Here is an 83,117-nt window from a genome sequence, read left to right as displayed (position 1 = left end):
AAGAACCGCGGGACACGCGGGGATAGCCTGTTTTAGCTTTGCCCTGAAGGGCAATCGAGCAGGAAGCCCCCATTTCAAAATCTGTAAGATTTAAGTGGCGAGAGCATGTCACAAATAAAGTAGTGATTGTGACGGGAGGCGCACAGGGCATTGGAAAGACTATTGCAGAGGAATTTCAGAAGCAAGGAGCCCTTATCTGCAGCATTGATAAACAGCCTGGAGTTTACTTTACCGGTGATCTTGCACAGCAGGATACATTGGAGAAATTTGCTCAAAAGGTGATTACTGAATATGGTCATGTGGATTATCTTATCAACAACGCATTACCGTTGATGAAAGGAATTGACAACTGCTCTTATGAAGAATTCAATTATGCATTAAAAGTAGGTGTTACGGCACCGTTTTATCTGGCCAAACTATTTCAGCCATATTTTCTGAAGGAGCTGCCATTGTCAATATTTCATCTTCCCGTGACCGCATGAGTCAACCTCAAACAGAAAGTTACACCGCAGCAAAAGGCGGAATTTCAGCATTAACTCATGCGTTGGCAGTCAGCCTTGCAGGAAGAGTACGAGTCAATTCAATCTCTCCGGGATGGATAGATACTGACTTTACCGAATATACAGGAGCAGATGCAGTGCAGCAGCCAGTTCATCGTGTGGGAAATCCCATGGATATTGCCAATATGGTACTGTTTCTTTGTTCTGAAAAAGCAGGCTTTATTACAGGTGAAAATATCTGTATTGACGGTGGTATGACAAAACAAATGATTTATCATGGTGATTGTGGGTGGAGATTTGACATCTAAGTCACGTATTAGAAACACAAAATGTACAAAAGGAGAAGAACTATGAAATTTAAGATGATTCACGAAAATTACAATGTATCAGATTTGGACCGATCTATTAAATTTTACAACGAGGCCCTTGATTTGCACGAAGTGAGAAGAAAGACTACCGATGATTTTATTATTGTGTATCTGAGCAACGATGTAAGTGATTTTGAGTTGGAACTTACCTGGCTTAAAGATCATCCACAGCCGTATAATCTGGGTGAATGCGAATTCCACTTGGCATTCAAGGCAGAGGATTATGAGGCAGCGCACAAGAAGCACGAAGAGATGGGGTGCATTTGCTTCGAAAATGAAGCGATGGGAATCTATTTCATTGTAGATCCAGATGGATACTGGCTTGAGATTCTGCCGTAAAGCTGGTTGAGAAATCGTAGAAATCATGTTGATCAGATTTTCAGAGGACTTTAAGGGGGATGTGTTGTCATGAGAACTATAGGTAATATCCTTTGGTTTATATTTGGAGGATTGCTGGGTGGACTAGCATGGGTTTTTGCAGGATGCATATGGTGTATTACAATTATTGGAATTCCGGTAGGCCTGTAATGCTTTAAATTTGCAACGTTGGCATTCTGGCCGTTTGGAAAAGAAATCGTGTATGGAAATGGTATGTTTTCATTCTTGGTAAATCTCATATGGATTGTATTTTTTGGTTGGGAAATGGCGCTTGGAAATCTGATAGTTGGTTGTATATGGTGTATTACGATAGTTGGAATTCCGTTTGGAAAGCAGTTTTTCAAGATGGCAAGACTTTCTTTCATGCCATTTGGTGCCAGTGTGATAGGGTAGAATACAAAAATTTAAGGCGTCAGTGGAGTATTCCACTGGCGTTTTTATTGTTAGGGCAAAGCCCTGTTTGCCATTGTGGAGTTTTTCGCTGATCCGAAAAACGGAGCTTTGGAAAACAAATAAACCACCTGCTATGCAGGTGAGTCAGCATTGCTTCAGCTTACAGAAAAAAACCTCCGGTGGTATAATTAATGTAGGTTCGCCAACCGCACTAATATACACAGGAGGTATCCATATGGATAATAATAGTTTATCACATACAAAGTGGAATTGTAAGTATCATATTGGTGCGACCTGCGGTCGTTGCTTGAAGTGCGCGCATGCGCTATCACCTCCATTCGTGATATTCCTACCACGAAATGCCTAGTAAGTGATGAAAGGTGTGAAGCAGTGGGACAATGCGGGTAAATGGAATTCACATCCACCCAACCGCTAGGAATTGATGCACACGGCTAACATATGTGAACCATTGTAAGGGTCGTGATACTTGAAATGGTGAAAGTGACTGATACACCATTACCAAAACGGTTAGAGGGCGCGGGCTGGCGGTTTCGATATGCGCTGAGCCGAATGGACGAAGCACCTCCGGCCTAAAAGATGGAGCCTAAATGCATCGCAATAATTCAAGCAATGGAACTGGGAAACCCTTTTGTGCTCCTTTCACAGGTAGGTTAATCGTAAGAAAAATACAATGCACAGGAGGAATGGATGCCAGAAGAAGCGAATGCTGTTGTGTAATGCAACAGATAGGGATTCAAACTTTGTCCCATCCGAAAGGAGGCAGACGTCTGGCGCGGGTCTAATCATATGAAAGACTGGGAATCTATGAATGCACAAAGTTCAATGACGCCACCTGCGAGGACAATGCAGACATACAGAAGACCGAAATGGAAAGAGATTAACTGGAAACAGGCAGAACTGTATGTTAATAGACTACAAGTACGGATTGTGAAGGCAGTACAGGCTGATAAGTGGAGACTTGTAAAGAGACTCCAAAAGTTAATCACAAATTCATTTTATGCAAAAGTCCTGGCAGTTAAGAGAGTGATAACAAACAAAGGTAAAAATACACTTGGAATTGATGGAGACATCTGGTCGACAGACGAAGACAAAATCCAGGCAGTTTACAACCTTACAACTTCTTCATACAAAGCAAAGCCATTGAAGAGAACTTATATCGAAAAGTATGGAAAAAAGGAAAAACGTCCACTAGGGATACCAACTATGACCGACAGAGCCATGCAGGGTTTACAACTGCTGGCTCTTGCCCCGATAGCAGAAACAACAGCAGACAAGGTTTCCTTTGGATTCCGGCAAAACAGATGTGCACAGGATGCAATGGAATATATGTTCAAACTCCTGTCAAGAAAAACTTCTCCGGAATGGATTTTGGAAGGTGACATTAAAGGATGCTTTGATAACATCAGTCATGACTGGATGTTGGAAAATATTCCAAGTGATAAAAGAATAATGAGGCAATTCTTGAGATGCGGCTATGTAGAGAATAAGAGATTATTCCCCACAACAGAAGGTAGCCCCCAGGGAGGGCTGATCAGTCCGACCTATGCAAATATGACATTGGATGGACTTGAAAGACTATTACTTGAAAGATACAGTACGAGCAGTACAGGGCATTATCACCCGAATTACAACAAGCATAAAGTACACCTATGCCGCTACGCTGATGATTTCATTATAACAGCAGACTGCAAGGGAGTTCTTGAAGATGTTAAACGAGTGGTTGAAGAGTTCATGAAAGAGCGGGGGTTGAAACTATCAGAAGAAAAAACGGCTACTACAAATATAAATGACGGCTTCGACTTTCTGGGATGGAATTTCAGGAAATTCAAAGGCAAACTTCTGATTCAACCGTCGACTAAATCTAAGAAGAAAATCACGAAAAAGCTTAGCCAGACAGTGAGGTATTATCGTGAGTCAAAACAAGAGCTTTTGATTGTAAAACTAAATCAGATAACAAAAGGATGGGCAGAATACCACCATTGCGTCTGCGCAAAAAGCACATTCGCTCTCATAGACCATAGACTCTGGGAGATGCTATGGAAATGGGCCAAACGAAGAAATCCGAAGAAATGTAATAAATGGGTGAAGAACAGGTATTGGCATCCAAAATGTGGAAGACAATGGTCATTCGGAACAGACACGATTGTTCTCTATCAAATGATGGACATGCCGATAGTAAGGGTAAAATCACTGGATTTGAATAAAAATCCTTTTTTGAACAGCGATTACTTCATAAAGCGGAAAAAGGAGCATGAAATGAAGCGAAAATTAGCATATCAGAAAAGTACAGCCGTACGTAGTGAATACTATGTGTCATAGATGTGTGAGCGGAATGCGGTGAAAGTTGCACGTTCCGTTCTTAGGGGAGGGACGGCCAGTAATGTCCGTCTCTTACCCGACTTTTTGCACCAAAATATAGAAGAAAAGTAGCATATGGAAAAATCAGACAGGATATAGCAGATATTTTAAGTATGTTATGCAAAAGAAAAGATGTAAAAATTGTTGAAGCAGAGATATGTCCAGATCATGTACACATGTTGGTAGAAATTCCGCCGAGCATAAGTGTGTCGTATTTTGTAGGGTACTTAAAAGGAAAAAGTACATTAATGATATTCGAAAGACATGCAAATCTGAAGTACAAATATGGAAACAGACATTTCTGGTGTCGTGGATATTATGTGGATACGGTAGGGAAAAATGCAAAAAAAATACAGGAATATATAGCAAATCAGTTATAGGATGATCTGGAATATGATCAAATGACACTGAAAGAGTATATTGACCCGTTTACGGGTGAGCCAGTAAAACGTAACAAATAAAGATAAGCCTGAAAGGGCTTTGTAGGTAAATGATGTTGCGATTGGCGAACCTATTTCGATGAGTCTTTAGACTCCAGTGCCGGCCATAGACCCTTATAGGGTCAAAGCAAACCACCGGCTAAGCCGGTGGTCGTGATTTTCTCTTACAGATAAGCAGTAAGCCGTTCTCCGTAAAGGACTATCAGCTGATTCAATACCTGATCCCAGTTCCGGTATCTCTGCGTCCACTTTTTGACTACGTTCTCGCTGGCAAGATACAGCATCTTTTCCAATGCAGAATCGCCTGGAAATACGCTTTTCGTTTTCGTGACTTTCCGATACTGGCGGTTCAATCCTTCTATGATATTTGTCGTGTACATAATGCATCTGATATCATTAGAAAACTGGAAAAAGGAACTTACATCTTCCCAATTATTTTCCCAGTTACTGATCGCGTACGGATATTTCTTCCCCCATTTTTCTTTCATGTTCTCCAGCTCTGTTAAAGCGGCTGTTTCGTTCGGAGCATTGTACACTTCTTTGAAATCCGAGGAAAACTTTTTCAGATCATTATAATTTACATATTTGAAAGAATTGCGTAGCATATGGATCACACATCTCTGGATCTCTGCCTGCGGATAAACTGCCTGAATAGCTTCTTTAAAACCCGGAAGACCATCCACGCAGAAGAAAAGGACATCTTTTACTCCGCGGTTCTTAAGATCATTAAGCATCCCAAACCAGAACTTGCTGGTTTTATTTGCGCCTACTGTGATGCTGAGGATATCTTTGTATCCCTCCACTGTAACGCCAAGAACTACATACGCAGCACGACTCAGGATCCTGCCATCCTCACGTACTTTATAATGGATACAGTCCATAAAGACAAACGGATAAACCGGGTTCAGAGGACGGGACTGCCATTCCTTAACCTGAGGAAGTATCTTGTCTGTGATCTTGCTGACCATTTCAGCTGATAGCTCAATCCCATAAAGATCCTGGAGCTGGTCGTGGATGTCACGTGTACTCATACCACGGGCATATAAAGATATCACTTTTTCCTCAATCCCGGAAATATCTCTCTGGTATTTAGGGATGAGTTTTGGTTCAAACTCACCGTTACGGTCTCTTGGTACGTCGATTTGAAATTCACCGTATTGACTCTTTAAGTTTTTTGTAGAATGACCATTTCTTTTATTATCTGTCTGTAGATCTCCCTTATGGTTTTTCTCGTAGCCAAGAGTTGCATCCAGTTCTGCCTCCATCAGCTCCTGCAGGATATCCTTGAAACTGTCTTTCAGAAGCGTGTATATATCTGCAACGCTATTAATGTTGTTTTCTGAGATGATCTGTCGAATTTGTTCTTTTGCAACTGCCATAAAAAATACTCCTTTTCGATAAGAATTGTCATATCTGAATTCTTACCAAAAAGGAGTTATTTTTTACCAAAAACACAAACTATTTTACACTACCGATGAATGGTAGAAAAGCATGATACCTCAATATCTGAGATATCATGCGTGCTATTATTTATACATTTTTAATAGTTCGGCATAAGTAATGTAAATACCAACACGTGCAAGAAGATCTTTTCGACGCTCATATAATGGCTTAAGTATTATTTCGATATCCTTTCCGTAATGCACCTGGTTATGACATGTACTACAGAGCGATACGATGTTTTCTTCGATATCTAAAGAAACATCAAAATCGTCAGAATATGCCATCGGAACAAGATGGTGCGGTTCAGTATATGGCAAATCATCTTTTTTTCTTATAAAGGTCTGGTGCTGTGCATCAATCTCACATGTGTAATTTGCAATTTTCAAGGCTTTTAGTGAAACCTTTTTGTCTCGTGGGAAAGTTGTTGTTTGAGATTGAGTAACAGCAGAAATTTTTTTCTTTGGTTTACCAGTATAAGAGACTTCTTTGGTTGGCTTTGTGATTTTAGTTGATGAAATTTCATCAATTAATTTTTGGTCGGCTCCTGCTTCGTGAGAACGTTTATCAACACTTACTTTTTTTAATTTGCGTTGTTGTTTAGATAAACGAAGTCCTTTTATTTTAATGAGTCCGCTTAAGCTATTGTCTTTCTCTTCGATGAAATTACTAATACTGGCATTTTCTATATCTTTTACTCTTGTTGGAGAAATAAGTCCCACTGTTTTAGCAAATTCAGGTACATCAGCTGCAGAAATACGGATTTGATTTTTTCGTGGATTTCCTCCTGTGATGCGATCCCTTGACTTGTTAATTGAAGCGGTTATTTTCAGACTTTTTAATACGTTAATGATTAGATCTGAACAAAGAGGATGTCTTTCGTCCAGAGAAAGCATTCGGGTATGTTTGTCCAAAGAACTACGCCCATCGAATGCTCCAGTAATAAAAGCACATCTTACTTTTTCTGAAGCTATCATAATGTGTTCAGAGAAAGTTTCTATGAGATTTTCAGGCGTTTTTATTGTAGCAGAACTGACTAAAAAAACAAAGCCTTGCTTATTTGGTTGCATGTATTTTTTGTAATTATCATCTGTTTTTTTTATAAACTTTGCATACATACCAGAAAGTATTTTTTTGAGAGAGTTCTGATGTGATTGTAAATCAGTAGATGTTACTTTGCCGGGATTGTGAATGACAGGCAATAACCAGGCGGATTGTTCTTCATTATAAGAACAGGCGGATACAATTCCCCCTAATATATAAGCTGTCTGTTCAGATAAGGGTGTTTGGATGTTTTCAAGTAGAAAACTCATAATATCACGCTCCTTTTAAATATAGTATAAAAATCTATATTAATTATAACATATAAAATCAAAAACTGTACAAAAAGAAGAATATTATATCATTATAAAAGTAATTGTAATTAAGATTGTAAATAAACATGATTAAAATATTGTAAAAAGAATTGTAAAAGTAATTACTTTTGTATATAATGTAATAAGTATAATTATGTGTAATTTCATGGAGGACAAGTAATTGAGCGATAAAAGAGTGAAAAGCCCAATGGAACACCTTAATATAGCAGAGTTCAACAGAGGACAATCATCAAAACTTATAAAAGGACTTGTAGAAAACGATAATACAGCATTTATTCAGAAAAACGGTAAGCCTATTGCGGTGGTTATGTCGTACGAAAGATATCAACGGATGTTTGAACAGGGAATTGATATTAATGAATTTTGATTTTTCAATGTGTGAAAGGAAGTAGTATGTCAGTAATTAATTTATATAACGACAATTGTATAGAAGCTATGAAATCCATAGGTGATAACACCATAGATTTGATAATTACCGATCCGCCATATAATTTGGGGAATTTTATGAAAGACAGAGATACTAATTTAAAAAAAATGCGAGATAATTTTTTTGGTGATGCAGGTTGGGATAATATGGATTTTTCTGAATGGTCTGAATCAATGGAACAATTCTTTGGATCTGCCGCAAGAGTTATGAAAAAAGGTGGTTCTATTATTGTATTTATGGCTATTATTAAAGTTGAAACTGTGATTAAGTTAGCAGAAAAATATGGCTTTTATTATAAGACAACTGGTATTTGGCATAAGAAAAATCCGATGCCAAGAAATATGAATCTACACTTTGTTAATTCTACGGAAGCTTGGATTTATTTCACATATAAAACCAGAACAGGAACATTCAACAATAATGGGGCTGTTTTACATGATTTTGTAGAGACTTCTGTTACTCCAAATGGTGAACGAAAATATGGAAAACATCCAACTCAAAAACCAGAAAGTTTAATGCGCCATTTTGTTGATGTTCTTTCTAATGTAGATGACAATATATTAGATCCGTTTATGGGTAGCGGAACAACTGGAGTTGCTGCCAAAAAAGCAGGTCGAAATTTTATTGGTATTGAATTATCAAAAGAATATTTTGATATGGCAAGCCAAAGAATCCAGGAGGCATAAAAATGATAAAACCTAAAGTAATCGATTTGTTTGCAGGGGTAGGAGGAATGTCCCTTGGGTTTGAACAAGAAGGCTTTGATGTTGTATTGGCAAATGAGTATGATGAATCAATAGCTAATGCATATCGAGTAAATCACAAAAACACTAAAATGGTAGTTGGTGATATTACACAATTGGACTTAGAAAAAACCTTTGGTGATTTTCAAGGGAAAATAGATGTAATTATAGGTGGTCCTCCTTGTCAGGGTTTTTCTCAAAAAGGACAAAGGAAAACTATCCATGATGAACGAAATTTCTTGTTTAAGTATTATGTAAAGGTTGTAGAATTAGTTAAACCAAGGTATTTTGTAATGGAAAATGTACCTAATTTATTAACAGCGGAAGGCGGTTTCTTTCGACAGGAAATACAGACACTATTTAATTCTATGGGATATCAGCTCAATATGGGAGTGCTGAATGCATCCGATTATGGTGTCCCACAGAATAGAAGAAGAGCTGTAATAATTGGAAAACGTGATTCAGAAGCCCCTCAGCTCCCTGTTCCTTGTATAAAATTTGTTAATATATGGGATGCAATCAGTGATTTAGCATATCTGAATTCAGGAGAAGGTGAGGAAGAGCAAGCCTACAGTACAGATCCAGAGAGTGACTATCAAAAGGAAATGAGAAGAGATTCAGGAAAACTATTTAATCATGTTGTTACCAAACATTCTAAGCTCGCATTGGAGCGTTTAGCAATGATTCCTCCCAATGCTGGGAAAGAAGTTCTTCCCAAGGAACATTTAACAAAATCTATTTATAGTGGAACTTGGACAAGAATGAGAAAGGATGAAATATCTGTTACTATAACCACAAGATTTGATACACCTTCTTCTGGTAAATTTACACATCCTTATTTGGATAGAGCTATAACTGTTAGAGAAGCGGCAAGAATACAATCCTTTCCAGATACATTCAGATTTATTGGTAATAAAGGATCACAAATGAAGCAAGTGGGTAATGCAGTTCCACCCAAACTTGCTGCTGCAATAGCTAGTGTAATTATGAAGGATATAAAGGAGGGGATAGAGAATGAATAGACCTGACAATCTTATGGCATATGATGAGCTTGATTTGAAATTGGGAATTAAATCGTCACTACCACATGTTAAAGGCATATTAGCACTTTCTGTTTTATTGTGGGAATGTGCTGATCATCCATCAGAACTTGTTTTTTCAGAACAAAAGGACAAAGAAACTGTATTAACGCAAGAATTGAGACAGTGGCTGTCAGATTATTTATCAGAGATATGTGAAGAAGAGAACATAGATATTCAGAAAGTTATTTCATGTGCTAATGATAATCAGCTTTTTAAGTCTCAAATGGAAGCATTGATTGTTGCATTTGAATTGGTATGGAAATTAGCTAAGGTAAGTTTTGTTGATTCAAGTAAAGCAGCAAGTGCAGAGCGAACAGGTGGTATTCGTTATCCTAAAAAGCTGGCTTATTCGGTTAATATGGATATCATACACAGTGTAATATCTAGTAATGAGTCAGCTTTTGTAAGGGTATTATTGTCGTGGATAGGAGTAGATGTCACATTTGATCCTGAGTGTGAGTTGATTTTATTGAAATTGCTCACTGCATTAGCTGAGGGAGCAGTGTTTAAGCTAGTTGATGGCGAAAAAGATGTGATTTTCAATCAAAATAGCATTTATAGAAAATTATTGGAAACTAATCAGCCAGTAGATGTAAATGGAGATAAGGAAGCAAAAGGTTCTTTAAGAATATTGAAATCACTGTTATCTGATAGTATGAACCCATACTTGAAATATTCTGGCGGAAGTGTTTCGGCTCAATCGGTGATTTCAGATAGACTTGATGATTATCAGAAAAGAGTAGAAACATTATTGCGTCTGAATGCAACTAAAGTTATTGGATTAGATAGCTTAGATGCAGATCAGGAAGGTGCTTCGTTTGATGATCTGGAGAAGACACGTATATCTACGGGGACGAATGTTTTATTATATGGAGTTCCAGGATCGGGGAAAAGTTGGACTATTGAACATGAGTATTGTAAAAAAGGAACCCATGTTGAAAGATTAGTTTTCCATCCAGATTATACATATTCAGATTTTATTGGTCAGATACTACCGGTTGTTGCAGAAGATGGTCAAGTAAGCTATCAATTTACAGCAGGACCGTTTACCAATATTTTGAAAGATGCTTATCTGAATCCAACAGAAGAGTATATTTTAGTAATTGAAGAAATAAATCGAGGTAATGCTCCTGCAATATTTGGAGAAGTATTTCAATTGTTAGATAGAAAAGTGATTGCGTCAGAAAAATATGATGATGGTATGCCTATTGGAACGAGTGAATATGGTATAACAAATGCAAATATCGCAAAAATTGTTTACGGTGATTCTAAACACAAAGTTAAAATTCCGTCAAATCTTTCGATTATCGGAACGATGAATACTTCTGATCAGAATGTATTTACCTTAGATACAGCATTCCAAAGACGTTGGGAGATGCGTTTGATTGAGAATAATTTTGAAACTGTAGATAGAAACCTGGCGGATGCTGAAATCTTAGATACAGGTATTACATGGGAAGTATTCTGTACAGAAATAAACAGCATTATTGTAGGAAACAATGTAAGAATGTCTTCTTCTGAGGATAAGCGTCTTGGAGCTTATTTTGTTCGTCTTATGGATTTGCAAAAGAATCAGAAAATGGGAGATTTGTCTTCTGGAGAATATGATTCTTTACGCAAAAAAGAGAGTGCTGGTATTATTTCCAAAGAAGATGATATTCGATTAGCTGAAATCAGAACTGCTATGAAGCAAAATCGTAGATTTCCCGAAAAGGTTATCAAATATCTGTGGGATGATGCCTTCAAGTTCAATCGTGAAGTTATTTTTGAAACCACAGAATACAGAAGTCTTGAAAGTGTAATCAGAGCATTCATGTATGCAGAGGGTATCCAGCGCTTCAAGATGTTTAAGCAGAACGTGGTAGATGCATTACAAAATCCGGAATCTGAATAGTAAGGTGGTGATGTTCAATGGACATAGATTCAGCTTTGAAAGTAGCTGATGGCGAAGACATCCGTAATCGTTGCCATGTGAATTCAAATGAAGATGGAGATAGATTTGTAGGTGTTAAAGCTGATTCTGATAAAGCAATGGTCTATTTCCCTATAGGCTATCAGCTTCCGGAGACTGATCAGGAAATCAGAACGGACATAAAGCATCTGATACAGGTTTTATCTGAATTTACTTCAAAAGAGGATAGACTGCTTTCTATTAACAAGTTTGCGGCACCACAGACGGTAGATTTTCCTATAAATGCTTATCGTGCAGTTATGGAGTTTTACTTTTCTCTTGGCGGTAAGTATTACATTGAGACTGATCCAGTGTTTAGAACCAGTCCTACGGGAAATCAGCACTGGCCAAGGACATTCAGAAATCAGACTCCATTGGTGCAACAGTCTCCCAATGGAGTGAGCTCGTTGATATACATAGACTTTACAGTAAGATCATCGACACCAAATGATAATAAAACCATCACGCAGATTAATAGATTTTGCGTATATGAAGCTTTTTTGAAACTTGGATGGCTATATGTTCCTTATATGCCAGAAAAACCTGGAGCCTGTCCCGATGTAAAAACATCTATACAGATCGTAAGAAGTAAGCTTGGAAATACAAACGACGATCGAAAGAGAAACCTGTTTCAGGGGATGTTAGATATGCTAGAATATATGGACGAAAAAACATCGGAAAGTACATTCTATTTTGGAACGGATGATTTTGATCATGTGTGGGAAAAACTGATAGACAGAGCTTTCGGAGAGAAAAACAAGGATCAGTATTTCCCAAGAACCAGATGGCTGCTGGATTTTGGTAAGTACAAAGAAAAGCATCCACTGATGCCTGATAGCATCATGATTTACAACGAAAAATATTATGTGTTGGATGCAAAGTGTTATCGGTATGGATGGACGGGAAATCCAGATCATCTTCCGAATGCCTCATCTATTAGTAAGCAGGTTACATATGGTGAATACCTTGAAAAGGCACATAGTATAGACAATGATTCTCTGTTCAATGCATTTATCATGCCATACAACATGAAGAAAAACTTCTTTGGCTTGACAGAACCTGTTGGCACGATAGGAGAAGCTGTCAGTGATTGGAAAACAAATAAGCTCAACTATGAAAGAATCCAGGGTATTGTTATTGATACCAGGTATTTAATGTATCATTACACCGGGAATCCTCTTAAGAGTAAGGTGGCTCTGGCAAATTGTATTGAGACGGTATTGAAAAGATTAGCAGTTCCGCCACGTAGTAAAAAATAAAATGATCCCCTGTAACCAGTAGGTGGAGACAGGGGATTTGTTGTTTACAGATTTTCTTCTTTTTCTCTTTTTCTTTTACGATGCATACTTTGCTGATATCGGTTTCGGAAGAGATCATCGCAGTAAACCTTTCTTGTAGATGTGGCTTTTACAGTAAAAAATTGACCGCATTGTCTACAACGTCTGAATAATTCCAAATCTGGTTTCATATAGAAGATGGAAAAATACAATCCTCCAATGAGCGTATCCACATGCCAGGATGGAGTCATTTTTTCGGCATCGTACATTGGATGGATGCTTCCCATATTGGCATTGATTTCTTCAGCAATTACAAGCCTTGCAATTTCTAGAATTCTGGTTTTCATGTCAGAAGTAATCTTGCTTGTATTTGGTGTGCCATAATATTCAATGGAACCATCATTTTTGATATTCTTTACAGCTCCTACATCACAGCAATAATGGAAGATAAGATCTATGGTTCTGCGAATTGAAGGTGATTCATCTATTCCGTGTGCGTATAAGAATAGCATTGATTTGAAAAGGTCACTTGAAGAACCTTTTATATGTGCTTCTTGACCGCTTCCTTCCATACATCCCATATATAGCTGAACATGCAATTCAAATGATGGGGATACTAATGTATCTGGAATAGTGATGCTATCTTTAGAAAACATCTCTTGTTGGAAGTAATCTGGTGTGGGGATACTATATGCTCTTTCCAAACTTTCTTGCAGAGAGTGCTTACATGTGTAATATGGGTTAGGAAGAGAGAAAAAAGATATTTCAATGGGATTTGATAGCATCAGGTAAAGAGATAATCCCAGAATCTTATGGTAATCTTTTCGTATAGATTCCATAGCACTCAGCAATTCTACGGTAGTTCGTAATCTGCGAATTAATTCAAACATCTTGTCGGTATCAATTGGCTCATATTCTAATCCGCTGATATTGAAAAGAAAACCATTGCGTTTGAAGTGAAAAATGGTAAGGGTGCTGTGAAAGGATGGGGAAAACTGAAGTCTGGGGCTGGATGGATTAGTTTGGATTTTGGGAAGAGAGAGTGAAGAGACATCAACAATATGTCATGGATAATGAAAAGATTTCCTGATAATATATGAGTTATTCAAGAGAAGGCTGCTTAAAGCGAGTGATATATACCGAAAATAAAGGAATTAACAGCTGGGTTGAATAGAAAGAACATTTTACTGCCTTATCGCTAATGAAGCGGAGTTGGTCAGGTACTCTGTTGGTCTGATGAGTTCGAGTCTCATAGCTTCGTGGAAGTTATCTACGGTAAAGTGCAGCGAGACCAACTTTGAAAAATGAAGTGATAGAAAAATATACTAACATTATATGAACCATTCAAGCACTGGTCAGGCTCACTTGCTGAGGGAATCATACCAACTAATCCGGGCACTTCCCTGTATAAAAATAATTGTGAACGATTGATGGTGCATTGCTCCTGGGGAAACCTGGGAGCAGTGTTTTATATTGTAGGATATATGATTAACAATTGTATTTATTAGTTCTTTTAATAAGGTTGTACGGAACAAATAATTTTATGAGAAGCATAATGTGTTAAATCTCAAGACCAGAGATAATATGGAACGATGGATCAGATGGAAGCACTCAGGAAGAAGCATGAAGAATTGATGGAGAAGCTGTCACTGGCAGAGGATAAGACCAGGGAATATAACCGTGTGAAGATTCATGATAGTTTTGTAGTGATGAAGCTTACACCGGAGCTGATGGATGAGTATGTTGAGAGAGTTGAAGTTCATCCAGATAATGAGATTAGAGTAATCTGGAAGTAAATATTGTGGTGCTTGAGGTTTGCTGCTTAGGTGGCGGGCCTCTTTTTAATTGAAAAAATTGAGATTTTGGTGTACTATAAATTATACGAAAAAGACAACCGATATATTTCGATAGAGGATAGATTCATGGTAAAGAACAACATTGAGGTTGATGTAAAGGTAAAGTGCATAGAGCAGGGCAAGACTCAGGTGAAGCTGGCGGAAGAGATTGATACCACTAAGGCATACGTGAACCGTGTAATCAAGAAGCCTGATGGTGTGGTGAATAGGACTTTTGTGCAGATGATGGAAGCACTGGGGTATGATATCGAACTGTATTATGTGAAGAGGGAAGGATAAGGCATGGATTTTGACTTAAGGACATGTAATTCAGCATTTGACTTCATCTTGGATTTATTACAGATGAAATCAAATGAGTATGTTGAAGAACTGATAATGAATAGTGGAAATGATTTTGAAGTGTTTTGGGAACGGAATATAGATAGAATCGCTAAAGTAAATGTCCATGACATAAAGGTGATGGCATTTCATGTTTTAGGAAGTCTTGATCAATGTGAAGAGATAAAAAAGAATGGATTAAAAAATCTGCAGATGGTTCTTTCTGAGAATACAATTTTTTCAAGGCTCTTGAAAAAGGCAGGGATTGCTTTTGATATTCATGAAAAGACAGTATCTTATAATGGGAATCTGTATGACATTGATTATGAACATTATAGTGAGCAACACTTTTTGACAGAAACGGAAGAAAAGCTTGATAGGATTGCTCATAGAGTCTTTTATGATTTTTGTGTTAATGGATTTATGATGAATGATGATATACGTGCTTACGGGACAAGAATTCATGAGAGACCTGAATTTCTAATGACTTTAGCGAAGCTATTTCCTGCGGCAAAGAAAGTAGAGCAATTTTGGGAAACAAAAGCTGAAAGCTACAAAATAGATTTTTATGCAACGGTAGACCAAATTCATAGATTTAATTTTGATTTAGATGAATGGAGAGATCCTCCATATGAAGGATGGGACGAATTAGACGATAGTATGAAAATCAAGAAATGGATGCTTTCGCATGCAATTGACCGATCTAATGATATGTTAGGGAGCGAAATTGCCATTTACATAAAGGATGATGTAATTATCCCTCCAGATCAGCTGTTGGCGTATTCAAAATTATAAGAACATTTATTTAACACCAATAAGCCGATTTTTTGACACCTTAGGAACACACTCTATAGGATTTTTAAAGAATACGGTTCAAAAAGCCTTTATTTTCAAGCAAAAGTTTTTCAAAAAGTTTGTGTCACCTACTTGACATATGAGGGAACAGGAAAGACATATGCATCCGCATTTGCTATGCGTGAGCTTGGTTTCAAAAGAGTATTGTTTCTGGTTCACCGTGTAACACTTGCAAAGCAGGCTAAAAAATCTTTTGAAAAAGTTTTTGATAAGAAAGTGACAATGGGATTGGTGGGAGCAGGCTTCTATGAATATGAAAAGGATTATGTTTTTGCAACAGTAGAGACTTTGAACAGAGATACACACTTGTTTCAGTATCAGCCAAATGCCTTTGATTGCATTATTTTGGATGAGGCTCACCACAGTTCTAACAATATTTATACCAAGGTCATTAATTATTTCAATCCGAAACTGTTTTTGGGTATGACTGCGACACCGGATAAAAGAGATGATAATCAGGAAGGCAAAAATATATATGAGATTTTCCATTATCAAATCGCTCATGAAATCCGTTTACAGCAGGCAATGGAAGATAATCTTCTTTGTCCATTTCATTATTTTGGCATCAGTGAGGTTGTTTCCCTGGATGATAAAACATTGCAGGCTGCGAAGCTGACAGATGAGGAATTCAATCAGCTTACCAGTGATGAGAGAGTGCGGCATGTGATCGAACAGTCGGAATATTATGGCTACAGTGGCAATCGTGTAAGGGGACTTATTTTTTGCAGTCGTGTTAAGGAGTGCGAAGAATTATCGAGAAAGTTTAATGCTCTGGGATATCGTACAATTGCTCTTAGTGGTGCTGATAATGAAGAAAAACGGCAGGAAGCATTCGAGAGACTGGCAATGGATGAAGCAGATGCAACGGAAGAAATGCAGCCCTTGGATTATATTTTTTCGCGAGATATATTAAATGAAGGTGTGGATATCGTTGAGGTGAATCAAGTCATTATGCTTAGACCAACGCAGTCTCCCATTGTATTTATTCAGCAGTTGGGACGAGGACTTAGAAAGGCACCAGGGAAAGAATATGTTGTTATTTTGGATTTTATTGGAAATTATAATAATAACTTTATGATTCCGGTAGCTTTATCAGGAGACCGTTCTTATAACGCTGATGTAATCCGCAAATATGTAATCAGTGGAAATAGTACAATACCAGGGGCTTCAACTGTTCATTTTGATGAGATTTCCAAAGATAAGATATTTAAGTCCATCGATAAAATCAAAGGGATGAAAACTCTGATCAAAGAAAGCTATGTTTCTCTGAAGAATCGGTTAGGACGGGTTCCGCTGTTGTATGATTTCTATCAAAATCAGGAAATTGATCCACTGGTAATTATTAAAGAATATAAAACATATTATGCCTTTATGCAGGCAATGGAAAAGGATAAATACAAGAATAGCCTAAACGAACAGGAGAAATTAACACTGGAGTATTTGTCCAAAACAATTCTCTCAGGAGTGCGCCCTGATGAGCTTGCAATATTAAGTCAATTGCTTTACAGAGATCATATAGGGGTTGCAGATTTTATAAAAGAATACCAAAAGACCTATGGAATTAAAATCAGCACATCACAGGTAAATGAAGCAATTCAGGTGCTGCAAGGACATTTCGTGAGTAAAGAAGCAGAATATCAGAAATTTCGTCAGATTGATATTCTGGAAAATGACCAATCAGGAATGATCCGAAGACTGAAAAGTTATACAGAAAGACTTGCACATATTCAGTTCTACACACAGGTGGAAGATATTATAAAAGTCGGTATTGCCAGATATAAGGATAAGTATTTTCCGGGGCGAATTGTGGATAGTCCGTTTGTATTATACGAAAAATATTCCAGAAGAGATGTAAGCCTTCTTATGAACTGTGGCAAGGATTTGTCCTCTATTATGTATGGTATGAAAAGAATTGAAGATGATGTTTTCATTTTTATTACATATCACAAAGAAGAAAGTCAGGATGAAAAAAACTATGTAGATGGAAAACCTGATTATGCGGATGCTTTTGAGGATGATCTGATTTTTAAGTGGGACTCTCAGATTGGGAAAGGCTTGGATAGTTCATATATGAAAGATGTACTTGAAGCTGAAAGAAAGCACTTGCTTGTGAAAAAGTCAGATGCGGAAACAAGCTTTTATTACATGGGACAATTCACTGTGGTGGAGGCCAGAAATGCCCGGAAAGAAGATAATCGCGGACGTATGCAGCCGATCACGAAAGTAACGATGAAAATGCAGCATCCAGTGAGAGAAGATTTATTACGGTATTTACAGTCAAATATTACAGCATAAATGATTTGAGGTACGAAACAAATGAAGACAATAAAAGTAGTTGCAGCAGTTATCTGCGACAATATGAAAGAAAAGAATAAAATTTTTGCAACGGCTCGTGGTTACGGTGAGCTGAAAGGCGGCTGGGAGTTTCCAGGAGGAAAAATTGAAGCAGGAGAAACTCCTCAGGAAGCATTAAAGCGAGAAATCATGGAAGAACTGGATACAGAAATTAAGGTAGGGGATTTGATTGACACTATAGAGTATGACTATCCCACCTTTCACCTTTCTATGGATTGCTTCTGGGCAGAGGTCACAGCCGGTCACCTGGAACTAAAAGAAGCGGAAGCTGCAAAATGGCTTACGAAGGATCAACTGAACAGCGTTGCCTGGTTACCGGCAGATGTCACTTTGATAGAGAAAATTCGAAGGAACATGGAGAACTGATTTCTAATATTATTTTCAGAGGAATTGCTATGATATACACAGTAAAACGAATTGAGGAAGACCTGGACTTCGGTTGTGAAGAGCGACCGAAAGGCATGCCAGTCATGGCAATAGTGACGCTTATGAATTCTTCAGGAGAAGAAATAAGGATAAAAGCAGAGGATGCCATGCTCTATGAATGTAACATCAATGAAGGGGACAAGGTTTGTCTTGATGTGAACAACAAGTTGAAAAAAGTAAAATAAAAATTGCAGGAGAACTACAATGGTAAAGCAAATAGTAAGAGACATTTTCTTTTTAAGCCAGCCATCCGAGCCGGCCACAAAAGCAGATATCCAGATTGGAAAGGATCTGCAGGACACGCTGCAGGCGAACCGGGAACGGTGCGTTGGTATGGCTGCAAATATGATTGGTGTAAGGAAGAATATTATCATTGTGAATATGGGATTTATAGATGTTGTTATGTTTAACCCGGTGATTGTTTCAAAGCATGACATGTATGAGACGGAAGAAGGCTGTCTGTCTCTGGATGGTGTTCGTAAGACGACCAGATATCAGGAAATTGAAGTAGAATATTATGACTTCAACTGGAAAAAACAGCGGCAGAAGCTGTCTGGATGGACGGCACAGATCTGTCAACATGAAATTGATCATTTGTCTGGGAAGATCATATAATCGAATGCGGATTGCGAGGTGGCCGGTATGTTAAAGAATGTACTGATTGTGGTGGATGATATAGAAAAATCCATAGAATTTTATAGGGACTTATTTGGACTGCAAGTGATTCTTAAGAATGAAGGTAATGTGATCTTATCGGAGGGACTTGTTTTGCAGGATGCCGACATATGGGGGAAAACATTGAATGAAACTTCTACGCCGTTCAATAACATGATGGAATTGTATTTCGAGGATTTTGATATAGATGGATTGCTTGCGAAATATGAATCTGGTAAGTATTTCGTCCGATATGCCACCGAACTGACAGAACTTGCAGATGGGCAGAAGCTTGTAAGACTGTATGATCCCAGTGGTAATCTTATTGAGGTTCGCACTCCGTTCAGGTGCAATTAAAGGAGGAAATATGCAGATCTTGGTTGATGCAGATGCCTGTCCGGTAGTCGGTATTGTTGAAAAAGTTGCAAAAGAGCACAATCTTCCGGTAACGTTGTTGTGTGATACCAATCATGTGTTATCATCTGATTACAGTGAAGTGATTGTAGTTGGAGCCGGAGCAGATGCAGTGGATTATAAACTGATCAGCATTTGCCATAGGGGCGATATTGTTGTATCACAGGATTATGGAGTGGCAGCAATGGCACTTGGAAAAGCTGCGTATGCGATTCACCAATCCGGGAAATGGTATACCAATGAAAATATTGACCAGATGCTTATGGAGCGTCACTTGAACAAGAAAGCACGAAGGGAATCCGGAAAGAATCACCTAAAAGGACCAAGAAAACGAACAGCAGAGGATGATGAGCATTTCAGGGAATCCTTCGAGAAAATGATACATATGGTGATGGATAAGGAGAAATAATCACAAACGGAACACAGGAGAATCGGGAGGTGTAGAATGATGGAAAAGAAAAGAACCTATATTGCAATCGATCTTAAGTCATTCTACGCATCTGTGGAATGTAAAGAACGAAATAGGGATCCTTTGACGACCAATCTTGTGGTTGCGGATAAAAGCAGAACAGAAAAAACGATCTGTCTTGCGGTCTCTCCAGCCTTAAAGTGTTATGGGATACCCGGAAGGGCTCGTTTATTTGAGGTTGTCCAAAAAGTAAAAGAAGCCAATAGTGCCCGCAGGTGGAAAGCACCGAACAGAACATTTATTGGTTCTTCTGATGACAGTACAGAATTAAATATCAATTCTGCACTGGAGATTGATTATATTGTTGCTCCTCCCCGGATGGCTCTCTATCTGGAATACAGCACCAGAATTTACAGCATTTATCTGAAATATATTGCACCGGAAGATATTTTTCCTTATTCAATCGACGAAGTATTTATGGATGTGACGGATTATCTGCATACTTATAATATGACACCAAGAGAACTGGCGATGACCATGATACAGGATGTGCTGAAAACGACAGGTATAACGGCAACTGCTGGAATCGGAACAAATATGTATCTGTGTAAGATTGCGATGGATATCGTGGCGAAGCATATTAAAGCAGATAAAGATGGTGTACGAATTGCAGAACTGGATGAAATGTCATACCGAAGGAAACTCTGGAGCCACAGACCTCTTACTGATTTCTGGAGAGTCGGAAAGGGATATGCAAAGAAGTTGGAAGAATATGGCCTCTATACGATGGGTGATATTGCCAGATGTTCCATCGGAAAAGAGAATGAATTATATAACGAAGATTTGCTATATAAACTGTTTGGCGTTAATGCAGAGCTGCTGATTGATCATGCCTGGGGATATGAGCCTTGTACCATGAAAATGGTCAAGGCTTACAAACCGGAAACGAACAGTGTTTGTTCCGGGCAGGTACTTCATTGTCCTTATGACTTTGAAAAAGCAAAATTAGTCGTCAAAGAGATGACGGACCAGATGGTTTTGGATTTGGTGGATAAGAAGCTTGTAACAGACCAGATTGTGTTGACGGTTGGTTATGATATTGAGAATCTGAATAATGCCGACAGGAAAAAGCAGTATCATGGAGAGGTTACGATCGACCGTTATGGAAGAAGAATTCCGAAACACGCACATGGAACGACCAATCTGAAACGGCAGACTTCCTCAACAAAAATGATAACAGATGCAGTAATAGAGTTATATGACAGGCTTGTTGACAGAAACCTGCTTGTCAGAAGAATCAATATCACAGCGAACAGGCTTGTGGATGAAAAATCTGTCAAGAAAGAAGAAGTGTATGAGCAGCTGGATCTTTTTACGGATTATGAGGCACAAAGGAAAAAGCAGGAAGAGGAAGTGGCTGAGTTGGATCGCGAAAAACGTATGCAGGAGGCAATGCTCAGTATCAAGAAGAAATTTGGAAAAAACGCTGTACTGAAGGGAATGAATCTTCAGGAAGGTGCAACCGCCAAGGACAGAAATGAACAAATTGGCGGACATAAGGCGTAAAGGAGTTGGAAGAGGATGAAAAATAATTCTTATGACGATATCATCAATTTACCGCATCCGGTCTCTAAGAATCATCCGCAAATGCCACTTCGGGATCGGGCAGCACAATTTGCTCCTTTTGCAGCTCTGACCGGACATGATGCTGCGATAAAAGAAACGGCAAAATTAACAGATGAAAGATTGGAACTGAGCGAGGAAGTGATTGCTCAGCTGAACGAAAAAATTAATATAATCAGAAATAATATCGGTATAGAACAGAATGTATCGATAACTTATTTTATTCCCGATGCAAAAAAAGCCGGCGGATCCTATGTTACGTACTCTGGTATTGTAAAAAAGGTAGATGAATATGAGCATACCATAATCATGACGGATCAAACGGTCATCCCAATCGAACAGATAAGTGATATTAAATGTGAAGAGTGGTAAATGTAAAAACAGATAAGCTCGCAGTTTTTTGTCTGGCTTACCGGTGTCGGATCTGGGATGAGGATTGTCGGACCGGAAGATGTAAAGCAGCAGTATAAAGAATATCTGCAAAGTGTACTTCGAAACTATTAGTTCTGGCAGCAGGAAAAAATCATTCTGAAAAGTCAGAAAAAAGCTTTTCTATTATCGTATTACATGGTATACTGAATACCGAAATGAATGATATGCAAAATAGGATTTTATGCGTTAAGTGTTCGGTGAATGGGGAGTTGTCACTGAAACGAAAAGTGCGTCTTACGGTATATTATCCGCACCCGTTGCAAACAATATAAGAGGATATCTCATATTGTGTTAGGGAATGTTTTCGACATACATTCTATCACAATTGGAGATATCCTTTTTAATTTGGTCAAAAGGATAATCTCCATTTCAAAAATACAAAGGAGGTTACTTTTTAATGGTTGACAAAGTGAAAATTGAGCAGGCAGTCCGTCTGCTTCTGGAAGGTATCGGTGAAGATATCACACGGGAAGGTCTGATTGATACTCCTGACAGGATTGCCCGCATGTGTGAAGAAATTTACGGAGGTCTTGGTCATGAAGCGGACCAGCATCTGTTAAAGCAGTTTCCTGTAGAAAATAATGAAATCGTGCTGGAAAAAGACATCACCTTTTACTCCATGTGTGAGCATCATCTGATGCCTTTTTATGGAAAAGCTCATCTTGCATACATCCCCAACGGCAAAGTTGCCGGTTTAAGCAAACTGGCACGTACAGTAGAGGTTTATTCCAGAAGACCACAGATCCAGGAACGGCTTACTGTTCAGATTGCAGATGCTTTGGAGCGTACTCTGGATCCAAAAGGAATTATGGTAATGCTGGAAGCGGAACATACCTGTATGACCATGCGCGGAATAAAAAAACCAGGTAGCAAAACGATCACTACTGTAACCCGTGGTGCATTTACAGAAGATAAGGAACTGCAGAAAATGTTCCTTTCTATGGTAAAAGGATGAATAACAATTTTTCAGATATGGATCGTGTCAATCAGATCTGGAGACACCCGGTTTATCAGGAACATTATAAAAAAATACAGGAATTTGAAAGTGAACGGATCTTCTGCCGTCATACGCCTGAACATTTTCTGGATGTTGCACGGCTGATGTACATTTATGCACTGGAGGAATATCTGGAGCTGTCCAAAGAGCTTATCTATGCAGCAGCACTTCTTCATGATATCGGACGTGCACAGCAATATCAGTACAACATTCCCCATGATATTGCAGGAGTAGAAATCGCACGGGAAATCCTGACAGATCTGCACTTTACAGAACAGGAAAAAGAACTGATTCTGTCTTCCATTGGACATCACCGAAAAGGAGATTCCTGCAGTACGCTGGCAGCACTTCTTTATAAAGCAGATAAGCAGTCCAGAAATTGTTTTTTATGTTCCGCAGCTTCTGAATGCTATTGGTCTGATGATAAAAAAAATATGAAAATTGAATACTGATCTTCTTCATAAGCACAAAAGAAAGGATGGGCTCTGCTCATGAAAATTGGAAACCGTTTTTTTGATACTAAGAATCATACTTACATAATGGGAATTCTAAATGTTACCCCTGATTCCTTTTCTGACGGCGGCAAATGGAATCATATGGATGAAGCTTTGAAACATACAGAGGCAATGATTGCTGATGGTGCAGATATTATTGATATCGGAGGCGAATCTACACGTCCCGGTCATACACCTGTCAGTGCTGATGAGGAAGCACAGAGAGTTCTTCCTGTTATTGAAGCGGTCAAAAAACATTTTGACATTCCTGTTTCTGTAGATACTTTTAAGAGCAGTGTTGCTGAAAGCTCTATCCAGGCAGGAGCTGACCTGGTTAATGATATCTGGGGATTAAAATATGATCCGAAAATGGCAGCTGTGATCGCAAAATATGATGTGGCCTGTTGTCTGATGCACAACAAATCTAATACAGAATATCAAAACTTTCTCATTGATATGCTCGCCGAAACACAGGAATGTGTCAATCTTGCAAGACAGGCCGGCATTAAAGATGAAAAAATCATGCTTGATTCGGGAATTGGTTTTGGAAAAACATTTGAAATGAATCTGGAAGCAATGAATCACCTGGAGCTTTTTCAGAATCTGGGATTTCCGGTTCTCCTTGGTACATCCCGCAAATCCATGATCGGACTGGCACTGGAGCTTCCTGTAGATCAGCGAGTGGAGGGGACTTTGGCTACCAGTGTAATTGGCGTAATGAAGGGATGCTCTTTTGTCCGTGTCCACGATGTTAAAGAAAACAAGCGTGTGATCCAGATGACAGAAGCAATCCTGGGACGCAGATAAATTACTGGCACAAAACAGATGGTAAATATAAATAACATACAGAAAGGATTTGCTGTTATGGATGAGACCAGATTAGATAAAATAGAAATTAAAGAGTTGGAAGTTTTTGCAAACCATGGTGTATATCCCGAAGAAAATGTTCTGGGACAGAAGTTTGTTATTTCTGCTACACTTTTTACCAGAACACGTCTGGCGGGATTAACCGATGAGTTGTCTGCTTCCATAAACTATGGCGAAGTCAGCCATATGATCACTGATTTCACCAGAAAACATACTTATAAACTTCTGGAATCTCTTGCAGAGAATCTTGCAGAAATGCTTCTTTGCTCTCTTTCCGGACTTGAAAAAATCACTCTGAAGATCGAAAAGCCCTGGGCACCGGTTGGTCTTCCTTTGAAAACTGTATCTGTGGAAATTACACGGAAATGGCATACTGCTTACATTGCTTTTGGCTCTAATATGGGTGATAAAAAGATGTATATAGATAATGGGATCCGTGGTCTGGCAGAGACAAAAGGATGCCGTATAGAGGCAATTTCCGATTATCTTATTACAGAACCTTACGGAGTTACTGATCAGGATGAATTTTTAAATGGAGTTCTGAAAATGCGGACACTTCTTACTCCTGGAGAATTGCTTGTGCGACTGCATCAGTTAGAACAGGCGGCAAACAGGGAACGTATCATCCACTGGGGACCAAGGACACTGGATTTGGATATCCTGTTTTATGATCAGGAAATTATTGATATGCCAGATCTTCATATTCCTCATATTGATCTGCACAACCGCGATTTCGTTCTTGTACCAATGAATCAGATTGCTCCGTATCTGCGACATCCTGTGTTAAATCAGACCATTTCGCAGCTTCTGGACAGCCTTCTGAACAAATCTGAAAATACTGCAAAATAAAGTGAACAGTAACCAGTAACGATATTTTGTTGAATGTTCCATTGATATTTACTTTGCCATTTTTTATAAACAGTGCTATGATATATTCAATGGAAATTCTATAAAAGAGAAAACACCTACAGGAGGGCAAAAAATTATGAAAATCAGACGCGAAGAACACATGGCAGGTGGAAATGGTCACGTAATTATCAAAGAAATCCTTGACGCAGAGCAGTTGAACGGTAAATGTGGACTGTATGCACAGGTAACCCTGGAGCCGGGATGTTCACTGGGATATCATGAACATCATGGAGAAAGTGAAACCTATTATATTTTACAGGGACAGGGCGAATACAATGACAACGGTACCTATCGTCCGGTAAAAGCCGGAGATATTACATTCACACCGGACAATCATGGACATGCACTTGCAAATACAGGAAATACAGATCTGATTTTTATGGCTCTGATCATTAAAGACTGATATAAAAGCAGCAGCACATATTTCTTATGGAAATAATGACTGCTGTTTTTATTACCAGGACAGACTGATTATAATAAGAAACAATATAAATCAGGTATCATTTTCACAATCATTTAAATGGAGAATCAAACTATGTACAGAAAAACAGCAAAGAAGTTACTGAAATTCATAGAGAAAAGCCCCACTGCATTTCAGGCAGTGACGGAGATGACCAAAAGGCTTGACAAAGAAGGCTTTGAAGAATTGAAAGAGGAGGATCACTGGAAGCTTAAAAAAGGCGGAAATTATTATGTGACCAGAAATCATTCTGCGATCATAGCTTTTTCCATTCCGCAGAAGCCTGTGTGGAAGTTTCATATTATGGCAAGCCACAGTGATTCCCCTTCCCTTAAGATTAAGGAGAATCCTGAGATAGAGGTGGAGAATGCTTATATCAAACTGAATGTGGAGCGTTACGGTGGAATGATTCTGTCTCCATGGTTTGACAGACCTCTGTCAGTGGCAGGAAGGCTGATCGTCCGTCAGGATGGAAAAATCAGAGAGAAGATGGTGACTGTGGACAGAGATCTGTTGGTTATTCCTAATCTTGCCATTCATATGAACAGGGAAGTAAATGACGGATATAAATATAATGTGCAGAAAGATATGCTGCCTCTTTTCAGCGATAAGGAAGGAAAGGGCAGATTTATGGAAACTGTGGCTGAGGCCGCAGATGTAAAGACGGAAGATATTTTGGGACATGATCTGTTTCTTTATGACAGAACACCGGGTACTCTGTGGGGAGTAAATGAGGAATTTGTCTCTGCACCCAGACTGGATGACCTGCAGTGTGCATTTTCTTCTCTGGAAGGATTCCTGCAGGGAAATCGTGAAGAAAGCATTTCTGTACATTGTGTGCTGGATAATGAAGAAGTGGGAAGCAGTACAAGACAGGGGGCTGCTTCTGCTTTCCTGAAGGATACTCTGATGCGGATCAATATGGGACTGGGACGCACTCAGGAGGAATACTATATGGCACTTGCAGACAGTTTTATGATTTCTGCAGATAATGCCCATGCTCTCCATCCAAACTATACGGATAAGACAGATCCGGTAAACCGTCCGGTGCTGAACGGGGGAATCGTGATCAAGTACAATGCAAACCAGAAATATTGTACAGACGGAGTGTCCGCTGCAATTTTCAAGGATATCTGTGACAGGGCAAAGGTGCCGTACCAGACCTTTGTGAACCGTTCGGATATGGCAGGCGGATCCACGCTGGGAAATATTTCCAATACCCAGGTTCCTGTGAAAACAGTGGATATCGGTCTGGCACAGCTTGCCATGCACTCTGTATATGAAACAACAGGTGCGAAAGATACAGAGAGCCTGGTTAAGGCAGCGACAGTATTTTTTGCATAGCTTGTCGGCACACTGGCAGATAAACGTAAACATAAAAATCAGGAGATAAGAAAGTGAACAGAAAAGCAGTGTTTTTTGATGCAGACGGAACACTCTGCGATATGGAAAAGGGTGTACCCCAGAGCACAAAGGAGGCATTGAAGAAATTAAGAGAAAACGGTCATGACGCATGGCTTTGCACAGGCAGGAGCAGGGCCTTTGTTTCCCGGTATCTGGAAGAGCTTCCGTTTACCGGTATGATTAGTGCCTGCGGGGCTACCATTGAAAAGGATGGAGAACGTCTTTTTAATAAAGAGATGCCCCCGGAAGTTGCAAAAAAGTCAGTGGAAATCCTGCGCAGATATGGTCTGGTCCCGGTTATGGAAGGTGCAGATTTCATGTATTATGATAAGGATGAATATAATACAGATGTGAACTGGTATACGGATCTGATCACAGAATCTTTAGGACCTAAATGGCGTCCCATCAGGGAAAATGAAGACTGTATGCGCATTAATAAGATCAGTGCAAAGATGATAAAAGGCTGTGATGCAGAAGCTGCCTGCAGGGAACTGAGTGAGTATTATGACATTATCCGTCATGAGAGTGGTTCAGGGATTGCGGGAACCACCATTGAACTTGTCCCAAAGGGCTTTAACAAGGCAGTGGGGATCTCGGCAGTGTGCAGACTCTTTGATATTCCATGGGAGGATACGATCGTGTTTGGAGACAGCAATAATGATCTCGCCATGTTTGAATATGCGGCAGTGAAGGTTGCCATGGGAAATGGTTCGGAGAAAATAAAAGCTCTGGCTGATCATATTACACAGGATATGTTCCATTATGGAATCAGAAACGGACTGGAATATCTGAAGCTGATATAAACATAAAAAGCCTGGGCTCAGATCAGTCCCAGGCTTTTGCATATATAGAGCCAGATTGTCATGGTAAAGGAGCTTAACAGAGTGGTAGTCATAACCACACCGGAAGTAAAATCGCCGTCATAATCCATGTTTTTGGCCATGATATAACAGCTTACAGTAGTGGCAGAGCCAAGCATGATAATAATCGCAACCAGCATGTCATGGGAAAATCCCAGAAGCACAGCCAGTGGAAGAAATACAGCTTCATATCCCACAAGCTTCAGAAAGCTACATGCGATCAGTGGTTTCGGCCTTGCGAATGCCTTGCCGAATTTCAGTGCGCCACCCATGGCCATCAGCCCAAGAGGAGTCGCTGTTTTTCCGAGATTATCTACGGCAGTATTCAGAATTGTTGGCATTGGCAGATGAAGCAGCGACCATACCATACCTGTCAGGATACCAAGGATAATAGGGTTCGTGGCGATTCCTTTCAGGGTTCGGATAAGCTTTGCGGTATCAAGTTTACCGCCGCCGGGAGCGAACAGTGACAGTGTTATAACTGCCATCACATTATAAAGCGGCACACTTCCGATGATCATAAGCGGTGCCATTCCTGCGTTTCCGTAAAGATTCTGGATAATTGCAATTCCAAGGATCGCAGCGCTGCTCCGGTAAGAAGCCTGGATAAATTCGCCCTGGATATTTCGCGGTTTCAGCAGATAGGAAAGTCCTGTGGAAATTCCGATACTGATCAGTGTGACAAAGAAGCAGAACAATACAAATTTCGTATTCCATACACTGTAGAAATCTGACTTTGCAATATCCAGAAACAAAAGCGCAGGCAGAGCTGCATTAAATACGAACTTATTCAGACGGCTGACAAAGGTGTCATCAAAGAGTCCGATCTTCCGAAAAAAGAGCCCGAGCATCAGGGTGAGAAAAATCGGGATTGTAGCATTAAGACAGAAAATAAGATTCTCCATTTTCATAAATCCTTTCAAAAAAATGATTTCTGTACAAAAAGTACGGTTCATAAGGTGACTGCTATATCACAATAACACCATGATTATAAACGTTTGACAGGAATTGTCAAATTCCGATTTCTGTGTTATTCTGAAAAAAGTGGTTGCTGTTCAGTATGCCTTGCAGATTGCGGGAATGATTTTTCAGACACGCTCTAAGAGCAGAGTGAACAGTAATAAAATTGCAGACAGTGGAGTGGTGGATCATGAAGTATGGAAAGATAAGAATAGAAGATGGATTTCTGGTTTTTACCAGACATATGATGATAAACAATCTTCCATGTAAAGACATTGTATGGGCATATATGCGAAAAGAGGGAGCAGATGAAGGTGATGACAGACAGCTGAGTGTAAATTATCTTGTAATTGTTACCAGACGTAAGAAGAGATACAAGTTCGATATGACAGAAAAAGAGATTCATGAGTGTATCCGCATTCTTAAGATATTAAACCCGGATATGGCAACAGGTTTCCCGAAGGGCGGCAGGATATCTCTTCATAGTCTGCCGAATACCAGAGATCTGGGTGCGATCGTTACAGCTGATGACAGACACATCCTGCCGAGGAGGCTTCTGAGAAGCGGGGAACTTTATCACATTTCAGAGAGCGATAAGAACAGACTCAGAGAAGAATACAATCTGAAGACGGTGATCGACCTGCGTTCGGCAGAAGAGAGAAAATGTAAACCGGATACTATTATAGCAGAAGTAGAATACTACCATGTACCGGTTGTGGATGAGGATGTGCAGGTTATCAGCAACAGAGAACAGTTTGTGAAAATGCTTGCAGGACTCCCGGATGATATGGAAGAATATATGATCAGACAGTACAGGAATTTATGCATGGATCAGCTGGTGTTGAAACAGTATGCGAAGTTTATCGATATTCTTTTCAGGCAGGAAAAAGGTGCTGTTTTGTGGCATTGCGGAACTGGAAAGGACCGTACAGGGATCGGGACTGCTTTTCTGCTCAGTCTGCTGGGGGTGGAGGAAGATGTGATATATGAAGACTATCTGCGCACAAACCGTTATATGGAGCCCAAACTGGTATATATGCAGAGACTTGTACAGACCTGGCCGGAGGCAGATGAGAAAATGACCGAGAAGCTTCCAATTATATATAATGTAAAAGAGGAGTATCTGGCTGCTGTTTTTGAAACAGTGAAAAAGACTTATGGTTCTATGGAAAAGTTTTTCCAGACCGTATTTTATCTGAAACCGAAAATGATCGAAGAGTTCAGAAATAAATATCTGATATAGGCAGTTAATTTGATGTTTTTATAAAAGCTGTCACAGAAAGACATTTGTTTTTGTGCGAAAAATTTATTGACAAAATCACGATTATTGATATAATGGTAACCATACGAGCTATTTATTATATTAACGTGGTGAAAATGTACACGTTGAAAGCAGGTGGGACATGCAGAAGAGAGTATTATCCCTGTTAGTAGATAATACTGCAGGTGTAACAACCAGAGTATCTGGATTATTCAGCCGCAGAGGCTATAACATCGACAGCATTACCGGAGGTGTAACAGCGGACGAGCGTTTTTCCAGAATTACCGTTGTGTGCAGCGGGGATGAACTGATTCTGGAGCAGATCACGAATCAGCTTGCCAAGCTTGTAGATGTAAGAGATATTAAGATCCTGGAGCCGGACAACAGCGTATGCCATGAATTAATGATGATCAAGGTGGCTGCGAAACCAGAGCAGAGACAGGGACTCATTTCCATAGCGGATGTTTTCCATGCGAAAGTTGCAGACGTAAGTGTGGATTCCATGATATTGGAGATGACAGGCAACCATAATAAATTGGAAGCATTTCTTGAGCTGATGGGTGATTACGAGATTCTCGAACTTGCACGTACAGGAATGACCGGTTTATCAAGAGGTTCGCAGGATGTAACCTATTTCTGATGAAAGACCGGAAGGCTTTTCGGAATGCAGGAAATGGAAGAATATCTCAGAAACAGTACATATTATAGTTTGCTAGGGGAGCATCCCTTAACGATAAATTTTTTTACGATTAGCAGGAGGAAAATAAAATGGCTAACAAGATTTTTTATCAGGAAGATTGTAATTTAAGCTTACTGGATGGTAAAAAAATTGCAATTATTGGATACGGAAGCCAGGGACATGCACATGCTCTGAACTTAAAGGATTCCGGATGTGATGTCATTATCGGTCTTTACGAAGGCAGCAAATCCTGGAAGAGAGCTGAAGAGCAGGGCTTTAAGGTATATACAGCAGCTGAAGCAGCTAAACAGGCAGATATCATTATGATTCTTATCAATGATGAATTACAGGCTAAACTTTACAAAGAATCCATCGAGCCAAACCTTGAAGAAGGCAACATGTTAATGTTTGCTCATGGTTTCAATATCCATTTCGGATGCATCAAACCACCAAAGAATGTTGACGTTACAATGATCGCTCCTAAAGCACCTGGTCATACAGTAAGAAGTGAGTATCAGGCTGGAAAAGGAACACCTTGTCTTATCGCTGTAGAGCAGGATTACACAGGAAAAGCTCAGGATCTTGCACTGGCATATGGTCTTGGAATCGGCGGAGCAAGAGCTGGTCTTCTTGAAACTACATTCCGTGTAGAGACAGAGACAGACCTCTTTGGTGAGCAGGCTGTACTTTGCGGTGGTGTTTGCGCACTTATGCAGGCTGGTTTCGAAACACTTGTTGAAGCTGGTTATGACCCAAGAAATGCATACTTTGAATGTATTCATGAAATGAAACTGATCGTAGACCTGATCTATCAGTCAGGATTCGCAGGAATGAGATATTCTATCTCCAATACTGCTGAATATGGCGACTACATCACAGGACCTAAGATCATCACAGAAGATACAAAGAAAGCTATGAAGAAAATTCTTTCTGATATCCAGGATGGTACATTTGCAAAAGACTTCTTACTTGATATGTCTGATGCAGGTGCACAGGTTCACTTCAAAGCTATGAGAAAGAAAGCTTCTGAGCATCAGTCTGAGAAAGTTGGCGAAGAAATCCGTAAACTTTACAGCTGGAATGGTGAAGACAAACTTATCAACAACTAATCTGAATATGATTAAATTAAAATCCCCTGCTGAATGGCAGGGGTTTTTTTTGTTATAGGAAATTACTCCGTAATGTTCCTATAACATAAAAAAGCCCTCCGGGCAGGATCGCACTGCGACGGAGAGGAATTATGTCGCTGAAGCGACCCGCCGCAGGCGGAGAATCCTGCAAGCAGGATTCTTTCTTGTATGTACTGATTCAATGATTATTGTTTGTTCTGTATTATGCAATTCTTAAGATTATGCATAATATAACAAGATGCAAATCAATCTCAGCATTTTATAATTCGACAATCTGTCCTTTTTCTACGTCATATCTGCAGTACTTACCATTTCCGGAAATAAATGGCTGATATGTATCTGTCCTGTTATCTTTAAGATATACAATTCCGGTAGCGATCATCTCCACTAATGAAAAGCGTTCGCTGAGACTGGAAATCCACTTATATGTTTTGTTCTTTGATGAACTTGCCATAACCATATTGTAGGCATGTCCGTCTTCGGTGGCTTCCAGAGAAAAATATACTTTCTCTGCCTTATCAGGAGCATCAAAGACCTGACTTGTAATATAGGAAGAAAAATTGGTGCTTACAAAATTTCGGAAAGATTTTATATCATAAGTAATTCCGGATACTTCGTCTGTGATTTTATCTCCGCGTTCCAGACGTGTTTTAATAATCTTTAGTACCTCTACAGTCCAGTTGATAAAAGAGATACTGCTGTAATTCATACTTTCCATCAACTGTTCGATCAGTTTGCGTGACAGGATACCGGAGCGTATTGCCTCATCATAAAGTTCTCTGTTCATGGCATTTTCCCTCTTTTTTGATTATTTGTAACTATTCAGCAGTCTACTATCCCGCGAGGTGTTTTGGCATGAACATGCCAAAATCCCGAGACATACAAGTCAAAATCCCATCGCCGAAGGCGATTTTTAATGGATTTTGACTCGTAACTGTGAAGGTACTGAACAGTTACGATTATTTTATGTTTGTTATAGTGTTTCCGCACATTTCTATGTTATACTGATTATAAATCTGTTTGTTGTAAAATGCAACAAAAAACGGACGAATAAATAAAAATATTTGTGAACAGTAACGAATATATTGTTACCTGTATTTTTGTTTCTCGGAACGATAATGAGACATAAGGAAAATTGAGGAGGGATAAAATGGAGATAGAAGAAGAGTTTATTTCGGGATTTTGCAGAACATGTAATGGAGGGCAGACTGTCTGCTGCGAATATACGATGGAAGGAGATAAAAGAACCCTCACATTTATGGATTGTGCACATGACAGATGTGTGAATCATGCTGCCTGTGAAATCTACAAACAGGCACATGAAATGGAGTCATAGTCATTCCATACCATTCATGCCATATGATTACTGTTCGCATAAAAGAAAAAACAGACCTGATGGAAAAGTACCATGCAGGTCTGTTTTTATATCATTCTTTTCTGGTTTTACTTATTTACATCAATATAACTGTACAATGTATATTTGGAGATTCCGAAATAATTTGCAACTTTATCGCCGGATTTGGTAATAAGGAAAGCACCTGCATCATTTAAGAACTGAATAGCAGTAACCTTATCCTCTTTATTCATTAAAGGAACAGGTTTTCCTACCAGAGCCACAGATTCTTCGATCAGATGCTCAAGAAGATCATTGACATTATGAGTGATCTCTTTGGGCTTCTCTTCCTTATTTTCCGGAGTGACAAGAGAATGAAGGGCAGATTCGATCATAGTAAGCTTGGTAATGTCATAATTGATTCCGAAAACATAATGAAGGGTACCATCGTCATCATGAATGTAGGAAGTGCTGCACTTCAGAATCTTGCCGTCTGCTGTTTTCATCAGATAACCGGTATGGTCTTCGGGGGTAGCTCCTTTTTCCTGATTGCGGATCGCATCAAAAACAGCACTGGATGGTCCGTCTCCGATATCTCTGTTTGTAACATGACCATTTACGATGTAGACGATGGAATGTTCCGGCTCCGAAGTTTTCAGATCATGGATTACCACTTCACAGTCAGGTCCGAACTGGGAAGCAAGATCAGCAGCGATTTGTTTTAACACAGTAAGTCGTCCCATTTGATTTCCTCCTATTAATATAACTTTTAAACGGATCATAACCGAATCAGGCGGGGCTTCTATAGTCTGAGCAGTAACAGTCATTCGATTATGAGCATGTAGTAAAGCGGATGAATTTATCCGTCAAAACGTTCAGTGCAGACACATGGAAACTGCACATTTTTTATATTCTATCATAAAAAAAAGGAAATAAAAAGAGCCTAAAAAAAATAAATGTGAATACCTTAAAAAATTTGTGATTATAATCATAAATCATTGAAGTGATATAGGAATCGTGGTATATTTTAAACATGAATATAAAAGAAAGGGGTGTCAGAAACAGTGAAAACTTTACTGAAGAATGGTACAGTAGTATCGGGGGATATCTCTGTCAGAGAAGATGTTCTTATAGATGGAGAGAAGATTGTAAAAGTAGGCCGGAATCTGGAAGCAGAGGATGCACAGGTAGTTGATGTAAACGGTAAGCTGCTTTTTCCGGGATTTATAGACGGACATACACATTTTGACCTGGAAGTGGCAGGAACAGTGACGGCAGATGATTTTGAAACAGGAACAAGAGCTGCCATTGCAGGAGGTACAACTCTGGTAATCGATTATGCGTCTCAGGATAAAGGTGGCCATACGCTGAAGGAAGGCCTTGAGAAGTGGCATGAGAAAGCAGATGGGAAATGTTCCTGTGATTATTCTTTCCATATGTCTATTGTGGAATGGAATAAGGAAACTCAGAGAGAAATACAGGATATGATCAATGAAGGGATTACCAGTTTTAAGCTTTACATGACTTATCCGGCAATGATCGTAGATGACGGTGACCTTTATAAGATTATTAAGAAATTAAATGAATACGGATGTTTTGCAGGGGTACATTGTGAGAATGCAGGGGCAATCAATGCGTTGATCGCAGAAGCGAAAATCGAGGGACGTCTGGGACCTGAGAATCACCCGTTGGTGCGTCCGGATATTATGGAGGCAGAGGCAGTTCACCGCCTTCTTGTGATCGCAGATGCAGCAGATGCTCCTGTAATGGTAGTACATCTTACCAACCGGAAAGCATTTGAAGAAGTGATGCGTGCCAGAATGAACGGACAAAAGGTATATGCGGAAACCTGTCCGCAGTATCTGCTTCTGGATGACAGTGTATATTCAAAACCGGATTTTGAAGGTGCCAAATACGTGTGTGCACCTCCAATCCGTAAGAAAGCAGATCAGGACTGCCTGTGGAAAGCACTGGCGAATGATCAGATCCAGACGGTTGCAACTGACCAGTGCAGTTTTACAATGGAGCAGAAAGCTCTTGGTAAAGATGATTTCACGAAGATTCCGGGAGGGCTGCCGGGAGTACAGACGAGAGGAACTCTGCTTTATACATACGGTGTACGCACAGGCAGAATCACGCAGGAACAGATGTGCCGTCTGTTAAGTGAGAATGCAGCTAAACTTTACGGAGTGTATCCCAATAAGGGCGTGATACGTGAGGGAAGTGATGCAGATATTGTTGTATTTGATCCTGAGAAGGAAAACGTTATCTCTGCAAAGACACATCTGTATCATACGGATAATAATCCATATGAGGGATTTAAGCTTCATGGAGATATTGACAGCGTATATTTAAGAGGAGCTCATGTGGTGCAGGATGGAAAAGTAATTCTGGAGAAAACAGGAAAATATATTAAACGCGGTAAGAATCAGATGTAAAATATATATTTTATGGAATTGCCGTAATCAGGTAAGTCCTCTGGGGAGATTGCGAAGAGTAATAAGCAGTGAATATAAAGAATAACAAGAGGTGACAGAAAATGAAACATGAAGTAAATGCAATGGGAAAACAGTGTCCGATTCCGGTAGTGATGACAAAGAAGGTTATTGATAATGCGGCAGTCGGTGATGAGATTGAAATTCTGATCGATAATGAAACCGCAGTGAATAATCTGAGCAGACTTGCAAATAAAACAGGTTGTACGTTTGTATCTGAAAAACTGGGAGACAAAAAGTATCAGGTGAAGATGGCAGTACAGACTGAACAGACAGGTGGTACCTTGGAAGAAGAGGAATTTGTCTGCGAAGCACCGCATAAAAAAGTGACGGTAGCAGTAATCTCCTCAAATGTTATGGGAAATGGTGATGATGAACTGGGAAAGATTTTGATTAAAGGATTTATCTATGCCCTTTCTCAGATGGAAACACATCCGGATACAATCCTTTTCTATAATGGAGGTGCAAAACTTACAACAGAAGACTCTGAAAGTCTGGAAGATCTGAAAAAGATGGAAGAAGAGGGCGTGGAAATCCTGACCTGCGGTACCTGCCTGAAGCATTATGGACTGATGGAGAAACTGATGGTTGGAAAAGTTACCGATATGTATACGATTGCAGAGCGTATGACAGGTGCAGATAAGGTGATTCGTCCGTAAGAAAATGAAGGCCATCATATCTGAGAAAAAAGACAGATATGATGGTATTTTAAACTTTTATTGCAATTTCTGTTCTCTGATATTGTGGTATCTGGCATATCCGGTAAGAATCAGAGTCAGGGCACCATCGCCTGTTACGTTACAGGCTGTCCCAAAACTGTCCTGAAGGGCAAAGATAGTCAGCATCAGAGCTGTAGCAGAATCGCCGAATTTCAGGATACCGGTGATAATACCGAGAGATGCCATAACAGTGCCTCCCGGTACACCCGGAGCACCAATGGCAAAAATTCCAAGCAGGACACAGAAAAGAACCATGGCCCCCGGCGCAGGAACTGCACCATAGAGAATTTTGGAGATTGCCATACAGAAGAATACTTCTGTGAGGACAGAACCACAGAGATGAATATTGGCAAACAGTGGAATACCAAAATCTACCAGATCCTTTCGGAGAGGTTTTGCTCTGTGTGCGCATTGGAGGGCGACTGGCAGTGTGGCAGCAGATGACATGGTACCTATGGCTGTGAGGTAGGCAGGACCATAATGTTTCACAACTCTCAGAGGATTTTCTCTGGAATAAATTCCTGCAAGTATATACAGAAAAGCTATCCAGATAAAATGTCCGATCAGAACAATGACGATTACCTGAAGGAATACAGGAAGCTGTCTGGTGATTGTTCCTTCGTATGCCAGTGAACAGAAAGTCAGTCCGATAAAGTATGGAAGAATCGGAATAATGACTCTTGATACAATAGCCAGTATGATCTTCTGGAATTCTTCAAGAAAAGAAGAAATCAGACTGGCTTTTGTCCATGCGGATGCAAGTCCCAGCATAATGGACAGTACAAGTGCACTCATGACAGGCATTATCTGTGGGATGGAAAGCTCAAAAACTACATCCGGCAAAGCTTTGAGATGACTGGCAGTGGAGCTGAAGGACAAATGTGGAATCAGCAGGTATCCGGATAATGCAGAGAATAAAGCAGCTCCCAGTGAGGAAGCATAAGCAATACTGACTGCAACACCTAACATTCTGGAAGCATTGTTTCCGAGTCTGGTAATAGATGGTGCGATAAATCCAATGATGATCAGCGGAACAGAAAAGCTGATCAGCTGACCAAGAATATACTTCGATGTTACAACCACATTCAGTACTGCAGTCGTAATGGCAGATTCATCTGCTATATTAAGAAGAAGTCCGATACAGATCCCCAAAGCTACGCCGACAAGCAGCCGGAAGGGCAGACTGTGTAAAAAAAAGTTTTTTTTCATAATAATTCCCCTTTTTCTGTCAATTATAATATATAATGATGTCATGGTCAAAAGGTATTTTATTCCTTATTTTATATCGAAACAGGAGAGAGTTATGTACAGAAAAATTTACCAGATTTTGGAAGAAACAGGAAAAGTAAAAACAGCAATGGTTTTAAACGGTAATCATAAGGGAGAAAAATGTCTGATAAAAGAAAACCATTGTGTATTATCTGATAAAAATACAGAAGATTTCTGGAAAAAATATGAAGCTGATCTGGCGGAGTGCCAGGAGACAAAAGTTGTTCATATGAGAGATACAGATTTCTTTGTGGAAACTTATGTGAAAAATCCGCAGCTTATCATTTTTGGAGGCGGACATGTTTCGCAGCCTGTTGCAAAAATCGGAAAAATGCTGGGATTTCATGTGACTGTTATGGATGACAGAGAAGATTTTGTGACTTCAGAGAGATTTCCGGATGCTGATCGGCTGATCAAAGGCAGTTATGATGAGCTTTCAGACAAAATACCGGCCTATGAAAATGCTTATTATGTGATCGTGACAAGAGGTCATCTCGGAGACAGTGCCTGTGCCAGACAGATACTGAGACGCCCTTATAATTATCTGGGAATGATCGGCAGTAAAAATAAAGTAAAGCTGACCAGAGAAAAACTACTCGGAGCAGGTTTCAGCGAAGAACAGCTCAACAGTATCCATGCACCGATTGGATTGCCGATTGGAGGACATATGCCGGCAGAGATTGCTGTAAGTATTGCTGCGGAGATCGTTCAGGAAAAGAACAGGTATGATGTTTCTTATATTGATGGAGTTGTGGAGGATGCTGTCAGGAAAAAAGAACAGGGAATTATGATTACGATCATATCCAAGAGTGGTTCTTCTCCAAGAGGGACAGGAAGTAAAATGTTTATTGATAAAGACGGGAATTCATATGGAAGCATCGGAGGCGGAAATGTGGAATTTCAGGCTTTGAAATATGCACCAGAAGCGCAGCATGGAGAAATCAGGAAGTATAATCTGTCTAATCAGGGTGGTGCGAATCTGGGAATGATCTGTGGCGGCGAGGTGGAAGTCCTTTATGAATTGTTGTAGATAAACACAGAACCTACAGCGTTACTGTTCACATATCATTATCCCGCGAGGTGTTTTGGCATGAATATGCCAAAATCCCGAGACATACAAGCCAAAATTCCATTGCCACAGGCAATCTGGAATGAATTTTGGCTACGTTACTGAGAACGGAGTGAACAGTAACCCTACAGCAATTCCGCGCAAATAGAAGAAGGCAGACAAAGCAGGACAAAACGCATACTTGAATTATCTGTAAGAATCGTGTATATTAATACATAAAGCGAACACAGAAAACACGAGGGGACAGAGCGTGTTTGATAAAGGAGGAAACTACTTATGAAGAAATCACTTTGGCTGGTTCTTGTACTGGGACTTGCATTTGCTGCTCAGGGATGCGGATTTGATCCTACTATTGATTCCAGCGTTATGATCGTTAAAGTAACACCAACACCGGAAGTCACACCTACTCCTGAGGCTTCAGCGACAACACCAACGCCGGAAGCAACACCGACATCGGCAGCAGAGCAGACAGCCAGTGGTGTGAAAGTAGAAGTGAAATCCGGTACTTATTATGCGTCATCAGAATTAAATCTTCGTTCTGATGCAAGTGCAGATGCAGATCTGATTTCTAGTGTGGCATCAGGAACTCAGCTGAACAGTACTGGTGTATGCGAGAATGGATGGATTCGTGTGGATTATAATGGTCAGACATGTTATGCAAGTGGAGATTTTGTGACAACAACAGCTCCGGCAGCAGACGCAGGTGAGACTGCAGCAGATACATCAGCAGATACGTCTTATGATGAAAGTGCAGAATAATCTGATGATATAAAAATTTGCATCAGTCCTCTTTGAATATATTTCTATGAGAGGTACAATAAAGGCATTTTTGGAAAAATGTTGACAGAAATGTATAAGTAAAAGCAGAAGCTGCAGGGGATAATGACCTGTCAGCTTCTGCTTTTTTTGTCTGAAAAATACGATAGAAATCTTTTTCGGTGTGTTGTTTATGAGGATTGCTGTAATACTGTAGAATGTTACTGTGGATAAATAAGTCTGTCCGGCTTGATATCATAAAGAACTTCATCCAGAAATTTTCCGGCCAGATATTTTGCCATAGGCAGATTCATATCCAGATAATTTCCGCAGTCTTTTGCAGATGCTCCCGGAACTTCGCCTTCAAAATCACGGATAAATTCAAAAGTCTCGATCATAAGCGGAACGATATCTTTGGATTCATAATCTCCATTTAAAAGAAGATAATTGCCCGTACGGCATCCCATCGGTCCCCAGTAGATCATCTTAGGGCCGAACTCTTTGTGGTTTCTCAGAAATGTTGCTGCCAGATGCTCAATCGTGTGAAGCTCAGCGGTATTCATTACAGGCTCTTCATTAGGAGAAGTCATACGGATATCGAAGGTAGTGATCACACTGTTGCCAACCGGGTCCTTACGTGAAACATAAATTCCGGGCTGTAATTTGATATGGTCAATGGTAAAACTTGTTATTTTTTCCATTTTGGATTCCTCGCTTTCTTTTGCAGGTATATTCTGACTGTTCATCAGTCTGTTGTTCCGGTTTCACCGCAAAAAGGGAAGATACAGAACTGAACATGCTGAACAGCCATATATATTTTAACAGGCAATCCGAAGGAAGTAAACACAGGAATCTGTAACAATCTGAACATTTTGTGAAAAGAGTTGTTTTTTTTTTGAGATAGGTTATAATCAGATTACTGTAAATGATTTCGGAGGTAAAGGAAAATGAAAAGAAAATTACTGGCAGCACTTTGTGTTACAGCTATGTCGGCAGGTTTACTGGCAGGATGTGGCAGCAGTGATAAAACAGAAGAGAGTACAAAAACAGAGGAAACAGCGAAAGAGGAGACTTCTTCTCAGGAAGAGACAGAGACAAAAGCCGCTTCTTCTGACAGTGATAATGTAGCAAGTGAAGAAGAGGCAGAAAAAGCCGGATTTTCTGATGGCTCTGATGAAGAAAATGATTCTGCTGATACAGATTCTGAAAGTACAGATTCTTCAGACAGCAGTAGTACCAGTGTGCTTCTGGATACTTCCAAAGAACTGACAGGAACTCATCACGCAGAGATCGAAGTAAAGGATTATGGTACAATTGATGTGGAACTGGATGCAGATACAGCACCGATCACAGTGACAAATTTCGTGAAGCTCGCACAGGAAGGTTTCTATGACGGACTGACATTTCACCGTATCATGGATGGATTCATGATCCAGGGTGGTGATCCCAACGGAGACGGAACAGGTGGATCTGAAGAGAATATTAAAGGTGAGTTCAGCAACAATGGAGTAGACAATGATATTTCCCACACAAGAGGGACTATTTCCATGGCAAGAGCCAGTGATCCGGACAGCGCAAGCTCACAGTTCTTTATTGTTCAGGCAGACAGTACATTCCTGGACGGAGATTATGCAGGATTCGGCCATGTGACAGAAGGTATGGATATTGTTGATAAGATCTGCGAAGATGCAAAACCAACAGACAACAATGGAACGATTACATCAGATCAGCAGCCGGTCATTGAGAAGATTACCATTACAGATTAAGTAAAATAGAAATCGAAGTATAGTGCCCGGAGAACAAATAGAAATTGAAGAAAAGGCACAGCAAAAACAGCAGGGAAGGTATGAAAAAATCTTTCCTGCTGTTTTGTTAAGTATGGAACAATTACGGATTAATTTTTAATTATAAGTACCGGGATTGGCGGATTGTTGGGGCGGTTGTAGTAATCGCTTTTGATTACCAGGTATTGATGGGAATCAAGATTTTTCAGCCAGTCAAGAATCTGATCCCGCTCTTCAAATCCGGAATCGCCGCCACTGTAGATGCAAAGAGAAATCATTCCGCCTTTTTTCAGAAGGGCTAAAGCCTGAGTCAGTGCCTGAATGCTGGTTTCTCCTCTGGTTGCAAGTGAATGATCTCCGCCGGGCAGATAGCCGAAATTAAAGACAATGCAGCTTACACTGTCTGGTGCGGCATATTCTGCTATATTCGCATGAGATTCCAGAAGCAGTCTGTAATTTTCAGGAGCATGTCCGGCGGTCAGTTTCTTTTGGGTTGCATTCAGTGCCTGCTCCTGAATATCAAAGGCAAGAACCTTTCCTGATTCTCCACATAGCTGCGAAAGCAGAAGCGTATCATTTCCGTTTCCCATTGTAGCATCAATACAGAAGTCTCCTTCATGTACCTGCTGTCTGATAAAAGCTGCACACCATTGCGTGATCTGATAATTCTTCATATATTCCTCCACAAAGTCATACACCGGATTTATACGTTAATATCAGTGTATTATAGCAATCCGGTCTGTCAGTTAAGTCAGGTAGAGTCCAGTGTAAATTATGGATATCTGACTGATTGCTATTATAATGCAGGAAATGTTTATAAACAACGATTAAGTGTAATCTTGCTGGTGTTCACCTGCAAGATTCTATTATCCTGATTGTTTCGCAAATAAAACAAATCACTTATTGCATTTTTGATAATAATTAGTCTATAATAAATAGAATTGTAAAAGTCAGAATCCTGTTATCAAAGGTGAATTATGATAGATTTTGACATGTAAGTATAAAGACGTAGAAACAGCCAGAAATAGTATGGTTCGGAGAAAGAGGTAAAGGAAAATGACACTGGAAGGAAAAACAGTATTACTGGGAGTGACGGGCAGCATTGCGGCGTATAAGATTGCATATCTGGCAAGCGCGCTGAAGAAACGTCATGCAGATGTTCATGTGCTGATGACAGAGAACGCTACGAATTTTATCAATCCGATCACTTTTGAAACTCTCACAGGAAATAAATGTCTGGTGGATACCTTTGACCGGAATTTTCAGTTTCAGGTAGAGCATGTATCGATTGCAAAGAAAGCAGATGTAGTGATGATTGCACCGGCAAGTGCCAATGTAATCGGTAAACTGGCACATGGGATTGCAGATGACATGCTTACTACCACGATCATGGCATGCAAATGTAAGAAATTCATTTCCCCGGCCATGAATACCAATATGTTTGAGAATCCTGTAGTGCAGGATAATTTAAAGATTCTGGAGCATTACGGATATGAAGTGATCGCTCCGGCATGCGGATATCTGGCATGTGGCGACACAGGAGCGGGAAAAATGCCGGAACCTGAGACATTACTTGCCTATATTGAGCGCGAAGCTGCCTGTGAGAAAGATCTGAAAGGAAAGAAAATCCTTGTAACTGCAGGTCCCACACAGGAATCTGTCGATCCTGTCCGTTATCTTACCAATCATTCTTCAGGAAAAATGGGTTATGCCATTGCGAAAGCTGCCATGCTCCGCGGTGCAGATGTCACGCTGGTCAGAGGACGTACTTCAATTGAACCTCCCATGTTTGTAAAGCTGGTACCTGTTGTGACTGCAAGGGACATGTATGAAGCCGTAACTTCTGTCAGCAACGAACAGGACATCATTATTAAAGCTGCTGCTGTGGCAGATTACCGCCCTGCCAGGATCAGTGAAGAAAAAGTTAAGAAAAGTGACGGACAGATGTCCATAGAACTGGAAAGAACAGATGATATCCTGAAGTTTCTTGGGGAACACAAACAGGCCGGACAGTTTCTCTGTGGATTTTCCATGGAGACACAGAATGTGATCGACAATTCCAGAGCCAAGCTGGCAAAGAAAAATCTGGATATGGTGGCTGCTAACAATGTGAAAGTGGAGGGTGCCGGATTTCAGGGAGATACCAATGTACTGACATTGATCACACAGGATGAGGAAATCTCTCTTCCGCTTATGAGTAAAGAAGACGCAGCTTTTAGGATCCTGGATAAAATCCTTTCGCTGATGCAGGACTCTGTCTGTTGAGGGAACAGGACGATTAAGAAATTGGAGATAAATAATTATGATTTTAGCAATTGACGTTGGAAACACCAACATTGTAGTTGGATGTATTGATGACCTGAAAACATATTTTATAGAACGCCTTTCTACTAACCGTACAAAGACGGAACTGGAATATGCGGTGGATTTAAAGAATGTTCTTGATATCTATCATATCAAAAAAACAGAGATTGAGGGCTGTATTATTTCTTCTGTAGTGCCGCAGATCACAAATATTGTGAAACTTGCCGCAGAGAAAATTCTTAAGAAAAATGCAATTGTTCTCGGACCCGGTGTAAAGACAGGACTGAATATTATGATGGATAATCCGGGACAGCTTGGTGCAGATCAGGTTGCTGATGCGGTGGCAGGAATTGCCGGTTATCCGGTGCCGTTAATCCTTATTGATATGGGAACTGCAACCACAGCGTCTGTTGTCAACAGTAAGAAGCAGTATGTAGGCGGAATGATTCTTCCGGGTGTAGGGGTTTCCCTGGATGCACTTACTGCGAGGGCCTCCCAGCTCAGCGGAATCAGTATTGATGCGCCAAGACATGTGATTGGGAAAAACACGATCGAATGTATGAAGAGTGGGGTTCTTTACAGCAATGCAGCAGCTTTGGATGGAATCATTGACAGGATCGAAGAGGAACTGGGGGAGAAGGCAACTGTAGTGGCAACCGGTGGTCTGGCAAAGAAAATCGTTCCTCATTGTAAGAGAGAAATCATTCTGGACGAGGAACTTCTTCTGAGAGGTCTTTTGATCATTTATGAGAAAAATAAATAAGAATGTATATGCATTCATATCAAAACAGTTCATCAGACAAAAAACTGATGAACTGTTTTGTTTGCAGTAATTTATGGGATTGCTATAAATGCATTATTTTAGAGAATTGCTATAAAAGGCAGAAATAAAATCAATAGGAAGCGGAGCAGTAAAAAGCATGACCTTTCCGGTTATAGGATGAGTAAACTCCAACTGATAAGAATGAAGGGGCTGACGGTTTATCCGACGGTAATCAGGATTATATAAATAATCTCCGGGCAGAGGATGCCCGATATATTTCATATGCACACGTATCTGGTGTGTGCGCCCTGTTTCCAGATGAAGTTCGGCCAGAGAATATTCTTTTCCTGCCGCCAGCCGTTCATAATGAGTTATTGCAGACTCCCCGGTTTCGAAATTTACTTCCCTGGTGATCACGGAGCCTTCCATTCGTGCGATAGGAGCGTTGATCGTTCCGGAGTCAGGAAGAAGTCCGTCTACAAGTGCGAGATAAGTCCTGAGAATCTGACGCTTTTTCATCTGAACTGACAGAATCGCTGCGCTGAGGGGATTTTTGGCAAGGATCAGAGTACCGGTGGTATCCCGGTCCAGCCGGTTGATACAGCGGTAAACAAAATCCTCTCCTTTTTCTGCAAAATACCAGGCGATTCCATTTGCCAGAGTATTTTCATAATTTCCCGCAGAAGGGTGTACAGGCATATCTGCAGGCTTGTTTATCACAAGAATATCTTCGTCCTCATAAAGGATATCCAGATCCATCTTTGTACGGATAATATTTTCGCCAGATTCAGTTTCAGGAACAGTGATGATCAGATGATCCTGCGGTTTAAGCACTGATCGTCCGAAACCACGTTCGCCATTGAGGATGATGGCGTTGGGGGTGTTCTTCATTGAACTTAATATGTGGCGGGAAAATCCCTCTTTTTTTAGAAAGTCCAGAATCGTGACCGGAGCTGTATTTTTGGAGATAATATAGTTAAGGATTCTTTGCATATAATCTGTCTGCTTTCTTGATTTGTATAAGATTTAAGAATTGCGGGGCTGATATGCCCTGCCTTATTTTTGCCAGATTTACTGTATCAGATTTTGAAGAATATAACAAGAACAACTGTCAGATTTCATAAGAATGCTTAAAAAATACATTTTATTCTATTGCATCACAGAAAATTAAGCGTATAATCAAAAAAAGAAAATAGATTCAGGTGGAAAAAGATGAAAGAACAGCAACATATTTTCACGAACAAAATGCTCCGAACCCTGTTGATACCGGTTATTTTTGAACAGGTACTGAATTCCCTGATGGGAACTGTGGATACCATGATGGTCAGCAATGTAGGTTCTGCTGCAATATCCGCAGTATCTCTGGTGGATTCCATCAATGTATTGGTGATCCAGGCGTTCTCAGCGCTGGCAGCAGGAGGTGCAATCCTCTGTTCACAGTACATAGGTCAGAAAAATCATGAAATGGCAAATAAATCAGCAAGACAGGTATTATTTATCATTACTGCCATATCTGTAGCAGTGACTGCTCTGTGCCTGCTGTTTCGTGTGCCACTGTTAAAACTGATATTCGGAAAAGTAGAAGCAGATGTTATGACTGCCTCTCAGGTGTATTTCTTCTATACGACATTATCCTTCCCATTTATAGCACTTTATGATGCGGGAGCATCCATATTCCGGTCCCAGGGAAATACCAGAGGACCAATGACAGTATCGGTTATTTCAAATGTGATCAATATCGGCGGAAATGCGGCGCTGATCTGGGGATTCAATATGGGAGTGGCAGGAGCTGCCATCGCAACTCTTGCATCCAGAGTCTTCTGTGCTGTAGTGGTACTCTGGCAGCTTCGTATGGACAGACAGCCGATCGTAGTCAGAAATTACAGACAAATCCGCCCCGATGGAAAAATGATCAGAAGAGTTCTGGCTCTGGGAATCCCGTCCGGTATAGAGAACAGCATGTTTCAGCTTGGAAAGCTGGCAATACAGTCTTCCGTATCCACACTGGGAACAGTAGCCATTGCAGCTCAGGCAATGACAAATATTCTTGAGAACCTTAACGGTATTGCAGCTATCGGTGTAGGAATCGGTCTGATGACAGTAGTAGGACAGTGTCTGGGAGCGGGCAGAAAGGATGAGGCAGTTTACTATATTAAGAAATTAAGTGTCCTTGCAGAAATCATTGTTGTTGCAAGCTGTCTTTTGGTGTTTGCCTTAACCATTCCGGTCACAAAGCTGGGTGGTATGGAACCGGAAAGTGCAAGAATGTGTTTCCATATGATATCCTGGATAACGGTTGTCAAACCTATTGTATGGACTCTGGCATTTATCCCTGCCTATGGCCTCAGAGCAGCCGGAGATGTAAAATTTTCTATGATCACATCCTGTATCACTATGTGGACATTCCGTTTTTGCCTTTGTGTATATCTGATCCGTTTCAGAGGCTTCGGCCCAATGGCTGTATGGATTGGAATGTTTACTGACTGGACAGTGCGGGGAATCGTATTTTCTCTTCGCTTCCACAGTAGGAAATGGCTGAAGCATAAGGTAGTATAACAAGGTGGTATAGCCATGAAATGCGTTGACTTTTACTGCTCAAAATTATATAATGATTCTCGGAAATAATTCTGGAAAAGCATTACAGGAAGTCAGGTGAAATTCCTGCGCAAGTCCGTTACTGTAACAGCCAGATACTGTCTGCTTTTCATTGTAGAGAGGAAATATGATCTGCGGCAACCAGAGGATATTTCGGGAAAAGAACTTTCAGGAGGGATTTTGTTGCACACAGAAATCTCTCCTTTTTATGTATAGCAATGCTGTAGAGTAATCTGCAGACAGAATGTGACAACAATGCAGCAAAGGAGGCGTCATGAAAAACGGACTGGAAGATTACTACGTGATACGTGGCAATAAAAAAATGAGGTTTGGCTATACAACAGGCTCCTGCGCAGCAGCTGCATGTAAGGGTGCTGCAGAGATCCTGCTGGGTGGTGTCATGCAGAAGGCTGTCACCTTGATGACTCCTAAGGGAATCCTGCTTACACTGGAACTGAAAGATATCCGAATTGAAGAGGATAGAGTGACCTGTGCAATTCAGAAGGATGCAGGAGATGATCCGGATACTACCAATGGAATTCTGGTCTATGCCACTGTGCAGAAGACAAAAGAACCGGGAATCATTCTTGACGGAGGCGTTGGCGTGGGAAGGGTAACAAAAGCCGGACTTTCCCAGAAAATCGGGGAAGCAGCTATTAATCCTGTGCCAAAGGCCATGATTTTGCGTGAAGCCACAGAAATCGCTGAGAAATATGATTATGAGGGTGGTCTGAAAATCATCATTTCCGTTCCTGAAGGTGTGGAAATTGCAAAGAAAACTTTTAATCCACGTCTGGGAATTGTGGGAGGAATCTCCATTCTGGGAACTTCCGGGATTGTAGAACCTATGAGCGAAGCTGCTCTTGTACAGAGTATCAATGTAGAGATGAAGCAGCATTTTTCCCAGGGAGAAGAATATCTTCTGGTAACACCGGGAAATTACGGGGCAGATTATCTGCGGGAGCATATGGATCTCCCTTATGAAAAAAATATTAAATGCAGCAATTATGTAGGTGAGACCATTGACATGGCAATTGATATGGGAGTTAAGGGAATCCTTTTCATCGCTCATATCGGAAAGTTTGTAAAAGTTGCAGCAGGAATCATGAATACCCATTCCCACAGTGCAGATGCCAGAATGGAAGTGCTGGCATCCAATGCGATCCGGGCAGGAGCATCGTTGGAGTGTGCAAAGGAAATCCTGAATGCATCTACTACAGATGAAGCAATAGACATTCTGGAAAAATATCAGATACTTCAGAAGACCATGAAAGAGATCCTGGACAGGATCCAGTTTTATTTAAATCACAGATCCTATGAGCAGATCCTTCTGGGGGCAGTGATCTTTAATAATACTTATGGGTATCTGGGACAGACTGCAGATGCAGAGAAGCTGATAAAGCTGATTAATGCACAGTAAAGATCCTATCGCAAAGGCGATTTTAACCGAATCAAGTAAGTCCCCTGCTTCAATTGCGAAAAGCAATAAGCAGTGGGTGGGGACTTGCTTGTATCAGGAGGAGTGCAAGCTCCTTCTGATAAACTGCGGAGCAGTTATTCGGTTATGAGCAAGTAGCGAAGCGGATTGCGAATATCCGCTTGAATGGATTTTGACTCACAACTGTGAAAGTATTGAACAGTTGGAATAAATTTATAATAAGGAGAATGATAGATTATGGTACATTTCGTAGGAGCAGGTCCGGGAGCACCGGATCTTATCACAGTAAGAGGAAAACAGTATCTGGAGGAAGCAGATGTGGTGATCTATGCAGGATCACTGGTAAATCCAAAGCTTCTGGAATATACAAAGGACATCTGCACTATCCACAACAGTGCAAAAATGACACTGGAGGAAGTGATCCATGTGATCGAGAAGGCGGAAGCAGAGGGAAAGACAACTGTCCGCCTTCATACCGGAGATCCATGTATTTACGGTGCGATCCGTGAACAGATGGATATTCTGGATGAGAAAAATATCGCTTATGATTACTGTCCGGGTGTCAGTGCATTCTGCGGTGCTGCAAGTGCCCTGAATCTGGAATATACTCTGCCGGATATTTCCCAGAGTGTGATCATTACACGAATGGAAGGCAGAACTCCGGTTCCGTCCAAGGAAAGCATTCAGTCATTTGCGGCTCATCAGGCAACTATGGTTGTATTCTTAAGTACAGGAATGCTGGAAGAGCTGAGCAGACGTCTTATTGAAGGCGGTTATACAGCAGATACACCAGCAGCCATTGTATATAAGGCAACCTGGCCGGAACAGAAGACCTTCGTCTGCACAGTGGGAACATTGGCAAAAACGGCGGCAGAAAATAATATTACAAAAACTGCTCTGATGATCATCGGAGATACAGTTGCAGCAGCACACTATGACCGTTCCAAGCTGTATGATCCGGAGTTTACTACAGAATTCCGTGAGGCTGTGAAATCAAAAACACATCACTCATAGAATCTGGTAACCTTAAGGAATTGCTATCGTTTATGAGATTACTGTAAACAGGAGAAAGAGAAGGAATATAACAGTGAAGGTTGCACTTATATGCTTCAGCCTTACCGGACAGCAGACCGGGGAGAGATTATGCAGGGGGCTGCAGGCGGCCGGGCTGACAGCAGAACTGGATAAAAAAAGTAAATATCTTCCGGATTCCATTCAGATCAGTACCTCTGCATGGGCAGGAGAGAAATTTTCTGATTCAGATGCACTGATCTTTATCGGTGCCACCGGAATTGCCGTCCGCAGCATTGCGCCTTATGTAGCGTCAAAGAAGTCAGACCCTGCGGTGCTGGTCGTAGATGAGTGTGGAAAGTTTGTCATTTCCCTTCTGTCAGGACATCTGGGCGGTGCCAATGAACTGGCGCTAAAAACAGCAGAAATTCTGGAAGCAATACCAGTGGTCACAACAGCCACAGACCTGCATCACCGTTTTGCAGTAGATGTTTTTGCAAAGAAAAACAATTGCAATATCTTTAACATGAAAGCAGCAAAGGAAGTCTCTGCTGCACTTCTGGCAGGAAAGAAAGTTGGATTTTACAGTGAGTTTCCGACGGACGGCGAACTGCCGGAGGGGCTGATCCGGTGTAACGAATATGGGAATCCTGTCAACAGTACGGATGACAGATCAGAAGAGGAAACACAGAAAAGCTCTGATTTTAATGGAACAGGGACAGACTGTACGAAGATAGACTGCGGAGTTGCGGTTACTGTACATACTTCCTGTAATCCTTTTATTTCTACCACACAGGTAGTTCCGAAATGTCTGACCCTGGGCATGGGCTGCAGGAAAGACAAGGATGCACGTGGAATCGCAGAGGCGGCACAGAAGGTGCTGGACAGAGCCAGATTTTATAAAGAAGCATTTGAGCAGATCGCAAGTATCGATCTGAAGAAAGAAGAACAGGGAATCCTGTCATTGTCACAGGACTGGCAGATTCCTTTTGTGACTTATACAGAAGAAGAATTAAAACAGGTGTCTGGAGAATTTACTCCCTCACCTTTTGTAAAAAAGATCACAGGTGTGGACAATGTCTGTGAGAGAAGTGCAGTCCTTGCCAGTGGAAATGGCAGGCTGCTGCAGAGAAAAACAGGAGAAAATGGTGTGACCACAGCAGTGGCTGCCAGGGAATGGAGGATACATTTTGAGTAAAATATATGTAATCGGAATCGGACCGGGAGCTTATGACCAGATGACAGGAAAAGCAATCCGCGCCATGAATGAAAGTGATGCGATCATCGGATATACCGTATATGTAGACCTGGTGAAGGAATATTTTCCGGGAAAAGAATTTATGACTACACCAATGAAAAAGGAAGTGGACCGCTGTGTACTTGCTTTTGAAGAGGCAAAGAAAGGCAAAACTGTTTCCATGATCTGCAGCGGTGATGCAGGAGTTTACGGTATGGCAGGTCTGATGTATGAGGTTGGTGTCAATTATCCGGAAACAGAACTGGAGATCATCCCGGGTGTGACAGCGGCAACAGGTGGAGCTGCTGTTTTGGGTGCACCTCTGATCCATGACTTCTGTCTGATCAGCTTAAGTGACCTTCTCACACCATGGGAAAAGATAGAGGCAAGACTTCTGGCAGCAGCTCAGGCAGATTTTGTTGTATGCCTTTACAATCCGTCAAGTAAAAAACGTCATGATTATCTGCAGAAAGCCTGTGATCTGATGATGAAATACAAATCACCGGATACCATCTGCGGAACAGTTTCCAATATTGCAAGAGAAGGCGAAGAAGCTCATGTAATGACATTAAAGGAACTGAGAGATACACAGGTGGATATGTTTACCACAGTATTTATCGGTAATTCTCAGACAAAGGAAATCAACAATAAGATGGTAACACCGAGGGGATATAGGAATGTATAAAGTTCTTGTTTTTGCGGGAACAACAGAAGGATACGAGATCTGCCGGTTTCTGGCAGATCATAAGATAGAGACAAAGGGATTTGTTGCCACAGAATATGGCAGCAAATCTCTTACAGAAAGTGAATTCCTCATTGTGCAGACCGGAAGACTGGATGCAGCGGCTATGGAGGAGACCTTTTTACAGGAGAAACCGGAAATGGTGCTGGATGCCACTCATCCTTATGCTGCTGAGGTGACTGTAAATATCAGGACAGCCTGTGAGAATACGCAGACAGCATATTACAGGGTGCTGAGAGAAGCAGGAGAACATGAGGATAGGGCAGTATATGTGGACAGTGTTCAGGCTGCTGCAGATTATCTGGATCAGACCCAGGGAAATGTATTGCTGACAACAGGAAGCAAGGAGCTGGCCGGCTTTACAGGCATGAAGGATTATCAGAACCGTCTTTATGCAAGAGTCCTTTCTCTGCCCAATGTGATGAAAGCCTGTGCAGAGCTGGGATTTGAGGGAAAACATCTGATAGGAATGCAGGGGCCTTTTTCCAGAGAGCTGAATGCTGCAATGCTCAGACAGTATGACTGCAGATATCTGGTCACAAAGGATACAGGAAAAGCAGGTGGATTTCAGGATAAGATCGATGCTGCCCTGGAATGTGATGCAGTTCCTGTGATCATCGGGCGTCCTCTGAAGGAGGAAGGAATGTCTGTGAGAGAATGTAAGAGATTTCTTACAGAACATTTCAGTTTAGCCCACAGACCGCATATTACATTGCTGGGAATTGGAATGGGAAGTCAAAAACTTCTCACTGTCCAGGGTAAGAACAGCCTGGATCAGGCGGATCTTCTGATCGGTGCCAGAAGGATGGTGGATTCTGTGAAACGTCCGGGACAGGATGTGTTCGTGGAATACAGAAGCCGGGAGATCAGGGATTATATTGATGCACACCCGGAGTATGACAATATTGTGATCGCCCTTTCCGGAGATGTGGGCTTCTACAGCGGAGCCAGAAAACTTCTGGAAGTACTGTGTCAGGATCGAGAGGATAATACAGAGATAGAGATTCAGTGTGGGATTTCCTCAGTTGTATATTTTATGTCCCAAATAGGATTGTCCTGGGATGATGCCAAAATTGTCAGTGCACATGGAAGAGGCTGTAATCTTATCTCACATATCTGTTATACAGAGAAAGTCTTTTCCATACTCGGAACTTCAGACGGTGTAGCAGTTCTGGCAGAGAAACTGGTAAAATACGGGATGGGTGATGTGCTTCTTTATGTGGGAGAAAATCTGTCCTATGAAAATGAGAAGATTTTTGCAAAGCCTGCCAGCGAACTGACAGAATATAAGGGTGATCCTTTGTCCGTCATCTGTGCAGTAAATGAAAATGCAGGAACACGTCTGGAGACGCATGGGATCAGAGATGAGGAATTTATCAGAGGCAAAGCGCCCATGACAAAGGAAGAGGTGCGTACGGTATCCCTTTCCAAACTGCGTCTGACCGCTGATTCCGTCTGCTATGATGTGGGTGCAGGAACAGGCTCACTGTCAATAGAGATGGCACTTCGTGCTCATCAGGGACAGGTCTGGGCAATTGAGAAAAAGGAAGACGCAGTTGAACTGATCCACCGGAATAAGGTGAAATTTGCAGCGGATAATCTGGAGATTGTGGAAGGACTTGCACCAGAGGCTCTGAAAGATCTTCCGACACCAACCCATGCTTTTATCGGAGGCTCGTCAGGAAATCTGAAAGAGATCGTGAAGCTGCTGGTTGAAAAGAACCCTCAGGTCCGGATCGTAATCAACTGTATCACTCTTGAAACTGTGTCCGAAGCATTGGAAACAGCGAAAGAGTTTGGATTTGAAGAGAATGAGATCGTACAGCTAAGTGCAGCACGTTCAAAGGCAATCGGACGTTATCATATGATGATGGGCGAGAATCCCATTTATATTATTACACTTCAGAATCCCGGGAAATAACAAATGATACAGATATCAGGGATTACAAATTAACAGTTAAGGAAATATAGATTAACAGTTAATAGATTGGAATGCCCTGAAATTGTTGAAAAAATATAGGACAGAAACAGAGGAGAACAGGGATGGATATTCCAAGAATACTTCTTGCAGCAGGAGCCAGCGGCAGTGGCAAAACTCTGATCACCTGCGGACTTCTGCAGGCGCTGGTCAATCGAAAAATGAAAGTGGCATCTTTTAAATGTGGACCGGATTATATAGATCCCATGTTTCATTCCAGAGTCATCGGGACGAAATCCCGTAATCTGGACACCTTTTTTACAGATGCCCAGACAACCCGATACCTGCTTGGAAAAAATGCAGCAGACTGTGATATTGCAGTGATGGAAGGTGTTATGGGCTATTATGACGGCGTGGGTGGAATATCCACGAAAGCAAGCGCCTATGACCTGGCAGATACCACAGATACTCCGGTCATCCTTGTGGTAAACAGCAGAGGGATGAGTATTTCCCTGGCAGCTTATATTAAAGGTTTTATGGAGTACAAAGAGAACAGTCATATCAAAGGCGTGATCTTTAACCAGATGTCTCCCATGCTTTATCCCAGAATGAAGAAGCTGGTGGAAGAACAGCTTGAGGTGGAGGTTCTTGGATATGTGCCAAAGGTGGAGGACTGTGTGATCGAGAGCCGTCATCTGGGTCTTGTGCTTCCTGAGGAGATTTCTGATCTGAAGGAACGCTTGCAGAAGCTTGCCGGAATATTGGAAGATACACTGGAAATCGACAGGATCCTTGCACTTGCCAGGCATGCAGAGGAGCTGCAGGTGCCGGAATCGCTGGTACAGAAAGACGAGACATATGGATATTGTCTGCCACAGAAGCTGCGTATCGGAGTGGCAAAGGATGAAGCCTTTTGTTTCTTCTATGAAGACAATTTCCGTCTACTTCAGGAAATGGGGGCAGAGCTAGTTGATTTCTCGCCAATTCATGATGAACATCTTCCTGTAGATCTGGATGGGATTCTTCTCTATGGCGGTTATCCGGAATTAAATGGAGAGGCACTGGAACGCAATGCATCCATGAAAGAAGAGATTGCACAGGTAGTTAAACAGGGCATGCCATGTATGGCAGAATGCGGAGGCTTCATGTATCTTCATGAGCAGATGGAGGATATGGGCGGAGTGTTCCGGAAAACCTGCGGAGTGATCCCCGGAAAATGTTTCCGCACTCCCAGACTGACCAGATTTGGATATATCACATTAACTGCCGGGAAGCCTGTTTTCGGCAGAAGTGCAGAGGAGATCGGTGAGATTCCGGCCCATGAATTCCACTATTTTGATTCAGAGAACTGTGGAAGTGATTTCCATGCAGCGAAGCCTATGAGCAAAAGAGGATGGGACTGTATGCACAGCAGCAGTAACCTGCTGGCAGGATATCCTCATATCTATTATTATGGAAATCCCCAGATTCCCAGGGCTTTTCTCATGAAATGTCTGGAATATCATAACAAGGAGTTTTAAAAATATGTTATATTACAGTATGCCTGCCCTTGCAGCAGGCTTCATACTTGATCTTATGATAGGAGATCCCAGATGGCTGTATCATCCGGTATGTCTGATCGGAAATCTGATCGCATTTCTGGAAAAAATACTCCGAAAGATTTTTCCGAAAACAGATAAGGGCGAACTGGCTGCAGGTACAGTGGAAGTGATCCTTGTCTGTCTGTTAAGCGGTGGAATCCCATTTCTGATCCTGCACATTCTCTATGGAATCTCAGTATGGGCGGGATTCGCACTGGAAACCTTCTGGTGTTATCAGCTTCTGGCAACGAAATCTCTGAAAACAGAGAGCATGAAAGTTTATGACAGACTGAAAAACGGAACTTTGGATGAGGCCCGTTATGCAGTATCCATGATCGTAGGTCGTGATACCCAGTCGCTGACAGAGGAAGGTGTTACAAAGGCTGCAGTAGAGACTGTGGCAGAGAATGCTTCAGACGGCATCATAGCACCTATGTTCTATATGGCAATCGGCGGAGTGTGGCTGATGTTCCTTTACAAAGGAATCAATACCATGGATTCTATGCTGGGCTATAAGAATGATAAATATCTGTATTTTGGTCGCTGTGCCGCAAAGCTGGATGATGTGGCCAATTATATTCCGGCCAGACTTTCCGGTTGGCTTATGGTGGCAGCCTCTGTATTTGTAAAAATGGATGTGAAAAATGCAGCGAAGATCTACCGTAGAGACAGAAGAAACCATGCCAGCCCCAATTCTGCACAGACAGAAGCAGCAATGGCAGGTGCGCTGGAGGTACAGCTTGCAGGCAATGCTTACTATTTCGGAAAGCTTTATGAGAAACCAACCATAGGAGATGGAATCCGCCCTGTGGAGGTGGAGGATATCAGACGTTCCAATCGCCTGCTTTATGCAACAGCAATCCTGGGGGCTGTGATATTTCTTCTGATCGGAAGCGCGGTGCGATATTGTTTCTTTTTATAATTCTGGTAACGTGGATTGCTGAATAGTTATTAATATAAAACATGTATAGTAGGACTGGAGACAACTGATGACAAAACATATACATGGCGGTGATGTTTATAAATATGATCACTGTCTGGATTTCTCTGCAAACTGTAATCCGCTGGGAACACCGCAGAGTGTAAAGCAGGCGATCATAGACAGTGTAGAGGACCTGAGTGATTATCCCCGTGTAGGATGCGGACCTCTGAAAGAGGCAATCGCAGATTATGAACATACAAAAAAAGAATATCTGATCTGCGGGAATGGAGCCGCAGACCTTATTTTTTCCCTCAGCAGGGCATTGAATCCAAAGAAGGCCCTTCTTCCTGCTCCTACCTTTGCGGAGTATGAACAGGCACTGGTCAGTGTTGGCTGTGAGATCAGCAGATATTATCTGAAAGAGGAAAATGATTTCTGTATACAGAAAGATTATCCGGATGTTCTGAAAAGAGAAAAGCCGGATATTATTTTCCTGTGTAATCCCAATAATCCTACAGGGATCACCATACCTCAGGACCTTCTGGAAGAAATTCTGGAAACCTGTGCCATGCAGGGAATATTTATGGTAGTAGATGAGTGCTTCCTGGATTTTGTAAAAGATCCGGAGAAACATACGCTGAAGGAAAAACTGGCAAAATATCCGGGACTTTTTATTCTTAAGGCATTTACCAAAAGATATGCGATCCCCGGTGTGCGGCTGGGCTATGGATTCTGTTCGGACGGGGAAGTACTTGACCGGATGGAGGCAGTCACCCAGCCCTGGAATGTGTCTACCATGGCACAGCAGGCAGGAATGGCAGCACTGAAGGAAGCAGAATATGTGGAAGCAGGACGGCAGATCATTTTCCGTGAATCTGCATGGATGAAGGAAAAGATGAGACAGCTTGGGCTGACGGTATATCCTTCTGAAGCAAATTATATATTCTTTTACGGACCGGAGGATCTCTTTGAAAGATGTGTTGCAAAGGGAATCCTGATCCGGGACTGCAGTAACTATCCGGGGCTGAAAAAAGGATATTACCGTGTGGCAGTGAAGCTGCATGAACAGAATGAAAAGCTAATAGAGGTACTGGAAGAAGTGCTTTCATAAGTATTTATACAGGAGAAAAGGGGAAACAAAAAAATGGCAAAAGCGATTATGGTGCAGGGGACAATGTCCAATGCAGGAAAAAGCCTTCTGGCAGCAGGGCTTTGCAGGATTTTTAAACAGGATGGATACAGGGTGGCACCCTTTAAATCCCAGAATATGGCACTGAACTCTTTTATTACAGAAGAGGGGCTGGAGATGGGCAGAGCTCAGGTGATGCAGGCGGAGGCAGCCGGAATTAAGCCTTCTGTGCTGATGAACCCCATTCTTCTGAAGCCTACCAATGATGTAGGCTCCCAGGTGATCGTAAACGGAGAAGTCCTGGGAACCATGAGTGCCAGAGACTATTTTAAATATAAGAAAAAGCTGGTGCCGGATATTATGAAAGCTTATGATAAACTGGCATCAGAAAATGATATCATTGTGATCGAGGGAGCAGGAAGCCCGGCAGAGATTAATCTGAAAACAGAAGATATCGTAAATATGGGAATGGCAAAGATGGCAAAGGCACCGGTACTTCTGGTGGGAGATATTGACAGAGGCGGTGTTTTCGCACAGCTGATCGGTACAGTGGAGCTTCTGGAAGAGGATGAAAGAGAGATGGTAAAGGGTCTGATCATCAACAAATTCCGCGGCGATAAGACCATCCTTGATCCGGGAGTGCAGATGCTGGAGGAGAGAAGCCATATCCCTGTAGTGGGAGTGGCTCCGTATCTGGATATTCAGGTGGAGGATGAGGACAGCCTCACAGAAAGATTTGACAGAAAACAGGAAGTGGATCTTATTGATATTGCGGTGATCCGGGTACCAAGGATCTCCAATTTCACAGATTTTAATCCACTGGAAAGTATCCCGGGAGTTTCCCTGAGATATGTACAGCATGTCAGTGAACTGAAAAATCCGGATATGATCATCCTTCCAGGAACAAAAAATACAATGGAAGATCTGCTGTGGATGCGGGCTAATGGTCTGGAAGCTGCAGTTTTGAAGGAAGCTGCAAAGGGTAAGATTATCTTTGGAATCTGTGGCGGTTATCAGATGCTGGGTGAGACCTTAAGTGACCCTCATCATGTGGAAGCCGGAGGAACCATCAAGGGAATGGGACTGCTTCCTATGGATACTGTTTTTGCGGAAAAGAAAACCAGAACCAGAGTTTCCGGCAGATTTCTGGAACTTGAGGGAGAGCTGCAGGCACTTTCCGGCGCAGAACTGGAGGGTTACGAGATCCATATGGGAGAAACTGTGTTAAAAGGCGAGGCCGGACACAGTGTATCCATTGAAGATCAGGTGTCAGGAGAGTGTAAGGAAGACGGTGCATACCGTAAAAATGTCTGTGGAACCTATGTCCATGGAGTTTTTGACAGGGAAGATGTGGCAGAGGCTGTTGTACGTGTTCTGGGTGAAAAAAAGGGAATTGATGTATCTCAGATGACAGGAATCGATTTTGCAGCATTTAAAGAAACCCAGTATGATATCCTGGCAGCAGAACTGAGGAAGCATCTGGATATGAAGAAAATCTATGAAATTCTGGAGCAGGGAATCTGATCCGGAACAGTATGGTGAAAATCCAGATAAGCCAATGAGTGTTAGATGTAACTATTGTATACGGGAATTTATGGAATTTGGGAGATAAGGAATGAAAGTAGAACTGGAAAATGTAAAACCAATGGATATAGAGAAACGCAGCTTTGAGATCATTACAGAGGAACTTGGAGATACAAAGCTGGTTCCCGGAACAGAGCTGATCGTAAAGAGATGTATTCACACAAGCGCAGACTTTGATTATGCAGAGAATCTCTGTTTCTCTGAGAATGCAGTTGAGAAAGCAATTGCTGCTATCAAAGACGGTGCCTGCATTGTGACAGATACACACATGGCAGAGTCCGGGATCAACAAGAGAGTCCTTTCCCGTTACGGCGGAGAAGTATTCTGCTTTATCTCTGACGAGGACGTAGCTGCCACAGCCAAAGCCAACGGAACCACAAGAGCTACAGCCAGCATGGATAAGGCTGCTGCCATGGGAAAGAAGCTGATCTTTGCCATCGGAAATGCCCCCACTGCGCTGGTACGTCTCTATGAACTGATTGAGGATGGCAAGCTGGATCCTGAGCTGATCATCGGTGTGCCGGTAGGCTTTGTAAATGTGGTCCAGTCCAAGGAACTGATCATGCAGGCAGACGTACCTTATATTGTAGCCAGAGGAAGAAAGGGCGGAAGCAATGTTGCCGCATGTATCTGTAATGCATTGCTTTATATGATTGATAATAACAGAGGATACTAATTCTGTATCTGACTGATATCTTTTAACAGCTTACATGCCGGGACGAAATCTGCCACAGGCATGGAGGAGCAGGAGAGAATCAGGGTAATCTTACCGGGAGCCTCTCTCAGAAGCTGTAGGCGCAGACCATTGGTCTGTGCCTTTTTTTGAAGCTCCTGCCAGGTAAGAGTTGTGGACAGAGTCAGGGCCAGGCTGGTACCTGCGGCTCCGGTCTGGATCTGGGAATCTTTTCCAAATACTTCCCGCACAGCACTGCGGAGTGCTTTCAGCTTTACAGAATACAGACGTTTCAGCTTACGGGTCTGTGCTGCCAGGTGACCATCCCGGATAAATTGGCACAGAGCAATCTGCTCTGCCTTTGATGCTGTCTGATTATATTGGTCTGCTTTTTTTCTGTACAGTGCAGACAGCTCCGGAGGCAGGACCATAAAACTGATACGGATGGAGGGCAGCAGAAGTCTGGAAAAGGTTCCCAGATACACCACATTCTGACCGCCTGCCAGACCAAAAAGAGAAGGGGTAGGCTTCTGCAGATACACAAATTCATTTTCAAAATCATCCTCAATGACCAGACTGCCATGTGCAGCAGAGTAATTCACCAGCTCCAGGCGTCTGGAAACAGGCATAATATCACCCCATTTTGTCATATGTGCAGGAGAAACATAAATAACATCACAGTCCTTATTCCTGTAATCTACCTGAAATCCATAGTCATGAAACACAGTGCTTCCCTGTACAAAGGAAGGATTGGGAAAAGAAACAGTCTGGCGTTGCTCAAGGAGCGGGCAGAGGATGTGCAAAAGACTCTGAATACCTGCACCGATCACAATATCCTCCCCACTACATAGCACGTTTCTACGTTCTCTCACATAATCGGCAAGTGTATCTCTCAGGTCAGCCTCACCCTGAGGCTCTCCATAAGACAGTAATCTTTCATCCTGGCGAAGAGCGCTTTTGATATAACGTCTCCAAAGGTCAAAACGGAAACTCTCCCGATCTACTCCTGAAGAAGCAAAATCAAACCGGCAAGGTGTCTGAGCATGTTTCTCTGTTTTTCTGACAGATGTGTGTTGTCTGTCAGCTATATCTGTCACATAGTATCCGCTCTGGGCTTTGGAAATAATATATCCCTCCGCAGCCAGCTGCAGATAGGCATTTTCAATGGTGGTGCGGCTCAGCTTCAGTTCCTGCGAACATTTTCGAAGAGAGGGCATCCTGCTTCCGGGCGGGAGCTTTTTCTCCATGATCAGTTCCCTGTAATAGTGGAACACCTCCAGATACAGGTGTTCCTTTTTTTTATTCTTATCTAAAATCAATTCCATATGTAAAACTCCGATCCTTCAAACATGCTGATGGCATTCTTGAATTGCTATAGGGTTAAAAATAAACTGACCCTTAAAAAAACATTAAATCTGGCTATATTCATATATCCACTGTGATGCTATATTAATACAAAGCATAAAAGAAAGCAAGAGGAATAAAAAATTGAAAAAAATTGCAGTAATTCATGATCTGTCCGGTCTGGGAAAATGCTCTCTTACAGCAGCGATTCCTGTAATTTCTGCCATGGGAGTCCAGGCTTGTCCGCTGCCCACCGCAATATTGAGTAATCAGACAGGATATGGATCTTATTTCTGGGATGATTATACAGACCGGATGGAGCTGATCATGGATGAGTGGAAAAAAACGGGATTTACACCGGATGGTGTTTATACAGGATTTCTGGGAGATGCCAGACAGGTGGATCTGATCCTGAAATTTGTAGATATGTTCTGCACAGAGGGAACACATATCCTGGTTGATCCGGTTATGGGAGACAGAGGGGAAACATACAAAACCTATTCAGAGACTCTCTGTGAAAAAATGCGGACTCTGGTCAGAGAAGCTACAGTGATTACGCCGAACCTGACAGAGGCACTTCTTCTTCTGTATGGAGAAGAGGGGATGAAAGAAAGAATGAAAGCGTTTTCTGATATGGAAGAAACACAGTTGCTTAAGGAAATAGAAACATCCGGCAGAGAACTGACTCAGCGTTTTGGGCTGGAAGCAATTGTGATCACAGGAGTAGAGGTGTCCGGCAGTGACGGCAGAGCACGAATGGGAAATCTGGTTCTGGAGAAAGAAAAAGCAGACTGGTGTTTTTCTGTAAAAGAGGGCGGCAGTTATTCCGGAACAGGAGATCTTCTGGCATCTGTTCTGAGTGCGGGAATGGTGAGAGGGATTCCCATGAAAGCATGTGTGGAGAAGGCTGTTGAATTTCTGGGTGGAGCTATTCACGATGCAGTGGAAGAAGGAACTGACAGAAATGATGGAGTCTGCTTTGAAAAATATCTGGGGATACTGACACAGATATAAGACAGGAAATCATAGATACCAAATGCCGGACAGTTAAGTAAAATATATAACAGGAGGGATCATATTATGTCTGAATTAACAGCAAAAGAGAACATCAAAACAGCCGATACAGTGAAAAGGATCACAGCCACAGCGGTAATGGCAGCACTGACTACTTTAATGACAGCTTATATCTTCCACATTCCGGTAGGGGTGAACGGAGGATATGTACATCTGGGTGACACTATGATCTATCTGGCAGCAGCATTTCTGCCATTACCTTACGCATGTGCGGCAGGAGCAATCGGAGGTGGCCTGGCAGATCTTCTGACAGCACCTGTATGGGCGCCTGCAACTATAATTATCAAAATGCTGATCTGTCTTCCGTTTTCTTCTAAAGGAACAAAGCTGGTCACAAAGAGAAATGTAGTTGCATTATTCCTTGCATTCGCCATCTCAGCAACAGGATACTATATTGCAGAAGGAATTATGTTTGGATTTACAGCATCCTTCTTTACTTCTGTCAGCGGAAGCATTGTACAGTCAGGGGGAAGTGCCATTATGTTTGTGATCATCGGTACTGCACTTGATAAAATCGGATTTAAGACTAATATTGCGAAATAATAGGAAAAATAAAATAACTGAAATTAACCGGATCAAGTAGCGAAGCGGATGATTTTATCCGCTTGACACTGAGGAGAATATAAAATGACAACAGATATCATATACAGATATAAAAACCAGGTATATTTTAACATTACCAATAAATGTCCATGCAGATGCACTTTCTGCATCCGAAATACAGAGGATGCCATCGGTGAGGCATCCAATCTCTGGTTTGAACATGAACCTGCATTGGAAGAGATTTACAAAGCCATTGATGAGTTTGATTTTTCAGACTGTAATGAAGTGGTTTTCTGCGGATACGGAGAACCGACCATGGCTCTTGAGAACCTTATAGCAGTAAGCAAATATATCAGGGAAAGATACCCATTCCGGATCAGGCTGAATACCAACGGATTATCTGATCTGATCCACAAACGTTCTACTGCAAAAGAAATCTGTCAGGCTGTAGACAGTATATCCATCAGCCTGAATATGCCGGACGCAGCATCCTACAATGAAGTAGTCCGTCCAGCATACGGCGAGAAATCCTTTGATGCCATGCTGAAATTTGCAAGAGACTGTAAGCAGTATCTTGATGATGTACGCTTCACAGTTGTAGATGTGATCGGCGAGGAAAAAGTAGAGCAGAGCAAAGTCCTGGCTGCTCAGAATGGGATTCCGTTAAGAGTGAGAAAATATTCACCGTGATACAGAATAGAAAAATTCTGTTTTTGACTTTTGAGTTTGTCTGAAAACTACAGCAGTCATGCACCTTACCGTGCGTGGCTGCTTATTTTTTATGTTATAGGAAATTACTCCGTAATGTTTCTATAACATAAAAAGCCTTCCGGGCAGGATGAAGTCCCCTTCTTCGAAAATTGCAAAAAGTAATAAGTAATAAGTAATAAGAGAGTGCACTTGACATATGATATTCTTTATACTATATTATATTTAACAATTAGGTTAAATGTTAAACGAAAGGCTGTGATGAACTATTGGGATTACAGGATACATTGAAAGCACTGGCAGATCCAATACGACGTGAGATTCTAAATTTGTTAAAGGGCGGACGGCTTTCAGCAGGAGAAATATGTGAACATTTTTCAGTGACGGGGGCGTCTATATCCAGACATTTGGCAATATTAAAGGATGCTGATCTGATCAGGAGCAAAAGGGAAGGAAAATTTATTTATTACGAACTAAATACTTCTGTATTGGAGGATGTTATGTTGTGGATCACAGACTTAAAGGGGGTATCGGATTATGAAGGAAATGATTAAAAAATATAAAGGTACATTGATCTGTTCTGTACTGGTAATGCTTGCAGGAATTTTGGTGGGTTTTACGATGGCGCAGAGCATATGGATAAATGTGTTTTTTGTAGTGACAGATTGTATACTGGTGACAATCATCTTTTATGACAACAGGAACAGACAGCAGAGCAGCAAGGTTATAGGGATGGTCATATGGATGATACCTGTTACCGCGTTAATCTATAATGGTATGGCAAGACTGATCAGTATGGATGCGGATAGTGAGAATCTGTTTATGGCAGTAATTTACTTTGGAACAGGATTACTGTTTATGATCATAGGAAATTATTTGCCAAAGGTGAAACAGAATAACACCATAGGAATCAGGGTTGTATGGACATTGCAGGATGAAGAAAACTGGAGTGCAACTCATAGATTCAGTGGAAAATTATGGGTGGCATCAGGTGTCTTATGTATGCTTTGCGGCCTTTTTGGAGAAAGCATTGCTGCTTTGGTTTTGTATATTGTAAGCATTATGGCTACTGCAATTGTCAGCATTCTTTATTCTTATCTTTTTTATAAGAAAAAAATGGAAGCCGGAGAAAAATTAAAAATCCAGTATAACAAGAAGACAATCGTGATATATGTAATCGTATCAGTTTTTGTTGTAATATTTACTATATGGACTTTGTTCTGGGGTGGTATTGATATCAGTTTCCATGATAATGATTTTACTGTTGAGGCACAGGGATGGAGTGATTATACAGTGGATTATGAGCAGATTGACAGTATCTCATACAAAGAAAATTTATTTCAAAATGGGAATGATCGCAGAACAAATGGTATGGGAAACCTGAAGTATGGTATGGGAAATTTCAGAAATGATATTTATGGAGATTATATCCGCTACACCCATGCATCCTGCCACTCATATGTAGTTATGGATATAGGCGGAAAAATATTGGTGGTAAATGGCGTAGATGAATCAGAAACAAGGAAAATTTATGACACTCTCAGAGAGAAATGTCAGATGAATTAGTGTGTATTTAATTATAAAAAAGATTCTTCTGATAATAATAAATTATTTATTTTTAAACTGTTTTGGAGTCATATGATAGTGTTCCTTAAAACACTTATAAAAATGAGTTGTGTTAGTAAAGTTTGGTTGGAGAGGCTGCCCTTTGCCGGGATATCCTCTTTTCCATTTTACAGAAGAAATCAAAAAGTACAGGTATTCAACCTAACAAAATCGTGATATAATGAGCGCAAGAAAGCCAACATGCTTGCATGATTGGCGAACGGCGAATTGGATCATGATAGTTGCGAAGCAACGGTAAGCACCGAAGGTGCGAATCATGATATAATCTAAATATATTTGAATGAGAAATAAACATATGGGGTGAAAAAAAGCGTGAAATCGGGATTTAACGCTTAACGAGGAGGAATAAACATGGCAAAGAAAGATTTGAAGTTATATTTAGAGATGGAAGTTCGCTTAAAGATGAAGGGATTCGACAAATTCTTGTAGATAAGGAGACTGGAGTTAATTATCTTTGTTGGAAATCTGGATACGGGGCTGGTATTACACCTCTTCTGGATTCTGAAGGAAAAGTCATAATTACAAAGTAAAATTCAGTGTTTTCAAGGGTTTGCAGAGAATTTAACAACAGCGAGTATAGGTTTGGTTATTGGAGCTACTGTAAGTTGGATATTTAAGAAGTGTTTAATGAGAAAAAAATGAGTTTGTTTGTTAACTTCAAGTTTTTGAAACTAAGAAATCGAAAGTTGACAAGGAGGTGATTTTATGAAAAAGTTTATGCCCATTATCTATGTTATAGCATTCGTTATTGGCATTATCTTCATCGTAACAGCAGATACAGGCTTGATTACAAGTTATTATCCTGCTTTGATTGCAGGCGTAATCATTAGTTGTTTTGCGGGAGTGTTCCTTGCTATCTACTTATATGCTTGGCATAAGCAATCTAAGTGAGTTATGTCAATTCCAGTTTTATTGACCAAGAAAAATGAGGCGGATTCATAATGAGTGAGAAAACAGAGATTACTTTCATGCAAACAAGATTAATCCGGCTTGCTTCAGAAGAGTGGCATTTACCTGTTGAACAGATTATCCACTTGTTTAAAGAAGCCGATGTTCTTGGATATATAGAAAAATGTTATGGGATTTTTCATTGTGAAGTCGATGAAGCTGTGCTTGAAGATATTACTGAATTTTTGCAAAGAAAGGGAATAGAGATTAGTGCTTGAGTTAAAAGATGACTTTGTTCTCTATCCTGGTTACATTGCATTGCAGCTCATCGAAAGAAAAAATGAATTATACAATTGACCTTCTTATCACTATGGTAACAGATGAGATTGCAGAAGAAACGGGCAAGGACAGAAAAGAGATATTGACAGATTTTCTATGTTCAAAGACAGGAAAAGCACTGTATGATGAAAAAACAAAGCTGTGGTGCAATGGTCCGGCATATATAGCTGAATTGTATAGGGAAGAGTTAAAGAAATCCGGATATCAGATTTGAGCTGAATGTATATCCGTCTGTCTTTGTTGAGAAATCAATAGTTATAAGATTATAGTATATGCTGATACGCTATTTGTAAAAGTGTTGACTGTCTTTATACAATCTTAATACGAAATCATAGACTTTTATACTATCTTTGAAAGCAATTGTATATAATAAAGCGCATTATGAAGATATTGCTATAGAATCATTAGTAAGGAGTTATGATCATTTATGCCGGAAAAAATGTGTAAGAAAAAACACCTGACATCTTTTCAGCTGATTATTCTGGGATTTGCAGGTGTGATCCTTTTGGGAAGTATTTTGCTGATGCTTCCGGTTTCCTCTTTGGACAAAGTGCCGACGCCATTTCATGAGGCACTTTTTACAGCCACTTCGGCAGTATGCGTTACAGGACTTGTAGTAAAGGACAGCGGAAGTTACTGGTCTGTGTTCGGACAGACAGTTATTCTTGCGCTTATACAAATAGGTGGACTTGGAGTAGTAACCGTAGCGGCAGCGGTTTCGCTTCTTTCAGGGAAAAAAATATCTCTCATGCAAAGAAGTACAATGCAGGATGCAATTTCAGCACCTAAAGTTGGAGGAATTGTCAGACTGACAAGGTTCATTTTAAAGGGGACTCTTTTGATTGAAGCAGCAGGAGCTATGTTATTGCTGCCGGTTTTTGCATCAGATTATGGCTTAAAGGGAATCTGGATGGCAGTCTTTCATTCTATTTCTGCTTTTTGTAATGCAGGATTTGACATTCTGGGAACAGCAGATAATGCCTTTCCGTCTCTGACGGGCTATTCCGGAAATATCCTTATAAATGTGGTAATTATGCTGCTGATCATTACAGGAGGAATTGGTTTTCTTACCTGGGATGATATTTATAGGAATAAAATGAATTTTAAACGTTACCGCATGCAAAGCAAGATTATTCTCATGACTACTGTATGCCTGATTGTTTTTCCGGCAGTTTTTTTCTTTGCCTGTGATCTGAAAAACCTGCCTGCGGGAGAACGCCTGTTAGCTGCCATGTTTCAATCGGTAACTACAAGAACTGCCGGCTTTAATACCATAGACATTTCAGAGATGAGCGAGGCATCAAAAGCGGTTATGATACTGTTAATGCTGATCGGTGGTTCGCCGGGTTCTACAGCAGGAGGAATGAAAACAACTACTTTTACGGTACTGATTTTAAATGCAATTGCAACCTTTCGCAGTCAGGAAAATGCAGGGGCTTTTGGACGGAGACTGGAGTATCATGTGATAAAAAATGCAGCCACAATAGCTATGCTCTATTTTACATTATTCTTTTGTGGAGGTGTTGCAATCAGCGTATACGAGGGTCTTCCCCTTTTGGATTGTCTGTATGAAGCAGCTTCAGCTGTGGGCACGGTAGGTCTGACCTTGGGAGTCACACCGGGACTTCATGTTTTTTCACAAGTTGTGCTGATCATACTGATGTATCTGGGACGCGTAGGCGGCCTGACCCTGATTTATGCAGTATTCTCAGGAAGAAATAAGGGAAATGCAAAGCTTCCTCTGGAGAAAATCACAGTTGGATGAGAAGGAGAAAAGTAATATCATGAAGAATGTATTGATTATTGGACTTGGAAGATTTGGAAGACATATTGCCATGCAGCTGAATCAGCTTGGGCATGAAATTATGGCAGTTGACTGGAATGAAGAAAGGGTGGACAAAGTGCTTCCGTTTGTGACTAACGCCCAGATCGGGGACAGTACCAATGCTGAATTTTTACAATCCCTTGGAATTGGAAACTACGATATCTGTTTTGTGACTATTGGAGGAAGCTTTCAGAATTCTCTTGAGACCACTTCCCTTCTGAAAGAACTGGGAGCAAAACTGGTAATATCCAGAGCTGAACGTGATGTTCAGGAAAAATTTCTCTTACGCAATGGTGCAGATAAGGTGGTTTATCCGGAAAAGCAGGTTGCAAAATGGGCATCTATCCGTTACACAGATGATCATATCCTTGATTATATGGAGGTGGATGCTTCCCATGCGATTTTTGAGGTAGAAGTGCCAGAGGAATGGACTGGAAAAACTGTAGGCGGACTGGATATCAGAAAGCGTTACAATATTAATATTCTGGCAGTAAAAAATGAAGGAGAATTTAATATTGCAATTTCTCCGGATACGTATTTGGAAGAGAATAGTAAATTACTGGTGCTAGGAGAATACAGAGCTCTTCAAAAGTGCTTCCGCATATAGTAAAAAAGACTTTTGACCACAACACAGCCCCATGATATAATTTTCAAAACAGTAAAAAGGTGGGGGACAGGATGAGTTTAAAAAATGTGAATCATCAGAAACGATCATTCACATGGTCTATGGAAAAACCGTCTGCAAAGGATTATTTTCTGACGGTATTTATATTTGTGGTATGCACTTTAATTGGTCTGTTGTTTCAGAAACTGAATTTTACGGATACGAATATTGTAACCATATATATTCTGGGGGTTTTGCTTACTTCGATTGTGACAGATGGCTATCTTTGCAGTGTGGCAGGCTCTTTCTTAAGTGTATTTTTATTTTGTTTTTTTCTGACAGAACCAAGGATGTCTTTCAAAACCTATGCGGTGGGTTATCCGGTGACATTTTTCATAATGCTTATTTCATCCGTACTTACGGGAGCACTTGCAGCAAAGCTGAAAACACATGCAAAGCTGTCTACACAGCTTGCCTTTCGTGCACAGATTCTGTTCGATACAGACCGTCTGCTGCAAAAGGCAAAAGGAGAAACAGAGATTCTTGATGTCACCTGTACACAGCTTCTCCGTTTATTAAACCGCAATATTACAGCATATGTAGTAGAAAATGGAACTTTATCAGAGGGAAAGCTTTTCTCCGGGGAAAAAGAGGACACAGAAGATTTTTTGATACCAGAAGAGCAGCAGATAGCCAAATGGGTCTGTGAAAACAGACAGCATGCCGGTGCGTCCACACACCATTTTCCTCAGGCTAAATGTTTATATCTGGCAATCCGGAGCGGGGATAATGTTTACGGTGTGATTGGGATACCATTGCAAAAAGAAACACTGGACACTTTTGAATACAGCATCCTGTTGTCTGTAATAAATGAATGTGCGCTTGCAATGGAAAATGCGAAAAATGCATTGGAAAAAGAAAAAAATGCAGTTATGGCCAAAAATGAACAGCTGCGGGCAGATCTTCTTCGGGCGATTTCGCATGATCTTCGTACGCCGCTTTGCTCCATTTCCGGTAATGCAGATATGCTGCTTGGCAATAGTGACCGTCTGGACGAAGCTACCAAACATCAGATTTATAGCGATATCTATGATGATTCTGAATGGCTGATCGGAGTTGTGGAGAATCTGCTTTCCATTACCAGACTGAATGACGGAAGACTGAAATTTAAATTTACAGACCAGCTTCTGGATGAGGTGATTGCAGAATCCCTGAGGCATATCAGCCGGAAACATGATGATTATAAAATTGTGACAGACTGTGAAGAACTTGTTCTTGCACGTATGGATGTACGTCTTATTATGCAGGTTCTGGTAAATTTAGTTGACAATGCAATAAAATATACACCGCCGGGTTCTGTGATCTGCATTCGGGGAACGAAAACAGATGGGAAAGCGCAGATAAGTGTGGAAGATAATGGCCCGGGAATTCCGGAAGAAATGAAGTCACATATTTTTGAGATGTTTTATACAGGGAAAACAACAGTTGCGGATAGTCAACGAAGTCTGGGACTTGGACTGGCACTTTGCTGCTCTATTATAGAAGCACATGAAGGAACCCTGGCTCTGACAGATCATAATCCTCATGGATGTAATTTTACTTTTACTTTACCCTTAAGCGAGGTGACATTAAATGAATAAAACATTAATTTTGGTGGTTGAAGATGACAGACCCATACGCAATCTGATCGTTACTACATTAAAAACACATGACTATAAATATCTGGCTGCAGAAAACGGATCTTCAGCTATTCTGGAAGCTTCGTCCCACAATCCGGATATTGTTCTTCTGGATCTGGGGCTTCCTGATATGGAAGGGGTAGAAGTGATTAAAAAAATCCGTACCTGGTCGAACATGCCGATTATTGTGATCAGCGCCAGAAGTGAGGACACAGATAAAATAGAGGCGTTGGATGCAGGAGCAGATGATTATATTACGAAACCGTTCTCTGTTGAGGAATTACTTGCGCGTATTCGTGTCACCCAGAGGAGACTTGCGGTTATGCAGAGCGGAGAGCAGATAGAAAGCTCTGTTTTTGAGAATGGTGGATTAAAGATAGACTATACGGCAGGTTGTACATATCTGAAGGGAGAGGAATTGCATCTGACACCTATAGAATATAAGCTGCTCTGTCTTTTGTCCCGCAATGTGGGAAAGGTATTGACACATACCTATATTACCCAGCAGATTTGGGGACGATGTTCGGATAATGACGTTGCTTCTCTTAGAGTTTTTATGGCAACATTGCGAAAAAAACTGGAGCCTGAGAAAAATGGAGTGCAATACATCCAGACACATATTGGCATTGGATATCGCATGCTTAGAATTGAGAAGTAAAAAGCTAGTACATCGTTTCGTAAATAACTATACCAATCGCGTAGGATGCGGATTCGAGTGTGCAGGTCTAAAAACGCAGGCGTAGCGGGCTACGCTGAGGCTTTTAGACCTGTGCACTCGGATTTGCAGACAAGTGAGTGGTATAGTTATTTCGAAAACGATGTACTAGATACGGAGTATGTCACAGAGGATATCGCCTAACCATCTGATTTGATGATACAGCAATATCTTATTTTTATAGCAATCCTCGTAAATAATGCATTTAAGAGGATTGCTATAGATTTATTTCTCATAATATAATAAGAAGGAACCCTCCTAATATTAACAGCAATGAGGAAACAACTGAAAAGATCTGGGCTCCTACACCTGGGGTGCCGCCCTGTTTGATCGCTTCATCGCGGTCAAGTTTATTTTTCATCAGATTCTCTGTGATTCCGGGTGCGGATTTGAGAGTCTGTCCGTCCTGTATGCCGATAGCAGTTACGGTTTGCCCTGTTTCGAAATCAGCAGCAGAATAATAATAACGAACATCATATTCTTTATGTGAACGTGTCGTCTGGTTCGATGGTTCTATAAAATGCTTCTGTGTATAGGTGTTATCCGGTACATATGTATAACCGGCAGATGATAATGCTGCCTTGTCGTAATCTTCCCAGGTTTTGGTCAGCATAATATCATCAATAAAATCCTGCGAAAGTGCATAATTTCCAATTTTCCCCTGGCCTGATACCGGCATGCTGCTGAAAGATGAATTCCATTCCAGAACGCCATATTTCTTTTCGTCGTCAGTCATTGCCTCCTTCTTTTTGGAAGAAGATTTTGTTAATTTCATTGTCTGTTTTGAACTTGAAATGCGGATGCTGTCAAAGTCCAGTCCAAGCTCATCATCATGTGCCGGTTCAGTCAGCTCGAATGTGCCGCATACAATGACTGTCTTTCCATCGTTTTCCGGGTCGATCGTATCTGCTGCATCAACGTAAACTGAGTTTTTCAGAGCTGCTTTTGTTTTGGGGTTATCCACAAAGATCATCTTTAAAGCAGATACAAAAAAGAATATTCCGATTATTACAAGGAGAACCCCTCCTGCTTTCTTCAATATCTTCATAAATTTCATCACCTTCCCTTTTTATAAAAAACAAAATCCCATGGGAGCATATCCGTTATTCACCGAAAACTGTTTTCAGATCTTCAGGTGTCATAAAATCTCTTGCAGACTCATCTATCCAGTAGATATCGTTGCCTTCATAATACCATGCCCAGTCCTCTCCAAATGGAAGGGACATAAAGAATTCGTCTAATTCCTTTCCACATTTATCAATGGTATCCTTTGTAAAATAAATTTGCGAAAGATATTCAATTCCTCCGAAGGTAGTTTCATATATTTCTTCACCAACGTAAAACTCAGGAAGAGATTCCACAGAATCAAAGGATTCCATATAAATGCCCTCCACTCTGCTGCCTGCCAAAATGGCGTCTCCAATTTTCTTTATCGTAGACGGCAGATAAATATTAATCCACCATGGTATTTCAGTATGAACGGCTGGATCGATGATGTGATCTGCATATCTGGCAGCCATTTCTTTGTCCATGAAAACCCAATGTTCCGGCGCATCATAAGTATCTCTTGAACCGGCACCTTGAAATGCACTTTCCCCAATTTCTTCTACGCCTTCTTCTATATGGATTTCATGTAAATTCATCATATCACCAAAAACGTTCGTACCAATAACTTTCATGCTTCCCGGAACTGTCAGTTTTTCAATTGATGTCTTGCTGAATGCTTCAACACCAACTTCCTCCAGACCGTCAGGTAACTCTATTTTCGTAAGAGAAGAACAATCTTCAAATGCATAATCCCCCAGATATTTTAATGTGGATGGCAGGGTAACTTCTTCAAGTGCTGCACAATTTGCGAATGCGCCTTTATCGATCCGTTCTACTGCTGATGAAATAACTACTTTCTTAACATCAGCACAATTGTAAAATGCATATTCGCCGATTTCTTTAACTTCTATTCCCTTGATCACATCTGATATGATCACTTCCGGATCAGTTCCTTTGTATTTCTTCAGAACACCATCGTTACTAATATCAAACGACCTATCTATTTGTATTTCTTCTGCCGTTGGAATATTTACATCAATTTTCATAGAATTCAGTACGGTCTGAAAATTCTCGCCCTGGGCATAATCCCACAGTTCTTCTTTTGATAGTTCTTTTAAAAAGTAAAGCTCTATACACAGACAATGCTCTTTGGTAAACAGGGTATTGAAAGAAAGTTTATGTGATACTGGTGAATATGCACCGTAGAAAACAGTTTTTCCTGCCTTGAATTCTTTTACCAGACCATCTGCTTCTGCAGCTTTAAACCGCGCCTGAATCTCTTCCTGGTCATCCCGGTCCACACCAGCACCACGTCCACAGCCAAGTAATGCATTATAAACGGGATCATATCCATTCATAGTAGCCGGATGGATTGCAAGAGATCCTTTCTCCTCCGTACCTCTGTTAAAAGATACCAGAAGATGTTGCTCAGCAGACGTAGGAATTATTTCCCAAAATGCAGGAATTTCCAGTTCAACTCCGTCAATAGAAGCTGCAATGGTAGAGCCGCCTTCTGCAAATGTCAGATTCTCTACAAAGCGGCGTGTCTCTTTGGTGTCAATATCCGAAACATCCGGATATTTTTCGCGAGTTGCAGTTTGATCCTGAATATCTCTGGATAATGATTCTTTCAGCGAAGTATACGCATAAAACTGTTCCCGATCTAAAGAGCCGGCCTCATCCAGTCCTTCCGGTGTTGTAACTTCCACCAGAATTGCATTATATCCCTCAATCGCAGTCTGGTCATAGTTGATAATTTCAACAATATGGGGGTACGCCGTAATAAATGATTCATATGCGCTTGCTTTTTCTACATCTAAAGCCCATGTATAACGTTTGTACTTATAACCTGAATTTCCATAGTCCCCTTCTTCAATGGAAACGGAGCTTAAATTTTTATCTTTTACTTTCGAGCCATCTTCTCCAAAAACATTTGTCAGATTATCATATACACGAATTTTCCTGTCATAGGTAAGCGGATAGAAACGAACAAGCCATTTTTCATCAGGAGCTGTAAATATAAGACCTGAATCTGTTTTCTCCGGTTTGATATCCCACAACATACCTGGAATCTGAATGGTAACTCCGGCTTCCTCATAATCATAATCTACATATTCAGGAATCGGGGTCGGTGTGGGAGTCGGCGTTGAAGTTGGTGCCGGTGTTTCTGTTGGTTTCGCAGTTTCTTCTTTCACCACCGGTGTTTCTTCCGGTTCAGTTTCACCGCAGGCAGTCATACCTGTAATTGCCATAGTAAGACCTATAAAAATCCCTATCTTTTTGCACTTTCTGTTCATAGAAACCCTCCTTTCTTGTTCGGGACCCATATGCATTTCATTATCCCGGGAAATTCGTTTACATACGTATTCTATCTATATCTATATTATACCATTTTACTTCGTTTGCCACTGTCACTTGCGATAGTAACAGGTTGGTATGAGCCTTTTACTATAAGAATAGGCTTTTTCCGTGTTTGCAATTGACATCTTAACAGGAAATGATTATGATATCTCTGACGGCGCTTTTTAGCTGTCCGGATTTCTTATCAAATCAAATACCCTGTTGCCAGTGGGATATTTGATTTGATATGAAATGAATGAGAAATGGTGAAATACGAAGGAGAGTTAGAAATTATGAGTATTTCCATGATTGGAATTGACCATAATATGGCACCGGTGGATATTCGTGCGAAATTTGCATTTACAAAGAAAAATGCCGGTGAAGCAATGGAAAAAATAAAGAATCAAAATGGAATATATGGATGCGTGATCCTGTCCACCTGTAACCGCCTGGAGGTCTGGGCAAGTGTGGATGATGAGGTGGATGTCTGTCTTTATGACTGCCTCTGCAGGATAAAGGGAATTACTGAGGATTCTTACAGACAATATTTTGTGGAGCGTAAGGATCAGGAGGCAGTTGAGCATCTTTTTTATCTTACCAGTGGTCTGAAATCACAGATCATAGGGGAGGATCAGATCCTTACACAGGTGAAGGATGCCCTGAATCTGGCAAGAGAGAATTTTGCGGCAGATGGTGTTCTGGAGGTTCTGTTCAGAATGGCTGCTACAGCAGGAAAGAGGATTAAGACAGAGGTTCCTTTTTCTCATGGAAATCCGTCAGTGATCCATCAGGCCATCGGATTTCTGGCAGAGAAAGGGTATTCTCTCAGGGATAAGACCTGTATGGTTATCGGTAACGGTGAGATGGGCAAGGTGGCTGCTCAGGCCTTGCAGGAGGCAGGTGCAGATGTGACAGTGACCATCCGTCAGTACAGAAGCGGAGTTGTGAATATTCCGCTGGGCTGTAAGCGCATTAATTACGGTGATAGAATGGAGTATGTGCCGCAGTGTGACCTTGTAGTGAGTGCAACTGCAAGCCCGAATTTCACATTAAGAGAAGAATTATTCCAGGGAATCCGGACAAAGGATGACCTGATTCTGATCGATCTGGCAGTTCCCAGAGATATAGAGCCATCTGTTGGAAAGCTCCAGGGGGTCACACTTTATGACATGGACAGCTTCCGTATAGAGGAGGTTCCTGCAGAACTTCAGGAAAATCTGGAGGCAGCAGGCGCGATCGTAAGAGAGCAGATGGATGAATTTTTCCAATGGCTGGATGGAAGAGACCTGATTCCAAGAATTCAGGATATTAAAGATGAGGCAGTCAATGACCTGAATTTAAGGATTGCAAAGATATTAAAGAAAACACCTATGGAAGAGGATGACAGGCAGAATCTGGTCCATGCAGTGGATACGGCAGCAGGAAAAGTAGTAAATAAACTGATCTTTGGTCTGCGTGACAGTCTGAATCAGGAGATTTTCCTTGAGTGTGTGGCAGGACTGGAGAAAATATATGAAGAATAAGCCGTATTTTCCAATGTTTATAGATTTATCAGACAAGAATATCGTGGTTGTGGGCGGCGGAAACATTGCAACCCGTCGAGTGAAAACCCTTTTATCATTTACCAGAAATATCAGAGTCATTGCTCCGAAGGTCACTATGGAGATGATGGAGCTTAGCAAAGCCGGCTATGTAGAGCTAATCACACGTCCGGTGAAGCGTACAGACTTTGGAATGGCATATATGGTGATCGCAGCTACCAATGACAGAAAGTTAAATGATGAGATCCACAGGATCTGCAGGCAGGAAGGCGTTTATGTTAATGTAGCCAGCGACAGAGAACAGTGCGATTTTTATTTCCCCGGGATCTATATGGAGGATGGACTGGTGGTGGGAATCACAGCCAGCGGTCTGGACCATAAAAAAGCGCGCAGGATAAGAGAAGAAATCCAGAATGCCCTGGAGAGGGTTGCGCAGGAAGATGAGAATGAGGAGGCAAATGATGACTGAGGTGATCATTGGAAGTAGAGAGAGTAAACTGGCCGTTCTCCAGAGTGAGATGGTAAAAAGCTACATAGAGCAGAAAAGCCGCGAAGAAAATGCCGGCCCTGAAATAACAGTAAATATCCTGACTATGAAAACAACAGGAGATATTATTCTGGACCGTACCCTGGATAAGGTGGGCGGAAAAGGATTGTTTGTAAAAGAACTGGACAGGGCATTGCTGGATGGTAAAAGCAATCTGTCTGTACACAGTCTTAAGGATATGCCTATGGAGGTTCCAAAAGAGCTTCCCCTTCTGGCTTTTTCAAAGCGTGAGGATCCAAGAGATGTACTGGTGCTTCCTGAGGGAGTGGCGGAGCTGGATCCGGATAAACCTCTGGGATGTTCCAGCTTAAGGAGAACTCTTCAGTTAAAGAAGCTGTATCCTGAGATGGAGGTAAAGAGTATCCGTGGAAATCTGCAGACAAGGCTTCGCAAGCTGGATGAAGGAGAGTATTCCGGGCTGATCCTGGCAGCGGCAGGTCTGAAACGACTGGGGCTGGAAAACAGGATCAGTAGATATTTTACACCGGATGAGCTGATTCCTTCAGCAGGTCAGGGGATTCTGGCTGTGCAGGGACGCAAAGGTGAGGATTATGGGTATCTGGACGGATACTGTGACAGGGATGCCTGGATTGCAGGAACTGCAGAGCGCGCATATGTAAAATATCTGGACGGAGGATGTTCTTCGCCTGTAGCTGCATTTGCAGAGGTGGACGGAGATGAGATCTTTATCCGCGGTTTATATTACAGTGAAGCTACAGGAAAGTGGCTTACAGGTCAGATCAGAGGTGCAGCAGAGGATGGAGAGAAGCTTGGAACAGCTCTTGCAAAGCAATTGAAATCTGACTGTGAGGGAAGATAAAAAATTTATAAAAAGAAAATTCTTGTGATGCAAAAAGGAGAAGAAACATGGCAGCTGGCAAGGTTTGGCTGGTTGGTGCGGGACCGGGTGATATCGGGCTTTTTACATTAAAGGGCGCAGCGGTTCTGCAGCAGGCAGATGTGGTAGTATATGACAGTCTGGTAGGCGAAGGGGTTCTGGCAAAGATCCCGGAGCATGCCAGACTGATTAATGTAGGTAAAAGAGCAAATCACCATACAATGGTGCAGGAGGATATTAATAAGGTTCTTCTGGAAGAAGCTGAGAAAGGAAATAAAGTAGTAAGACTTAAAGGTGGAGATCCCTTTCTCTTTGGAAGAGGCGGGGAGGAACTGGAACTTCTTTCTGAGAATGGAATCCCTTATGAGATTATACCCGGAGTGACATCTCCCATCTCTGTTCCTGCTTATAATGGGATTCCTGTGACACACAGGGATTTCTGTTCGTCCTTACATATTATTACAGGACATAAACGCGCAGGGCAGGAGTATGATATAGATTTTAAAGCACTGACCCGGACAAAGGGAACACTGGTGTTTCTAATGGGAATTGCAGCACTGGAGGATATCTGCAAAGGGCTTCTTGCAGGTGGAATGGATCCGGATATGCCGGCAGCAGTTCTTCAGAAAGGAACAACAGCAGGACAGAAGCGGGTGGTTGCTACTGTAGGTACCCTCAAGGAAGAGGTGGACAGACAGGGGATAGAGACACCTGCCATTATTGTTGTGGGTAAGGTCTGCTCCCTGGCTGATAAATTTTCCTGGTATGAGAAGCTTCCTCTGGCAGGCTGGAAGGTTCTGGTCACAAGACCAAGACAGCATATTTCAAAGACAGCAGATCTTCTCCGTCAGAAAGGTGCCGAGGTTCTGGAGCTGCCGTCTATCTGTACAGTACCTGTGGAGGATAATGGCAGACTGTATGAGGCATTTGAAAAACTGGATACTTATCAGTGGATCATTTTTACAAGTCCTGCAGGTGTGGAGATCTTTTTTGACGAGATGGACAGAAAAGAGATGGATGTGCGCAGCCTGGGACAGGCGAAGATCGCAGTGATCGGTGAAGGAACGAAGAAAAAGCTGAAAGAGCATCACCTGCTAGCTGATTTTGTGCCAGGTGTGTATGACGGAGATACTCTTGGAGCAGAGCTTGCAAAACAACTTCAGGGAAATGAAAAAATCCTGATCCCAAGAGCTGAAGCCGGAAATAAAAAGCTGACAGAACTGCTGGAGCAGACAGGTGCGAAGGTAGATGACATTGCTACTTACACAACCTGTTATGAAAAGAGCAGGCTGATCGATGAGAAGAAAGAGCTGGAGACAGGAAGTGTGGACTGTGTAGTATTTACCAGTGCATCCACTGTAAAGGGCTTTGTGGAAGGCACAAAGGGACTAGACTATACGAAGGTAAAAGCCGCCTGTATCGGAAAACAGACCAAATCTGCAGCAGATGCTTATGGTATGCAGACCCGCATGGCAAAGAAAGCTACCATCGAAAGTCTCATAGAGCTTGTGGAAGAGATGAAACAGGAAAACTGATAACTATTCTGCAAAAAATGGAACAGTTATGAGAATTGTTGATAAAAGGAGCAAAAAGACATGGATTTAATTCAGAGACCAAGAAGATTAAGAGGCAGTGAAAATTTAAGAAAAATGGTAAGAGAGACAAGAATGGACAAGTCTTCCCTTATCTATCCCTTATTTGTAAAAGAGGGAACAGGAATCGAAGAAGAGATCCCTTCTATGGAAGGACAGTTCCGCTATAGTGTAGACCGTCTTCCTTTTGAACTGGAACGTCTGCAGAATGCAGGAGTAAACAGCATTATGCTGTTCGGTATCCCGGATCATAAGGATGAGGTGGGAAGCGGTGCGTACGACCCCAACGGAATCGTACAGAAAGCCCTGAGAGAAGCAAAGAAACAGTTCCCGGACATGTACTATATCACAGATGTATGTATGTGTGAGTACACTTCACACGGACACTGCGGAGTGCTCTGCGGTCATGATGTAAATAATGATGCAACACTGGAATTACTGGCTAAAACAGCTGTTTCCCATGTAGAGGCAGGCGCAGATATGGTAGCTCCCTCTGATATGATGGACGGACGTGTACGTGCTATCCGTGAGGCTCTTGATGCGAACGGACATTATGGAGCACCGATCATGTCCTATGCAGTAAAATATGCATCTGCTTTCTACGGACCATTCCGTGATGCAGCAGGTTCTGCACCGTCTTTTGGTGACAGAAAGAGTTACCAGATGGATTTCCATAACAGAAGAGAAGGAATGAAGGAAGCTCTTACGGATGTGGAAGAGGGCGCAGATATCATTATGGTAAAACCTGCCATGTCTTATCTGGATATGGTCTCTGAGGTATCAAAGGCTGTAAATGTGCCGGTTGCAACATACAGTGTAAGCGGTGAATATGCAATGGTGAAAGCAGCTGCAAAGATGGGCTGGATCGATGAAGAACGTATTATGTGTGAGATGGCAGTCAGTGCATACCGTGCAGGTGCCCAGATCTATCTTACTTATTATGCAAAAGAACTTGCAAAATGCATGGATGAAGGGAGAATCGGCTGATGGGTTTATCAGAAGAATTATTTGACAGAGCAGTAAAGGTAATTCCGGGAGGAGTAAACAGTCCTGTACGTGCCTATGGCGCTATCGGTATTGCACCGAGATTTATCGACCGTGCAGACGGATGCCATATTTATGATGTTGATGGAAAAGAATATGTGGATTATATCGATTCCTGGGGACCTATGATCCTGGGACATAATTTTTCGGAAGTAAAAGAAAGTGTACTGAAGGCATGTGAAAAGGGTCTCAGCTTCGGATGTGCAACTGCAATCGAAGTGGAGATGGCTGAATTCATCTGTGACCATATTCCACATGTGGATATGGTGCGTATGGTAAATTCCGGTACAGAGGCTGTTATGAGTGCAGTCCGTGTTGCCAGAGGATTTACAGGAAAGAATAAGATTATTAAATTTGCAGGATGCTATCATGGACACAGTGATGCCATGCTGGTAAGCGCAGGCTCCGGTGTGATGACAAGCGGTGTTCCGGACAGTGCAGGTGTGCCTAAGGGATGCACAGAGGATACCATGACTGCTGTTTATAATGATCTGGACAGTGTACGTGCACTGATGGAGCAGGCTGACGGACAGACTGCTGCTGTTATTGTGGAAGCTGTAGGCGCCAATATGGGTGTGGTTCCTCCGAAAAAGGGGTTCCTGGAAGGTCTGAGAAAGCTCTGCGATGAGTACGGTGCTCTTTTGATCTTTGACGAGGTTATTACTGGTTTCCGTCTGGCTTTTGGCGGTGCTGCAGAATATTTTGGCGTGACCCCTGATCTGGTTACCTATGGTAAGATCATTGGTGCAGGTATGCCGGTTGGTGCATATGGTGGAAGAAGAGAAATCATGGAACTGGTTTCTCCTGTTGGAAAGGTTTATCAGGCCGGTACCTTAAGCGGAAATCCTATTGCAATGGCAGCAGGACTGACACAGTTAAAATACCTCTATGAGCACCAGGAAATCTATAAAGATCTGGAGGAAAAAGGAAAACGTCTCTATGGCGGTATGGAGAAAATCCTGGCAGAGAAAAATCTGCCTTACCATATCAATCACGTATCTTCCTTGGGAAGCCTGTTCTTTACAGAGCAGGAGGTTGTGGATTATACATCAGCCAAATCTTCAGATACAAAAGCTTTCTCTGAATATTTCAAGGGAATGCTTGCACAGGGAATCCATATGGCTCCGTCACAGTTTGAGGCAATGTTTTTATCTGTTGCCCATACAGATGAGATCATAGACCAGACACTGGAAGCTGTCAGAAATTATTTTACCAAATAAACAGCAGAGCGCTTATCCGGTATAGAACTTAGCCAAAATTCATTCCAGATTGCCTGCAGCAATAGAATTTTGGCTTGTATGTGAACAGTAACGACAGTACCCTATGAACTGGAAAAAATACATAAAACTGAGTTCCGTAATCTTGTTCTGATTAGGAAAATGTGCTATAATCTTCCTATCGTATGACATCGTCCGGCAATATCGGGACGAAAACATCATTGCTCACTGGCAGCAGACGGAAACAGAGTGAGCGATGATAAATAAACTTCAGGACAGCAGGAGGAAAAAAGCATTATGAGTGAAAAGAAATATGTAGCTTATGTGGGAACTTATACGCATGGCGCTTCCAGACAGGGAATCCATGTTTATGATGTTGATGTTGAGAATGGCACTCTTACAGAACGCAGCAGTGTTGAAGTAAGTAATGCTTCCCACATGGCTGTTTCAAAGAATGGTAAATATCTTTATTCTATCGAGGATGAGGGTGTTGCAGTATTTGAACGTGATAAAAATGGTGATCTGTCACGTATCAACAGTGTAAATATTGATGGAATGAGAGGCTGTTTCCTTTCTACAGATGTTGACGGTAAGTATCTTTATGTTGCCGGATATCATGACGGTAAGGTGACTGTTGTACATACTCATAAGGACGGCAGACTTGGAAGCCTGATGGATGGCGTATTCCATACAGGACTCGGAAGTGTTGCAGAGCGTAACTTCCGTCCCCATGTGAACTGTGTTCGTCCGACTCCGGATAATAAATATCTCTGTGCAGTAGATAACGGAATCGATCAGGTGAAGATTTACCGTGTCAACAAATTGCGCAATAAGCTGGAACTGGTAGACATCCTGAGATGTCCGAGAGAGAGTGGCCCGCGTATCATTCGTTTTAGCGATGATGGTAAGTTTGCTTATATTCTCTTTGAACTCAGTAATGAGATCAGGGCTTACAAATATGATGGAAGCGGTAAGGTTCCGGCGTTTGAACTGATCCAGACGATTGAGACAAGTGCGAAGAAGGATGTTCATGATACACATAATGCAGCGTCCGGTCTTTCTCTTGCAAATGATGGCAAGCATCTTTTCTGTACAACAGCAGGTGAGGATACAGTTTCCATGTTTGAGCGTGATGAGGAGACTGGTATGCTGACAAGGAAGTTTACACTTCCGATCAGTGGTGAATATCCGAAAGATCTGGTGCTTTTACCGGATGATAAGCATCTGGTGCTGGCTAATCATGCAAGTAATACACTGACTATTTTTACAGTGGATTATGAGAAGAATATTATTGTGATGAACGGCAAGCCGATTAAGATTACAGAACCAAACTGTATCAGAATCTGGCCGGTGCCAGAAGAATAACAGATTCGTTACATAGAATTAGCAATATAGACAGATAATAAAATACCTTCATTTGAAACTGAGATCAGCTCAGAATTCAGGTGAAGGTATTTTTATGTGGATTATTTGAAATTATTTCCGATAAAAATCCCGAACCTTATCCATCTGGGAACTCATATTGACAAAGAGTGCATCCGTCAGTGTGATTGCTGCCATAGATTCTACTACAACCACTGCTCTTGGGACAATGACTGGGTCGTGGCGGCCATGGATTTCCAGAGAAAGAGGTTCTTTATCCTTGGTTACAGTCTGCTGTGGCTGGCTGATAGATGGGGTTGGCTTGATATGGGCGCGGAGTATGATCTCACTGCCGTCACTGATTCCTCCCATGATTCCGCCTGCGTGATTGGAGGTTTTGATAATTTCACCGTCTTTGACTGTGAATCCATCATTGTCAGTGGAACCGTTTGAGGAAGTTACTGCAATGCCGTCGCCGATTTCAACAGCCTTGACTGCACCGATGGACATCAGGGCGTGGGCGAGAAGAGCACTGAGTTTGTCAAAGACAGGCTCGCCAAGTCCTGCCGGTATTCCGGTAATACGACATTCGATCACGCCGCCTGCACTGTCCTGATTTTTCATACATTCTTCCAGATATTCACCGGCCTTTACTGCTGCCTGTGCATCCGGCATGTAAAATGCATTCTGATTGATTTCTTCTTTATTAAAAGAAGAAATTTCAACAGGTCCGATAGATTTGGTATAGGTGCAGATTGAAATGCCAAGTTCTCCCAATATTTTAGAAGCAATGGCACCTGCTCCAA

The 83,117-nt window shown here is 41.4% G+C and carries 81 protein-coding genes, 3 pseudogenes and 1 riboswitch (1 of these 85 only partly in view); of the genes and pseudogenes, 70 read left to right on the top strand and 14 right to left on the bottom strand.

Annotated features, from left to right (window positions below):
• The first annotated feature begins 122 nt into the window (after positions 1-122).
• The 5 genes and pseudogenes from G4417_RS17705 to tnpA form a co-directional block, all read left to right on the top strand.
• Positions 123-808: pseudogene (locus G4417_RS17705) on the top strand (SDR family oxidoreductase).
• A gap of 42 nt (positions 809-850) precedes the next feature.
• The gene (locus G4417_RS05345) at positions 851-1,207 is read left to right on the top strand and encodes a VOC family protein (RefSeq protein WP_020993711.1); all 357 of its coding nucleotides are present in this window, start codon (positions 851-853) and stop codon (positions 1,205-1,207) included.
• Positions 1,208-1,276: 69 nt separating this feature from the next.
• A pseudogene (locus tag G4417_RS17480) lies at positions 1,277-1,639 on the top strand (YccF domain-containing protein).
• An 807-nt stretch (positions 1,640-2,446) separates the two neighbouring features.
• A complete protein-coding gene (ltrA, locus tag G4417_RS05335) occupies positions 2,447-3,979 on the top strand; it encodes a group II intron reverse transcriptase/maturase (protein ID WP_202048491.1) in 1,533 nt (510 codons plus the stop codon).
• An 80-nt stretch (positions 3,980-4,059) separates the two neighbouring features.
• A pseudogene (tnpA, locus tag G4417_RS05330) lies at positions 4,060-4,479 on the top strand (IS200/IS605 family transposase); the annotation flags it as partial.
• Between the two features lie 143 nt (positions 4,480-4,622).
• On the opposite strand, the gene G4417_RS05325 reads toward tnpA, so the two are convergent.
• Together G4417_RS05325 and G4417_RS05320 are read right to left on the bottom strand one after the other, a co-directional pair.
• Complete coding sequence (locus tag G4417_RS05325) at positions 4,623-5,837, bottom strand: IS256 family transposase (RefSeq protein ID WP_173682800.1); 1,215 nt, start codon at positions 5,835-5,837, stop codon at positions 4,623-4,625.
• A 147-nt stretch (positions 5,838-5,984) separates the two neighbouring features.
• Positions 5,985-7,211: an HNH endonuclease gene (locus G4417_RS05320; protein WP_173682801.1), complete on the bottom strand. Its 1,227-nt coding sequence runs from the start codon at positions 7,209-7,211 to the stop codon at positions 5,985-5,987.
• Positions 7,212-7,434: 223 nt separating this feature from the next.
• Here G4417_RS05320 and G4417_RS05315 point away from each other — a divergent pair, with 223 nt between their 5' ends.
• Genes G4417_RS05315 through G4417_RS05295 form a run of 5 tightly spaced genes read left to right on the top strand, consistent with a single transcriptional unit; the run spans position 7,435 to position 12,736 of the window.
• Positions 7,435-7,641 carry a type II toxin-antitoxin system Phd/YefM family antitoxin gene (locus tag G4417_RS05315; RefSeq protein ID WP_227311554.1) on the top strand — a complete coding sequence of 69 codons (207 nt, stop codon included), beginning with the start codon at positions 7,435-7,437 and terminating at the stop codon, positions 7,639-7,641.
• 26 nt (positions 7,642-7,667) lie between these two features.
• On the top strand, positions 7,668-8,387 hold the full coding sequence (locus G4417_RS05310) for a DNA-methyltransferase (protein WP_173682802.1): 720 nt from the start codon (positions 7,668-7,670) through the stop codon (positions 8,385-8,387).
• Between the two features lie 2 nt (positions 8,388-8,389).
• Entirely contained in the window at positions 8,390-9,466 is a 1,077-nt protein-coding gene (locus tag G4417_RS05305) for a DNA cytosine methyltransferase (protein WP_055057550.1), read from the top strand.
• On the top strand, positions 9,459-11,420 hold the full coding sequence (locus tag G4417_RS05300; RefSeq protein WP_173682803.1) for an McrB family protein: 1,962 nt from the start codon (positions 9,459-9,461) through the stop codon (positions 11,418-11,420). Before G4417_RS05305 ends, G4417_RS05300 begins: the two co-directional genes overlap by 8 nt.
• Positions 11,421-11,437: 17 nt before the next feature.
• A complete protein-coding gene (locus tag G4417_RS05295; RefSeq protein WP_173682804.1) occupies positions 11,438-12,736 on the top strand; it encodes an LlaJI family restriction endonuclease in 1,299 nt (432 codons plus the stop codon).
• A 44-nt stretch (positions 12,737-12,780) separates the two neighbouring features.
• Here G4417_RS05295 and G4417_RS05290 read toward each other — a convergent pair whose 3' ends face one another.
• Positions 12,781-13,644: a hypothetical protein gene (locus tag G4417_RS05290; RefSeq protein ID WP_173682805.1), complete on the bottom strand. Its 864-nt coding sequence runs from the start codon at positions 13,642-13,644 to the stop codon at positions 12,781-12,783.
• 702 nt (positions 13,645-14,346) lie between these two features.
• On the opposite strand from G4417_RS05290, the gene G4417_RS05285 reads away from it, so the two are divergent.
• From G4417_RS05285 to G4417_RS05200, 18 genes are all read left to right on the top strand, one after another.
• Positions 14,347-14,550, top strand: coding sequence for a hypothetical protein (locus G4417_RS05285; protein ID WP_055057546.1), 204 nt, complete (start codon positions 14,347-14,349; stop codon positions 14,548-14,550).
• A gap of 126 nt (positions 14,551-14,676) precedes the next feature.
• Positions 14,677-14,889 carry a helix-turn-helix domain-containing protein gene (locus G4417_RS05280; protein ID WP_055057545.1) on the top strand — a complete coding sequence of 71 codons (213 nt, stop codon included), beginning with the start codon at positions 14,677-14,679 and terminating at the stop codon, positions 14,887-14,889.
• A 3-nt stretch (positions 14,890-14,892) separates the two neighbouring features.
• On the top strand, positions 14,893-15,723 hold the full coding sequence (locus tag G4417_RS05275) for a hypothetical protein (protein ID WP_118669988.1): 831 nt from the start codon (positions 14,893-14,895) through the stop codon (positions 15,721-15,723).
• Positions 15,724-15,900: 177 nt separating this feature from the next.
• Positions 15,901-18,078 (top strand): DUF3427 domain-containing protein, encoded by a 2,178-nt coding sequence (locus G4417_RS17270; RefSeq protein ID WP_420314187.1) that lies wholly within the window; start codon positions 15,901-15,903, stop codon positions 18,076-18,078.
• Between the two features lie 21 nt (positions 18,079-18,099).
• The gene (locus G4417_RS05265) at positions 18,100-18,504 is read left to right on the top strand and encodes a (deoxy)nucleoside triphosphate pyrophosphohydrolase (RefSeq protein WP_173682806.1); all 405 of its coding nucleotides are present in this window, start codon (positions 18,100-18,102) and stop codon (positions 18,502-18,504) included.
• Positions 18,505-18,533: 29 nt separating this feature from the next.
• Positions 18,534-18,749 (top strand): hypothetical protein, encoded by a 216-nt coding sequence (locus tag G4417_RS05260; protein ID WP_173682807.1) that lies wholly within the window; start codon positions 18,534-18,536, stop codon positions 18,747-18,749.
• Positions 18,750-18,768: 19 nt separating this feature from the next.
• Complete coding sequence (locus tag G4417_RS05255) at positions 18,769-19,179, top strand: peptide deformylase (protein ID WP_173682808.1); 411 nt, start codon at positions 18,769-18,771, stop codon at positions 19,177-19,179.
• Between the two features lie 27 nt (positions 19,180-19,206).
• On the top strand, positions 19,207-19,575 hold the full coding sequence (locus G4417_RS05250; protein WP_173682809.1) for a VOC family protein: 369 nt from the start codon (positions 19,207-19,209) through the stop codon (positions 19,573-19,575).
• A 10-nt stretch (positions 19,576-19,585) separates the two neighbouring features.
• Entirely contained in the window at positions 19,586-20,041 is a 456-nt protein-coding gene (locus G4417_RS05245) for a YaiI/YqxD family protein (protein WP_173682810.1), read from the top strand.
• A gap of 39 nt (positions 20,042-20,080) precedes the next feature.
• Positions 20,081-21,607, top strand: a complete 1,527-nt coding sequence (locus G4417_RS05240; RefSeq protein WP_173682876.1) for a DNA methylase — start codon at positions 20,081-20,083, stop codon at positions 21,605-21,607.
• Between the two features lie 15 nt (positions 21,608-21,622).
• Positions 21,623-22,036, top strand: a complete 414-nt coding sequence (locus G4417_RS05235; protein WP_173682811.1) for a hypothetical protein — start codon at positions 21,623-21,625, stop codon at positions 22,034-22,036.
• A gap of 225 nt (positions 22,037-22,261) precedes the next feature.
• Positions 22,262-22,358: riboswitch (THF riboswitch) on the top strand.
• Between the two features lie 135 nt (positions 22,359-22,493).
• On the top strand, positions 22,494-23,051 hold the full coding sequence (gene folE, locus G4417_RS05230; RefSeq protein ID WP_173682812.1) for a GTP cyclohydrolase I FolE: 558 nt from the start codon (positions 22,494-22,496) through the stop codon (positions 23,049-23,051).
• The gene (locus G4417_RS05225; RefSeq protein ID WP_243872078.1) at positions 23,048-23,545 is read left to right on the top strand and encodes an HD domain-containing protein; all 498 of its coding nucleotides are present in this window, start codon (positions 23,048-23,050) and stop codon (positions 23,543-23,545) included. Before folE ends, G4417_RS05225 begins: the two co-directional genes overlap by 4 nt.
• A 39-nt stretch (positions 23,546-23,584) precedes the next feature.
• Positions 23,585-24,394: a dihydropteroate synthase gene (gene folP / locus G4417_RS05220; RefSeq protein WP_173682813.1), complete on the top strand. Its 810-nt coding sequence runs from the start codon at positions 23,585-23,587 to the stop codon at positions 24,392-24,394.
• Positions 24,395-24,412: 18 nt separating this feature from the next.
• Complete coding sequence (gene folK / locus G4417_RS05215) at positions 24,413-25,303, top strand: 2-amino-4-hydroxy-6-hydroxymethyldihydropteridine diphosphokinase (RefSeq protein ID WP_242832781.1); 891 nt, start codon at positions 24,413-24,415, stop codon at positions 25,301-25,303.
• A 136-nt stretch (positions 25,304-25,439) separates the two neighbouring features.
• Positions 25,440-25,766, top strand: a complete 327-nt coding sequence (locus G4417_RS05210) for a cupin domain-containing protein (RefSeq protein ID WP_119253521.1) — start codon at positions 25,440-25,442, stop codon at positions 25,764-25,766.
• Between the two features lie 132 nt (positions 25,767-25,898).
• A complete protein-coding gene (locus G4417_RS05205; protein WP_173682814.1) occupies positions 25,899-27,167 on the top strand; it encodes a M18 family aminopeptidase in 1,269 nt (422 codons plus the stop codon).
• Positions 27,168-27,220: 53 nt separating this feature from the next.
• On the top strand, positions 27,221-28,030 hold the full coding sequence (locus tag G4417_RS05200) for an HAD family hydrolase (protein ID WP_173682815.1): 810 nt from the start codon (positions 27,221-27,223) through the stop codon (positions 28,028-28,030).
• A gap of 17 nt (positions 28,031-28,047) precedes the next feature.
• Here the strand turns inward: G4417_RS05200 and G4417_RS05195 are convergent, their stop codons facing one another.
• Positions 28,048-28,992: an AEC family transporter gene (locus tag G4417_RS05195; protein WP_020993719.1), complete on the bottom strand. Its 945-nt coding sequence runs from the start codon at positions 28,990-28,992 to the stop codon at positions 28,048-28,050.
• A gap of 245 nt (positions 28,993-29,237) precedes the next feature.
• On the opposite strand from G4417_RS05195, the gene G4417_RS05190 reads away from it, so the two are divergent.
• From G4417_RS05190 to ilvC, 3 genes are all read left to right on the top strand, one after another.
• Complete coding sequence (locus G4417_RS05190) at positions 29,238-30,290, top strand: tyrosine-protein phosphatase (protein WP_020993720.1); 1,053 nt, start codon at positions 29,238-29,240, stop codon at positions 30,288-30,290.
• Positions 30,291-30,450: 160 nt separating this feature from the next.
• On the top strand, positions 30,451-30,948 hold the full coding sequence (gene ilvN / locus G4417_RS05185; RefSeq protein ID WP_008704845.1) for an acetolactate synthase small subunit: 498 nt from the start codon (positions 30,451-30,453) through the stop codon (positions 30,946-30,948).
• Positions 30,949-31,076: 128 nt separating this feature from the next.
• Positions 31,077-32,096: a ketol-acid reductoisomerase gene (ilvC, locus tag G4417_RS05180; protein ID WP_008704844.1), complete on the top strand. Its 1,020-nt coding sequence runs from the start codon at positions 31,077-31,079 to the stop codon at positions 32,094-32,096.
• 280 nt (positions 32,097-32,376) lie between these two features.
• Here ilvC and G4417_RS05175 read toward each other — a convergent pair whose 3' ends face one another.
• Positions 32,377-32,904: a hypothetical protein gene (locus G4417_RS05175; RefSeq protein ID WP_173682816.1), complete on the bottom strand. Its 528-nt coding sequence runs from the start codon at positions 32,902-32,904 to the stop codon at positions 32,377-32,379.
• A gap of 363 nt (positions 32,905-33,267) precedes the next feature.
• On the opposite strand from G4417_RS05175, the gene G4417_RS05170 reads away from it, so the two are divergent.
• Positions 33,268-33,453 carry a hypothetical protein gene (locus G4417_RS05170; RefSeq protein WP_173682817.1) on the top strand — a complete coding sequence of 62 codons (186 nt, stop codon included), beginning with the start codon at positions 33,268-33,270 and terminating at the stop codon, positions 33,451-33,453.
• A gap of 107 nt (positions 33,454-33,560) precedes the next feature.
• On the opposite strand, the gene G4417_RS05165 is transcribed toward G4417_RS05170, so the two are convergent.
• Positions 33,561-34,193, bottom strand: coding sequence for a helix-turn-helix transcriptional regulator (locus G4417_RS05165; protein WP_173682818.1), 633 nt, complete (start codon positions 34,191-34,193; stop codon positions 33,561-33,563).
• Between the two features lie 321 nt (positions 34,194-34,514).
• Here G4417_RS05165 and hydA point away from each other — a divergent pair, with 321 nt between their 5' ends.
• Entirely contained in the window at positions 34,515-35,888 is a 1,374-nt protein-coding gene (gene hydA, locus G4417_RS05160) for a dihydropyrimidinase (protein ID WP_173682819.1), read from the top strand.
• A gap of 101 nt (positions 35,889-35,989) precedes the next feature.
• The gene (gene yedF / locus G4417_RS05155) at positions 35,990-36,604 is read left to right on the top strand and encodes a sulfurtransferase-like selenium metabolism protein YedF (RefSeq protein WP_118330244.1); all 615 of its coding nucleotides are present in this window, start codon (positions 35,990-35,992) and stop codon (positions 36,602-36,604) included.
• A gap of 57 nt (positions 36,605-36,661) precedes the next feature.
• Here yedF and G4417_RS05150 read toward each other — a convergent pair whose 3' ends face one another.
• Entirely contained in the window at positions 36,662-37,873 is a 1,212-nt protein-coding gene (locus G4417_RS05150) for a dicarboxylate/amino acid:cation symporter (RefSeq protein WP_173682820.1), read from the bottom strand.
• A gap of 94 nt (positions 37,874-37,967) precedes the next feature.
• Between G4417_RS05150 and G4417_RS05145 the strand changes: the two genes are divergently transcribed.
• Together G4417_RS05145 and G4417_RS05140 are read left to right on the top strand one after the other, a co-directional pair.
• Positions 37,968-38,963 (top strand): XdhC family protein, encoded by a 996-nt coding sequence (locus G4417_RS05145; protein ID WP_173682821.1) that lies wholly within the window; start codon positions 37,968-37,970, stop codon positions 38,961-38,963.
• 315 nt (positions 38,964-39,278) lie between these two features.
• On the top strand, positions 39,279-39,761 hold the full coding sequence (locus G4417_RS05140; RefSeq protein ID WP_173682822.1) for an SH3 domain-containing protein: 483 nt from the start codon (positions 39,279-39,281) through the stop codon (positions 39,759-39,761).
• A gap of 218 nt (positions 39,762-39,979) precedes the next feature.
• Here G4417_RS05140 and G4417_RS05135 read toward each other — a convergent pair whose 3' ends face one another.
• Positions 39,980-40,459 carry an S-ribosylhomocysteine lyase gene (locus tag G4417_RS05135; RefSeq protein WP_173682823.1) on the bottom strand — a complete coding sequence of 160 codons (480 nt, stop codon included), beginning with the start codon at positions 40,457-40,459 and terminating at the stop codon, positions 39,980-39,982.
• Positions 40,460-40,705: 246 nt separating this feature from the next.
• Between G4417_RS05135 and G4417_RS05130 the strand changes: the two genes are divergently transcribed.
• Entirely contained in the window at positions 40,706-41,524 is an 819-nt protein-coding gene (locus G4417_RS05130; RefSeq protein ID WP_173682824.1) for a peptidylprolyl isomerase, read from the top strand.
• Positions 41,525-41,652: 128 nt separating this feature from the next.
• Here G4417_RS05130 and G4417_RS05125 read toward each other — a convergent pair whose 3' ends face one another.
• A complete protein-coding gene (locus G4417_RS05125) occupies positions 41,653-42,228 on the bottom strand; it encodes a class I SAM-dependent methyltransferase (protein ID WP_330598694.1) in 576 nt (191 codons plus the stop codon).
• Positions 42,229-42,598: 370 nt separating this feature from the next.
• Here G4417_RS05125 and coaBC point away from each other — a divergent pair, with 370 nt between their 5' ends.
• A complete protein-coding gene (gene coaBC / locus G4417_RS05120) occupies positions 42,599-43,807 on the top strand; it encodes a bifunctional phosphopantothenoylcysteine decarboxylase/phosphopantothenate--cysteine ligase CoaBC (RefSeq protein WP_173682826.1) in 1,209 nt (402 codons plus the stop codon).
• Between the two features lie 37 nt (positions 43,808-43,844).
• On the top strand, positions 43,845-44,609 hold the full coding sequence (locus tag G4417_RS05115) for a type III pantothenate kinase (protein WP_025576961.1): 765 nt from the start codon (positions 43,845-43,847) through the stop codon (positions 44,607-44,609).
• A gap of 93 nt (positions 44,610-44,702) precedes the next feature.
• On the opposite strand, the gene G4417_RS05110 is transcribed toward G4417_RS05115, so the two are convergent.
• Positions 44,703-45,602: an RluA family pseudouridine synthase gene (locus G4417_RS05110; RefSeq protein ID WP_173682827.1), complete on the bottom strand. Its 900-nt coding sequence runs from the start codon at positions 45,600-45,602 to the stop codon at positions 44,703-44,705.
• 219 nt (positions 45,603-45,821) lie between these two features.
• Here G4417_RS05110 and G4417_RS05105 point away from each other — a divergent pair, with 219 nt between their 5' ends.
• The 11 genes from G4417_RS05105 to G4417_RS05055 all read left to right on the top strand — a co-directional run bounded on the left by G4417_RS05105 (position 45,822) and on the right by G4417_RS05055 (position 59,441).
• On the top strand, positions 45,822-47,165 hold the full coding sequence (locus G4417_RS05105) for an MATE family efflux transporter (RefSeq protein ID WP_173682828.1): 1,344 nt from the start codon (positions 45,822-45,824) through the stop codon (positions 47,163-47,165).
• 313 nt (positions 47,166-47,478) lie between these two features.
• Positions 47,479-48,624 carry a cobalt-precorrin-5B (C(1))-methyltransferase CbiD gene (cbiD, locus tag G4417_RS05100; protein ID WP_173682829.1) on the top strand — a complete coding sequence of 382 codons (1,146 nt, stop codon included), beginning with the start codon at positions 47,479-47,481 and terminating at the stop codon, positions 48,622-48,624.
• A 255-nt stretch (positions 48,625-48,879) separates the two neighbouring features.
• Positions 48,880-49,656, top strand: a complete 777-nt coding sequence (gene cobM, locus G4417_RS05095) for a precorrin-4 C(11)-methyltransferase (RefSeq protein WP_019161254.1) — start codon at positions 48,880-48,882, stop codon at positions 49,654-49,656.
• 73 nt (positions 49,657-49,729) lie between these two features.
• Positions 49,730-50,851: a cobalt-precorrin 5A hydrolase gene (locus G4417_RS05090; protein ID WP_173682830.1), complete on the top strand. Its 1,122-nt coding sequence runs from the start codon at positions 49,730-49,732 to the stop codon at positions 50,849-50,851.
• Positions 50,844-51,575, top strand: coding sequence for a precorrin-3B C(17)-methyltransferase (gene cobJ, locus G4417_RS05085; RefSeq protein WP_008704807.1), 732 nt, complete (start codon positions 50,844-50,846; stop codon positions 51,573-51,575). Before G4417_RS05090 ends, cobJ begins: the two co-directional genes overlap by 8 nt.
• Positions 51,568-53,553, top strand: coding sequence for a precorrin-6A reductase (cobK, locus tag G4417_RS05080; RefSeq protein ID WP_173682831.1), 1,986 nt, complete (start codon positions 51,568-51,570; stop codon positions 53,551-53,553). The genes cobJ and cobK overlap by 8 nt, the downstream gene beginning before the upstream one ends.
• Before the next feature lie 122 nt (positions 53,554-53,675).
• On the top strand, positions 53,676-55,070 hold the full coding sequence (locus G4417_RS05075) for a cobyrinate a,c-diamide synthase (RefSeq protein ID WP_173682832.1): 1,395 nt from the start codon (positions 53,676-53,678) through the stop codon (positions 55,068-55,070).
• Positions 55,071-55,074: 4 nt separating this feature from the next.
• Positions 55,075-56,052: an adenosylcobinamide-phosphate synthase CbiB gene (cbiB, locus tag G4417_RS05070; RefSeq protein ID WP_173682833.1), complete on the top strand. Its 978-nt coding sequence runs from the start codon at positions 55,075-55,077 to the stop codon at positions 56,050-56,052.
• Between the two features lie 67 nt (positions 56,053-56,119).
• Positions 56,120-57,163 (top strand): pyridoxal phosphate-dependent aminotransferase, encoded by a 1,044-nt coding sequence (locus G4417_RS05065; RefSeq protein WP_173682834.1) that lies wholly within the window; start codon positions 56,120-56,122, stop codon positions 57,161-57,163.
• A 33-nt stretch (positions 57,164-57,196) separates the two neighbouring features.
• Positions 57,197-58,705 carry a cobyric acid synthase gene (locus G4417_RS05060; RefSeq protein WP_062807574.1) on the top strand — a complete coding sequence of 503 codons (1,509 nt, stop codon included), beginning with the start codon at positions 57,197-57,199 and terminating at the stop codon, positions 58,703-58,705.
• 91 nt (positions 58,706-58,796) lie between these two features.
• Complete coding sequence (locus G4417_RS05055) at positions 58,797-59,441, top strand: precorrin-8X methylmutase (protein ID WP_173682835.1); 645 nt, start codon at positions 58,797-58,799, stop codon at positions 59,439-59,441.
• Here the strand turns inward: G4417_RS05055 and G4417_RS05050 are convergent.
• On the bottom strand, positions 59,438-60,763 hold the full coding sequence (locus tag G4417_RS05050) for a PLP-dependent aminotransferase family protein (protein ID WP_173682836.1): 1,326 nt from the start codon (positions 60,761-60,763) through the stop codon (positions 59,438-59,440). The two genes, G4417_RS05055 and G4417_RS05050, sit on opposite strands and share 4 nt — an antisense overlap.
• A gap of 163 nt (positions 60,764-60,926) precedes the next feature.
• Between G4417_RS05050 and G4417_RS05045 the strand changes: the two genes are divergently transcribed.
• From G4417_RS05045 to G4417_RS04990, 13 genes are all read left to right on the top strand, one after another.
• On the top strand, positions 60,927-61,796 hold the full coding sequence (locus G4417_RS05045) for a pyridoxamine kinase (RefSeq protein ID WP_173682837.1): 870 nt from the start codon (positions 60,927-60,929) through the stop codon (positions 61,794-61,796).
• A 66-nt stretch (positions 61,797-61,862) separates the two neighbouring features.
• Positions 61,863-62,399, top strand: a complete 537-nt coding sequence (locus G4417_RS05040; RefSeq protein WP_008704793.1) for a TIGR04002 family protein — start codon at positions 61,863-61,865, stop codon at positions 62,397-62,399.
• 84 nt (positions 62,400-62,483) lie between these two features.
• Positions 62,484-63,089, top strand: coding sequence for a TIGR04100 family radical SAM protein (locus tag G4417_RS05035; RefSeq protein ID WP_173682838.1), 606 nt, complete (start codon positions 62,484-62,486; stop codon positions 63,087-63,089).
• A gap of 287 nt (positions 63,090-63,376) precedes the next feature.
• Positions 63,377-63,661 carry an autorepressor SdpR family transcription factor gene (locus tag G4417_RS05030; protein ID WP_008704791.1) on the top strand — a complete coding sequence of 95 codons (285 nt, stop codon included), beginning with the start codon at positions 63,377-63,379 and terminating at the stop codon, positions 63,659-63,661.
• Positions 63,645-64,673 (top strand): SdpI family protein, encoded by a 1,029-nt coding sequence (locus tag G4417_RS05025; RefSeq protein WP_173682839.1) that lies wholly within the window; start codon positions 63,645-63,647, stop codon positions 64,671-64,673. Before G4417_RS05030 ends, G4417_RS05025 begins: the two co-directional genes overlap by 17 nt.
• 434 nt (positions 64,674-65,107) lie before the next feature.
• Positions 65,108-65,263, top strand: coding sequence for a DUF6440 family protein (locus tag G4417_RS16915; protein ID WP_330598166.1), 156 nt, complete (start codon positions 65,108-65,110; stop codon positions 65,261-65,263).
• Positions 65,264-65,438: 175 nt separating this feature from the next.
• Positions 65,439-65,624: a hypothetical protein gene (locus G4417_RS05020; RefSeq protein ID WP_055153920.1), complete on the top strand. Its 186-nt coding sequence runs from the start codon at positions 65,439-65,441 to the stop codon at positions 65,622-65,624.
• Between the two features lie 50 nt (positions 65,625-65,674).
• Positions 65,675-65,899: a DUF3791 domain-containing protein gene (locus G4417_RS05015; RefSeq protein WP_173682840.1), complete on the top strand. Its 225-nt coding sequence runs from the start codon at positions 65,675-65,677 to the stop codon at positions 65,897-65,899.
• Between the two features lie 62 nt (positions 65,900-65,961).
• Complete coding sequence (locus G4417_RS05010) at positions 65,962-66,174, top strand: hypothetical protein (protein WP_128867761.1); 213 nt, start codon at positions 65,962-65,964, stop codon at positions 66,172-66,174.
• 213 nt (positions 66,175-66,387) lie between these two features.
• Positions 66,388-67,725 carry a TrkH family potassium uptake protein gene (locus tag G4417_RS05005; RefSeq protein WP_173682842.1) on the top strand — a complete coding sequence of 446 codons (1,338 nt, stop codon included), beginning with the start codon at positions 66,388-66,390 and terminating at the stop codon, positions 67,723-67,725.
• Between the two features lie 19 nt (positions 67,726-67,744).
• The gene (locus tag G4417_RS05000) at positions 67,745-68,392 is read left to right on the top strand and encodes a potassium channel family protein (protein ID WP_055053464.1); all 648 of its coding nucleotides are present in this window, start codon (positions 67,745-67,747) and stop codon (positions 68,390-68,392) included.
• A 71-nt stretch (positions 68,393-68,463) separates the two neighbouring features.
• Positions 68,464-70,029: an ATP-binding protein gene (locus G4417_RS04995; protein ID WP_173682843.1), complete on the top strand. Its 1,566-nt coding sequence runs from the start codon at positions 68,464-68,466 to the stop codon at positions 70,027-70,029.
• A complete protein-coding gene (locus G4417_RS04990) occupies positions 70,022-70,726 on the top strand; it encodes a response regulator (protein ID WP_019161280.1) in 705 nt (234 codons plus the stop codon). Before G4417_RS04995 ends, G4417_RS04990 begins: the two co-directional genes overlap by 8 nt.
• Before the next feature lie 289 nt (positions 70,727-71,015).
• On the opposite strand, the gene G4417_RS04985 is transcribed toward G4417_RS04990, so the two are convergent.
• Entirely contained in the window at positions 71,016-71,831 is an 816-nt protein-coding gene (locus G4417_RS04985) for a hypothetical protein (protein ID WP_243872077.1), read from the bottom strand.
• 55 nt (positions 71,832-71,886) lie between these two features.
• Positions 71,887-74,127, bottom strand: coding sequence for a leucine-rich repeat domain-containing protein (locus G4417_RS04980; protein WP_173682844.1), 2,241 nt, complete (start codon positions 74,125-74,127; stop codon positions 71,887-71,889).
• A gap of 336 nt (positions 74,128-74,463) precedes the next feature.
• Between G4417_RS04980 and hemA the strand changes: the two genes are divergently transcribed.
• The 7 genes from hemA (at position 74,464) to G4417_RS04945 (ending at position 82,314) form a co-directional block, all read left to right on the top strand.
• Positions 74,464-75,693: a glutamyl-tRNA reductase gene (gene hemA, locus G4417_RS04975; protein WP_025576942.1), complete on the top strand. Its 1,230-nt coding sequence runs from the start codon at positions 74,464-74,466 to the stop codon at positions 75,691-75,693.
• Entirely contained in the window at positions 75,683-76,180 is a 498-nt protein-coding gene (locus tag G4417_RS04970; RefSeq protein ID WP_173682845.1) for a precorrin-2 dehydrogenase/sirohydrochlorin ferrochelatase family protein, read from the top strand. The genes hemA and G4417_RS04970 overlap by 11 nt, the downstream gene beginning before the upstream one ends.
• Complete coding sequence (gene hemC, locus G4417_RS04965; protein ID WP_330598161.1) at positions 76,158-77,078, top strand: hydroxymethylbilane synthase; 921 nt, start codon at positions 76,158-76,160, stop codon at positions 77,076-77,078. Before G4417_RS04970 ends, hemC begins: the two co-directional genes overlap by 23 nt.
• A gap of 47 nt (positions 77,079-77,125) precedes the next feature.
• Positions 77,126-78,631, top strand: a complete 1,506-nt coding sequence (cobA, locus tag G4417_RS04960; RefSeq protein ID WP_173682846.1) for a uroporphyrinogen-III C-methyltransferase — start codon at positions 77,126-77,128, stop codon at positions 78,629-78,631.
• Between the two features lie 60 nt (positions 78,632-78,691).
• Positions 78,692-79,675, top strand: a complete 984-nt coding sequence (hemB, locus tag G4417_RS04955; protein WP_008704753.1) for a porphobilinogen synthase — start codon at positions 78,692-78,694, stop codon at positions 79,673-79,675.
• Complete coding sequence (gene hemL, locus G4417_RS04950) at positions 79,675-80,952, top strand: glutamate-1-semialdehyde 2,1-aminomutase (RefSeq protein WP_173682847.1); 1,278 nt, start codon at positions 79,675-79,677, stop codon at positions 80,950-80,952. The genes hemB and hemL overlap by 1 nt, the downstream gene beginning before the upstream one ends.
• A gap of 294 nt (positions 80,953-81,246) precedes the next feature.
• Positions 81,247-82,314, top strand: a complete 1,068-nt coding sequence (locus tag G4417_RS04945) for a lactonase family protein (protein ID WP_173682848.1) — start codon at positions 81,247-81,249, stop codon at positions 82,312-82,314.
• Positions 82,315-82,425: 111 nt separating this feature from the next.
• On the opposite strand, the gene aroC is transcribed toward G4417_RS04945, so the two are convergent.
• Positions 82,426-83,117 carry the 3' portion of a chorismate synthase gene (aroC, locus tag G4417_RS04940; protein ID WP_173682849.1) on the bottom strand. The gene runs 403 nt beyond the window's last position, so only the last 692 of its 1,095 coding nucleotides appear in the window; its start codon lies beyond the right edge, outside the window — the gene reads right to left on this strand; it ends in the stop codon at positions 82,426-82,428.

Source organism: Blautia wexlerae (assembly GCF_013300825.1).
Taxonomy (GTDB): Bacteria; Bacillota; Clostridia; order Lachnospirales; family Lachnospiraceae; genus Blautia_A; species Blautia_A wexlerae_B.
Note: the sequence above shows the minus strand (reverse complement) of the source record. Positions and strands in the feature narration are given on the sequence as shown.

What these genes read in the sequence shown, in the direction of transcription:
- G4417_RS05345 (WP_020993711.1), top strand. Translation starts at nt 851, where the DNA reads ATGAAATTTAAGATGATTCACGAAAATTACAATGTATCAGATTTGGAC.
- ltrA (WP_202048491.1), top strand. Translation starts at nt 2,447, where the DNA reads ATGAAAGACTGGGAATCTATGAATGCACAAAGTTCAATGACGCCACCT.
- G4417_RS05325 (WP_173682800.1), bottom strand. Translation starts at nt 5,837, where the DNA reads ATGGCAGTTGCAAAAGAACAAATTCGACAGATCATCTCAGAAAACAAC.
- G4417_RS05320 (WP_173682801.1), bottom strand. Translation starts at nt 7,211, where the DNA reads ATGAGTTTTCTACTTGAAAACATCCAAACACCCTTATCTGAACAGACA.
- G4417_RS05310 (WP_173682802.1), top strand. Translation starts at nt 7,668, where the DNA reads ATGTCAGTAATTAATTTATATAACGACAATTGTATAGAAGCTATGAAA.
- G4417_RS05305 (WP_055057550.1), top strand. Translation starts at nt 8,390, where the DNA reads ATGATAAAACCTAAAGTAATCGATTTGTTTGCAGGGGTAGGAGGAATG.
- G4417_RS05300 (WP_173682803.1), top strand. Translation starts at nt 9,459, where the DNA reads ATGAATAGACCTGACAATCTTATGGCATATGATGAGCTTGATTTGAAA.
- G4417_RS05295 (WP_173682804.1), top strand. Translation starts at nt 11,438, where the DNA reads ATGGACATAGATTCAGCTTTGAAAGTAGCTGATGGCGAAGACATCCGT.
- G4417_RS05290 (WP_173682805.1), bottom strand. Translation starts at nt 13,644, where the DNA reads ATGTTTGAATTAATTCGCAGATTACGAACTACCGTAGAATTGCTGAGT.
- G4417_RS05285 (WP_055057546.1), top strand. Translation starts at nt 14,347, where the DNA reads ATGGATCAGATGGAAGCACTCAGGAAGAAGCATGAAGAATTGATGGAG.
- G4417_RS05280 (WP_055057545.1), top strand. Translation starts at nt 14,677, where the DNA reads ATGGTAAAGAACAACATTGAGGTTGATGTAAAGGTAAAGTGCATAGAG.
- G4417_RS05275 (WP_118669988.1), top strand. Translation starts at nt 14,893, where the DNA reads ATGGATTTTGACTTAAGGACATGTAATTCAGCATTTGACTTCATCTTG.
- G4417_RS17270 (WP_420314187.1), top strand. Translation starts at nt 15,901, where the DNA reads ATGCGTGAGCTTGGTTTCAAAAGAGTATTGTTTCTGGTTCACCGTGTA.
- G4417_RS05265 (WP_173682806.1), top strand. Translation starts at nt 18,100, where the DNA reads ATGAAGACAATAAAAGTAGTTGCAGCAGTTATCTGCGACAATATGAAA.
- G4417_RS05260 (WP_173682807.1), top strand. Translation starts at nt 18,534, where the DNA reads ATGATATACACAGTAAAACGAATTGAGGAAGACCTGGACTTCGGTTGT.
- G4417_RS05255 (WP_173682808.1), top strand. Translation starts at nt 18,769, where the DNA reads ATGGTAAAGCAAATAGTAAGAGACATTTTCTTTTTAAGCCAGCCATCC.
- G4417_RS05250 (WP_173682809.1), top strand. Translation starts at nt 19,207, where the DNA reads ATGTTAAAGAATGTACTGATTGTGGTGGATGATATAGAAAAATCCATA.
- G4417_RS05245 (WP_173682810.1), top strand. Translation starts at nt 19,586, where the DNA reads ATGCAGATCTTGGTTGATGCAGATGCCTGTCCGGTAGTCGGTATTGTT.
- G4417_RS05240 (WP_173682876.1), top strand. Translation starts at nt 20,081, where the DNA reads ATGGAAAAGAAAAGAACCTATATTGCAATCGATCTTAAGTCATTCTAC.
- G4417_RS05235 (WP_173682811.1), top strand. Translation starts at nt 21,623, where the DNA reads ATGAAAAATAATTCTTATGACGATATCATCAATTTACCGCATCCGGTC.
- folE (WP_173682812.1), top strand. Translation starts at nt 22,494, where the DNA reads ATGGTTGACAAAGTGAAAATTGAGCAGGCAGTCCGTCTGCTTCTGGAA.
- G4417_RS05225 (WP_243872078.1), top strand. Translation starts at nt 23,048, where the DNA reads ATGAATAACAATTTTTCAGATATGGATCGTGTCAATCAGATCTGGAGA.
- folP (WP_173682813.1), top strand. Translation starts at nt 23,585, where the DNA reads ATGAAAATTGGAAACCGTTTTTTTGATACTAAGAATCATACTTACATA.
- folK (WP_242832781.1), top strand. Translation starts at nt 24,413, where the DNA reads ATGGTAAATATAAATAACATACAGAAAGGATTTGCTGTTATGGATGAG.
- G4417_RS05210 (WP_119253521.1), top strand. Translation starts at nt 25,440, where the DNA reads ATGAAAATCAGACGCGAAGAACACATGGCAGGTGGAAATGGTCACGTA.
- G4417_RS05205 (WP_173682814.1), top strand. Translation starts at nt 25,899, where the DNA reads ATGTACAGAAAAACAGCAAAGAAGTTACTGAAATTCATAGAGAAAAGC.
- G4417_RS05195 (WP_020993719.1), bottom strand. Translation starts at nt 28,992, where the DNA reads ATGGAGAATCTTATTTTCTGTCTTAATGCTACAATCCCGATTTTTCTC.
- G4417_RS05190 (WP_020993720.1), top strand. Translation starts at nt 29,238, where the DNA reads ATGAAGTATGGAAAGATAAGAATAGAAGATGGATTTCTGGTTTTTACC.
- ilvN (WP_008704845.1), top strand. Translation starts at nt 30,451, where the DNA reads ATGCAGAAGAGAGTATTATCCCTGTTAGTAGATAATACTGCAGGTGTA.
- ilvC (WP_008704844.1), top strand. Translation starts at nt 31,077, where the DNA reads ATGGCTAACAAGATTTTTTATCAGGAAGATTGTAATTTAAGCTTACTG.
- G4417_RS05175 (WP_173682816.1), bottom strand. Translation starts at nt 32,904, where the DNA reads ATGAACAGAGAACTTTATGATGAGGCAATACGCTCCGGTATCCTGTCA.
- G4417_RS05170 (WP_173682817.1), top strand. Translation starts at nt 33,268, where the DNA reads ATGGAGATAGAAGAAGAGTTTATTTCGGGATTTTGCAGAACATGTAAT.
- G4417_RS05165 (WP_173682818.1), bottom strand. Translation starts at nt 34,193, where the DNA reads ATGGGACGACTTACTGTGTTAAAACAAATCGCTGCTGATCTTGCTTCC.
- yedF (WP_118330244.1), top strand. Translation starts at nt 35,990, where the DNA reads ATGAAACATGAAGTAAATGCAATGGGAAAACAGTGTCCGATTCCGGTA.
- G4417_RS05150 (WP_173682820.1), bottom strand. Translation starts at nt 37,873, where the DNA reads ATGAAAAAAAACTTTTTTTTACACAGTCTGCCCTTCCGGCTGCTTGTC.
- G4417_RS05145 (WP_173682821.1), top strand. Translation starts at nt 37,968, where the DNA reads ATGTACAGAAAAATTTACCAGATTTTGGAAGAAACAGGAAAAGTAAAA.
- G4417_RS05140 (WP_173682822.1), top strand. Translation starts at nt 39,279, where the DNA reads ATGAAGAAATCACTTTGGCTGGTTCTTGTACTGGGACTTGCATTTGCT.
- G4417_RS05135 (WP_173682823.1), bottom strand. Translation starts at nt 40,459, where the DNA reads ATGGAAAAAATAACAAGTTTTACCATTGACCATATCAAATTACAGCCC.
- G4417_RS05130 (WP_173682824.1), top strand. Translation starts at nt 40,706, where the DNA reads ATGAAAAGAAAATTACTGGCAGCACTTTGTGTTACAGCTATGTCGGCA.
- coaBC (WP_173682826.1), top strand. Translation starts at nt 42,599, where the DNA reads ATGACACTGGAAGGAAAAACAGTATTACTGGGAGTGACGGGCAGCATT.
- G4417_RS05115 (WP_025576961.1), top strand. Translation starts at nt 43,845, where the DNA reads ATGATTTTAGCAATTGACGTTGGAAACACCAACATTGTAGTTGGATGT.
- G4417_RS05110 (WP_173682827.1), bottom strand. Translation starts at nt 45,602, where the DNA reads ATGCAAAGAATCCTTAACTATATTATCTCCAAAAATACAGCTCCGGTC.
- G4417_RS05105 (WP_173682828.1), top strand. Translation starts at nt 45,822, where the DNA reads ATGAAAGAACAGCAACATATTTTCACGAACAAAATGCTCCGAACCCTG.
- cbiD (WP_173682829.1), top strand. Translation starts at nt 47,479, where the DNA reads ATGAAAAACGGACTGGAAGATTACTACGTGATACGTGGCAATAAAAAA.
- cobM (WP_019161254.1), top strand. Translation starts at nt 48,880, where the DNA reads ATGGTACATTTCGTAGGAGCAGGTCCGGGAGCACCGGATCTTATCACA.
- cobK (WP_173682831.1), top strand. Translation starts at nt 51,568, where the DNA reads ATGTATAAAGTTCTTGTTTTTGCGGGAACAACAGAAGGATACGAGATC.
- G4417_RS05075 (WP_173682832.1), top strand. Translation starts at nt 53,676, where the DNA reads ATGGATATTCCAAGAATACTTCTTGCAGCAGGAGCCAGCGGCAGTGGC.
- cbiB (WP_173682833.1), top strand. Translation starts at nt 55,075, where the DNA reads ATGTTATATTACAGTATGCCTGCCCTTGCAGCAGGCTTCATACTTGAT.
- G4417_RS05065 (WP_173682834.1), top strand. Translation starts at nt 56,120, where the DNA reads ATGACAAAACATATACATGGCGGTGATGTTTATAAATATGATCACTGT.
- G4417_RS05060 (WP_062807574.1), top strand. Translation starts at nt 57,197, where the DNA reads ATGGCAAAAGCGATTATGGTGCAGGGGACAATGTCCAATGCAGGAAAA.
- G4417_RS05055 (WP_173682835.1), top strand. Translation starts at nt 58,797, where the DNA reads ATGAAAGTAGAACTGGAAAATGTAAAACCAATGGATATAGAGAAACGC.
- G4417_RS05050 (WP_173682836.1), bottom strand. Translation starts at nt 60,763, where the DNA reads ATGGAATTGATTTTAGATAAGAATAAAAAAAAGGAACACCTGTATCTG.
- G4417_RS05040 (WP_008704793.1), top strand. Translation starts at nt 61,863, where the DNA reads ATGTCTGAATTAACAGCAAAAGAGAACATCAAAACAGCCGATACAGTG.
- G4417_RS05035 (WP_173682838.1), top strand. Translation starts at nt 62,484, where the DNA reads ATGACAACAGATATCATATACAGATATAAAAACCAGGTATATTTTAAC.
- G4417_RS05025 (WP_173682839.1), top strand. Translation starts at nt 63,645, where the DNA reads ATGAAGGAAATGATTAAAAAATATAAAGGTACATTGATCTGTTCTGTA.
- G4417_RS05020 (WP_055153920.1), top strand. Translation starts at nt 65,439, where the DNA reads ATGAAAAAGTTTATGCCCATTATCTATGTTATAGCATTCGTTATTGGC.
- G4417_RS05015 (WP_173682840.1), top strand. Translation starts at nt 65,675, where the DNA reads ATGAGTGAGAAAACAGAGATTACTTTCATGCAAACAAGATTAATCCGG.
- G4417_RS05010 (WP_128867761.1), top strand. Translation starts at nt 65,962, where the DNA reads ATGAATTATACAATTGACCTTCTTATCACTATGGTAACAGATGAGATT.
- G4417_RS05005 (WP_173682842.1), top strand. Translation starts at nt 66,388, where the DNA reads ATGCCGGAAAAAATGTGTAAGAAAAAACACCTGACATCTTTTCAGCTG.
- G4417_RS05000 (WP_055053464.1), top strand. Translation starts at nt 67,745, where the DNA reads ATGAAGAATGTATTGATTATTGGACTTGGAAGATTTGGAAGACATATT.
- G4417_RS04995 (WP_173682843.1), top strand. Translation starts at nt 68,464, where the DNA reads ATGAGTTTAAAAAATGTGAATCATCAGAAACGATCATTCACATGGTCT.
- G4417_RS04990 (WP_019161280.1), top strand. Translation starts at nt 70,022, where the DNA reads ATGAATAAAACATTAATTTTGGTGGTTGAAGATGACAGACCCATACGC.
- G4417_RS04985 (WP_243872077.1), bottom strand. Translation starts at nt 71,831, where the DNA reads ATGAAGATATTGAAGAAAGCAGGAGGGGTTCTCCTTGTAATAATCGGA.
- G4417_RS04980 (WP_173682844.1), bottom strand. Translation starts at nt 74,127, where the DNA reads ATGAACAGAAAGTGCAAAAAGATAGGGATTTTTATAGGTCTTACTATG.
- hemA (WP_025576942.1), top strand. Translation starts at nt 74,464, where the DNA reads ATGAGTATTTCCATGATTGGAATTGACCATAATATGGCACCGGTGGAT.
- G4417_RS04970 (WP_173682845.1), top strand. Translation starts at nt 75,683, where the DNA reads ATGAAGAATAAGCCGTATTTTCCAATGTTTATAGATTTATCAGACAAG.
- hemC (WP_330598161.1), top strand. Translation starts at nt 76,158, where the DNA reads ATGAGGAGGCAAATGATGACTGAGGTGATCATTGGAAGTAGAGAGAGT.
- cobA (WP_173682846.1), top strand. Translation starts at nt 77,126, where the DNA reads ATGGCAGCTGGCAAGGTTTGGCTGGTTGGTGCGGGACCGGGTGATATC.
- hemB (WP_008704753.1), top strand. Translation starts at nt 78,692, where the DNA reads ATGGATTTAATTCAGAGACCAAGAAGATTAAGAGGCAGTGAAAATTTA.
- hemL (WP_173682847.1), top strand. Translation starts at nt 79,675, where the DNA reads ATGGGTTTATCAGAAGAATTATTTGACAGAGCAGTAAAGGTAATTCCG.
- G4417_RS04945 (WP_173682848.1), top strand. Translation starts at nt 81,247, where the DNA reads ATGAGTGAAAAGAAATATGTAGCTTATGTGGGAACTTATACGCATGGC.